Origin of the sequence: Peribacillus sp. NPDC096448 (assembly GCF_044762675.1) — a bacterium.
GTDB lineage: Bacteria > Bacillota > Bacilli > Bacillales > DSM-1321 > Peribacillus > Peribacillus frigoritolerans_B.
Window position 1 is genome coordinate 1 of the sequence record NZ_JBIWEU010000008.1, and the last position, 115,343, is coordinate 115,343.

The window sequence follows — 115,343 nt, forward strand, 5'->3', positions numbered from 1 at the left end:
GGACAGCTTTTAATTTCAACTCTAATGAATATTTTGTCATAAAAAATAGCACCTCCAATTGTTAGATGGTGTCTAACAATTGGGGTGCAGTTCATTTGCGGCCTCTTTTTTGTGATTTCATTATTTAGCTATTTCCTTTACCGAGGCGACTTCATACGTTGTAAGCTCGCTGCCTAGAATTGGAGATTCTTTTTTTGCTTCACCGGAACCTGGTTCAGGCCGTTTATGTGCAGCTTTGAATGCATCGCTATTTCTCCAAGCAGTAAAGTTATCGAGGTTTTTCCAGTACATATTAACGCTCAGTTCATCGTGATCCGTCAAATTCTGCGTTAATAATACTTCAACTTTCACGAAGCCTTCCATAGTATCAAGTGGACCAGGTGCAGTAAATCCTGGGGCCATGACTGCACCCATCCCTTTTTTGACTCTGATTCTATTCGTTACGATTATCATAAATGAGTCCTCCTTTTGGCCATCGGTTTGGAATATACACCCTTTTTTTTCGCAATTTCATACATATTTTAGCATATTGAAAGAAGCAGGGTCCATTTTGATTAACTCGAATCATGAGGCCTAAAGACATTGTTTCAATGAAGACGGACGTTTCATTATATTGAAATAGAACAATTGAATTTGGATATTACAAGGTTTATCGATGCATATCGCGTATAATAGAACTCTGTATAAGGAAATTACGATTATGGAAACAATAAAGCAACATACTAAACAAAAAAGAGGCTGTTATATGAATGAATTGAGTTTTACTGATTATACATTAAGCGATGAAATTGTAAGGGCATTAGAAAGCTTGGGATATCAACGTCCAACCGAAGTCCAGCGTGAGGTTATTCCAGTGGCGCTGAAAAAGCGGGATCTTGTCGTTAAATCGCAAACGGGAAGCGGCAAGACCGCTTCATTCGGCATACCGATCTGCGAAATGGTCGAGTGGGAGGAGAATAAGCCTCAGGCGCTTATTTTAACACCGACACGTGAGCTTGCCGTGCAGGTAAAAGAGGATATTACGAATATAGGCAGATTTAAAAGGATAAAGGCTACTGCAGTTTATGGAAAACATCCATTCGCACTGCAAAAAGCGGAATTGAAACAAAAAAGCCATGTAGTCGTCGGAACGCCGGGGCGTGTTCTTGATCATATCGAGAAAGGGACATTCGCCTTGGAACGCTTAACTCATTTAGTTATTGATGAAGCGGATGAAATGCTGAATATGGGCTTCATCGAACAAGTGGAAGCCATTATTAAGGAGCTTCCGAAAGAAAGAGTAACCATGCTGTTCTCTGCTACATTACCGGAGAGTATAAAAAAGCTATGCAAGCAATATATGAAGGATCCTTTGGATATTGAAATCAAAGCAAAGGGTTTAACGACGGAGAAAATTGACCATGCCCTTATTGAAGTGAAAGAAGATGATAAGTTTTCCCTGCTTAGAGACGTCACCATCACGGAAAACCCCGATAGCTGCATCATTTTCTGCCGGACAAAAGATAGGGTGGACCAAGTATGTGAACAGCTGCTGGAACTGGAATATCCGTGTGACATGATTCACGGCGGCATGCTTCAGGAAGATCGCCTTGCAGTGATGAATGAATTCAGAAGAGGCGAATTCCGCTATTTGGTTGCGACAGATGTTGCTGCCCGTGGAATTGACATCGACAATATAACCCATGTAATTAACTATGACCTGCCATTGGAAAAGGAAAGTTACGTACATCGAACTGGAAGAACGGGCCGTGCCGGTAAAAAAGGAAAAGCCATTACTTTTGTGACGCCGTACGAAGACAAATTCCTTACGGAGATTCAAGGATATATCGGTTTTGAAATCCCTAAGATGGCTGTTCCTTCAAAAGAGGAAGTTTCCAATAAAAAAATGGAATTCGAAGCCAAACTGGAAGCCCGTCCAAAGATCAAAAAAGATAAAAGTGAACAATTGAATAAACAAATCATGAAGCTGTATTTTAATGGCGGCAAGAAAAAGAAGCTCAGGGCTGTGGATTTTGTCGGGACCATCGCAAAGATTGATGGAGTGAATGCAGAGGACATCGGGATCATTACGATCCAGGACAATGTGTCTTATGTGGAAATATTGAATGAAAAGGGACCGCTTGTCTTGAAAGTGATGAAAAATACGAAAGTAAAAGGCAAACTTTTGAAGGTTTCAGAGGCCTTTAAGAACTAAAAGGTGTTGAATGAAAAGAAGCGGGAAGACCGAAAATCGGTCTTCCCGCTTCTTTTTTATATGTTTTTCTTCCCATCCTCATTTTTTCAAAACTGGAACGGGAATTTTTCGACCCATACACAGATGATTCGACCTACCTGGAAAAAATTCGACCTCCCCGGAATAATCCGCCCTCACTGAAATAGTAGTTTTTTTGTTTATGAGGAGGTTAAGATTCTTTCTCTAAATTCTGTTTAACCGCCAAAACTGAGTGGTATATGAGGAAGGATAACGCAATTATTTCGAAACAATAAATACATCTGTTTGTAGAAAAAAGGAATTCTATCTAATTTTAAAACAAAGTTGATTGGAACGTAAGGTGCGAGACTCCTGCGGGAAAAGCGAGTGCCTGGAGTGGAAGTCAACGATCCTGTAGGCAATAAACAACATGAATTAATCTGAATTCTTAGAGAGGGAGGGGAATGAGTGGGATGACGAAAGCAAATGAAAGCGGCGAAAGAATTGATGAGCAAAGTAAGCAGCGGCAGTTGGATCAATATCGAGTGGATGATAATGGGAAAAAGATGACAACTAACCAAGGTTTGCGTGTTTCTGAGGATGAGCATTCTTTGAAAGTGGGAACCCGTGGTCCAACTTTGATGGAGGATTTTCATTTCCGGGAAAAAATGACTCATTTTGACCATGAGCGTATTCCTGAGAGGATTGTCCATGCGCGTGGATCAGGTGCTCATGGATATTTTCAGGTATATGAATCGATGGCCGAATATACAAAAGCCAAGTTCCTGCAAGACCCTTCAGTCAAGACACCAGTATTCGTTCCCCGCGGATCGGCAGACTCGGTCCGTGATGTAAGGGGATTTTCTACAAAGTTTTATACGGAGGAAGGAAACTATGATTTGGTCGGAAATAATATTCCGGTGTTTTTTATCCAGGATGCCATTAAGTTCCCGGATTTAATCCATGCGGTTAAACCGGAGCCTCATAACGAAATTCCTCAGGCCGCATCTGCGCATGATACTTTTTGGGATTTCGTCGCCAACAATGAAGAAACCGCACATATGATCATGTGGCATCTATCTGATAGGGCCATACCGAGAAGTTTCCGGATGATGGAAGGGTTTGGTGTCCACACTTTCCGTTTTGTAAATGAACAAGGCGTGGCCCATTTCGTTAAATTCCATTGGAAGCCTGTACTGGGAGTTAAATCCCTGGTCTGGGATGAGGCACAGAAAATTGCAGGGAAGAATCCTGATTTTCACCGCCAAGATCTATGGGAAGCGATAGATACCGGAAACTATCCTGAATTTGAATTTGGCGTCCAAATGATTAAGGAAGAAGATGAATTTAAATTCGAGTTTGATATCCTTGATCCTACTAAACTATGGCCGGAAGAACAAATTCCGGTTAAAATAATCGGAAAAATGGTTTTGAACCAAAATACGGATAACTTTTTTGCAGAGACGGAACAGATAGCTTTCCATCCGGGGCATGTTGTACCGGGTATTGATTTTTCAAATGATCCGCTGCTCCAGGGACGTTTATTCTCATACACCGATACCCAGCTATCCAGATTGGGAGGACCGAACTTCCATGAGCTTCCGATTAATAGGACGCTTGCCCCTGTTCATAATAATCAGCGCGACGGCATGCACCGAATGTCAATAAATCCAGGGCCGGTCAGCTACCACAAAAATTCCCTTGCAGGCAACTCTCCTGAACCTGCTTCGGAAGGGGAAGGCGGCTATGCTCATTACCAGGAAAAGGTCGATGGCAGGAAGGTCCGGCAGCGCAGTGAAAGCTTCAAGGATCATTACAGCCAGGCTAAACTATTTTGGAATAGCATGACGGAAGTGGAGAAGGAACATATTATTCAGGCTTTCCACTTTGAAGTGGGAAAAGTGAAAAGTAAGGACGTTCAGCAGCAAATTGTCGAGATGTTCAGCAATGTGGATGTTGAACTGGCCAAAACGATCGCCATTGGAGTGGGCGTGAATCCCCCAGCCAACAATAGTGAGGTTAAAATGGACTTGGCTTCTCCGGCTTTAAGCCAGGAGCAAATGAAAGTGAACACGGCCGCAACAAGAAAAGTGGCAATCTTGGCTGCGGATGGTTTCAACGGTTCAGAGGTTAATTCAGTCTTGGAGTCATTTAAATCGGCAGGTATAACGGCTGAATTCATCAGTCATAATCGTGGAGTGGTTACAAGTTCTGAAGGAGAGCAGGTCGAGGTGAATCAGACATTCCTGACAGCCGATTCGGTACTTTTCGATGCTGTATATGTGGCAGGAGGCCAGGAGAGTGTCGATGCTCTAAAGGCATCCAAGGTACCCATCTACTTTGTTGATGAAGCCTACAATCATTTTAAAGCAATTGGTGCGGGAAAAGAAGGAGCCGAGATCTTATCGAGGGCAGGCATCGTTTCCGATGATCTAGCTTCAGGCATTGTAGCTGTTACGGATAAAAATAGCGGTTCTGCCTTTATCGAGGCAATTGCCAAGCACCGTCACTGGAAACGCGTTTAATATCTATTGAAAAACCCCCAGACTTGAAGTCAGGGGGTTTTTCAATAGATATTTCGTATCAAGCTACTTTGCCTTTTCTTCAAAAAGTGATGCAATGCCAACAATCACCTTAGTGGCCAGTATCATATTATCGACGGAAATAAATTCATATTTGCCGTGAAAGTTCTCCCCGCCCGTAAAGATGTTGGGTGTCGGCAGGCCCATATACGATAATTGAGAACCATCCGTACCACCTCGTATTGGTGAGATTTGCGGTTTTATATCGAGTTTCTCCATTGCTTCATGGGCAATATCCACGATTTCCTTCACGGGCTCAATTTTTTCCTTCATGTTGAAGTATTGGTCGTGTAATTCGAGCTGGATACGGTTTTGCCCATATTTTTCTTTTAAATCTTCGATTACTTTTATTATATATTCCTTGCGTTCATTGAATTTTTGGCGGTCGAAATCCCTGATGATGTAAGAAAGTTTGGTCTCTTCCACATCACCGTGAAATGAAAGCAGATGATAAAATCCTTCGTAACCTTCCGTATATTCCGGTGCTTCTGCCACTGGGAGCTTATTATGGAATTCCATGGCGATTTTTGCCGAATTCACCATTTTTCCTTTAGCCGTACCGGGGTGAATGTTCGTCCCTTTGATCAGGATTTTGGCCGATGCTGCATTGAAGCTCTCATATTCAAGCTCTCCAAGTGGGCCACCGTCCACGGTGTAAGCAAATTGGGCATCAAAGGCATTTACATCAAACTTATGGGGTCCCCTGCCGATTTCCTCATCGGGAGTAAAAGCAACACGGATTTTTCCATGCTTGATTTCCGGATGCTGGATCAAATAATCCATGGCAGTCATGATTTCGGCAATTCCTGCCTTATTATCTGCTCCTAACAGGGTTGTCCCATCCGTTGTAATCAAGGTATGCCCTTTATAGTTCTTAAGCGAAGGAAAATCATCAGGTGAAAGAATGACATCCAATTTTTCATGTAAAGTAAGATCTTTTCCATCATAGTTATCAACGATTTGCGGTTTTACATCTTTTCCGGTAAAATCCGTTGCTGTATCGACATGGGCCAAGAAACCGATTGTCGGGACATCCTTACTTGAATTGGCTGGCAAGGTTGCCATGACATAGCCGTTCGAATCAATAGTCACTTCCGTCATCCCAATGGATTGAAGTTCCTTGACCAATGCATTTGCCAAGGTCAGTTGTCCGGGTGTAGAGGGACATGAGGGATTTTCCTCATTCGATTGGGTATCCACTTTCACATAAGAAGTGAATCTTTCAATGATTTCATTTTTCATTTTTCCTTCAACTCCTTTTTCCCTAATCTTACCATGATTGACCGCAATGGAAAAATTATCTTTTTTAAAAATCTCCTAGGGTGGTGTCATCGCAAAGAACGGCATATCTGCAAGCGACATGCCGTTCATTGCTATCCCTTTTTAAAGTGGATTGTTCAAGGCCCATACGGATACGCTTTTCCCATGAACGGGGAAGGTAGCGAAACCATCTTCTTCAATGGTAATGTGGTCATCTTTATGACAAGTTAAATCAATCCAGATTTCACCAGCACGATGTTCACCGACGAACATCCTTTTTTCACTGTTGTGATCTCCATTGGAGATAATGACGGCACACCCGGAGCCTTCTAGCTCTTCAACTCCGTGCCGGACCCAGCCTATCGTATTTGGATCATCAAAGTAGTCAGTCTGTTCTCCGTAAGCTTTTTCATACCTAGCATATAGTAGGCGATCCAGGATATCCTTTTTCCCAGGCACGGGAGAAGGTCCGCCGATTCCATAATAGTCCCCGTAAAAGACACACGGATAACCGCAAAGTCTAAGCAGGGTAAGTGCATATGCCGATGGTTTGAACCAGTCCTTTACCCAGGACTCCAGTGATTCATGAGGCTGGGAGTCATGGTTGTCGACAAAAGTGACGGCCTGTGCCGGATTGGTTTGGACGAGGGTATCATCAAAGATGGTTGAGAGGTCGAAGTCTGTTCCTGCTTTTGAGGCCTCATGAAATTTATAATGCAGGGAAACATCGAACAAGTTGAGGTCATGATTGGTTTGCTCTAAGTAAGTTTGACAAGCTTTAACATCCGCCTTCCAAAATTCGCCGACCATGAAGAAATGTTCCTTTGTATAAGGAATGAGTTCTTGGAGAAATTCATTGATGAATTCATAATCGATATGTTTAACGGCGTCCAAACGAAAACCATCACACTTTAACGTATCAACCATCCATTTTCCCCAGCTAATCATTTCCTGACGAACTTCCGGCAGGCTGTAATCGATGTTGGCAAACATTAAATAATCATAGTTTCCGAATTCATCGATGACATGCGGATTCCAGTGCTTATTTTCGCCTGTGATTCGAAATACACCCATTTTGTCGTGTTCGGCATCATAGTCTGTACCATTAAAGTGAGTATGGTTCCACTTAAAGTCAGAGTATTTATTTTTACGGCCCGGAAAATCGAATTTTGTCCAGCCTTCCATTTCAAATGGTTCTGAGATATCTTCCATCCGGTTGTCTGGATTGACTTCAATCACTTCAAATTTTTCGGTTCCATCAGCTCCTGCTTTATGGTTCATGACTAAATCGATATAAACGCAAAGTCCGTAGTTATGGCAAGTGGCTATTGCTTGCAGCAATTCATCTTTGGTCCCGTATTTGGTACGAACAGTTCCTTTTTGGTCAAATTCCCCCAAATCGTAACCGTCATATATTCCATATCCATTATCCCCAACGGATTGCCCTTTGGTAACTGGCGGAAGCCAAACACAGTCAATTCCTATATCCTTCAACTTGGAGGCTGCATATTTCAATCTTTCCCAATGAGAACCATCTGCCTCAAGATGCCACTCAAAAAATTGCATCATCGTATGATTTCTTTTCATCCGTTTCCCCCCTGACACCGATCCGATTTTAACAAAAGTGAAACTAATGCAATCAGATAAAGTAATAATGGAAATCTTTACCCACTAAAATCAAATGATAAACAAGTGAACAACCCTCTTGATTGAGGTTCATTTACCTCTCTATTTTACTATTTTATACCAGATAAGGGTATTTTATATTGATTGGCAGCTAAAAATTAATCAAATGTGGAGGAATAACCCGGAAAAGGCTATACGCCAATTCAAAAAAGGCATCCCGGATTTTAGGGATACCTCAGCTTTTCGTAAGTCTATTATCGTTTTTTGATGCATCTGAATATTTAACGATTAATAAAAATGGATTTTCAACAGTGATCCGGTTGGCAAATATGAGCATCACAATACCTATTAAAATGGCATCAATGATAACCAGCGGAATTAATCCTGCCCTGCATAAAATCCCGGAAACCGCTGCCCAGAATAGGAAGACCAAGTCCATGGGATCTTTGATAGGCGTTCTGAACCGTACGATGGAGAGGGCACCGACCATACCAAGGGAGATAACGATATTAGTTGATATGCCCATGATGATCAAAGCAGTGGCCATTGTCAAGATGATCAGGGAAATATTGGAATTGTGTGAGTGCATCACACCGGAAAAGGTCTTCTTATAAATGACGTAAATGAACAATCCGATGGCAAATGCCAACAGTAATCCAATTAGGGAGTCGATGATTGAAAAGCTCTCGGTCTTGTCCAAAAAGCTTGATTGGAAAATATCATTAAAAGTGGTGCTAGTTGCCGGTCGTATCCATTTGCTATTCCTCCAAATATTATATGTTTGCTGCAATCAGCCGTATCTTCTGCTTAGTTGATATTTTGAAAAAGCTGTTTTTCTAGTATCGATGATGGATAACAATTGTTTGATGATATCCGGAAGAAATTCGTCGAATTTTATTTCCAGGATGACACAATCTGGGTCTAAAGCATCAACCACGATTAATTCGGGATTCAGGAAGTCCGTATCCCGATAGCTCGTTTTCACATTACTGTCAAAGGTGACCCGCACATTTCCGTACTCATAGATGAATACCTCCCTTTCATAGTCAACGACGGTTGTCGGCTTGATTTGGAAAAGGGTCATTTGCACATATAAGTCCCTAAGGATATACCTTGAATCCCCGGACATCCAATCAATATCCCCTGAACGAATCCGTTCGTATTCTCTAGCAGAAAGCCTGCACTTCTGTTTATAGGTAAGGTTATTCCGCTTACTCTTTTTTCTAGATTGATGAAATCGGTATCATGATCATAAAATCTAGCCCTGAACTTATCCCTGTGATAAAATCCCTCTGTTTTTTGCCGCAGGATTTTATTGTCAAAGTTATCGAAATAGACACTTCGAATTAAATATTTCCCATCCAGCCCATGGGGATCAAGCCTCATGAAGTTTTTTAGGTTTTTTCTTAATAAATGGCAATCCGCTTTGGTGATTGCATGTTTGAGTTCCCGCCTTCCCTTTAAACCATTCATTGTTGTTCCTCCTTTTCCTTGATTTTTGGATGCATTCACCTTATTAACAGAATCTTTAATAAAACCTTAAGAACATTTTTATATTCAATAGATAAATAGAGACCAGGCCCCAGTTTTAACCTTTTCTTAATTTTATTGGAATTTAATAGAAGAAAAATGAGTGAATTTACTCATTGAGAATAATTATCATTATCATTAGAATAGGTTACACGATAATGATAATTATTCTCAATCAATTCAATACATGGAGGTTAACTATGATAACGAACATGCTTACAAAAAATGACCAACTATTGGAACAACAAAATACAAGGGAATCGAATGCCCGATCTTATCCTAGAAGATTACCCATGGCGATCGATCAAGCAGAGGGAATTTACCTGACAGACATGGATGGAAAACGATATATTGATTTTCTTGCCGGGGCTGGAACATTAGCGCTCGGACACAATCATCCGGCAGTGCTTGAAGCAATGGAAAAAGTTCTTAAGGATAAACGTCCTTTACATACATTGGACTTTACGACGCCGATCAAAGAGCAGTTCGTCGATGAAATTTTTGAATGCCTGCCAGAGGAATTCAGGAAAAATGCAAAAATCCAATTCTGCGGTCCTACTGGCGGAGATGCCATCGAGGCAGCACTTAAACTGGTCAAAACAGCGACAGGCAACAGAAGCATTTTATCTTTCCAAGGAGCTTACCACGGGGCAACGCATGCAACCATGTCAATCAGCGGCAATACAAAACCAAAGGAAAAAATACAAGGGTTAATGCCAGATGTGCAATTCCTGCCGTATCCCTATCAATATCGCTGTCCCTTCGGAATAGGCGGAGAAGAAAGCCATAAAATCAGCAGCCAGTATATCGAAAATCTATTGAATGATCCCGAATCAGGATTATTGGCACCTGCAGGGATGATTTTGGAGGCAGTGCAAGGCGAGGGAGGTTCCATTCCAGCTCCAATTCCATGGCTTAAGGAAATCAGAAGAATAACGAAAGAGAAGGGCATTCCGCTAATTATCGACGAAGTTCAATCAGGTATCGGCCGTACAGGGAAGATGTTTGCCTTTGAACATGCAGGTATCGTTCCGGATGTTCTTGTACTATCCAAAGCAATAGGCGGAAGTCTTCCATTATCGGTGGTGATTTATAACAAAGAGCTGGACCTATGGTCACCAGGTGCACATATCGGTACGTTCCGCGGAAATCAAATGGCAATGGCAGCAGGAACAGCTACTTTAAAATACATGAAAGAGACGAATCTTGTGGAGCATGCCGCTAAAATGGGGGAAATCTTAAAGGATATTCTTAAAGATTTGCAAAAAGATATTAAGCAGATCGGCGATGTCAGGGGCCGTGGATTAATGGTCGGTGTAGAGATGATCAATCATGAAGAACCGCAAAATGCGAATGGAAGCCATCCTGCTGATTCGCAACTTGCCAGTGCCATTCAACAGGAATGTTTTCAAAGAGGGCTGATTCTGGAAGTTGGCGGCAGACATGGAAGTGTAGTGAGGTTCTTGCCTCCACTGATCGTAACGGAATCCCAGCTTCGCGAGGCCACTGCAATTTTTGAACAAGCTGTTCGTGCAGCTGTTGCAAGAGGGTGAATGATCAATGATCGAAATGATAAATAAAACGGACTTTGCTTATTCTCAGATGTTCTTGAATAACGAAGAAGGTTTCAATAACTACAGCCAGTCATTAAAAATCATTGAAAAAAAGCTGACCAACTTTTTAAAGGGGAATAATTCACCATACTCTGGGAAAAAACCGTATGAAATCGAAGCAAGGTTAAGCGGGCTGCTCCCCGCTTCCCTAAAAGGGGAGTCAATGGAAGCAGTGGCGGATGAGCTGGCAGAGTTTGTTATCAATGACAGCATCAATGTACAAAGCCCTGCATGTATCGGACATTTGCATTGCCCGACATTAATACCTGCCGTTGCTGCCGAAATGGTTATTGGTACGTTGAATCAATCCATGGATTCATGGGACCAAAGCTCGTCGGCAACCTTCGTTGAAGAACGTTTAATAGATTGGCTGTGCAGCCAGGTAGGGTTACCGGAACAAGCGGATGGGATTTTCACAAGCGGTGGAACCCAATCTAATTATATGGGCCTGCTACTGGCAAGGGACGCTTATTGTAAGCGTTTCTGGGGTGTTGACGTTCAAAAGCAGGGCTTGCCGGCCGAGGCGAATAAATTGCGGATTTTATGCTCTGAGGCTGCCCACTTTACGGTTCGGAAGTCGGCGGCACAGCTGGGGCTTGGTGAACAGGCTGTAATCACGATTAAAACGGATGCAAATCACCGTTTGTCCATGGACGAATTAAATCATCAATTGCTGCTTTTGGAGAAACAGGGTTTACTGCCATTTGCCATCGTTGCAACTTGTGGGACAACGGATTTTGGTTCAATCGATCCATTACACGAATTGTCCGAAGCTGCAAGGAAGAATGGGATATGGCTGCATGTGGACGCCGCATATGGAGGCGCGATGATTCTAAGTAAGGATTACAAAGACTTAATCAGCGGAATTGAACGGGCCGACTCGATTACGGTTGATTTTCACAAATTATTCTATCAACCCATCAGTTGTGGTGCTTTTCTTGTCTCTGACAGCAACTCATTTCAATATATCCAGCATCACGCAGATTACTTGAATCCACAGGAAGATGAAGCGGAGGGCATGGTTCACTTAGTCAATAAATCGGTTCAAACGACGAGAAGGTTCGATGCACTGAAGCTTTGGATGTCCTTGAAGGTCGTTGGACTGGATACCTTTGCCGAAATGATCGATTATACTTGTCACCTTGCACGTGAGGTGGCTGTGAAGATCGATAAAGAGGAAGGATTCACAGTATTGAATAAAGATCCTGAATTGAATGCGGTTGTATTCCGTTATAATCCCGAAGGAGAAAGTGATCAGTTAGTAAATCTATTAAATAAACAGATTCAGCAAGAATTACTGAAAAGCGGACGGGCATTTTTAGCAAAAACACGTTTTGAAGGACAGGTATATTTAAAAATGACACTATTGAATCCAATGACAAGGCTTGAACACATAGAGGACATTTTAGACGAAATTCGAGTATTAGGTGAAATGTTCAAGATGATGGAGGAATGAAGATGAATGGTAAGCAAATAGCTGAAAGGGCGACGATGCAAAGCTTTCTGAATTGCTATTTCCGGGAAACCGGAAATTGCAGTTTAGATGAAACGAAGAACTGGCCGAATTTGGGAGGGTCCATTCCGGATTCATTGATGGTCAGTAAGCTCATATCCCAAGATATTGCATTGCTTGTTCCGCTTAAATACTGGTCGGAAACGGGGCGTCATATTTTCCACTTCCCGGTTTACTATCAAACGGGATCCAAACAAGTACATGAATTAGATTACGTGACAATGGTCTCGATTGTTTCTAAAGAATTATTGAATGAGCAGGGCCGGACGGATAGTGAAGATGAATTGATGCTGCGTGTCATCCTAAGCAGCCAAAATATTCAACGGTATGTTGAAGCCAGGACGGAAGACGTCGATGCCCTTCAAAGTCCCGATTTCACCTACATCGAAGCAGAGCAGTCACTTTTATTCGGGCACCTGTTCCACCCGACACCTAAAAGCAAGCAAGGCATTTCAGAAAAAGAAGAATGGATCTATTCCCCCGAATTAAAAGGTCAGTTTCAGCTGCACTACTTCCTGGCAGAACCTTCGATTGTCATCCAGGATTCCAGTGAAGTCCGATCGGCAAGTGAGATCATTAAACAGGAGTTAGCCGGTGACTTGGAGATATCCAGTGAATTCCGTCGGACGTATTGCCAAAAGGAAAGCCGGTATATCATCATTCCGGCACACCCGCTCCAGGCAAAAGTGCTTATCGAAAAAGAAGAGGTCAAGAGGCTAATCGAGCAAGGAACACTAGTTTATGCAGGACCGCTTGGGAAAAAATTCACTGCCACCTCTTCATTTAGAACGGTATATAGTGCCACATCGAGATATATGTACAAATTTTCAGTTCCGGTTAAAATCACGAATTCCTTACGTGCAAATCTGCAAAAGGAATTAGATCGTGGTGTCGAAATTGCAAAATTAATAGATTCTAAAGTGGGCGACGATCTAAAAGAACGGCATCCCTCCTTCCGTATCATCAAGGACCCTGCTTACTTAACGATTAAAACGACCGAGCAAGAATCGGGATTCGATGTTGATATCCGGGAAAATCCTTTTTTTGAAAACGATAAACAAGCAAGCCTGATTGCCGGCTTATGTCAGGATAATGCCTATGGGGCACCATCAAGACTTGGGGCGATCATCCGCAAATTATCAGCTGATGAAGACCGCAGTACCGAAGAAGTTAGTAAGGATTGGTTCAAAACCTATCTGTCAATGACATTGAAACCGATGCTTTGGCTATTCGAAGAGTATGGAATCGTTTTGGAAGCCCATCAACAAAATTCCATCATTCAACTTCAAGATGGGTATCCAGCCGCTTTTTATTATCGTGATAATCAAGGGTATTACTATTGTGAGTCCAAAGTGGACAGGCTACTGAAGATCCTGCCTGAACTAAGTGAAAAAAGCTTCACGATTTGTTCTGATGAAGTCGCTGAAGAAAGACTGCAATACTATTTCTTTTTTAATCACTTATTAGGCCTAATCAATAATTTTGGAACGGAAGGATTAGTATCAGAGAACAAACTGTTACAGCTCGTTCAGGAACAACTGGAAACATGCAGCAGGGATAGCGAAGATGAAGGGTTGAATCGAGTTGTTTCAAAGTTGCTTCATGACCGGGAATTAACTTGTAAGGCTAATTTACTGACACGATTCCATGATATGGATGAGCTTGTTGGTTCACTTGAGACACAATCCGTTTATACAACGATTGATAATCCGTTTGCGCAGGGGGTTATGGCCGTCCATGAAAAATAGTTATGAAGAAATGCTCAAGGACTGCAATAAACAGCTTTCATTTGTCAAAGTTGAATTTGAGAGGGATTTGAATACACTGCATAAATGGATGCATGAAGATCATGTGATACCCTACTGGAATTTGAATTTCACAAAAGAAAAATTCGCTGTTCATTTAAAAAAGGCATTGGCTGATACACACCAAACACTTTATTTAGGCTGTTTGGACTCCATTCCCATGAGCTATTGGGAATCGTATTGGGTAAATGGCGATATCATCGAAGGTTATTATGAATCCGAAGAGGGAGATCAAGGCATTCATTTACTCATTGGTGATCCGGACTATCTAGGAAAAGGACTGGCTTTGCCGTTTTTACGTGCAATGGTGAAATTCCAACTACTGACTTCAACCACAAACAAAGTGATGGCTGAACCGGATATCAGGAATGCAAAGATGATCCATTTATTTGAAAAATGCGGGTTTACCCCAATTAAAGAGATTGAACTCCCAGACAAAACAGCATTGCTTATGTCATGCACACGGGGGAATTTCGAGAGGAAGTGGAACTATGGAGAAGCAACAATCTATCTATGACCTGGTAGGGATAGGGATTGGTCCCTTTAATCTGGGACTTGCGGCCCTTTTGGAGAAAACCCCGGAGTTGAATGCCGTCTTTTTTGAGAAAAAGCGGGAATTTAATTGGCATGAAGGGATGCTGTTGGAAGGGACGACTCTGCAAGTGCCATTCTTTGCCGATCTAGTTAGCATGGCAGATGTGACAAGCCCATATAGTTACCTGAATTATTTACAGCAGCATGATCGGCTGTATCATTTCTACTTCCTTGAAAAATTCTTGATTCCACGAAAAGAATATAACGACTATTGCCGCTGGGCTGCCAATCAACTTGATAGCTGCCGTTTTGGAAAAGCGGTGGAGGCGGTTGAATATATAGGGGATCAAGGTGAACCCTGCTATCAAATCAGTGTAAGGGATGTACAAACACAAAAGATCGAAGTCTATTATAGCCGTCATGTAGTCATGGGAATTGGCAGCTCCCCGACTGTTCCATCGGCCTTTCAGCCATATATGGGAGAGAGCATCCTGCATTCGGCCGATTATTTACGGAATAAAGAAAACGTCTTAAAGAAAAAATCCGTAACGGTTGTCGGATCTGGACAGAGTGCAGCCGAGGTCTTTCTGGATTTGCTTAATGAGCAGGAGGAATATGGCTACCAGCTAAACTGGTATACAAGATCCAAGGGATTTTTCCCTATGGAATATTCAAAACTCGGGTTGGAATACTTCACTCCAGATTACCTTGATTTCTTTTATCGGCTGCCGCAGGAAAAGAAAGATGAAATCCTGCCGAAACAGGATTTATTGTATAAAGGGATCAGTGCTACGACAATTGCAGCGATTTTTGACAAGATGTATGAAAAATCGATTGGAAATGCCGAACTTTCTATTGAACTTCGGGCCATGACGGAAGTTACGGCAGTTACCCCCGCTGAAAATGGCTGGGAATTGAAATGCCGACAGTGGGTAGAAGATAGCGAATTTGATGTTGACACAGAGGCAATTGTTTTTGGGACGGGCTATAAATCAACCCTTCCGGCATTCCTTGAAACCATGGAGGACCATTTAGTCCGCGATGACTTGGGGCGTCTTGCAATAACGAAAGACTATAAGGTAGGAACGGCCATCTCTACACCGAATCACCTTTTTATCCAAAATGGCGAGATACATACACATGGTGTGGGTGCTCCGGATCTAGGCTTGGGGGCATTCAGAAACTCGATTATCATCAATCAATTGGCAGGTAAAGAAGTTTATCCATCGAAGCCAAAGGGTGCATTTCAGTCATTCCGTGTAAAAACACCCGTGATGGCTTACTAAGAAAAGGGAAGGGGAGAATTATATGCAGTTCATAAATGAAGTGGAACAGGCAGTTTCAGAAAAAAATTGGTCGATAGTGAACCAAAACCTGCTGGCCAAGATGATTTCTGAGTATATGTATGAAGATATGATCCATCCAGCAGTCCTGAACGAAAACGCAGCAGGAAATCTATATGAGTTAATGGTGAATGAGGGAAAATCTTATCGGTTTTTAGCGTCGCCCCGTCTTTTTGACAGCTATGAAGTACAGGCCGAATCGATCCAGGTATGTGAAGCGGCAGGTTTTACACAGGCCAAAGATGCTATTCAATTCATTTTGGACATCCAGCCGTTAATTGGGATGACTGCAGAAACAACAGGACATTTAATCAAAGAATTCCATCATACGCTGCTTGCGGATCTCCAATTGCTATCCAAACCTGAACAAGATGCGGATGATTTAGTCGAACTGGATTATGCATTACTTGAAGGAGAAATGAGCGGTCACCCTTGGATTGCTTATAACAAGGGAAGAATCGGTTTCGGTTATGATGATTATTTGAAGTTCGCGCCAGAAAACCAGAAGGAAGTTCAGTTATCCTGGATTGCCGTCCATAAAACGAGGGGTGAGTTCAATTCAGTCGAAACGTTATCCTATAAGCAATTGATGGAGAATGAACTGGATGGGGGAACCCAAAAATCATTTGCAAAGATATTGACAGAAAAAGGGCTGAACGCAGAAAACTATTACTACCTCCCAGTTCATGAATGGCAGTGGAAGAATGTAATTATCCAGAACTTTACCGATGACTTGGCTAAAGGGCTGATCGTAGCTTTGGGAAATGGTCCTGATAAGTATTTGCCGCAACAATCCATCCGGACATTCGTTAATGTATCGAATAAGGATAAACACCACGTCAAGCTGCCGATGAGCATTTTAAATACGCTAGTCTACCGTGGATTGCCGGCTGAACGCACGGTCATTGCCCCGAAAATCACAACGTATATAAAGAACATTTATGAAAATGATTCATTTTTGAAAGAACAATGCAAAGTAGTGCTTCCTGGTGAAGTGGCCAGTTTAAATGTTGATCACCCGTATTATTCCAAGCTAGAGAATGTACCGTATCAATATTTAGAGATGCTGGGGGGGATTTGGAGAGAAAGCATTTACAGTTATATGGAAGAAGGCGAGAAGCCCATTACGCTTGCGTCCCTTTTACATGTGGACAGCAAAGGTAAACCATATGTGGAAAGCCTTATTGAAAAATCGGGATTGACTGCAGAAGCCTGGACAGCTCAATTATTCGAAGTCATCCTATCACCATTATTGCATTTTATCTATCAATATGGATTGGTCTTCTCGCCGCATGGTCAAAATACCATTTTAGTTTTGAAGGATTACAAGCCTCACCGCTTGGCCATCAAGGATTTTGTAGATGATGTAAACGTCAGTGATCAGCCGCTTCCTGAATTAAGCAGCCTTCCTGATGATTTAAGGAAAGTATTAAGAAGTGAGACTCCAGAGGGGCTGGTTCAATTCATTTTCACGGGACTATTCATCTGTCATTTCCGATACTTGTCAACACTTTTGATGAAGAGGTCCCTTTTGGATGAGAATGCTTTTTGGGAAGGCGTCGCTCGAACAATCCTTACACATCAGAAAAAATTCCCTATGTTACAGGATCGTTTCGATACATTCAATTTCTTTGCGCCAAAATTAACGAAACTCTGCCTGAATAGAAATCGGATGCTTCAATATGGATATAGCGATGGTGAAGACCGTCCGCATGCATCTGAGTTTGGGCATGTGAATAATGCCCTTTATGAAAAGTTACCTGCAAAAACGCTTTAAAGTTGGCTCAGAATTTTGAGCCAGTTTCAGACAGTAGACAAACACGATGAAAATCGAGTTTGTCTACTGTTTTTTATAGCTTTTACAATTTGACCGTTAATTTTCGCTCTAGGCACGCGCTTTTCCCGCAGGAGTCTTGTACGCCCCTCCAATCAATTTTGTTGTAACTGTTAGATAGAACTTCTGTTGTTTGTTTTAAATAGAAGTATCAAATCATGAGGTAATGAGGATGTAAAACCTATTGCCGAGATGATAGAGTGCGATAATCATTAACAAATATCACATTAAAAAGGATTGTGTTATCCTCCTTGGTTCAAATTCCCTAAAAATTATCTTTGGAATAGGGCTTGCCGTTCATTTAAATTGGTGCTAAGCTATGTGTAAACGGTTACACAAAAGCATTGAGGGTGATATATTGGCAACTATTCGGGATGTGGCAAAGGAAGCTGGAGTTTCTGTGGCAACGGTTTCCAGAGTTATGAATGGCAGTGGTTATGCACATGAGGACACGAAAAAGGTGGTCATGGCAGCTGTTGAAAAATTGAATTATAAACCGAATGAAGTGGCAAGATCTCTCTACAAACGTAAATCCAAATTGGTTGGTTTGATTTTGCCGGACATTACGAATCCTTTCTTCCCAGAAATGGCAAGAGGTGTCGAGGATTATCTGCAGCAGTTTGGTTATCGGTTGATTTTTGGAAACAGTGATGAAAAGAGAGATAAGGAAATAGAATATATTGACACTTTCCTGCAAAATAATGTAGTGGGCATGATTGCTTCAACTAGTGAAGAAGCCAATGAGAATTTCGATAATCTGGATATTCCAGTTGTCCTTCTCGACCGTACAGCAGAGAAATTACCGGCTGTTTATTCCGATCAAAAGACAGGCGGTAAGCTGGCAGCACGCGTATTGCTGGATAGAGGCAGTACGAATATCGTCCTCATTAGGGGGCCAGTCGAAATAAAGCCTGTATATGAACGGTACATGGCAGCATTGGAAGAATTGAATCAAGCAAAAGTGAACGTACAAGTCATGGATTCATCCCTAACTCTTCAAGGCGGCCAAACATGCGTGAAGCAGCTTTTCGAGCAATATCCGGAAACGGATGGAATCATTGCTTGCAATGATATTGTTGCAGCCGCAGCACTTCAGGAGATTTTAAAACGGGGAATACGGATACCGGACGACATACAATTGATCGGCTATGATGATATCTCCTTCACAGCGTTATTGCACCCGCCGTTATCGACAATTCGGCAGCCAGCCTATGAGATGGGGGCACAAGCGGCGGAAATGCTAATTAAAAGGATCAATCAAGAAAAAATGGAAGTAACACATAAAAAGCTCCCTGTTTCTTTTGTGGAGAGACAAACAACGAGAAGGAAGGCGGAGAAGACATGATTAGAATTACAGTGGTGGGAAGTGCTTCAATGGACTTAGTGGTGACATCAGCCAAGCGGCCAATGGCCGGTGAAACGGTTTTAGGAGAGTCCTTTATCACGGTTCCTGGAGGAAAGGGAGCCAATCAGGCTGTTGCAGCGGCACGTCTTGGTGCAGAAGTGTCGATGGTCGGATGTGTAGGAGATGATGTCTATGGAGAGATCATCTTAGAAAATCTGAAAAAAAATCATGTAAACACGGAGTATGTGGAACCGGTTACAGGTTCAGCTTCCGGAACAGCACATATTACCCTTTCGGAAGGTGATAACAGCATTATTTTCATAAAAGGTGCAAATGACTTCATTACTCCTGAATATGTACAAAAGGCGAAAAAGGTGATAGAGGAATCGGATATCGTGATGGTTCAGCAAGAAATACCTGAGGAAACTGTGGAGTATCTGGCTGACTTGTGCAACACGCTTCAAAAGAGATTACTATTGAACCCAGCTCCCGCCCGGAAGCTAAGCGAGGCTGTCATTCAACAGGCATCATTCCTTACTCCGAATGAACATGAATTCGAGATACTCTTCAATGGGAGAGATAGAACGGAAGTCTTGACTGAGTATCCCAATAAATTATTCATTACCGAAGGAAAAAAAGGCGTCCGTTATTTTGACGGACATGAAGAAAAGGTTGTTCCAAGCTTTGAAGTGGAAGCGGTGGATACAACAGGCGCAGGGGATACATTCAATGCTGCCTTTGCGGTGGCTGTTGCAGAAGGAAAAAGTTTTGACGAATGTTTGTTATTCGCGAACCGGGCAGCCTCCATTTCCGTGACGAAATTAGGAGCTCAAGGCGGCATGCCGCAAAGGTTAGAGGTCGAGAGGGGCTTTGAAGCATGAAACGTCAAGGAATCATCAATAGTTCAATAGCCAAGGTCCTGGTTGACCTTGGTCATACCGATTATATTGTCGTAGGTGATGCCGGGCTGCCGGTGCCACCCGGAGTATGCAAGATAGATTTAGCATTAACGCCTGGAACACCATCATTTCAAGAAGTCATCCGGGCGGTTCACGAAGATATGGTTGTTGAAAAAGTTATCGCTGCCACAGAAGTGAAGGTTAAAAACCCGGAACAGCATCAATACATGGAGCAGCAATTCGGTTCAGCGATTGAATATGTTTCCCATGAGGATTTTAAAAGGCTGACAAGTAACGCGAAAGCAATTATCCGGACCGGGGAGACGACGCCATATTCAAATTGCATATTGCAGTCTGGAGTATTCTTTTAAAGAAATGAGATGATGAGCATGCAAATCGAAATGCACAATATTTATAAAGCATTTGGTCAAAACAAGGTATTGGAAGGTGTTCATTTTTCATTAGAGGCTGGGGAAGTACATGCACTAATGGGGGAAAATGGAGCGGGGAAATCAACCTTGATGAACATTTTGACCGGGCTGCATAAACAAGATCAAGGAACGATTGAGATTAACGGTAAAGAAACCACATTCAAGGATTCAAAGGAAGCGGAAGAGGCGGGAATGGCCTTTATCCGTCAGGAATTGAATATTTGGCCAGAAATGACCGTGCTGGAGAATCTATTTATCGGCAGGGAAATGGTGAATGCCTTCGGTGTCCTGAAGACGAAACAAATGAAAGCGCGTGCAAAAGAGATTTTTAAAACACTTAATATTTCCCTTCCTTTTGATAAGGAAGCCGGATTCTGTTCTGTCGGGGAACAGCAAATGATTGAAATTGCCAAGGCACTCATGACGGATGCCGAAGTCATCATCATGGACGAGCCTACGGCCGCTTTAACTGATAGAGAAATAGAGAAGCTCTTTGAAGTGATGAAGGGACTTACCAAAAAGGGTGTATCACTTGTTTATATTTCTCACCGAATGGAAGAAATATTCGCCATTTGTGACAGGATCACCGTAATGCGTGACGGAAAAACAGTCGATACGAAAAGAATTGCAGATACAAATTTCGATGAAGTCGTCCAGAAAATGGTCGGGCGGGAGCTGGAGGATCGTTTTCCTCATCGTGAAGCGAATGCCGGCGACATAGTCCTTGATGTGAAAGGTTTAACTAGAAAGGGGCTTTTTGAAGATATCCATTTCGCGGTTCGGCAAGGTGAGATTGTCGGTGTAGCCGGATTAATGGGAGCAGGCAGAACAGAAATAATGCGCGCCCTTTTTGGTGTCGACCAAATAGACAGCGGTGAAATCACCATTGAAGGCAAAAAAGTTTCCATACGAAAACCAACGGATGCAGTTCGACACGGCCTGGCTTTCATTACGGAAAATCGTAAAGAAGAGGGATTGATCCTGGACTTTTCTGTAAGGGAAAATATCGGCTTGCCGAATCTCAAGAGTTTTGCTCCTAGCGGAATCGTAAAAACGGAAGATGAGATGAACTTTGCCGAAATGATGATTAAGCGACTTCACGTGAAGACATCTTCTGCTGAAACGGTCATTGGCAATCTATCCGGAGGAAATCAACAGAAGGTGGTAATAGCCAAATGGATCGGCACTTCCCCTAAAGTTTTAATTATGGATGAACCGACCCGGGGCATAGATGTTGGTGCCAAACGTGAAATTTACGAATTGATGAATGAATTGACGGACCGAGGCATCGCCATCATCATGGTTTCATCAGAACTTCCGGAAATCATTGGAATGAGTGATAGAATCCTTGTGGTTCACGAAGGTGAGATTGCTGGGGAATTGTTAAAGCAGGAAGCGACGCAAGAAAAAATTATGGCATTGGCGACAGGAGGGAACTAGGATGAAACTTGAGGCTACAGGGAAAAGCGGGATTTGGCAAAAATTTGGTCCGTTACTCGCCCTGGTACTTTTATTTATCGTAATAACCGTTTTAAATCCATCATTCATGGAACCGAATAATATTTTGAATTTATTGCGTCAGACCTCCATTAATGCACTTATTGCATTTGGAATGACCTTTATCATATTGACAGGCGGCATCGACTTGTCCGTGGGTTCCATTTTAGCCCTATCCAGCGCTCTTATGGCTGGTATGATGGTCTCGGGAATAGATCCGATCTTAGCAATATTAGTTGGCGTTCTACTAGGTGCAATAATGGGTGTAATCAATGGGATTCTCGTTTCAAAGGGAAAAATGGCCCCTTTCATCGTGACACTGGCCACCATGACTATTTTCCGGGGATTAACGCTTGTTTATACGGATGGAAAGCCAATTACTGGAATTGGCGATTCTGAAATGTTCCAGATGCTTGGGAGAGGTTACTTCCTGGGACTGCCAGTACCGGCCGTTGTGATGGTCATCGCTTTCTTGATCCTATGGTTCCTGCTTCATAAAACATCCTTTGGCCGTAAAACATATGCCATTGGCGGAAATGAAAGGGCTTCCCGTATTTCGGGGATTAAAGTTGACCGAGTCAAAGTGGCCATATATGGTCTGGCCGGTACGATGGCGGCAATCGCTGGTGCCATCTTAACATCCCGTCTGAATTCGGCACAGCCGACGGCAGGGCAATCCTATGAAATGGATGCCATCGCAGCCGTGGTGCTGGGCGGAACGAGCCTTTCCGGCGGTAAAGGGCGGTTGTTCGGTACGCTGGTAGGTGTCCTTATCATAGGTACCTTGAATAACGGCATGAATTTACTTGGTGTATCCTCTTTCTACCAGCAAGTGGTAAAAGGTGCAGTTATATTAATCGCGGTCTTGCTTGACCGTAAAAAATCATAAGAAGAGGTGTAATCAATGAAAAAAATAGTATCGATCATCATGGTTCTTTCTTTAATGGTCTTGGCTGCCTGTTCAATGGATTCTGGTCTTAAAGATGATAAAAAAGAAAAGAAAGACTCCATGAAAGACGTGAAAGTCGGAGTCAGCATCTCTACTTTAAACAACCCATTCTTCGTTTCCTTAAAAGATGGTATTGAAAAAGAAGCAAAAGAAAAGGGCATGAAAGTCACAGTTGTAGACGCCCAAGATGATACGGCAAAACAGATCAGCGGAATTGAAGATTTAATTCTTCAAAAGGTTGATGTCCTTCTTGTGAATCCAACTGACTCTGCGGCAATATCTTCAGCGGTTCAATCAGCAAATGAAGCGGGCATTCCCGTTATCACGATTGACCGTTCTTCAGACGAAGGTGACATTGAAACGTTCATCGCTTCCGACAATGTGGCTGGCGGGGAAATGGCTGCAGAATATCTAGTTAAAGAGCTTGGCGAAAAAGCGAAAGTAGTGGAACTTGAAGGGGTATCCGGAGCATCCGCAACTCGTGAACGCGGGAAAGGTTTCCACAATATTGCGGACAAGCAGTTAGATGTCCTGACTAGCCAAACTGCGGAATTCGACCGGACAAAAGGGCTTAACGTAATGGAAAATATCCTGCAAGGAAATAAAGACATCCAAGCGGTGTTCGCCCATAACGATGAAATGGCACTAGGAGCCATTGAAGCAATCAAGGCGGCAGGTAAAGACATCATCGTCGTTGGTTTTGACGGAAATGATGATGCATTGAAAGCAGTCGAAAACGGTGAACTAAAAGCTACAATCGCCCAACAACCGGCACTTATCGGTGAAGAAGCGGTTAATGCGGCTGAAAAGATCTTAAAAGGCGACAAAGTGGATGACACAATATCCGTTCCATTGAAATTGGTCACCAAAGAGTGATTGTCTCCCAAAAAATGAGAGTGCCGGAAATTTTCCGGCACTCTTTTTGTAGTAAGAAAGAAATGTTTCGATCTCATTGATGTTATCTGAGTGTGGATATTCAGCTTGAATTGATATGAATAAGAGGGTATAGGTAAGTGAGTCCATTTTTTTAAGGCGGCCCCTTCTCGGAACCGCCCATTAAATCAACTGATTGCTAGAGTATACCTTGAGTCAGCATCGCATCCGCCACTTTAAGGAATCCGGCAATATTGGCCCCGACAACTAAGTTGCCAGGCGCACCATATGCTTCTGCAGCCTCTATACTGTTTTTATAGATGTTTTTCATGATCTCATGCAGCTTGGCATCGACTTCTTCGAAAGTCCAAGGCATTCTGGCACTGTTTTGGGCCATTTCAAGAGCAGACACGGCTACGCCACCTGCATTGGCTGCTTTTGCTGGTCCAAAAAGGATGCCATTATTAAGGAATACTTCAATGGCCTCAAGGGTTGAAGGCATATTAGCACCCTCACCGACTGCCTTCACATTATTTTTGATGAGTAATTTTGCTGCTTCTTCATCGATTTCATTTTGTGTGGCACAAGGCAGTGCGATGTCGCATGGTACAGACCAAATGCCGTAGCTTCCTTCATGATATACAGCTTCCGGGTGCGCATCGACATACTCGCTTAAACGCTTTCGTTCCACTTCTTTTAGGCGTCGAACTGTATCAAGATTCAGGCCATTTTCATCATATATGTAGCCATTGGAGTCACTGCATGCAACAACTTTAGCGCCTAGCTGTGTAGCTTTTTCAATGGCATAAATGGATACATTACCAGATCCGGAAATAACGACAGTGCTGCCATGGAATTGTAACCCTTTGTCTTTTAGCATTTCTTCGACAAAGTAAACCGTTCCATATCCAGTCGCTTCTGTACGGGCCAAGCTTCCGCCGTAACTTATGCCTTTACCGGTTAAAACACCGGCATGGTAGCTGCCTTGCATCTTTTTATACTGACCGAACAAGTAACCGATCTCCCTTGCACCGACTCCGATATCACCAGCCGGTACGTCTGTATCAGGGCCGATATAGCGAGATAGTTCCGACATGAAGCTTTGGCAAAAACGCATGATTTCCGCGTCCGATTTTCCTTTTGGATCGAAGTCCGACCCGCCTTTACCCCCACCGATCGGCTGGCCAGTAAGCGAGTTTTTAAAGATTTGTTCGAAACCAAGAAACTTTATGATGCTGGAATTGACAGTGGGGTGAAATCGTAGTCCGCCTTTGAATGGTCCGATTGCACTGTTGAATTGCACACGAAAACCACGGTTGACTTGAACATTTCCCAGGTCATCAACCCAAGAGACACGGAAGGTGATCATTCTTTCGGGTTCAACAAGCCTTTCCAATATCCCGCTTTTCATATAATCGGGATGTTTTGCAAAAACCGGGACCAATGATAGGAATATCTCCTTTACGGCTTGGTGGAATTCACTTTCGTTGGGGTTACGTTCCTTTACCTGTGCGTATACTTGACTTACGAACTCTCTGGCAACTTGCAATTCCTCGTGCTCGACTTCCTGTGAAGTGGTCATTGTTCTCTCTCCTTAAGATAAAGTCATAAAATATTAAATAGGGTAAGTCTATCGGTTTTTATATGATACTTTCATGGTATAATTTAAAAATGAAATAAACAATCTGAATATTAGATAAATAACATGCTGTTTTGATATGAAAGAGGGAGCTTAGATTGGAATTAAGGCAAATCGAATATTTCATTGAAGTGGCAAAGCGTGAACATATGACGGAAGCGGCAGTGGATTTGCATGTTGCCCAGTCTGCTGTCAGTCGCCAAATTTACAATTTAGAAGAAGAGCTGGGTGTGCCCTTATTTATCAGGGAAGGCCGAAAGATTAGATTGACGCCTATAGGACATACATTTTTAGCTCATATGGAACAAGCTATGGATATTATCGATCGTGCCAAGCGTGAGATGGCTGAAAGTCTGGATCCGGAAAAAGGGACAATCCGCATCGGTTTTCCCAGCAGTTTAGCTTCTTATATATTGCCAAGGGCCATTTCCGACTTCAGGGAAAGTTACCCGCAGGCGAAATTCACATTGAAACAAGGTTCATATCGCTACCTGATAGATTCTGTGATTAAAGGTAACATTAACATGGCCTTGATCGGTCCGCTGCCGGTGAATGAAAAGAAAATCAAAGGTGAAACGCTATTTATTGAGAACTTAGTTGCCCTTTTACCAGAAAGCCATCCTTTGGCCCTGAAGAAATCACTATCCTTGAATGAGCTTCAAGGAAATCCGTTCATCTTATCTCCAAAGGGTTATGTTTTAAGGGATCTCGTTATGAAAGCTTGCAAATTGCATGGCTTTGAACCGGAAGTGGCATTTGAAGGGAAAGATACTGATGCCATAAAAGGCCTGGTGGCAGCAGGTCTGGGTATAACCTTGATACCTGAGATTTCCTTGATTGATAGCTTGCCGCGTTTTACGGTTAAATTGCCGCTGGAGGAACCAGCTGTAACCAGGGCTGTAGGGGTCATCGTTCCGGCGGATAGGGAACTGATGCCAACGGAGAAATTGTTTTACCAATATTTGAAGGACACTTTTGCAAAATTGGAAGGTTTTCAAAAATAGGATGGGTATCTATAAGAAAAGCATAAATCCAGCTAGTGAGAGAATCCTTAATCGGGTTCTTTTTTTTGTCGCAAATGTACCGAAATGTCTCCATGTAGACATCCTTAAAAGGGGATAATTTATTTTGGAATAATAAATTATTAACTTTTATTTGATAGTAATGTTTTAAACCTTTATTTTTTGAAAGCGCTTTTATTTTATTAGAATAAAAATATCATTTACATTATCAGAAAATTCATGTTATTATACGAACAGACATTAACAGACATTTAAGTAGTAGTACGATATACTTAATAGGCTTTTTAAAAGAAGACCTTTATTTTTTTTTCGTTTTTCCTAAATTGAATATTCTGATAATTAATAAGGAGTGGAGATAGAGTGAGCAGGAAAGAATACATCAGCGATCGAATGTACAAGGCATCAACAGGGATAGCCAACGCTGTTTTGGTTACATTAGGGATCGGGTTATTGTTTGAATCCATAGGGGGATATTTAGGTTGGGAGGTCTTCCTGGCAATTGGCGGGGCCGCGAAGGTCTTGCTAGCACCAGCTTTAGGAGCAGGAATCGCATATCAGCTTGGAGGAAATTCATTAATTATCTTTAGCGCCATGGCTTCAAGTGCTGTTGGAGGTGCTGCCATTCACAAAACGGCTGAAGGTGCCTTCACGATTGTTACGGGTCAGCCACTAAGTGCTGTCTTGGCAGCGGTAATTGCAACATATATAGGTAAGCGCCTAATCGGCAAAACGAAGTTGGACATCATGGCCATCCCTATGGGTGCAGTTCTTGTCGGTGGAGTTTCGGGATATGGCCTGGCTCTTGTCACGACTCCGCTCCTAACATGGATAAGCAGTCAAACCACCGCTGCGGTCGAGGGTTCTCCCTTAATCGGTTCCATGGTCATAGCCTTGGTATGGAGCATTTTATTGATGACACCGGCGTCTTCCGCTGCACTGGCGATTGCCCTGCAATTGGATCCGGTTTCCAGTGCTGCAGCTCTAATCGGATGTACGGTTCAGTTTGTCGGGTTCACTGTCATGTCTTATAAAGATAATGATATGGGCGGGTTCTTGGCACAGATGGTCGTTACGCCAAAAGTTCAATTTCCTAACTTAATCAAAAAACCATTATATGTAGTTCCGCCTTTTGTGGCGGCAATCATCTGTGCGCCTATCGCTACCTTGGCATTCAATTTTCAAGTGCCGTATGAACTTGGCGGCATGGGGTTAAGTTCAATGATTGCCCCGATTGCCATCATAACCGGTCAGGGGTTATACACGTTCTTGGTTTATGTGGCAGTGGGTATGGTATTGCCAGCTGTGATCACCCTTGCCTTACATCGTGTATTGAAGATGATGGGTAAAGTTAAGCCAGGCGATCTCCATTTGGAAGTTTCATAATCAATGTTTTCTTGGAAACCAGCCAGGTTAAGGAACCGGGCTGGTTTTTATTTATAAGGGGATTAGGGTAAAATGGGGAGGAAAGCATTTGCAAAGATAGGATGATATAGATGGGAAAAGAAATAGATATAAAAGTGAAAGCTAAGTTCGTAAGTAAAATCAGCAAGGGTTTTCCCTTGATTGTTAAAGAGTCGATAGCCAATCTTAATGACCTTCAGGAAGAGGGGACCTTGGTGCGCTTGGTGGATGAGAACAACCGCTTTCTGGCAAAAGGATATTATGGTATACAGAATAAGGGCTATGGCTGGGTATTGACCCGAAGGGAGAATGAAAAGATCGATCAATCTTTCTTTAACGGCAAAATCCAGGCAGCATATGAATTCCGAAAGTCTTTTTTTGAAGATGGGGAGACTACAGCTTTCCGCTTGTTTAATGGGGAAGGTGATGGAATTGGCGGTTTAATCATTGATCATTATGATGGTCACTATGTCATTAGCTGGTATAGCAAAGGAATATATTCCTTTAAAGACTACATCATTAAAGCATTGCAGGAAACGGTCGAGGTCAAATCGATTTATCAGAAGAAACGCTTTGATACAAAAGGGCAGTACGTGGATGAAGACGATTTTGTCACGGGCGAACAGCCGGCATTTCCGCTTCTTGTAAAGGAAAATGGAGTCCATTTCGCTGTTTATCTGAATGATGGGGCAATGGTCGGTGTCTTCCTTGATCAACGCGATGTCAGAAGGAAAATCCGGGATGAATACGCAAAAGGGAAAACGGTGTTGAATATGTTCTCTTATACGGGGGCATTCTCCGTGTTTGCCGCTTTAGGCGGTGCTGCCAAAACAACGAGTGTCGACCTTGCGAATCGCAGTTTACCAAAGACGATCGAGCAGTTCAGTGTGAATGGCATAGATCCTGAAGCTCACAATATCGTGGTGATGGATGTTTTCAAGTATTTTAAATATGCGGTGAAGAAAGCTTTGAAATTTGAAATGGTCATCCTTGATCCGCCCAGCTTTGCCAAATCGAAGAAGTTTACTTTCAGTGCCGGAAAAGACTATACGAATTTATTGAAGGATACCATTTCCATTACGGAAGATAATGGGGTCATTATCGCCTCAACTAATTGCAGTACATTCGACATGAAAAAATTCAAGAATTTCATTGATGTTGCTTTCAAGGAAATGAATGGAAAGTATGAGATCATGGAACAATTCTCATTGCCGGCAGATTTTAAAACAATACCTGAGTATAAAGAAGGGAATTATTTAAAAGTAGTCTTCATCAAGAAGATTAAGGGATAAAAAAAGGCGTCCACAGTTCAAGCAGAACTGTGAATGCCTTTTTTATATTGAAAATGTTTCATGTGGAACGCTTGGCCATTAAATTCACTGGATAGTCCGTTCACTTTTCAAACCTTTCGATAAATGAAAGGAAGGTTTCCTGCGAATGCTGTAAGCGATGCAAAACTGGGCTGCATAGTAGGTAAGCATGATAAGTGGACCGGAATAGGCAACATCATCGATAAATTTGTTCCAAGATAAAATGGAGTCGGAAATTACAAACAGGACCCCGCCTATGATTGCGGCCGCATTTCCGGTCATGAATGCCGCCCAGCCCATGAGGGAGATGACCGTTACATAACAGGTCACAGGGATGATGAGGTTATGTTCACCTTTTTCGATTAACGAATGTACAATTTCACGGCCAATCCAAGTGGAGTAAATGCTAATCGGAAGAATCGTCGCAAATCGAATCCATGAAAAAGTCCACAGTCCAAGGAATGCCGAAATATAGAAAAGGTGGCCAATCAAGAAGGCGGAAAGCCCGATGACGAACCAGATCAACAGACCATCTCCAAGCATGCAAAAGAATAAACCAAGAAGGATCAAGGATTGGTAACGATCCCGTCTACCTACATTTGTGCGGGTGTAGAGCAAAATCAATAACATGGGGAGTACCTTGAACAGTATTTTGATGATTAAAGGCTCTTCAGGTATAAGGAAAATATATGATAGTCCCGTGATAAGGATTGCGGCAGGTAAGCATTTCATTAACATTCCATTCCCTCCTTCAATCTTTAATTCTATGTAAGGGGAAGGAACCCCTTGTCAATTAAAGAACTGTTTGAAAGAAAGTCGTGGAAATGAAAAAACTGGCTCCTGTTTTAACCAGGAGCCAGTCAGTTATAAGAATCATACGGCTGATTTTTCTTTAATGAATGCTTGTTTTAACCAGTTTTTCCCCTCAACAAGCCTTGTGACAAGCATGGCACAAACCGTGTTTCCTGTTGAGTTAAGCAGTGTAGCGGGAGCATCGATGATCGTGGATATAACGGCAATGATAGGCAGGACTTCAACAGGGAAGCCGAATACGCTAAGAATCAACATTTCCCCAATCATGCCGCCCCCAGGAATGGCACCCATAACGGCTCCAACCAAAAAGGCAACAGCAAGTATACTTAAAATGCTTGAAATGCTTGTCATATCCTTTCCAAATAAGCTGAATAGGAAAACGATTTTCAATACACCGCCGAATACCGAACCATCTTTATGAGTGTTGGCTCCGAGTGGGATAACAGTCTCCGCTATATCCTTAGGCACGCCCATTTTCTTGACTGATTCCAGATTGACTGGAATGGACGCGGCACTTGAACAAGTTGCGATGGCTGTAATGGATGGTGTCAGGGCATTTTTCCAAAAAAGTTTAACTCCATCTTTCCCGCCTGCGATGAAGGCATACAAAGTGAAGAAGCCGAAATAATAAATCAAGGCCAAGACTAGATATAGAATGAAAGTGCGGGCATAGCCTTCTAAAATCTGCGGTCCAAGCTGCCCGATAATCGCTGCAAAATAAGCACCAAGTCCTATTGGAGCATAGTACATGACGATTTTGACGACCTTCATCATGACAGCTGTACCCGCTGTCAAAAACTCGGTAATCGGTCTTGCTTTCTCACCGACCAGTGCAGTGGAAAGTCCGATTAATACTGAGAAAACGATTAGCTGAAGCATATTGCTTCTGGAGAACAGTTCTGGGAAATCGGAAACGGTTACAGTGTTGACCAGTTGACTGAAGAAAGAAACTTCTTCGATGGTCTCTTCAGGGGAACTGTTTTCCATCAGTTCTTTAATGGCTGTCGTATCTGTGCCTTCCAAAGGATTGACGATGGTTGTCCCAATAAATCCAATGACGGCAGCTAAAGCGGCTGTTGTCAGGAAAACGAGAACGATGCTTCCCATGATTTTTCCGAGTCGCTTCATTCCGCTCATATTGGCAATCGCTGAAGCAATGCTGAAAAATACCAATGGGACGATGATCGTGAACATCAGATTTAAGAATAAGTCCCCTAGCGGCTGTATGACCGATGTTTTCTCCCCGAAAACCACGCCCGCTATCCCACCGATAATAATCGCAGTGAGCAGTATTAAAGAGGATCGATAGTTTTTGATAAAGCTCTTCATTTAAATTCCGTCCTTTCAGGATGAAGATATCAATAAAAATATACTTCATTATCAACTCTAAAATCAGGTTTGACAATATTTTTTTATAGGAAGGAATGTTAAAAGAATAAATGCAATAAATAATAATGGAGAATGGATGGCGAAATATCGAGAAGGAGGGGTAGGATGGCATTTGTTGAGGTGGAAGAAGGCGTTCGATTGTTTTATGAAGAAAAGGGCCAGGGGAGACCGATTATTTTTATCCATGGTGTGTGGATGAGCAGTCGGTTCTTTAAAAGGCAGCTGCCGTACTTTTCAGAAAAATATAGAACGATCTTACTTGATTTAAGAAGTCATGGCCAGTCAAATCATGTTCATTACGGAAATACGGTCTCCATTTATGCAAAAGATCTTCATGCGTTCATAGGTGAACTGGGATTAAAGGATGTCATACTTGTTGGCTGGTCGATGGGGGCATTTGTCGTTTGGGATTATCTTAAGCAATTCGGTGAGGGAAATATTCATTCAACTGTGATCGTCGATGAATTGGCCTCTGATTTCAAGTGGCCCGATTTTAATATCGGTGCATTTGATATGAACACGTTGATTGCCTTCATGACCGAAATTCAAACGAATCGTTCCCCATTTTTGCAAGGATTCCTTGCTTCCATGTTCAACAATGAATTATCTGCAGAGGATGCAAGCTGGATGCTTGGGGAAGTGACCAAAATGCCGGAATCCATTGCTAGCAGCATTCTATTTGACCAATCGATTGTGGACTATCGAGACTTCTTGCCAGCAATCAATGTTCCCACACTTCTCTGTTTTGGAAGGCATGAAAAAGTCATTCCTGTAGCAGCAGGGGAACATTTGCATAAAAACATTCCGAATTCAGAACTAGTAATCTTTGAAGATAGTTGCCATTGTCCGTTCATGGAAGAAAGCGATTTGTTTAATGAAACCGTGGATTGCTTCATTCAAAAGGGATTATAGTCGTACAGATGGGAAAAAGGGGATGCTGGGTTCCTGCCCGCGTTCCTTTTAATTATGATCATGAATGTATTTTTTCTGCTAACTAAATGGTTTCGGCAGGAAATAAGGGGAATAATGGTATTAAGGAGATAGTAGTGAAGGTTAATGGAATTGTTAAATTAAATAGGTAATATTTTTATATCCTTTTCACAGGAATTGGGCTATTATGAGGTGGATTTAAATTGTGTGATCGTTTATTTGTGATTGAGAGAAACTCATGCAGGAAGTAATGGAGAGGATAAAATGGATGATCGTTTACCATACAATGAAATTATAGATGTATGTTTACTTGCGGGGAAAATCATGCTTCAGAACGGAGCGGAAACCTCACGGGTGGAAGATACGATGGTTAGAATCGCTGCAGCGTTTGGGTGCGGTGAATCACACAGTTTTTCGACCCCTACTGGAATTATTTTTTCGCTGGATGGCATGCACCCAGCTTCAAAATTGATCCGAGTTTCCCAACGATCTACAGATTTACATAAGGTAACGCTGGTTAACAGTATATCCCGAAGGATTTCCAGCAAGGAAATGACACCGGAGGAAGCATATTTACGGTTAAAACAAATCGAAAAGGCTGGGATGGGGTATCCCATGTGGGTACAGGTTTTTGCTGCATTCATAGCGAGCGGCTGCTTTTTAATCATGTTCCAAGGAGAGTGGAGTGATTTCCTCTGGTCCTGTATAGCTGGAGCAATGGGATTCTCATGCCTGCTTTATTTGCACTGGTTACTGGAAGTTCGTTTTTTTGCTGAATTCATCGCCTCTTTAGTCGTAGGATTGGTAGCTATGTTCTTTGTCCAGATTGGAGTGGGGAGTAATTTGGACACGATAATCATCGGAGCGGTGATGCCGCTTGTGCCAGGGCTGTTAATTACGAATGCAGCCAGGGATTTAATTGCAGGGCATTTGGTTTCGGGTCTATCCAAGGGTGCGGATGCAGGGTTGACTGCTCTAGCCATTGGGGCAGGAATATCGGCCGCGTTTGTTTTCTTATGATTTTAGGGGAGGAAGAATGATGATTGCACAGCTTATTACAAGTTTCATTGCCTCAGCCGCCTTTGGACTCATCTTCAATGTACCAAAAAATTCATTGTTTCAATGTGGTTTCGTAGGGATGTTGGGGTGGATCTTATACTTTGCTCTGGTTGAAAATGAGATAAACAGCATCATTGCAACATTAGCGGCTGCATTTATCGTTGCGGTCATCAGCCAGTATTTTGCTAAAAGGTATAAAACGCCGATCACGATTTTCAATGTATCGGGAATCATTCCCCTCGTGCCTGGAGGTCTATCGTATGACGCGATGAAGCATTTTGTCGGAAATGATTTTTATGTCGCCGTTCAGCTGGCAGCCAAGGTCTTCATGCTGGCTGGTGCCATTGCGATGGGGCTGATCTTTGCAGAAGTCATGAACCAGTTAGTAACTAAGTACAATAGAAGGAAGTTAAGATTGAGAAGTTAGCGGGAATCTTCCTGATGAATATGTTTCGAAAAAAGAGAAAGGAGAGCAGGCCGAAACCTGATCTCCTTTCTCTTTTTAATATTTTAAAATAATAATGAATTCAGCCTATATAGGATCTTTCATCCCAGTGTTGGCAGTAACCAAAATTTCGTCGAATTTTTTGGCATCAGCTTTCTTGCTTGACAGAAGTGTCCCAACGATGGCTGCGATAAAACCAACTGGGATGGAGATGATGCCTGGGTTGGCTAGTGGGAATAATGGCTCCCCAACGAATATTGCCGCTCCCTCCACCGGTGACCAGACATTGGGACTTAGGAATACGAGCAATAATGAACTGACCAGTCCAACTAACATGCCCGTGACAGCCCCAGCCGTGTTAAAACGTTTCCAGAATACGGTGAAGACAATGATGGGCAGATTGGCACTGGCAGCGACGGCAAAGGCAAGTGAAACAAGGAAGGCGACATTCATGTTTTGGGCAAATAAGGCAAGGATGATGGAGAGGACGGATACTCCGATAGATGCCCAACGAGCAGCAACGACTTGTTCCTTGTCGGTGGCTTGACCTTTCCGGATGATGTGGCCATAGAAATCATGGGCAAAAGCAGATGCTGCCGATAGGACGAGACCTGCCACAACCGCTAAAATGGTAGCGAAAGCAACTGCAGAGACAAAGGCGAACAGGAAGTCACCCCCAATGGCTTCGGCAAGCAGCGGAGCAGCCATATTGCCGGCCGCATTAGCGGCAATGATTTTGTCGTATCCAACAAAGGCTGCCGCTCCAAAGCCGAGGAAAATGGTCATTATATAAAAGATGCCAATGATCCAAGTGGCATATACCACTGACTTTCTGGCTGTGATGGCGTCTTTCACCGTAAAGAAACGGATGAGAATGTGAGGTAGTCCAGCCGTACCGAGTACAAGCGCTAAATTAAGGGATAGAGTATCCAAAGGATCCTTGAATTTGTTTCCGGGGTTAAGGAAATCCCCGCCCAAAGGAGTGGCTGTTTTCATCTGCCTGAACATCTCGATCACGCTAAAGTCGAATTTCGCCAACACGATGATGGAGATGATGAATGTACCTGCCATCAATAAAACAGCTTTAACGATTTGGACCCAACTTGTGGCCGTCATACCGCCAAATACGACGTATACGGTCATTAAAATACCTACAATGATGACGGAGTATAAATAATCAATTCCAAGTAAGAGTTTTATAAGGGCACCTGCACCGACTAATTGGGCGATCATATAAAAGGTTGAAATCGAAATGGTGTTAAGGGCAGCAACCCCGCGTACTTTCTTTTCATTGAAACGGGCAGCGATCATGTCCGCCAATGTATACTTGCCAAGGTTACGAAGCGGTTCGGCCACGATATAAAGTACGACCAGATACGCAACCAGGAAACCTATGCTATAGAAAAAACCATCAAATCCAGAGAGTGCGACCATGCCGGCTATTCCCAAAAATGAGGCGGCGGACATATAATCTCCCGCAATGGCCCAGCCATTCTGCCATCCAGTAAGGCTGCTGTCTGCCGTATAAAAGTCCGCGGTCGTTTTGGTGCGCCGTGAAGCAAAATAAGTAATGACCAATGTTAACCCGACAATCATTAGAAATAATATAAAAGCAAGTATATTCATGGTATATTCACCTTTATCCTTTCGCTTCTTTAACGATTTTTTCTACTAATTGGTCAAATGTCGCAGCTTTTCTGGAATAGAGGATGCATAAGGTCCAGGTCATGATAAATTGAGCGAAGGCAAAAACCCAGGCCCAACTGATTGCCCCGAAAGCATAGGAGTTAAGAACTTTAGAATAGGAAGTTAGTATGGGTAAGGTGAAATAAAAGACCATGAAAAAGATGGATAGTGGGACGATGAAATTGCGTTTTTTCCTTAGGAGTTCTTGAAATGATTGTGATTGGACGATCTTGGTGTAGTCCGCGGAAGCGCTTACCTTGGTTTCCTTAGCGATTGAATCGTTTGATGCCAAGTTGGTTCCCCCTTCATTACTATTGTTTTGGTTTTCATTACCAATTTTTCTGATAACAGTATCAGTATATATTTTTCAGAATATATTGTAAATTTAAAAACCTAAAATAAAACTTTTTTCGTTCGACATAGTGTTAATTATTTAGAGAGAGAAATGGGTGAAAAGCAAAAGTAAAGGGAGACATCAACGAACGACTATGAAATCAAAACCGACGACCATTAAGGAAAAGTTAAGCTTCTTTCACGATACTGGTTTCAACGAAGGAAATCTGAAAGGAGAAAAGTGATGAAAAAGTTGATAATGATAGGTACGGTTTTAGTGCTGGCGATTGGGGGATGCGTTTGGTTTTTCATGAAGGACAATGCTGAGCCTGTAATTGCGAAATCGGTGACGGCTACAGTTGAAAAGGGAGATCTTGAAGTTCAAATAAGCGGTTCCGGATCGGTCGCCGCAATCAATAGTGAGGACATTACTTCTTCCGTAACGGGTGAAGTGGACGAAGTCCTTGTAGAGAAGAATGAATTGGTTGAGAAAGGTGATGAACTTATTACCTTCACGGATGGAAGTGACCCGATAACGGCCCCATTCGATGGTACCGTTACAACAATGGATGTTGAAGAAGGAGATCGTGTATCAAGCAGTGAAGTGTTGGCACATGTTACGGATTATAAAAAATTGAAAACCACGATCAGTGTTGATGAATTGGATGTTCCAAGTGTTAAAAAAGGACAAACGGTTGAAATTAAAGCCAGTGCTTTTGAAGATGAAACGTTTACGGGGGAAGTGACTAGTGTGGCAAAGGAAGGTACATATGAGAATGGAGTTTCTTCGTTCGATGTCACTATCAAAATTGACAAACCCGGCGATATGAAAATTGGGATGTCGACTGAGGTGAGCATTTTGACGAATAGTGTAAAAGATGCTTTATATGTTCCGATTGAAGCAGTCCAAATCGACGGTGAAGAGAAATATGTGAATATACAACAATCCGGTACAACTGAAGGAGCTGCCAGTACAAAGACAAAGACAGTGGTTGAGACTGGAATCAGCAACGATAGGTATATTGAAATAACTTCGGGTCTTGAAGAGGGACAGTTTGTTTCCTTGCCTATCACCATCAATGAAAGCTCCACTGGCAGCGGCGGCGAAGGAATGAGGGGAGGCCAAGGAGGCGAGATAAGAATGCAGGGCGGCAGCGGAATGCCAAGCGGCGGGATGCCAAGTGGCAAGGGAGGTCAGTAAAATGGCGAAACCCATCATAAAAATCAAGAACATGTCTAAATCATATGAATTAGGCGGTGAAACGGTTAAGGCCCTTCAAGATGTCTGTCTTACAATCGATAAAGGCGATTTCATTTCGATCATCGGTCCTTCTGGGTCAGGGAAATCGACGTTCATGAATATGATTGGCTGCCTTGACAAGCCTGAAATAGGTGAATATCTTCTTGATGGTAAAGAAGTGGAAAAGATGAAGGATAATGAGTTAGCTGCCATTCGTAATATTAAAATAGGATTTATCTTTCAAAATTTCAACCTGTTAGCAAAACTGACAGCGTTGGAGAATGTCGAACTTCCCCTGGTTTATAGAGGGGCAAGCGTGAAGGAAAGAAGAGAAGTGGCCAATGCGTGCCTTGATATGGTGGGCCTTGGTGACCGGAAGAATCATCTGCCGACCCAACTGTCGGGCGGTCAGCAGCAAAGAGTTGCGATTGCAAGGGCACTTGCCGGTAATCCTCCCGTTTTATTGGCGGATGAGCCGACGGGGGCGCTGGATAGTAAAACGAGTAAAGAAGTGCTGGGTATGCTGAAAGAATTGAACGGAAAGGGACAAACAATCATTCTTATCACCCATGACTTGGAAGTGGCTAAAGAAGCGACTCGTGTCGTCCGGATACAGGATGGTCAGCTATTTGAAAACGGAGGTGATTGGATTGAACCTGAGCGAATCCATGAAGATGGCTATACGCAGTATCAAAACCAATAAAATCAGGGCATTTTTAACCATGCTTGGGATCATAATTGGAGTTGCCTCCGTAATCGTCCTGGTTTCGATTGGGCAGGGTTCCTCACAGTCCGTTCAGGATGAGATCAATAGCCTGGGAACGAACTTGATAACGGTAAGTGTCACGGATACCGACTCCGTGGAGCTGACGGAGGATACAATTGAACAGTTTAAAGAGCTGAGTGGGATATCGGAAGTGGCGCCTGTGGTCACCGGACGCGTTTATGCAAAAAATGGAGAAGCTACGGCACAGGTTTCAATGACCGGTGCAACTTCATCCTACTTATCAGTTAGGGATCTGGAGCTCAGTCAAGGCCGGTTTTTGACGGATATGGAAACGGAATTACGCTCCAAGGTCGTTGTCCTGGGGTCGGATACAGCCAACACGCTTTTTGAAAATCAAAAAGCCGTGGACCAGAACGTGCTTATCGGCGGTGTTTCCTATCGTGTGATCGGTGTGCTTAAATCGGTAGGCACTTCAATGGGATCGAGCGGGGATGATGTAATCATTGCCCCGATCACCACTGCCGAAAGGGCTACAGGCAGTACGACAATCGGAACCGTCTATTTAAAAGCGGAGAACGAGAATATCATGGATAGGGCGATGTACCAGGTACAAGGGACGATGACCACATCATTCCCGGAACAGAGTGATAACTATTCGGTGTCCAATCAAGAAGATCTGATGGATACAATGAGCTCCGTGTCGGATACGTTCACACTCATGCTTGGCGGGATTGCCAGTATTTCGTTACTGGTTGGCGGAATCGGGATCATGAATATCATGCTGGTTTCCGTCTCAGAGAGGACGAAGGAAATCGGGATCAGAAAAGCAATTGGGGGAAATCGGAAATCGATTCTTCTTCAGTTTTTAATTGAAGCGATGGTCCTGAGCTGCTTCGGGGGATTGATGGGAGTTGGAATTGGCTTGGGAATCGCAAAATTGATTTCAGTTTTTTCAAGTTTAACGATTAGTTATTCATGGTCGGTAACACTGTTTGCCTTCTTATTCTCCATTTTAATCGGGATAATGTTTGGCGTATTTCCTGCCAATAAGGCATCCAGGTTAAATCCAATCCAAGCACTGCGTCACGAATGAACATTCAATTTGAAGAAAGCAGGCGATTAAAAAGCCCGCTTTCTTTTGCATATGAAAAAGGATAAAATCAACATATATATCACATTTCAGGCGGTTGGGAGGTATCCTGCATGAAGGTTTTGGTGGTAGAAGATAATCTTTCATTATTAGAATCGATCCGACAGATTTTGACGGATGAATATGAAGTGGATACAGCGGATAATGGGGAAGATGGGCTATTCATGGCTCAACAAAGTATTTACGATATCATCATTTTGGATGTAATGCTTCCGGGAATCGATGGATTTGAAATCGTACGGAAAATCAGGGAAGCAAAAATAGATACAAGTGTTTTGTTTTTGACGGCAAAGGATGGACTTGAGGATCGTGTCAGGGGATTGGAAATGGGTGGCGATGATTATTTGGTCAAGCCGTTCCAGGCACCGGAACTTAAGGCGAGGATTCGTGCCCTGCTTCGAAGGAGTGGAATTATATCGCTTGCGCAGCATGTGAAATACCGTAATATTGAACTATTGGAAAAAGAAAAGGATATTTTGGTTGATGGAAAGGTCATTAAAATGACCTTGAAACAGTTTGAATTACTGGAATACCTAATTCAAAATAATGGGAAAATATTGACCCGTGAGCAGATTTTCGACCGCATTTGGGGGTTTGATTCAGATACGACGATTGCTATTGTGGAAGTGTTCATCCATCATCTTAGGAAAAAATTGGAACCTTTCGATTATCATAAAGATATTCAAACCGTTCGGGGTATTGGTTATATGCTAAAACAACCATAAGGGGATCATCATGTTCCAAAAAACACGGCTTCAACTAACATTATTGAATTCGATCGTCTTCATTGTCTTAATAGCCATATTAAGCAGAACGATTTATTTCTATACGGAAGACCAGATCTATAAGGATGTCAATGATTCACTTATAAAGGATTACAGGAGTTTCAATAATGGCGGCATGCCGGGCGGACGTCCGCAAGGTGAGTTTCTCTTAGGACCGGGGCCGAGCGTCATCGTTTGGGGACCGGATGAAACGATCATTGAGCCAAGACTGAGTGTAGACCATTTTTTTAAGGTCAATGAACAACAATTTTTCCCTGAAACTTTTGATGAGATTGAAGAAATCTCGGTGAATGGATACACGTATCGGGCCCTTTCCACCCAGGTCGATACGGAGTATGGAGAGATGACGGTACAATTCATCAGGAATGTGGATACAGAAAAGGAAATGCTCGATCGCTTGCTGCTCATTTTGTTTGTTGGTGGAGGAATTGGAAGTTTGGTGGCGGTAGGCGCAGGCTATCTTCTGGCAGGACGGGCCCTGATCCCAATCAAGAAATCCTGGGATCAGCAGCAGCAGTTTGTCTCGGATGCTTCGCATGAAATTCGAACGCCGCTTGCTGTCATTCAATCACGGGCTGATTTGCTATTTCAATCACCGAACGCGACCATCGAGGAAAAAGCCGTTGATATATCCATCATTTCGAAAGAGGTCCGGCGATTGAATAAGCTTGTTAACGGACTTTTGACCTTGACCAGAACGGATTCGAATCAAATGGAGGTCAAGAAATCGAACTTTTTCCTTGATGACTTACTAATCGATATTGTGGAACAGTATACGGATATAGCTTCGTTTCAAGAGAAATCAATCATTAGCCACGCCCCTGAACAGGTAGTGTTTCATGGGGATAAAGAGAGAATTCATCAGCTATTGGTGATCTTGGTCGATAATGCCATGAAATTTACCGAGGAAGGCGGGGAGATTACCCTATCCTGCATCAAGAATGCTTCATCCATCATCCTTACTGTAGAGGATAATGGAAAAGGCATTCCGCAGGAAGAACTCCCCTTGATTTTTAACCGTTTTTATCAAGTGGAGCAATCCCGTTCGGCAAATGAAGGCTCCGGCTTAGGTCTATCCATAGCCAAATGGATTGTAAACACACATCAAGGGAACATCAAGGTTACAAGTGAACAGAATGAACGGACCCGTTTTGAAATCACTTTTCCGAGAAATCAAAGGAAAAATTAGTACCATCCAATACGAAAAAGACCCTTAATTCTTCCTTGCTGCTTAAGGAAAAATTAAGGGTCTTTTTAGATAATCATCTTACATTAACTTTCGGAGGAGAAAACCATTGATGAAAAGACTTGGTAAGATCCACTTTTTAGTTGGAATGTTGGCTTCGGTGCTCTTAATGGCCCAAGCAGTCATCGGGATCATGATGTATGTGGAGGGCAGCGGAAATGAACCCATGAATCGACAGGCGGCGATGGGCCAGCCTGCCGACCGCAACACTACAGAATCGGCTAATGGCAGTACGGCGACAGATGATCCATCTTCGGAAACGGCAACTAATGATATGCAGGGCACTCCACAAGGGGGGCCTAATGGTTCCGGGACTCCAGGAGAAATGCCAAGCGGGGGCGGTTTCCAAGGCATAGACTCTTTTGCAGGGAAATTCATCGACTTTTATCAAGGTGCAGGTGGCTTGGCCGCATCCATCATCATCTTTGTAATTGGAGGTGCTGGATTAGCGACAACGGTGATATCCAGAAAAAAGCTGCCTGAATAGTCGATATTATTTGGGGAAGAGAAGGTTCCTTTAGAAGGGGAGCCTTCTTTTTTTATTCACGAAACCCATTATTGTCACTAATTGTTATTTTAAAAAGTGAAATAATAATTGCACTTAAAAAAATATTAGTTTAATATAGACTTCTGGAGAGGTACGTACATGTATTTTGGATGAAAGAGAAAACGTTTGCATAAATTTTTTGAGGGTATCCTACTATTAATGCACGAACATTAAATTCACCCTTAGTGGAGGCAGAATATATGAAATTTCTGATTGCAATTATAGGACTGCTTATTGTTTTTGGACTAGCTATCTTAGTCAGCAGTGACCGGAAGAAAGTTAAAATTAAACCGATCATCCTCATGGTGGTCATTCAGCTTGTTTTAACTTATTTATTATTAAACACGAAGTTTGGCTTAGTGATCATCAATTCGATTGCCGATGGTTTCGGAAAACTTTTAGAATGGGCAAATGAAGGGATCACCTTCGTATTTGGCGGGATTGTAAACGAAGGAGCATCGCCCTTCTTTTTAAATGTCCTTCTTCCTATCGTCTTCATCTCAGCATTAATCGGGATTTTACAGCACTTCAAGATCCTTCCGTTCATCATGAAGTGGATTGGATTCGTTCTAAGTAAGGTGAATGGGATGGGTAAATTGGAATCTTACAATGCGGTTGCATCAGCAATAGTAGGCCAATCCGAGGTTTTCATAACCTTGAAAAAACAACTCGGCGCCATTCCGCCATCTCGCATGTATACGCTTTGTGCATCAGCCATGTCAACTGTATCGATGTCGATTGTCGGTGCATATATGACGATGATTGAACCAAAGTACGTTGTGACGGCAATTGTTATTAACATGTTCGGTGGATTTATCATCGCATCCATCATCAATCCTTATACCGTAACGGATGAAGAGGATATTCTCCCTGTTGAAGAAGGGGCAGAGAAGCAGTCTTTCTTCGAAATGCTTGGGGAATATATCATGGATGGGTTCAAGGTTGCTATCACTGTAGCAGCGATGTTAATTGGTTTCGTTGCTTTAATCGCAGGGATCAACAGCGTATTCGACATGCTCTTCGGCATCAGCTTCCAAGACATCATGGGGTATATCTTTGCACCGTTTGCCTTTATCATGGGTATACCGATTTCAGAAACCGTGACTGCTGGCGGAATCATGGCGACGAAACTGGTAACCAATGAATTCGTTGCCATGCTAAGCTTAGGGGAAGCATCAGCAGCCTTGAGCGAAAGGACGATAGGGATCGTTTCGGTTTTCTTGGTTTCATTCGCTAATTTCTCATCAATTGGAATCATTGCCGGTGCAGTCAAAGGACTTCATGAAAAACAGGGAAATGTTGTAGCCCGTTTCGGCTTGAAGCTGCTATACGGTGCGACTCTTGTCAGCATCCTATCAGCGATCATTGTAAGTGTGATACTTTAAATAACGGATCTAACACAAAAAGGCACTTGGGGTTACTCCCAAGTGCCTCTTTTATATTTGTTACGAAAAGATAGCATTTTTGAATTTGAAGGTGTTTGGCCTGCTGGTATATAATACATAAAATGACAGGCGTGAAAGGGGAGTTTTAGGATGACGATGGATGGAAAAGAAACAGCTATCTTTGCAGGAGGCTGCTTTTGGTGCATGGTTGCCCCCTTTGATGAAATGGATGGAATCATTTCAGTGACATCAGGTTATACAGGCGGTAAATTTGCCGCTCCTAGTTATAAACAAGTGATTACCGGTGCGACTGATCATGTTGAAGCGGTTCAAGTGGTATTCGATCCATCAATCATTTCCTATAAAACATTATTAGATATATTCTGGCGCCAAATCGATCCTACGGATGACGATGGACAGTTCTCGGATAGGGGAAAGCAATACAATGCAGCCATTTTCTATCTTAATGAACGTCAGAAACAGGAGGCAGAACAATCGAAGGAAGATTTAATGATGAGCGGGCGGTTTAAGAAACCTATTGTTACGGGTATTCTACCCTCGGGGGAATTTTACGATGCTGAGGAATATCATCAAGCATTCTATCGGAAAAATCAATTTCGCTATGCATTGTATCGTAAAGGCTCAGGACGGGATGCTTTCATTAAAGAAAATTGGCCTAAGGATAATGCACACCTTAGAAAGACCTTAACGGAGAGCCAGTTTCATGTCACCCAGGAAAATGGCACGGAGCCGCCTTTCGATAATGCCTATTGGGACCATTTTGAAGAAGGCATTTATGTGGATGTCGTTTCTGGGGAGCCTCTATTCAGTTCGCGGGATAAGTATGATAGCGGTTGTGGGTGGCCAAGCTTCACGAAGCCCATCATGTCGGCAAGTGTCAATGAAAAAATGGATCTCAGCCACCGAATGACCCGGACCGAGGTACGCAGCAGGGACGCCGATTCACACCTTGGACATGTTTTTCCTGATGGCCCAAGTCCTAAAGGCACGAGATATTGCATAAACTCTTCAGCCCTTCGATTCATTCCTAGAAATGAAATGGAAAAAGCGGGATATGGAGATTTATTAATTCTATTTAAAATGAAATAACTAGTGAGATAGGGGAACTCAAATGGATACCATAGATGAAAGATTATATCGATATATCCTTGATAACTCATCCAAGATTACGGAAAACTGGCTGGCTTTAAGGGAGAAGCAGTCTGGCTCCATCTATTCAATGGATTCTGATGAAGAAATCGAAAAGCTGCTTAGGGAACAGAATACATTGACCATCAAGACAGTGACAAGTGCTTTACTTGAAGATAAAACTGCCTTTATTGAAACGATGGAGCAGTGGGCCGCACTTGTTGCGAAGAGCAGGGTTGAATCGGACACACCCATTTACGAAGTGTTGGAAGCGCTTAATAAGGTACGGGAAACATATTGGGGATTCATCACTGAGTATATGCTCATGGATACGAAGATAACTAAAGAAATAATCATCCGGTGGAGCCGGCTTATTAATCGTGCCTTCGATCAATTGAACCGTGAGTTCACTGAGCAGTATTACCTTTTGACAAAAGAACGTTTGTCAGCTCAGCAGGAGCTGATTAATGAACTGGGCGCACCTGTCATTCCCATTGTTGATGCCATTGCGGTATTACCGTTAATCGGTGAAATCGATACCTATCGGGCAAAGGAAATTTTGAATGGGACTCCAAGCAAATGCATTAGCAAAAATATCACACACTTATTTATCGATTTATCGGGAGTCTCCCTTTTGGATACGATGGTTGCCCAACAGATCTATCAATTGATAAGTACCCTGAACCTGTTAGGCATTCAATCGACCATTTCCGGGATTCGTCCTGAAGTGGCCCAGACATCGATTCAGTTAGGTCTAGATTTTAATCAGGTTTCGACACATAGTACTCTTAAACAGGCCCTTTCCAAGCAAGGGATCAAACTTTACAAAAATAATGATATAAGGGTGCAGAAAATGAAAAAGAACCAGATCCGCTAGGAATCTGGTTCTTTTTCGTGATTCTATAACTTGAATGAACTTTTCAACCCGACGATTTGGTTGAAGACCAAGTGATCGGCCGCAGTGAGCTTTGAATCAACATTATAATAGCCATGCCTGAAGAATTGGAATTTATCCTGAGGCTTAACATCTTTCATGTTAGGCTCGACAAACCCTTGTAAAATTTCTATTGAATCAGGGTTTACCCGGTCCAAGAATGATTTTTCTTCCTCTTCATCATTTTCCTCATCCAAGATTAGAGGCTGATAGTTGCGGAATTCTGCTGAAACGGCTTGTGAAGCTTCGACCCAGTGCAATGTACCTTTCACTTTACGGCCAGTGAAGCCCGATCCGCTTTTCGTTTCAATATCGTATGTGCAGCGAAGTTCAATGACATTACCGGCTTCGTCTTTTATCACTTCTTCACATTTAATGAAATAAGCATGTTTCAAACGGACTTCATTGCCCGGGAAAAGTCGGAAATACTTTTTCGGCGGGTTTTCCATGAAATCGTCCTGTTCGATATATATTTCACGTGAAAACGGGATTTGGCGTGTACCCATTTCCGGAACTTCCGGATTGACCTCAGCATCCAGCCACTCTATCTCGCCTTCCGGATAGTTGGTGATGACCACTTTAAGCGGGTTCAGGATAGCCATAGTCCTTGGAGCCTTCAGCTTTAAGTCTTCGCGTACGAAGTGATCAAGCATTTGAGAATCTACGACACCGCTTGTTTTGGCGACACCTATCTCTTGGCAGAATGCACGAATAGCTTCGGGTGTATACCCGCGTCTCCGCAAGCCTGAAACAGTAGGCATCCGCGGGTCGTCCCAGCCGTCCACGAAGCCCTCATCGACAAGCTGTTTCAGTTTTCGCTTGCTCATTACTGTATTGGTCAGGTTAAGACGGCCAAATTCATATTGTTTTGGTTTGCTTTCCATTTCACAATTCTCAACGATCCAGTCATAAAGAGGGCGTTGATCTTCGAACTCAAGCGTACAAATGGAATGTGTGACTCCCTCGATGGCATCTTCAATTGGGTGGGCAAAGGCATACATTGGGTAGATGCACCATTTGTTGCCGGTATTATGGTGTTCAGTATGGGAAATACGGTATATGACGGGATCACGCAAATTAATGTTAGGTGAGCTCATATCGATTTTTGCACGCAATACTTTTGCGCCGTTTTCGAATTCACCGCTGCGCATCTTTTCAAATAGTTCAAGATTCTCCTCGACGGTTCTATTGCGGTAGGGGCTGTCTTTCCCCGGCTCTGTCAGCGTTCCGCGATATTCACGGATTTGGTCGGCATTAAGGTCGTCCACATATGCCAGTCCTTTATTGATGAGCAGCACAGCTCTTTTATACATTTCATCAAAATAGTCGGAAGCGAAGAAAAGGTTATCCCAGTCGTAACCGAGCCATTTTACATCTTCCTTAATGGAGTTGACAAACTCAATATCCTCTTTCAATGGATTCGTATCATCGAAACGAAGGTTGGTTTTCCCATTGAAATCATCAGCCACCCCAAAATTCAAAATGATTGATTTGGCATGCCCGATATGTAAATATCCGTTCGGCTCAGGAGGGAAGCGGGTGATGACATGATCATGTTTTCCGGACTCTAGGTCATCTTTTATAATATTTTTAATAAAATTCGAAGAGTTATTTTCCAACTGAATTCGACCTCTTTCATTTATATACTTCTTTTAATTTTACCTGTATATATACCATAAATACAGATATTTTTCCATGTTCGAGCCGGAATCAGGATTTATCTGAAACAATTCATCAAGTATTTAGTTTGTACAATCAGAGCGGGAAATATCCCTGAAACTTTGATCATGTAATTTAGGGAACTACCTAACTGGATAGTAAAGAAACCAATAAATCCTTTATCATTCAAAAAAAGCAATACAGGAATTCACGCCTGTATTGCTTATAATCTCGCTAGCAGACAGATTCTAGAATTAAAATCAAAAGACTGTCGTTTGCAAAAATTCTTTTGTACGCTCTTCTTTTGGATTGGTGAAGAATTCTTTTGGCGGTCCGCTTTCGACCACCCTCCCATTATGCATGAAGACAATCCAATCCCCGACTTCACGTGCAAAGCTCATTTCATGTGTAACGACTACCATTGTCATCCCTTCCAAGGCAAGTTCCTTCATCGTGGCAAGAACTTCCCCGACAAGTTCGGGATCCAGAGCCGAGGTAGGCTCATCAAAGAGCAGGATATCAGGCTTCATGGCTAGGGCGCGGGCGATGGCAACACGCTGTTTCTGGCCACCTGAGAGCTTGCTTGGATATACATCCGCTTTATCTGATAAACCGACTTTGGCAAGCAATGCCTTTGCTTCTTCAATTGCTTGGGCCTTAGGGACCTTTTTGACGTGTGTCGGTGCTTCGATGACATTTTCCAGTACGGTCATATGAGGAAACAGGTAGAAATGCTGAAATACCATTCCGACTTTCTCGCGGATTTTATTAATATCATGGGTACCCGGATTGACTTCCGTTCCTTCAATGAGGATTTGGCCGCTGTCTTTCTTCTCTAAATAATTCAAGCAGCGGAGCAGGGTGCTTTTTCCGGAGCCGCTTGGTCCGATCAGGCAGACAACATCGCTATCGAGTACCTTCATATCAATATCTTTAAGTACATGCAGGTTTCCATACGATTTATTTAAATTCCTTATCCGAATCATTTCTTTTTGTTCCACTTCAATTCCCCCTATCGATCACTAATGGACAGTTTCTTTTCGAATAAATTGACGATAATGGTCAGGAAAGCCACTAGAATCAAGTAGTAGACCGCTACAATCAATAAATAAGTCATTTCATCGAAATTATTCGAGCCTAACGTAGTCGCCACATTAAACAGCTCATTCATGGATATGAAGGCTGCCAGTGATGAATCCTTCAGTCCGATGATGAATTGGTTGCCAAGCGGCGGCAATGCGCGGCGGAAGGCTTGAGGCAAGATGATTCTCCTTAAGGTAAGCGAATTGCTCATGCCAAGGGAGCGTCCTGCCTCCATTTGGCCTTTGTCGATGGATTGAATCGTACCACGTAAAATCTCTGAGATATAAGCTCCATTATGGAAGGCCAGGGCAAGTGACGCCGCCCAGAAGTCCGGCAGTAAGAAGAGATTGCTGATACCGAAATAGAGTATGAATATCTGTACGATTAAAGGTGTTCCACGTACCAGGAATACATATGTATCTGAAATCCATGTAAGAATTTTTATATTGGATATTTTTAAAAGTGCGAATAGCAACCCGATGACGATACCTACCAATATGGAAACTACCGTCAGTTCCAATGTGAGGAGCATGGCTCGGATGAATACGTCCGAGGAGCTAAATAATGTATCAAAAAAATGTGAAAAACTTGGCAATGTAATGACTCCCTTTCTATCAATCTTTATTCAGGCTTAGTTGTGATGTCCTCACCAAAGTATTTTTTGCTGATTTCCGCAAGAGTTCCATCTTCCCGGAGGTTTTCAAGTGCTTCGTTGATGCGTGCAAGCAGCTGAGGGTTGTCGTTAGGCAGTACGATGGCCTGCTCGCTTCGTTCGATCAATTGCCTTCCTTCGATGTCGAAACCTTCCTTGGTCGCTTCCTTGCCGGTTACGAAGTCGGTGATCACGGCATCATGACGTCCTCCGCTCAATGCCTTCAGGGCGGTGATATCACTGTCATAGGTTTTTACATTGGTTGTATATTTTTCTGCTGTGGTTGCGTACGTAGAGCCTTTAGAAGCCGCAACTTCCTTACCCTTTAAATCTTCAACCGTTTTAATATCACTATCCGAACGGACGAAAATTTGAGGACCTGAGTAGTAATAAGGGGTTGAGAAGGCGACATGTTTACTTCGTTGTTCATTGATTGTATGACTGGCAACCGCGGCATCTGCCCGGCCGGTCTTGACACCTTCCACGATACCTTTGAACTTTATCCGTTTAGGCACTGGTTCTAGGTCGAGTTCCTTTGCAATTGTTTCGCCAACTTCAATATCGAACCCGGTTACGGTCATGTCATCATTGACATAACTGAATGGCTTGAATTCACCTGAGGCAGCGAAAACAAACTGGTCCTCATTGATCAGCTTACTCCCGTCCTCCAGCTGGTCCTTTTCAGCACAGCCGGACAGAAGACCAAGAACAGCCAGAATGGATACAATGAATGTAAATGATGATTTCATGATAATTTCATTTCCCCCTTTGAAAAAAACTAATAGAATGGTCTATACCCTTATGAGGCAGTGAATAACCTTATTAACTAGGGAAAATAAAACTGAAATAAAAAAGGTTGTCCAGATCATGCCGACATTTCATTCAAGAATCCCCCTTCACTATGCATTTCATAAAGGTTCTCGGCCTTTGCCTTCATTTCCTTCCAAATTACCGGTAATTTCTAGAAATAATGACAATAATCATTTAAAAGAGTAAGAGATTTCGGCTAGATTCAACTCTAGAGACGAATGTAAAACAATTCAGGATGATGATTTAGACTCTATCGAAAGAGAAAAACAGATGAAAAACCGTATCTAGTGAATGGGATGGGGTAAAACTGTGGAGGATTTAAAAAAAGGTCAATATTGGCCGCCAACAAAATCCCGAATTGTTTGACTGACTTTAATTTTGCCCATGGATTGAAGTATAATATAGCAAAATAGAAGAAGGGCAGTTGGGAAAATGGTAAGCAACTTTGTGCAAGAGCAGTTACAGGAATTTCGCGAAAGAAATCAAGATAGAGGACGTTTGATTATAAAATGTCCGGACCAGCCTGGAATTGTTTCGACAGTTACGGCTTTTCTTAAAGAATATGATGCAAATATTGTTGAATTGAGTCAGTATTCGATGAATCCTGAGGGCGGTACCTTTTTCACCAGGATCGAGTTCGATTGTCCAGGATTGAATGACAAGGCAGCGGATATGCAACTGGCATTCCAGGAAGTTTCGACAGCATTCTCGATGCAATGGACATTTAATCATGTGAGTGATCTGAAGAGGACGGCAATCTTCGTTTCGAAGGAACCGCATTGCCTTCTGGAATTGCTATGGGAGTGGCAAAGCGGGGATTTATTGGCTGACATTGCGCTGGTCATCAGCAATCATGAGGATACGAGGGAAATTGTCGAATCGATGGGCATCCCGTTTTATTATATTCCTGCAAATAAGGATATACGTAAGGAAGTGGAGACTAAACAGTTGGGACTTCTGGAAGAATTCAAAGTGGACCTTATTGTTTTAGCCAGGTACATGCAGATATTGACGCCGGACTTCGTAGCGGCCCATCCGAACAGAATCATCAATATCCATCATTCATTTTTACCTGCCTTCATTGGAGCACGGCCTTATGAACGAGCTTATGACAGAGGCGTTAAGCTGATTGGGGCGACTTCCCATTATGTGACGAATGATTTGGATGAAGGTCCAATCATCGAGCAGGATATTGAACGTGTGGACCATCGTGATTCTGCCGGGGATATGAAGAAAATCGGTCGTTCAGCTGAACGCAGGGTGCTGGCACGTGCCGTTAAATGGCATTTGGAGGACCGCGTCCTTGTTCATGAAAATAAAACGGTAGTCTTTTAAAGCGAAAAACCCCCCTTTGGGCTGCCAAGGGGGGTTTTTAGGATGGAATTTAGTGAGTGCTAGTACGTGTATTCCACCCTTACTGAGGCAGTGATGTTCAATTCACCAGGCTGAATCGGGGTAGTCGCCATTTTTGCAAAGGTACTTGTTTGGTAAAGCATTGGAGTTGCTGTTTCAGATAGCTCTTCAACCTTATTAGGGACTGGGTTCAATGAGATTCCTAGCGTTCGAGCCATGGAGAGTGCTTTTTCATATGCATTTTTTAAAGCGAGAGAAAGTGCCTGGTTATAGTATGCATCTGGATTGGATAAGGAGAAGCGGATGCTGGTGATTGAATTGGCGCCGCTTCTGACGGCCGTGTCGATTATGCTGCCTATTTTCTCGATGTCGGTCGTTTGGGCTTGTATGATGTGCTGGACTTTGTAGTTCTTGAACAATTCCTTCCCGTCAATATAATCATATTGTGGATCGATTCTGTAATCACTCGTTTTCAATTGCTCTTCGGGAATGCCTGTGGATTTAAGTGCTGCGATGACTTTTGCGATTGCTTGGGAATTGGCTTGCTGGGCCTTTTGCGGGTCCTCATCCTCTGTTATGACTCCAAGGGTGATCGTGGCTTGATCCGGAGCAGCAGATAGCGTCTCTGAGCCGGAAACTTTCAATATATGTTCATCGTTACGGTAATGAACACTATCGGGGGCATTGTATTCTTGTTTCATTTTGACACCAGCCTTTTTAAAGAGATAATCTCACCCCTATTGTACGAATTATGTTCAGGAAACATGATTGAAATATCCCCATCGCCATTAATTCGGTCGAATGATCACAAAAAAAACACTCGGCCTGGACCGAGTGCACATTACTTATGAATGACTTGAACCCTGCCAACCTGGCCATCAGTCAATCTTACTTTAATTCCATGAGGGTGAGTGCTTGAATTGGTTAAAATATCCTTTACAGTGCCGCTTGTCAGTTTTCCGCTGCGTTGATCTGCTTTAAGTACAATGTCCACAGATGTACCTGGGGTAATATCTTTCCGGTTTTTACCGTTCATGTTCAATTCAATCCTTTTCAGAGTTATTTGCAATCATTCAACCATGCAGTAACTTCAGTATAAGGAATACGGCGGGCCCAGTCGAATATTAGATAAAATCACGATGACCATCAGCGTATTTTTTTCAATGGTTCGACAGCAGGGCCATTTAACACTTCACCTGCGATGGAGTAGCGGGAGCCATGGCATGGGCAATCCCAAGTACGGTCGCCGCTATTCCAGGCAACTTCACACCCCATGTGTGTACATGTGGAATCAACGATATGAAGCTGGCCATCATGATCACGGTAACATCCAGCTTTGTCTCCATTCACCTTCACGATTGCTCCTTCATCAATTCCTATGTCTTCAGGCGTTTTATGATTGACAGCCAATTTTCCTTTGATCAGATGCTTCGCCACATCAGCATTATCTTGGAGAATATTCTTCACGCCTTTTAAACGGGCAGGATCATACAATTCAGCATACCGGTTATCTCTTTGCAAAATCCGGTCAGTTAAAATCGTGGCGGCAATCGATCCATTCGTCATTCCCCATTTCGCATAGCCGGTAGCTATCAGGACGTTTGGATGATTGGGTGTCACTGGACCGACGAAGGGGATATTATCTGGTGTCACAATATCCTGTGCCGACCAGCGGTAGGGAATGTCTTTCACATCGAAATACCGGGAGCTGAAGTCCTTCAGTGCTTCATAATGCTCTATCATCGGGACGCCCTGGCCTGTTTTATGACCGTCGCCGCTGACGAGTATAAGTTTTTCCCCATTGTCCAATTCCGTATAGCGAAGGGAGCGGGTAGGGCTGTCTGCACTGTAATACATCCCACCTGGATATTCCTGTTCAGTCTTGATACCGAGTACATAGGACCTATCTACATGAACACGGGCAAAGTATAAGCCCATTTCATCATTGAAAGGGAAGTGGGAGGCGACGATAACCTGATTGCTTTTGATGGAATGTCCCGTATCCGTCAGAACGGTTGGTGGATCGCCGTCTTCAATCTTCATAGCCGTTGTCCGTTCATAAATTGTGCCTCCTGCATCGAGAATAGTCGAAATGAGGGACGTTAAGTATTTTAATGGGTGAAACTGTGCTTGATCTTTCATTATCACAGCAGCCTTACAAGGAATGGAGAAAGGGATATTCTCGGCATAATCCCCGCGAATGCCAAGTTTTTGATAGGCTTTCAATTCATTTTGAATTTTGATTTTATATTCATCAGTATTTGCGTAGACATAGGCATCCTGTGCAGCCAAATTACAATCGATGGAATGTTCTTCTACCAAGTCTTTGATTAGCTTCATACCATCTGAATTGGCTTCATAATAAAGTTTGGCCTTCTCTTCGCCATGGTCAGTGATCAATTGGTCATATATCAAGCCATGCTGGGCCGTGATTTTTGCTGTAGTGTGTCCTGTCGTTCCATTAAGGATTACACCAGCATCAATCAGTGTGACTTTAACACCTTGTTTAGCTAGTAGATAAGCAGAAGTGATTCCAGTGATTCCGCCGCCTACTATTAAGACATCAGTGGTTAAATCTGTATCTAGTTTAGAGAAAGAAGGGAAAGTCAACGCACTGCGCCAATAAGGTTCTGGAAATCGGGGAAGGTCTGTATTTTTTTCAGTCATTTGAATACCTCCTTACAGTTCATTAGTGAATCGTCCATTTATTACCATACCCAAATCCGCTATTTATACGCTTATTTTTTATAAGAAGAAAGATAAAAAAATACATTATTTGGTTTGTTTACAATTAAGTATACATGTAAACAAAAGGAGATGGTTTGTACACGAATATGTATACATGTTTACAAACGCGTACACATGGCTATATATAAGGTGTATACACATTTGTTCCTATTGTAAACAATTTGAAAACAATTCGACAAATATAGCTACAACTTATGAAGGATTGACTATCGTGGCAACTTTTCCTATTCTTAAAGGGAAAGCTTCACTTAAATTTTTTTCTATTAAAAAGGGGATGTTTTTAGATGAGTTCTAGAATCGCAGCAGTAGACGTAGGAAATGATGCTATCAAGGCTATTTTTGGAAAGCTAGAGTCTGAACTTTATATACCGAACGTCATTGCAAAAGACATAGAGGATCGTCCGGTCATCGGGATTGAGGAACTTAATGAAAAAAACCCATTGGAAGGGATTCATATCAGAGTTCATTCACCAGCCCTTCAAGATAATAATGCTATTTATCGCGTTGGAAACTTGGCGACAAAAAGCGATAATCCTTCAGAACTTGATATGGGGAGCAGTAAATCAGAAGAAGATCAAACATTGGTCATGCTTTTTGCGGCCCTGGCATTAGACGCTGCCAAACAGGGGAACAATGATAAATTCAAAAAAGTGAATAATGTTGTGGAAGCCAATTATACGCTTGGAACAGGCTTGCCTCTTCGTGAGGTTAAAGAGGGAAAAGACGTCGGGTATCGTTCGAAATTACTCGGATCTGTCCATCAGGTCGAATTTTTAATTACCCCTAAATACCAAGGCATGAAGGTTAATATCAAATTCGATGAAGTGAAAGTCTATCCAGAGGGCTTCGCAGCATACATAAATTTGGTCATGGATAATGATTTAAATATCATTAACCGTGAATTGATCGATAGAAGAATCCTCATTCAGGATATCGGTGGACTATCGACAGATATCGCGGTCATTAAAAATCGTAAAGTGGACGATGATAAAGCACAAGGATTCAATTTGGGAGTAGCCGAAGCCCTTGAATCGATCCGTGAGGAAATCAGGAAGAAACATGGTGTCGAGCTGGATAGTAGGCGCGATGTCGTCGAAATCATCACGAAGAAAAATGATCGCAATCATATTATGGTTCGCGGAAGCCGGACAAGCGTCCATGATATCGTTGACCGCATTTTGGGAGAGCTGGCCAAAAAGCAATATCGCCACCTGCGTAACGTATGGCAAAAAAATTCACAAACGGAAATCTGCTATTTTGTAGGCGGGGGATCGATTGTCCTGAAAGACTACTTGAAAACATTGAATCAAAATTTCGATGGCTACAATATAGACTTTTTCGAAGATGAGCGGGAAAGCGTTTGGATGATGGCAAACGCCTATTATAAATTGATTTCGGATTTTAATCGCCGGAATGCAAAGGAACAGAACCAGTCACAGCAAAAGAAGAAAGAGCAAAGAACGGGTTCCGCTAAATAGGTGAGAGAATGAAAAAAACAGCTTCTTCTGAAATTAAAAGAGGACAAGCCATCACTTTTCGTATCCCTTCGGATGTATCAGACTATACGTTAAGACAGCTGCAGAAATTGAAGGAAACGGAAAGAAGGAATTTTTCCAGTAAAATTGCAGAGTATGTTCTCGATGGAGTCGGGCAATCCACCCATCAGGATCGGGAAATGATTGCCCTGCCCCTGCCGAACAAGCTAAGCAAATCTCAGCGTGATTGGCTCAAGCATTCCCACTCAGAAGCTATGCTTGGAACGATTATGTACCACCTTTTATCCGATCCTTTACGCGCTACGGCCTTGCTTGCCTCTTTGAACAATAATGTACTGGATGAGGAGTTTTATGTGCAGGCCGAGCCTGAAGAAAAGGAAGCCGAGCAGGTTCAAAAAGAACTGCCTAAGAAAGACCTGGATGACTTTGATTGGAGTTTGGATGTACCCGAACAACAAGAGGAAGAACCCGAACCGGAAGAGGAAAATCTCGACGATCTCCTGGGTGATTTTCTTGATCAAATGAACCAGTGAATGAACATATAGGAGGATATCCGGCGACAAGTTGGATATCCTCCTTTTTCTTTGCGGGGTATAAGGAATGACACAAAAAAAAGAGTATATCAAGCTGCAGCCTTTTCCCGGCCAACTTCGGGGAAGTTCTTTCGAGTGAGAGATTACCCCCCTTGTAATCGCCAGACACATTCCTTCTCTTTTCAATAATGGCGCAGGAAGGTTTGTTTTTCCTCAATCACAATCCGGTTTACCCATGATCGATTGAAGGTTTTTTATATGGGAAAATTGTCGAATTAACCGCAAGCGAGGTCTGCAGTCCCACAACAGGCACCGCGATTCAGTTATTGGACAATAAAGGGAAGGTAAAACAAAGCTGCTCCTGAGGTTTATGATTATGCATATATTGGCGTGGGCGCTAAAATATTGGGCGGCATCCGAATTGGCAAGAAGTCGAAAGTGGGGGCAAATGCAGTTGTTTTGACATCCGTTCCCGATAATTGCACAGCAGTTGGAGTCCAAGTGTGATTAAAGGTATGCAGGAAGAAAACGTTATAAAATAATTGCACGTAAACAAATAAAGGAGTGTTCAATTAACTTAATTGAACACTCCTTTTTATTACCCCATGGGTGCCCTTCATGAGATGATCAAGCTAGGAAAATCAGTTGATAAAGAAATAGAGCAGCAAACATGTACACGAACGGATGCACTTCACTGAATTTGCCTCTTGCCATTTTTAAAATGGGGTAGGCGATGAATCCGAGTGCGATCCCGTTGGCGATGCTTGATGTTAAAGGCATGGCGACAATGACCAAAAAGGCTGGGAATGATTCATCAAAGTGTGTCCAGTCAATTTCATTAATGCTCTTAATCATCATGCTTCCCACGATGATCAAGCTAGGTGCCGTGATTGCCGCTACATTTGAGACAGCTCCTATCAGCGGGCTGAAGAAGGCGGTTATTAAGAATAGGATGGCCACTACCAAAGCTGTTAAACCTGTCTTGCCCCCCGCTCCTACACCAGCTGATGATTCAACCGAGGCAGCGGTCGGGCTTGTACCGAACATGGCGCCGACAGTAGTGCCGACGGAATCTGCAAAGAAGGCACTGCCGGATTTTTCAAGCTTATTGTCCTTCAGCAATCCAGCTTGACGGACAATGCCTAATAAAGCACCGGTCGTATCGAATAGCATGACAAGCAAAATGGAGAAGACGACGCCATAAAGCCCGTAGTTAATAACATCGGCGATAGATGTTATCGGATTGGCGACTATTATTCCTTCAGGTAAGGAAGGGGTGGAGACCAGGCCGTCAATTTCCAATTGGCCTGTAAAAAAAGCGATTATGGCTGTCACGATCATTCCGATGAATATCGCTCCCTGTACATTACGGACGATCAGCACGATCGTTATGACCAGACCAACCAATGTAAGTGCCACACTGGGATCCCTGAAGCTTCCAAGGGTAACCAGGTTGGAGTCATGCTGTGTTACGACACCTGACAAACGAAGTCCGATGAAGGTAATGAAAAGCCCGATTCCGGCACTGATTGCATGCTTCAAGTTACTTGGTATGGCCTCGATCAATTTTGAGCGGAAAGAGGTTAGGGATAAAAGGATAAAGATGATGCCCGTAACAAAGACTGCAGAGAAGGCAACTGTGTATGAGATATCATGGGTTCCCAATACCGAGTATGCAAAATAAGCATTCAATCCCATTGCCGGTGCTATGACAATTGGGTAATTGGCTAAAAGGGCCATGCATAGGGTGCCGACTATTATTGCGATTATGGTTGCTGTGAATGCCTGGTCGAATGGAACACCGGCATCAGAAAGGATCATTGGGTTTACAACGATAATATAGGCCAGTGTTAAAAAGGTTGTAAGCCCCGCAAGTATTTCCGTCTTAATATTTGAATTCCGTTCTTTTAATTTAAACATGCGGTCACTCCTTTTTTCTATACAAAAAATCCTTGCAAAAATCTACAAGGAGGAGATGCTTTCCCTTTTTCAAGTAAGTAGCTCGGTGATAATAAATCTTATAAATTATATTAGAAAAATAACTAAAGTACAATAGGATGAAAAATTTTAAGGTACAGGTTTTCTCGAAAATAGATAATGATATACTAACAAATAGCTTAGACTAAGGATAATGACATGAAGTGAACGAAGCTGTTACCATTAAAGTGGATTTATCAGTCAATTAAATGAAGAAATTCAGAAAGTAGGCCCATACATGACAGAATTCATCGACCTTGGCGTCAGCCCGGCGATTAATGAGATATTAAAGCAAATAGGAATATCCGCCCCCACCCCGATTCAGGAGAAATCGATACCAGATATCCTTGCTGGAAGGGATGTCATCGCGAAGGCGCAGACGGGAACGGGGAAGACTTTGGCATTTTTGCTGCCAATCCTGGAAAAAGTCGATCCCGCCGCATCCCACATACAATCACTGATCGTCACGCCAACCAGGGAATTGGCTTTGCAAATCACAGCTGAATTGAAAAAATTCGCTGATGAAATCGAAGGACTTCAAGTACTTGCAGTTTATGGCGGACAGGATGTCGAGCAGCAAATGAAAAAGCTGACAAGAAACATCTCCGTGGTGGTCGCCACGCCCGGCAGGTTATTAGATCATTTACGAAGAGGCACCATCGATCTCTCACAAACTGGAACACTTGTGCTTGATGAAGCTGATCAAATGCTTCATATTGGTTTTTTACCAGAAGTGGAAGAGATCATGGGACAGCTTCCAGAGGAGCGCCAAACGCTGCTCTTTTCAGCGACGATGCCTGAACAGGTGCATCAATTGGCAAAACGCTACATGACTAAACCATTAACTGCCGCTGTGAAGGCTGAGCAAGTAACGGTCGAGAAAATCAGGCAGCTTGTCATCGAGACGACCGATCGTGCCAAACAGTCTTCATTAATCAACATGATCAAAGAAGAACAGCCATACCTTGCGATCATATTTTGCCGTACAAAACGTCGCGTTTCGGTTTTGAATGATGCACTGAAGGCAGCTGGATTCAATTCTGAAGAGCTTCATGGTGACCTTTCACAGGCAAAGCGGGAACGTGTCATGAAAAACTTCAGAGACGCAAAGCTTCAATATTTAGTGGCGACGGACGTTGCTGCACGAGGGCTTGATGTAGAAGGCGTGACCCATGTGTTTAATTATGATGTTCCCGAGGATGCAGAAAGTTACATCCACCGAATCGGCCGAACGGGCCGCGCGGGTGAGAATGGCTTGGCTGTAACCTTCATAGCAACGAAGGATCTTCAGCTTTTAAGCGATATTGAAAAAGGAATCTCCATGAAAATCGAAAGAAGGACGATTGAAGGAGTGAAAATGTTCCAACCCGATGAGGTGAGGCAAAAAAGGAAGCGTCATGAAGACTCTTCTGATGAGGGTACCCGCCGCCCACGTTCGGGAGGGGGAAGGCGCCATCGGGAACGGATCGATACGAGAGGACCGAATCGAGGCAGTCACCGTTCTGTAAATCAAGCGGACAATCGTGAATTCGAGAGGGAGAAACCAAGGGGAGGCCGTTTGGAAAACAGCCGCGGACCCAAACGTGAGGATTCACGGGGAGGCCGTTTGGAAAACAGCCGCGGACCCAAACGTGAGGATTCACGGGGAGGTCGTTCGGAAAACAGCCGCGGACCAAAGCGAGAGAATCCTCGGAGTGGCCGCTCGGAAGACAGCCGTGGACCAAAGCGTGACAATCCACGAAGAGATCAAAGAGACAGCCGTAGATCAACTAGTACACAAGGGGCGAGTAATCTTAGAGGTAGATCTGGAAGTAGCCCCAATAGAGGGAGAAACCGGTAAAAGGGGGATACGGGAGTGGAAAAGCCTTGGTTGGCAGAATATCCAGTTTCGCTGGAGCTGGCAGGGAAATTGATCATGCTGCAGTTTCCGGAAATTGAGTTGAAAGAGATCAAGCAACTTGGGGAGGGTTTCGATAACACGGTCATACAAATCAATGGGCAATTTGTATTCCGTTTCCCCCGCCGCCCTATTGCAGTTACGTTGATTCAGGTGGAAAATCAGCTTTTGCCTTCCATTGCAGGCACTTTTCCCCTTGCTATCCCTGAACCAATCTTTTTTGGGAAACCAAGTACTTTGTATCCTTATCCTTTTACCGGTTATAAAATGGTGAAGGGACACTTGCCTGTCGAAGGAACAAAAGCAAATAAGGTCGAATCGGCAAAAAGGTTTGCCCATTTTTTGAAGGTCCTTCACAGTTTCCCTGTCGAAAGGGCCATGCGTTTAGGTGTGCAGCCTGATGGAATGATGAGGCTTGATGTATCCTACCGAAAGAAATCGCTAATGGAAAATGTCTCGAATCTTTTAAAGCTAGGATACTTTGAACAGGCGCATGCGGTTAAGGATTTTGTTGAAACCTTAGGAGAATTGGATGTTCAGCATCCGATTTCACTCGTTCACGGAGACATTCATATCCGGAATGTTTTACTTGATGACGAAGGGGTTCTCGCAGGTATCATTGATTGGGGAGATGTTCATGTCGGGAATCCAGCCATTGATTTCTCCTTTTTATACAGTTATTTCCCAAAAGAGGTGCGCAGGGCTTTTTTCGAAATCTATGGTGAAATCGAAAAGGAAACAGAGAGCTTAGCCCGGTTCAGGGCCATATATATGCTTGTTACATTACTCGTTTATGGCATAGACCGCCATGATGAAGAGCTGATTGCCATAACGAGTACCGGTTTGAAATTTGCTATAGAAGAATAATTGTCATGCTCTTTTGATGTTTAGGAGGTACATATGAAGGCAAGTTATTATCATACAATCACATTAATGGCGACCATATTGGAACAAGCTAATATTCCCTACCAATATACAGGTCGATCTGCGCTATTCGTACAAGGAGTGGATATCGATGATTATAAGAAAATAGACATGGATGTACAATGGGATGTCTTTAATGAGGCTTTAGAGCTTTTTTCCGGGTACTCGCCAACAAAGCCTGAAAGAAGTCCTGAGACTGCGTTCTTTCTAATGGATGTTGAGGGGGTTTCCGTCACTGTTCGCTGCCGGTTTAACACGACCATTAAAACGGACCCTTATCGTTTGTCCATAAAGATGGGGGATTTGGAGGTTTGGTGCAGGTCGTTATACAGTTATTTATACGAAGAAGAAATGAGAAAGTTCAGTGCAGAGATTCATGCTTACTTATCAGCCGAGCAGAAGGGGTTCACAGCGGAAAATGAACAGGCGTGGAACCAGAATAATTATTTAGCGCTTGTCAATCGTTATGGAGATCCCGTTGAATTGGCATCAAAAATCAAACAAAACCCAAAATGGAGACTGCACCCTTTTTATAAATATATGGGGGAAATATTCGGTAAAAAAATCACTCATTTGATGGGATCGAATGGTGTTAAGGCAGTTGCACTAGCCATATTGGGAGCTGAAGTGAAAGTTGTTGATTTTTCCCAGGAAAACGCAATGTTTGCAAATGAGCTGGCAAGTGGGGCCAATGTCTCCATCGAGTATATAGTTTCGGATGTCCTTTCCCTATCATCCGAGCATGAATCAGGGAATCAGGATTTGGTTTTAATGGAACTCGGTGTGCTTCATTACTTAATAGATCTGCAGCCGTTATTTAAAAAAATTAAAAAGATGCTGAAACCTGGAGGCCGATTCGTACTGCATGAATTTCATCCGATTTCAACAAAGCTCATTACTTCAAATGGTAAAAAACATAAAATCACAGGCAACTATTTCGCTCCGGCAATCGAAAACAATGAGGTGGCTTTTTCGAAGCATATGCCGGATGAGGAAAAAGGGAGCCTTTCAAGAGTTGTACAGCGTAAATGGACAATCGGTGAACTTATAACGTCAATTGGTCAATCAGGGCTCGTTATTAAAGTGCTCGAGGAAGAACCGAATCATAAAATCCATGATATTGGGCTTCCGAAAACATATACCTTGGTGGCGGAACGAGTTTAAGCTGCATGATGAGGGAATGAAAGCTGACTGAAGTAGCCTTTTCAGTCAGCTTTTTATTTATTTCATAATAAAGGGGATGCCGCTTCTGCGACATCCCCGAAAATTAATTTTGGGCCGACCATTCCTCTACATCCCATACTTTTGTAACCCAATCTTCATAGAAATCAGGTTCATGGCATACGAGGACGATCGTTCCTTTATACTCTTTCAATGCACGTTTCAGTTCTTCTTTTGCAACTACATCCAAATGGTTGGTCGGTTCATCGAATAACAGCCAATTGCTTTCGGTAAGCATGAGTTTACAAAGGCGCACTTTTGCTTGTTCCCCACCGCTTAAATGGCTCATCGGACGTGTAATGTGCTCGTTTTTCAAACCGACACGGGCAAGAATCGCACGTACCTGCGGTTGGTCCAGATGCGGAAATGCATTCCATACTTCATCGATCGGCGTCGTATCGCCTGCTTTTACTTCCTGCTCAAAATAAGAAGAAAAAAGGAAGTCCCCAAGTGATCTTTTACCGCCTAGAGGATCGATTTTACCCAAAATCGTTTTTAATAGAGTGGATTTACCAACTCCATTACAGCCGACCACGGCAATTTTTTCTCCCCGTTCGATGGTCATGGATAACTTCGGAAGCAATGGGCGGTCATATCCGATTTCCAGATCTTCACCTTCAAAGACATAACGGCTGCTCGCACGTGACTCTTTAAAGTCAAAGGTAGGTTTCATTGCAGTTTCCGGACGATCAATACGTTCCATGCGATTCAATTGCTTTTGACGGCTCTTTGCCCGGCCGGTCGTTGAATAGCGGGCTTTATTTTTTGCAATGAAGTCTTCCTGCTTTTTAATGAATTCGCGCTGTTTTTCATATGCGTTAATATGTTGGTTTTTATTCAATTCAGCCAGCTCAAGGAATTTTTCATAAGTTGCCGTGTAACGGGTCAGCTTAGAAAATTCAAGATGGAAGATGACGTCGACGACGCCGTTCATGAACTCGGTATCATGCGAAATCAATAGAAATGCATGCGGGTATTCCTTTAAGTAGCTGCTCAGCCAGCGGATATGCTCCACATCCAAGTAGTTGGTAGGCTCGTCGAGCAGCAGGACTTGCGGTTGTTCCAATAGTAGCTTCGCCAATAAAACCTTTGTCCGTTGTCCGCCGCTCAGGGCAGAGACATCACGGTCCAAGCCGATTGCATCCAACCCTAAACCGCGTGCTGCTTCTTCAATTTTAATATCCAGGTTGTAAAAACCGCCAGCTTCCAGCTTGTCCTGGATTTCACCCATTTGTTCCAAGAGTTCTTCCAGTTCTTCCGGAGTGGCCGTACCCATTTTCTCCGTAACTTCATTCAGTGCCTTTTCCTGCTCGAATAAAGGCAAGTATGCATCCCTTAAGACGTCGCGGATCGATTTACCTTTTGAAAGTATCGTATGTTGATCAAGATAGCCATATTCGACACCAGGTGTCCATTCGACCCGGCCTTCATCATGGATGAGTTGTCCTGTAATGATATTCATCATCGTTGACTTCCCGACACCATTCGCCCCGACCAGGCCAACATGTTCACCGGCCATCAGGCGGAAGGATACATCCTTGAATAAGGTACGGTCACCAAAGCTATGTGCTAATTTATCTATAGAAAGTAAGCTCATTTTATATTGAACCTCCCAATTAATTTGAAAAAATCCCTACGTTTCATCATACTAAAATCTGCACGGGATTGCTATCTAATCTATTAATTTACATATATGTGGGTACGGGAATTCCTGAATAGTGAACCAATGGCTCCATGGAGCATTATCGCCCTGTCATAAATTATGTGAGATAATAGAGGAACCAGTTTAAAAGCGAAAGGATGTTATTATGAGTAAAACAGTCGTACTGGCCGAGAAACCTTCGGTCGGCAGAGATATAGCAAAAGTGCTGAATTGCGGGAAAAAGGGGAATGGCTTTTTTGAAGGCGATCAGTATATCGTCACTTGGGCACTGGGTCATTTGGTCACCCATGCAGATCCGGAATCTTATGATGAAAAATATAAAACTTGGCGCCTTGAGGACCTGCCCATGTTGCCGCCTACTTTGAAATTGGTCGTGATCAAGCAATCGGGAAAACAATTTCAATCGGTTAAAACACAATTGAATCGCAAGGATGTCAAGGATGTCATCATTGCAACGGATGCAGGCCGTGAAGGGGAACTTGTTGCACGCTGGATTCTCGAAAAAGCGAATGTGAAGAAGCCAGTCAAGCGGCTTTGGATTTCCTCTGTAACGGATAAAGCGATTAAAGATGGATTTAAAAATCTGAAGGATGGCAAGGAGTATGAAAACCTATTTGCCTCAGCTGTAGCAAGGGCGGAAGCGGACTGGATCGTTGGGATGAACGCGACACGTGCCCTGACGACCAAGCACAATGCCCAGTTATCTTGCGGGAGGGTCCAAACGCCGACACTTGCGATGATTGCCAAAAAGGAAGAGGAAATAAAACAATTCCAGCCTAAAAAATATTATGGCGTTTCAGCAATTGCAGAACCCAATTTGCGCCTCGTCTGGCAAGATGCCCAATCAAAGGATATCCGCACATTTGATAAAAACAAGGCAGAAAAGGTCCTTGCAGCCGTTAAGGGGAAAAGTGCAGAAGTGGTTGAAGTGAACAAGTCCCATAAGAAAAGTTTTGCCCCTTCTTTATATGATTTAACAGAACTTCAACGGGACGCCAATAAGAAATTCGGCTATTCGGCGAAAGAGACGTTATCGATCATGCAGCGATTATATGAAAGCCATAAGGTCTTGACTTATCCAAGGACGGATTCACGTTTTTTATCAACGGATTTGGTTGATACGCTAAAAGAAAGATTACAGGCTGTAAGCATTAAACCATATGCCCAGTATGCATCGAGGATCCTGCGCAGCCCGATTAAAACCAATAAATCGTTCGTGGATGATAGCAAGGTTTCTGATCACCATGCAATCATCCCCACTGAGCAAACGCCGCTGCCGGGAAAACTGAGCGACAAAGAATCGAAAATCTATGATTTGGTCGTTAAAAGGTTCCTTGCTGTATTGATGCCGCCTTTTGAATACGAACAAACGACCATCACCGCAAAAATGGGGCAGGAGACGTTCATGGCAAAAGGGAAGGTCGTCCTGAAGTCAGGTTGGAAGGAAGTTTATGATCACCAATTCGATGAGGAAGAAGCTAAAGATGGCCTAGCTGAGCAGCTGCTTCCGAACGTTCAAAAAGGTGACGGTTTAACCATTTCGGCTGTGAAACTAACAGAGGGTGAAACGAAACCGCCGGAACCATTCAATGAAGGGTCGCTTCTTTCGGCAATGGAGAATCCTGCCCGTTTCATGGCAGGGGAAAGCAAAGAGCTCATCAAGACTCTTGGTGAAACTGGCGGGATTGGAACGGTTGCAACACGTGCGGATGTTATAGAAAAACTGTTCAATAGCTTCCTGATCGAGAAGAGAGGAAAGGGTCTTCATGTTACCTCGAAAGGAAAACAACTTCTTCAATTGGCACCTGAAGACTTGCGTTCTCCAGCTTTGACAGCTCAATGGGAGCAAAAGTTAACTGCGATAGCAAAAGGAAAGCTGCCAAAACAGGCTTTCATCGGTGATATGCGCTCCTACGCCAAAAATATCGTCCATGAAATCAAAAATAGTGATCAAAAATTCAAGCATGATAACGTGTCAGGAACGAAATGTCCTGATTGCGGCAAGCTGATGCTTGAAGTGAATAGTAAAAAGGGGAAAATGCTTGTCTGCCAAGATCGTGAATGCGGCCATAAAAAAGGTGTTTCACGTGTAACAAATGCCAGATGCCCGCAATGTCATAAAAAGATGGAAATGCGCGGTCAAGGAGAAGCACAGACATTCACCTGTAAATGCGGTTTTCACGAAAAACTTTCTTCTTACAATAAACGAAGAGGGCAGAATAAAAATCAAAAAGTATCCAAAAATGAAGTATCCAATTATATGAAAAAGCAAAATAAAGAAGAGCCGATCAATACTGCATTGGCAGATGCCTTGGCGAAACTGAAATTCGATAAATAAAAGAAAAGAGCCCTTCACCTTTAGCTCCATGGTGAAAGGGCGCTTTTTTATGGGGTTATATGCATGGAACAGGTCTGGGTAAATCCCTTGCCGGCAGGACCGTCTTTCCTGACAACAAGGTTGCCGCTTGATGAAGTCTAACATAAAAAGACGGCAGAAAGGGATGGAGCGAGCGCCCCATCCCTTTCCCCATATATCGATGCTTCAGTTAAATTTCATTCAGTACGGTGCCATGTAATTCATATTCAAGTGTTTTGTCAGTGTGTGTGTGTTTATCCGAATCTACTCGTATGAGCGTACTGAATGGCTTTTGATCACCCGGACTGAAAATTGCTTCATCATTCTCTTGATTCCATAGGCTGTAAATACTCATGATCGTATCCTCCTCCTTTGGATGAGAAGACTAGTAATTCCCATATTTGATTATCATCCAACTCTTCAATTGACTCTAACGCTGATCACCGGGACTAAACACCGCTGCGTCATTCTCTTTGTTCCATTGGCTTCTGATTGTACTCATCATGCACTATCATCTCCTTTGGTGAGAATGTCTTACAGTATTTGTATACCCGGATGGGACAGGTTAAAACATATATTTTTAAAAAAGACATGATTATATCCTGAAATCCAGTATTTTTGGTATATATCAAAAAACGTAATAATTCAAACTTCTTATTACTATAACATGCATTGTATTATTCAGATTTTTTGATAGCTACATGGCTTGATAAATCAGTGGTTACTTTGTCCATAAATCACTTGTTCTTATATTAACAGAAAAAAACCCTGCTACAACACGGCTTTAACCGCACTATAACAGGGTCTTCCATACTTTAGCGTCCCAGATAGGAATCGAACCTACGACCTACAGCTTAGGAGGCTGTCGCTCTATCCTGCTGAGCTACTGGGACATATATAAAAGTCGACGACTTATTTATTATATTTCTTATAGGCAAACTTTTCAAGCTAATAGCACATACTTATGAAAAAAAATCATCAAAATGTTTAGCAGGCCGCTAAGTTCCCGAGTTTCCCTTTTTTTCATTAAATGGAATGCTTTATTATCCACTAGTTTAAAATCAGGAGAATGGATGGTTGCATTGTGGGGGTTTGATTTTACCTGGATGTTCAAAAGGGATTTTAGAGGGGATAGGCACAAAGACGGCTGCACTGATTGCGGAAGATGACATTGAAGTGGCCAAAGCAGCTGTAGATGTGACCGGGCAAGATCCGAGGGCCAAATCTTACGGGAGACTGGGTAACGGGCGAGTCCCCGGTCCAGCTCCCGATATTGATGTATCACAGTATTTCTGAAGGTAATGGCCTTCGGGTTCCAAGGGGGGAATTCCGATCACAGGTGGCTTGGCTTCGGGAGAATGGTTACTGTACATTATCCCCTGAAGAAGCATTCCTCTTCTTAACCGGGAATCGGATGCCAAGTGAGAAGTGTGTCTGGCTTACTTTTGATGATGGCTATTCAGATAACTACACGGAGGCTTTCCCGATATTAAAAGAAAATGATATGAAATCAAATGTCTTCATGATCGGGAAGTCCGTTGATAAAGGTCATCACCTGACTGAAAATCAAATGTTGGAGATGAGCAAGGGTGGGATTTCGATCGAAAGCCATACCATCAACCATTTGGAACTGAACCGCATGACGGCAGAGCAGCAAGAAGCGGAAATGGTTCAGTCGAAGGAGTTAATCGACCATATCCCCGACCAGGACACGACAGTGCTTTCCTATCCGGTTGCCCTGTATAACGAAGAGAGTCTCAGGCGATCAGAAGAAGCTGATACAAGATGGCAGTCACTACCGAACATGGGGGGCTTCAAGGGACCGAGGGATGCGTGCCCTGCATCGAGTTCGGATTTCACCCGGGTTATCAGTCGATGGGTTTGCGTCACTGATTGAAAATGCGTCAAAGCATTGAAGGTGGAAGGGTCATTTCGTATTCGTTCAGAAAAATCATATAATAATCGATTCTTACATGGTGTATAATGAAGGCAGTGAAAATTATATACATATGAACGATTTTGGTGTCTTAATGACTTAAAAGGGAAGTTGGTGAAATGCCAGCGCGGTCCCGCCACTGTATATGGGAGCTGACGGCTGTGTACCACTGTATGAGATATGGGAAGGTACCGTTGACGATGACCATGAGCCAGGAGACCTGCCAGAATTCGTACACCTGTAACCTACGCGGATGGGAAGGTGTGTGGCAGACCCTAAGAAAGAGTCCGTATTGATTATTGTTGCCATGCAAGCATCTTCCGTTTAACGGGAGGTGCTTTTCGTTTTGGGGGCATCTTTCAGGATTACGTTTTCTTTATTAGGTGGAAGAAATTAAATGAAAAGATTGTGGGGAATGAAAATGAAGAAGATTTTTGGTCTGATATTGTTGATGTTGCTTGTTGCAGGCATGATGGTCGGCTGCAGTGACACTACTGATGAAGGAAAAGAAAAGCAGCAAACGAACCATGCTCAACACAAAGCTTTCCCGATTACGATTAAAGATGCAACTGGGGAAAAAGTAACGATAGAACAAAAGCCGAAGAAAATCGTTTCGTTGATACCAAGTAATACGGAAGTGGTCTTTGCACTTGGTTTGGGAAAAAAGGTCGTTGGTGTTTCCGACAATGATAACTACCCGGAAGAAACGAAAGAAATTGAAAAAGTTGGCGGAATGGAAATGAACACGGAGCTGATTGTCTCGATGAAGCCTGACCTTGTTCTTGCGCATGCATCAAGTGCCCATAATTCAAATGAGGGTTTACAGCAGCTTAAGGATGCTGGAATAGATGTTCTCGTAGTCAATGATGCACAAAGCTTTGACCAAGTCTATGAGTCTATTGAAATGATTGGACAGGCAACGGGAGAACATGATAAGGCAAATGAAATCGTTGCGGATATGAAAACGAAGCTCAAGGATATCCAGGAAAAAGCCAAATCCGTAAAGGAAGAGGATAGGAAGACCGTTTTAGTGGAAGTTTCGCCTTCACCAGAAATATTCACACCTGGAAAAAATACTTTCATGAATGAGATGCTTCATATTATTTCAGCGGATAATGCTGCTGCTGAATTGGACGGTTGGGCAAAAATTGATGAAGAGTCGATGATTGCTGCAAATCCTGATGTCATCATTACAACGTATGGTTATTATACGAAAGATTCAGTAAGTGAAGTGACGGGCCGAAAAGGATGGCAAGACGTAAATGCTGTTAAAAATGGCCAAGTTTTTGATGTCCATTCTGACTTGGTGACCCGTTCCGGTCCGCGCTTAATAGAGGGAGTAGAGGAACTTGCCAAATCAGTCTATCCGAACCAATTTGACAACTAAATGGACGTTTGCTTATTTGATTGCGTTGTTCATTTTGTTATTCGCAATGACGATAGGCATTTCCTTTGGTTCGGTGTCAGTACCGATTTCCGTACTTTTACAAATAATCGGCAAGGAGATTTTCCACTTGCCGATTTCTGCCGATCCGGATGTGATGCTGACGAATATCGTGATGAACATCCGCTTGCCGCGTGTATTGCTTGCGGGTTTGGTTGGGGCATCACTTGCGATTGCGGGTGCGGCTTTTCAGGGACTGCTCCGGAACCCGCTCGCTGATCCTTACACATTAGGTATTTCATCAGGAGCATCGGTCGGCGCCGTATTGACAATATTCTTGAATATATCACTGCCATTCATCGGTTTATATACTCTTCCGGCATTGAGCATCTTATGCTCAGTGCTCACGATGCTCTGCGTATTGACTTTTGCAAAAAAAATGGATCGATCGATGAAAGTGGAAACGATCATTTTAACGGGAATCATTTTCAGCTCGTTTTTAAGTGCCTTCATTTCATTGATGATTGCGCTGACGGGTGATGAATTAAGACAAATCATCGGCTGGCTGATGGGAAGCGTTTCTATGCGCGGGTGGAATTATATCGCAATCATTATGCCGTTTTTTATCATTGGTTCGCTGACCTTGATCATGAATACAAGTGAATTGAATGCGATGACTTTCGGGGAAGACCGGGCAAAACACTTAGGTGTGAATGTCAAGCGGCGGAAAATGTGGATCCTGATAGCCGGTTCGACATTGACAGGGGCAGCCGTTGCCGTTTCAGGGGCGATTGGGTTTGTAGGATTGGTCATTCCTCATTTAGTCCGAAAGATTTGGGGACCTGACCATAAACATTTGCTTCCGTTGTCATTATTGATAGGAAGCGGATTCTTAATATTGGCGGATTTTGTAGCACGAACGATCATCGCCCCATCGGAACTGCCGATCGGGGTGATCACCTCACTTATTGGGGCACCTGCATTTGCGCTGATTTTATTAAAGAGACGGAGAGAAGGGTAAAAACGGATGCTTGAAGTAAAAGGGTTAACAGGCGGATATCACAACAAAGCTGTTTTGGACGCTGTCTCTTTTGATGTACATAAAGGGGAATTATTCGGGATTCTTGGTCCTAATGGCAGCGGGAAAACGACGCTTTTAAGTATGCTTAGCGGGGTGCTCGATTATAAAGGCGGAAGCGTACGGATTAGCGGTAGGGATTTGAAGGATTATTCGTCAAAACAACTTGCACAGGTCATTGCCGTGCTCCCTCAACATTCCTCATTAGCTTTCTCCTATACAGTAAAAGAGACGGTCTCACTTGGGCGATATGCCCATCAATCAGGATGGTTCCATAGTTGGTCCGCAGAAGATGAATCGACTGTCCAGCGGGTAATGGAACAAACGGGAGTAGCTGATTTTCAGGATCTTCATTTTGATCGATTATCAGGAGGGGAAAGACAAAGGGTCCTCCTGGCACAGGCCCTTGCCCAAGAGCCGGAAATCCTTTTTTTGGATGAACCTACGAACCATTTGGATCTTTCCTATCAAAAAGATCTTCTTGATTTAATGAGGAAAATGGCAAAAGAGCAGAAGTTGACCGTTATTTCAATTTTTCATGATTTGAATTTGGCTGGATTATATTGTGATCGGCTTATGCTGCTTGAGAAAGGGCAGATTCAGGTTGTAGATGTGCCGAATGAAGTGCTCCAACAGGAACGGATTCAGGGTGTATATCATACGACGATCGAAAAACATCCACATCCCGCCCTTCCGAAACCGCAGATGTTCATCGTTCCGGAAAAGCATGGCCATGATACTATCCCGTTGGAAATTGATGATTCTTATTTGACAGTCGGATCTGAGATGATTCAATTGAATTCTCCAATCCCGCTTAGAACGATGTCTTCCGGAGTGACGGGTTCGGGGACGGGCTGGCATAAATATTTTGTGAATAGGCACGTCCATCATGGCTATGATTGCGAGGATCATCATGTTGAAATGGCCGACTATTTAACAACTCATGGTTTTGAACCTCAGGAAACGGTAGGGATGATGACAGCTGTCTTTCTCGATACGGTTGCTTTCAAGCTATTAAGAACTGAAGATTTCTCGGTTTTTATCATTGTGACGGCGGGTGTAGGGAATGCCATCGACGCTTCATTAGCTGACCGGCATTCTTGGAGTTCCGCTCCAGGAACGATAAATACATGGATATTCGTAAATGGGCATTTGGCAGAAGAGGCATATATCCACAGCATAGTGACTGCGACCGAGGCAAAAGTAAAAGCGCTTCATGATTTGCATGTCATGGATAAGGTGACAAATACTTGTGCAACAGGAACATCGACAGACAGCATTTTGATTGCAGCAACCCAAAGAGGAGCAAAGCTTCAATATGCAGGCACCATCACTCCGTTAGGGAAGCTGATCAGTCGCGGTGTATATGATTGTACTGTGGAAGCATTGACGAATAATCGGAAACGGATTGAGGAATTATGATTTATCATCATCTTTTTGCGGTTACGCTGGCATTTTTCCTTGATTTATTAATTGGAGATCCGCCAAATTGGCCGCATCCAGTCAAATGGATAGGAACGATGATCAGCAAGTTGGATCTGGCATTCAATAAAGGGGCATATAAGAAACGGAAAGGAATCTCCATGTTGATCATCGTCTTATCGGCAGTGTTATTGATTACAGGTCTTACCGTCTATTTGGCTTATCTCATCCATCCGCTTGCAGGTATCCTTTGGGAAGCTGTTGTCATTTCCACTACGATAGCTCAGAAGGGCTTGAAGCAAGCCGGGATGGATGTTTGCCTTCCGCTTAATGAACGGGATTTTCCTGAAGCGAGGCTAAAGCTTTCCTATATCGTTGGCCGTGATACTGCTGATCTTGATGAATCCGAAATCGTCAGGGGCACCGTGGAAACCGTAGCGGAAAATACCAGTGATGGGATTACAGCACCATTATTTTGGGCAGCCATTGGCGGAGCGCCGCTCGCGATGGTGTACAGGGCGATTAATACCTGCGATTCCATGGTAGGGTACAAAAATGATAAATATGGGCAATTCGGCTGGGCTTCAGCCAAGCTTGATGATATCGTCAATTGGATTCCCAGCCGCCTTACCGGATTCCTGATGTTGCTGAGCTCGAAATCCGGCCATCATGGATTCGGTGCCAGATGGAAGATATTATTCAATGACGCAAAAAAACATCCAAGCCCGAATAGCGGGTGGTGTGAAGCGGGCGTTGCTGCCATTTTGGGAATACAGCTTGGAGGCCGGAATATGTACAAAGGAATTGTTTCCGACCGTGCGAGGATGGGAGTTCCGCTTGTTCGGTTGGAAGCAAAACATATACCAAAAACGATTACCATCATGCATCGGTCATCTTTTCTATTTCTACTGATGCTATGGCTAGGGGGGCTTATTCTTGACATTACCTTCTCATGGCTCTAATCCTCATTATCTTTATGAATCGTTGGAAATCGATATGCCTGAATCGGTTCTCGACTTCAGTGCTAACATCAACCCATTGGGTCCGCCTTTAGGCATAAAGGAACAGTGGTCTGGATTTTTCGAAGGAATCCTTCAATACCCAGATCCGCATGCCATTGAACTGACAAAATCAATTGCAGAAAAAGAAGCACTTCCTGAGCAATCCGTTTTGATGGGGAACGGTGGTGCTGAAATCATCATGCTGGTAGCGAACGGATTAGCCAATCAAAGGGTGCTAATCGTTCAGCCGGCATTTGCGGAATATGCTGAAGCTTGTTTGGCAGCAGGATGTAAGGTCGATTTCCACCAGCTTGATGCTCCTGAGTGGCAATTGGACTTGGAACGATTGATTCCCCGATTACCCGAATATGATGCAATTTTCTTATGTTCGCCTAATAATCCGACGGGTGTTTCATTTAAGCGGGATGCAGTTAGGGAATTGATCATTGAATGCCAGAAAGCGGATTGCCTGGTTGTCCTGGATGAGGCTTTTTATGATTTTACGGAAGATGCCTTTAGTTATGCTTCTTTAATCAATGTTTATCCACATTTACTCATACTAAGATCAATGACTAAGATCTTTGCAATTCCAGGTTTGAGACTAGGCTATTTGCTTGCGTCACCTGACATCATAAAACGGGTAAGAAATTATAAACCGCATTGGAGCGTCAACCATGTGGCACTTGAAGTAGGGAAAATCTGTCTTGCAGAAGAAGCCTATATGAGAAAAACAAGAGACTATATTGCCTGGCAAAAGCAAAAACTATTCCGGTTTTATGAGGAGCAAGGGTTGGATGTCTCCGATAGCACAGTTAATTTTTATTTGGTGAAAGATGAATCCTTATCCCTTTTCCCCTTTTTGCTGAAAAAAGGAATCGTACCGCGCCATACCTATAATTTTCCGGGTTTGGACGGAAGGTGGCTTCGGTTTGCAGTGAAGAGTGAACATGATAACGAAGCACTGATGGAGGGGGTAAGGCAGTGGAGAAAGCAAGGCTCTGTTTTATAACCGGAGGTGTCCGTTCCGGAAAAAGCAGCTTCGCAGAAAGAAAAGCCCTGGAGTATGCACTCCAGATGGATGGGAACTTGCATTACCTCGCCTGTGGCCGAGTCAGTGATGTTGAGATGGGTGAACGCATTCTTAGGCACCGGAAAGATAGGGAAAGCAGCCCGATTGCGTGGAAGACTTCCGAATACCCAACCGATATTACAAGAATAGGGGCGGATATTGATCAGGATTCCATAATTCTGCTCGATTGTCTGACAACCCTGCTTGATAACGAACTATTTGGCCCTGGCAGTCCGCTTGAAGAAGAATTTTTAGATAGCGTTTTTTCAAAAATAATAAACGGAATCAATGAGATAAGGAAACAATCCAATTGTTTAATAGTCGTGAGCAATGAATTGGTACAGGAACCGATTTTCCAAGATGATTTTCTTCATATATACGGAAAAACACTGGGCCTGCTTCATCAAACGATCGTCGGGCTGGCCGATGAAGCCTATCTTGTAGAAGCGGGAATTCCATTGCGGAAGAAAGGGTGCATGCAGGAATGAGCACAATGATCGGATTTTTGATTAACCTGCAGTTCTTTACGGTCTATCCAATAAAGAAACAGCTTCCGATGGAGAAGAAATATATTCACCGTGCCATTCAAACCTTTCCATTAGTGGGTCTTGCGCTAGGCTTGATATTGGGCGGTGTTTTGTATGCACTTGTGGAATGGACCCCATTGTCATCGCTTTCGATTACCTTTTTCCTTTGGTTTTTGACCATGGCATTAACGGGAGGTTTGCATCTCGATGGCTGGATCGATGCAAGTGATGCTTTTTTTTCCTATCAGGATAAAGAGCGTCGATTGGAAATCATGAAGGATTCCAGAACAGGTGCATTCGGTGTCATCTCCGTCATAGTCCTATTGGCCGCCCGGTTCATATTTATCTATGAAATTGTCGAAAGGGTAAATGAATGGACATACTTCTTGATCATAGCCCTTCCGCTCTTAAGCAAATGTGTGATGGGGTATTTACTCATCCGGATGCCGTTGGCTAAAAAAGAGGGGCTCGGTGCCTTTTTTCAAAGTGCAGTGATGAAAAGCAGTTTGCCCATTTATTGGCTGTACCTCCTTGTAAGTCTGGCGTTTGCCTGGGTCATTGATTTTAAGCTTGTCACCTTATTTTTCATCATGTGTCTGGCTGCGGTGTTTTTCCTGGTTTATATAAAACGTAAAATCGTCAGTTGGTTCGGTGGGATAACGGGGGATGTACTGGGGGCATCCGTGGAAGGGGTTGAGCTTTGGTTATGGCTGATATTGTGGCTATTACACTACTTCGCCATGGGCTGACAGTAGCAAATGAAAGAAAGGCCTATTTAGGCTGGACGGATTCTCCATTAAGTACCGAAGGAGAAAAGGAAATAATGGACCTAAGGGGCTCATACCCGCAGTATGAAAAAATTTACAGCAGTGATTTGCCCCGCTGTGTGGAAACTGTACGTCTGCTGTTTCCAAATGCAGTTCCGATCAATAACCCTTTGTTCCGTGAGATGAACTTCGGCAGTTGGGAAGGGCGGACGTATCATGAGCTGAAGACAGATGGAGATTATCTTAATTGGCTGGAACGTCCCATGGAGGCATTGGTGCCTGGGGGTGAAAGTTATCCGGCATTTTCCGAACGTGTGAATAATGGCTGGAAACAATTGATTGCCTGTAAGGAGAACCGAATTGCCCTAATGACGCATGGAGGGGTAATACGTGATTTATTGGTCCGCTATGCCCCGAAGGGAAAGTCTTTTTTTGATTGGGGAATTTCCCATGGCAGGGGATATGAGCTGGTATGGGAAGACCGGAACAGCTTAAGGAGGGGAGAACGCTGCACTTTGTTACAGGAGGCGCCTATAATGGGAAAACGAAATGGGTAAAGCAATTGTATGGTTTGGAAAATGATGTCCTTTGGCTATCCGGTTATCGAAAAGAACAGCCGGAATTGATTGATTTTCAAGGCAGGACGGTTGTATTGCAAGGGTTGGATGCATGGATTCAACAAGATGCAGAAAAGATGGATTCAGATTCGATTCGAAAAAGATGGAAGGAAATCATGGCTGATTGGCGAATATGGGAGAAAGAAAGGGATGAACACAACTGCATTGTGATCGGTTCTGATATTTCCAAGGGAATTGTCCCGATGGAAGCAAGAGACCGCAGATGGCGCGATGCCTGCGGATGGGTCTTTCAAGATGTAGCATCCATATCAAAGCGCGTTGATATCATCTGGTATGGAATTAACCAGCGAATAAAGTAGAGGAGGTAATTGGGATGAAAATCTATACACGTACAGGGGATAAGGGACAAACAAGCGTAATCGGAGGTCGGCTTGACAAGGATGACATTCGTGTTGAATCTTATGGAACGGTGGATGAAGTGAATAGCTATATCGGTCTTGCGGTGACAGAATTGGATCCTGCGATATTCACGGATATACTGGCCGATCTAGAGAAAATCCAGCATGAGTTATTTGACTGCGGAGGAGATTTGGCAACCGTTTCCGAGAAAGCCCCACAAAAGCTGACGGATGAGGTCATTACCTATTTGGAAGAACGAATAGATGCCTTCATACTTGAAGCGCCGGAACTGGAAAAGTTTATCCTGCCTGGCGGCTCAAAAGCGGCAGCAACGATTCACATTGCCCGAACCGTGACAAGAAGGGCAGAACGATTGGTCGTTTCATTAATCAAGTCGGGTGCGGCCGTTTCACCATTATCACTTCAATATTTAAATCGTTTGTCGGATTACTTCTTTGCTGTTGCACGTGTGATCAATTTCCGTCTTGGTGTGAAAGATGTGGAATATATCCGCAGCGCAAATGTCTTCCGGGGAGGGAAAAGAAAGGAAAAAGAGTAAACATGGACGTAAGAAAAATTAGTGCAATTGCTATATTCATCGCCTTATCAGCGGTAGGGGCAATGATTAAAATCCCTTCACCGATCGGAAGCATCGCTTTGGATAGTTTTCCGGCCCTTTTGGCGGCTGTCATACTTGGCCCGGTATCGGGGGCTATTGTTGCTGGGCTTGGTCATATCATTTCAGCATTCATCGGCGGCATGACACTTGGGCCATTCCACTTTTTGATCATAGTCGAAATGGCTGTCCTGACATGGATGTTTAGCATTTTATATATAAACGGAAAAAAAGTAGGCGCATTTTTCCTCTTCTTTGCCAGTAATGCCTTCGTTTTAGCCCTGCCTTTCGCATTTCTGATCAGCCCTGGTTTTTACACGTTATTGGTTCCGGGATTAACGGTGGCGACGGCGGTAAATGTAGTATTAGCAGTCCTTTTACTGCCGCGCTTGGAACCTGTTTTGAAAAAAGTGATTTTTAAAGATGGACTCGCAGAATGAGTGATTCATTGATTTTACCATTTTCCGAATCAGATTCATTGATTGTCTCAAGTGACAATAGCGGCGGGATCGGGCTGAAGGAAAAAGATCTTGTCCATGTCCCTTATGAGGTCGTTGGATATTATTCCTTTCGGGTTGCCGTCATGGAATGCCTGGGCGTTGGCGGAAGACCCGTATCCGTCGTTCTAAATAATTTCTGCGGTGATGATGCCTGGGAGGACTTGACCAGGGGTGTCAGGAAGGGGCTGAATGAATTGGGAATGGACGATCTTCCCATCACTGGCAGCACAGAAAGTAACATGCCGCTCCTTCAATCAGCACTTGGTCTTATGGTGATCGGTAAACGAGTGAATGAACGTGTTAAAGAGCAACAGCCCTTACGGAAAATCGCTCTGATCGGCATGCCGCTCGTTGGAGAGGAAGTAATGGAACAGCAAGATTGGGTCGCGCCATTATCTTTATATAAAAGCTTATGTGAAATGGAAGGTGTTAAAGCACTTCCAGTCGGCTCAAAAGGGATTGCATATGAATGGGAGCATCTGGTTCAAAGTGGTGAAGGTGTTTCTGTGCATATAAGTAATGAAGTCGATATTGAAAAATCATCAGGACCATCCACCTGCTTCCTCATTGCTTATCCTGAACAATTGGAGGAAGAAATCAAGCATAGATCCGGTCCTCTTTTTATTGGTGGATGATAATTTCATGACTGAATCAGGCATCGAGTTTAGTTCATAATGAACGGGTTCGATGCTTTTTTCATTGAGATCTTACCTTCATGGATTTCCTATCCTTTAGAGTGGATTATTGAATGTATAGGCTTGCTGCCTCGCTATCATAGCCAAAGTAAAATGGAACCCGTTTATTGCGTTACTTCTCGCTTCTGTCATTTTAGGGACCATCGCAGGTATGGATATTCGGGATGTTGCAGATGCTGTTCAGACAGGGGTAGGTTAGAAAGCGCTCATTTTCGGTATTAGGTACCACGCTTGGAAAGATGATGGCCGAGTCGGGTGGCGAATCCCTTTTTGATAAGTTCAGTGAACAGAAAGTCCATTGGGCGATGATGATCGTTGCCCGTAATCTTCGATGTGGGGCTCGTGCTTCCAATCGTTTATACGATTGGAAAAAGAACGGTGTAATTTCTTTTGAAAATCGGAATTGCATGTTATGGTCCCATTTTTGGCTCCTGCATAGCTAAAAGAATGGATGTACAGGGACCCGGGGGCAGTGAAACATTTTTCAATAAACATAACCGCTGGCTCCCAGGTTTCGGCATGACCTTTTCACGATTTTATTGCCGAACTTGTCTTTTTAATGTTGATTGGAGCTTTCGATGCTGTGTTTGGTGAAGATTCAATATTGAATGATTGGATTGATTTCATTGGAAAACCGATCATCGCCCACATGGTTTCATTCTTTACATTAGGTTGCGCTAGAGGTTTTAATAAAGTAGAGCTAAACCAATTCATGTCTGTCCTGGTGTTATATTAAATTGTGCAATCGGTTCAGGCTCATTAACTCCATCACACGTGAATGGTGCAGAGTTTTGGATGATCAGCAGTCACACAGACGATAAAGTCTTGAACAGCTATGGAAATGATTATATCAGTCGTTTCACTTATCCTAATCTTACTATTGAATTCAATTGTTTAAGAGAAAGGAGCATGATGTAAATATGGAACATTCAGGTTATATGATGGGGATCGATATTGGCACGACGAGTACGAAAGTTGTTCTTTTTTCAAAAGGAGGGGAGGTTATCCAATCTTGTTCAAGGGGATATCCTCTGCACAGTCCAACTCCTTCCGTTGCGGAACAAGATCCCGAAGAAATTTATAAAGCGGTCATCATTGCCATAGGCGAGGTCATGATTGCAAGCGGTATTGAAAAGCAAGAACTGGGCTTCATATCGTTCAGTTCGGCGATGCATAGCTTGATCGCAATGGGTAAAGACGGCAGCCCGCTGACGAACAGCATTACATGGGCAGATAATCGAAGTGTTGCCTATGCGGAGAAATTGAAGGCTTCGGAACAGGGGATGCAATTGTATCACAGGACGGGAACCCCCATTCACCCAATGTCGCCCATCACGAAAGTAATGTGGTTAAGAAATGAACATTCAGGGATTTTTAACGAAACGGACAAATTTATAGGAATAAAAGAATACATCATCTATAAATTCTTCAATGAGTATGTGATGGATTATTCGCTCGCTTCTGCAACGGGCATGTTCAACTTGAATGAACTGAAGTGGGACCAAGAGGCACTCACCATTGCTGGAATTGGGGCGGACAAGCTGCCGTCGCTTGTCCCTACAACACATATCCTCTCAGGCTTAAGTGAGGAATTAGCTGCAAAAATGAACATTCATGCTGGGACCCCGTTTGTGATTGGCGCGAGTGATGGCGTGCTTGCCAACTTAGGTCAAAACGCAATCAAGCCAGGCGTTCTGGCAGTGACAATCGGAACGAGCGGTGCGGTAAGAACCGTCAGTGACAGGCCGCTTACCGATCCCAAAGGCAGGACATTCTGCTATGCCCTTACCGAGAATCATTGGGTAATCGGCGGACCGGTCAACAATGGGGGAATCACCTTCCGATGGGCACGCGATCAATTGGGCCGTGTGGAAATCGAAAAAGCGAAGGCTTCGGGACAGGACTCCTATGAGATTCTGACGGATATGGCTTCTAATATTGCACCTGGTTCCGATGGGTTGATATTCCATCCGTATATGGCTGGGGAACGGGCACCATTATGGAGTGCCGATGCAAGGGGCTCCTTCTTTGGACTGGCGCTTCATCACACCCGTGACCATATGGTCCGGGCAGTGCTGGAGGGTGTGATGTATAACTTGTACAGTGTCCTTATTGCTGTAAAGGAATTGACTGGTGCTCCCGAGAAGATTCATGCAAGCGGCGGATTTGTCCGTTCGAAGCTCTGGCGCCAAATCATGGCTGATATATTCAATCAAAATGTGACAATTCCCGAAAGCTTTGAGAGTTCGAGCTTAGGTGCCGCAGTTCTTGGATTATATGCTTTAGGTGAAATCGAAAGCCTTGATGAGGTTGAGGGTATGGTTGGTGAAACGAATGAACTTGTCCCGATCGAAGAGAACGTTAAAGTGTATGAAGAATTGATGTCGATTTATTTATCCGTGAGCAGGCAATTGGAAGGCGACTACAAGAGGATAGCCGATTTCCAAAGACGTCATTTAGAATGATTTTAGGGGAAGCAAGATGAATAAGCACTGTGTTTCAGGTTGTTTAAAAGAGAGCTGATTTCTGAAAACAACTGGAACTTTTTTTCAATAAAAACTGAGGCAAACAGGCTTTTCTTCGAAATTGTCTACAGTCTTAAAGCACAGATGCATAAGCGCTGTGCTTTTCTTCTTGCCTGGTAATTAAAATGGTAAGATGGTAGAAAACGATAAGGGGAATTTTCTTATGGGAGCCAGTAAAACGAATGCAATGCGAATTCTTGATAACAAACGTATAGGGTATGGCATGATGAGCTATGATGCCCGCGATGGAAAAATTGACGGGATCACTGTTGCGGACAAGATTGGAAAAGCGCCAGAAACCGTTTTTAAAACGCTTGTTACCCATAACGGACCGAAGCAACTTTACGTATTTGTCATCCCTGTAGCCACCGAACTGGACTTGAAAAAAGCAGCGAAGGCCGCAGGTGCAAAAAAAATTGAAATGCTTGCGGTTAAAGATCTGCAAAAATACACAGGGTACATTCGGGGAGGCTGTTCCCCAATCGGAATGAAAAAGCAATACCCGACCTTTATCGATGAAAGTGCAACAAACCTGCCTGAAATCATTGTAAGTGGAGGGAAAATCGGTACACAGATCGTTTTAAAACCATCAGAATTCCTGGAAGTCACACAAGCGGAATCAGTAGCCCTGATAAAATAAATTGTTTACCTTTAGGTATTCACCTATTAGGCCTTTTCTTCATACGCTGTCTTGAAGCACATCTTTATTGTGAGGGAGAGTGTGAAAGTGGCAGGAAAAGTGATGAATTATTTTGCTGGAGGCAATACGGCTAAAGGTTTTTATAGTTTATATGATTCCAATTTAACAGGTCTGGAAAGATTATTCATATTAAAAGGCGGACCTGGTTCCGGTAAATCGACCATTATGAAAAAAATCGGCCAAGAATGGCTGGATAAAGACTATGACATCGAGTATTTACATTGTTCGTCCGATAATGATTCCATTGATGGAGTAATCATACCGGCTTTGAAAATCGGTATCGTGGATGGGACTGCGCCGCATGTGATTGAGCCGAAGGCACCAGGGGCCATTGAGGAATATGTCAATCTTGGGGCTGCCTGGGATTCCCAGCAGCTGGCTTCTGAAAGAGCGGCCATCATAAAATTGACGAATGCGAGAAGCAAGAGTTTCGAGAAGGCATATGCCCTATTCGCTGAAGCATTGAGAATACATGATGAATGGGAAGACATTTATAAGTCAAATATTGATTTCGCAAAGTTGAATGGGTTGACCAATAAATTGATAGAAGGCTTTTATAGAGATATTGTCCTTAATAAGAAGTCGGATGTGCGTCACCGATTCTTAGGTGCAGCTACACCAAAGGGTGCAGTTGATTTCATCCCCAATATTACTGAGGGAATACAAAAACGGTACTTTTTAAAGGGACGTCCAGGTTCAGGGAAATCTACGATGCTGAAGAAGATTGCAAAGGCTGCGGAGCAAAGGGGCTTTGATGTGGAAGTATATCATTGTGGTTTCGATCCGCATAGCTTGGACATGGTAATCGTCCGGGAGGTAGGGATCGCCATTTTTGACAGCACATCCCCTCATGAATACTTCCCGAGTTGTGGAGGGGATGAAATCATTGATATATATAAAACGGCCATCCTGCCAGGAACAGATGAAATATATGCCGATCAGTTAAAGGATGTTTCCACCAGGTACCGGTCGAAAATGAATGAGGCGACAGCAAATCTGGCTAAGGCAAAAGAGCTGCATGACGAACTCGAAAAGATTTATGTAAAAGCAATGGATTTTACAGCCATCGATGATATTCAAAAAGACATCAATGAACAGATTACTGAACGGGCACAAGATATCGATAGAAAAACGATTCTACATTAAGAAAACAAGCTGCACCTACCTTAATTAGGTGCAGCTTGTTTATATACATAAAAGGATTTTTTAATCCCTGAAGCCATACCAAGAATATATACGGGTTTGTTAAACGTGTTTATCCACGCTCTTTCGGTTAAAATAGGGATTATATTGAAAAAAGGGGCCGATTGGATTGATAAAGACGATTGCAATTGATATGGACGGAACATTGCTAAACAAAATGCAAAAGGTCAGTGAGGAAAATAAACAAGCAATCCAGAGGGCGCAAAGCGAGGGAGTGGAAGTGATCATTGCTACTGGAAGATCTTATGTGGAAGCGAGGTTCGCTTTAGCTGAAGCAGGCATCGTTTGCCCTGTCATCTGTGTAAATGGTGCTGCCCTCTTCACGGAGGAAGGGAAGATCGCCGCCTCCAATCCAATGTCAGCTGCCACTGCTAAAATGGTCGCTGAATTCCTCGAAGAACAAGAGATTTATTTCGAAATATATACGAGTCAGGGAATTTATTCTAAAGACTATGAAAACGCAATATCTGTTTTGGTTGATGTATTCGTTACAGCCAATCCGGACATTGACCCTGAGAGTATGCGAAAATATGCGGAGCAGCGTTTACAGCTTGGACAGGTAACTTCCATTTCCGATTATTCCGAGTTATTCAGCCGTTCGAATAAGGAATATTATAAAATTCTCAGCTTTTCAAAGGATTTAACTTTATTAAATCAAATTGCTTCCAAATTGGAAGGACAGGGAGTTACAGTCACTTCATCGGGACGTGAAAATGTGGAAATCATGAGTGAAACAGCTCAAAAAGGTACGGCACTTGAAACATATGTGAAAGGAAAATCCGGCTCGATGCAGGAAACGATGGCTATTGGGGATAATTATAATGATGTATCCATGTTTGAACGGGTAGGTTTGTCTGTCGCAATGGGAAATGCCCCTCTCGAAATTAAAAAGCTTTGTGATGAAGTAACAGGCAAGAATGATGAATCCGGTGTCGCGGAGGCCATTTTAAAGGTACTTAAACAGTCAGCCTATTAAACTGATGAATCGAAGGGGGAAAAGACTTTGAAAAAATTGCTCTTATTTTTCCTTATGGCTACATTATTTTTAACTGGTTGCAACATGAATGATGACGAGAGCAAAAACCAGCCGAATCCTGACAAAGAAGTGACGGGCACTTTAGGGGAAGACCCGGATGTGTTGGTAACGAACCTGCAGGCCCCGTGGTCGATTCAGAAGAATGGGGACACAATGTATGTGTCAGAGCGGACAGGAACCATCGTCGAATGGGACAAGAATAAGATGACACGGCAAAAGGTCAACCTTAAAAAGACATTGTCAGCAAAAGCGGAAGCTGGGTTGCTTGGATTTTTACTAGCGCCCGATTTCTCTAAGAGCGGGCAAGCTTTCGCCTATTATACTTATGAAGAGGGCGGGGAATCCATCAATCGCATCGTCGTTTTAGAAAAAAATGATGATAAATGGCAGGAGATGGAGACCTTAATCGACGGAATACCAAGCGGGGACTTCCACCATGGCGGCAGGATCAAGCTTGGACCGGATGATAAGCTATATGCAACAACAGGTGATGCCAGAAAGTCCGAGATCGCACAGGACATAGATTCTTTAGGCGGGAAAATTCTGCGCTTGAACCTGGATGGCACCATTCCGAAAGATAATCCTTTCGGGAATTCGTACGTCTATTCATACGGTCACCGTAATCCACAAGGTCTGGCTTGGGATGAAGCAGGACAGTTGTATGAAAGTGAGCACGGAGATTCGGCTCACGATGAATTAAATAAAATTGACCCGGGTAAGAACTATGGCTGGCCAGAGATACAGGGCGATGAGCAAAAACCTGATATGGTAAAACCATTGATTCATTCCGGTGAAAATACATGGGCTCCTTCAGGCATGGCCTATTTTGACGGAAAGCTCTATTTTGCAGCTTTAAGGGGCGAAGCGCTTAAGAGTTATGATGTAAAGAGCGGAAACCTGACTAATATCATCACGGGCTCAGGAAGGATACGTGATGTATTCGTTGATGAAGAATCCCTTTATTTCATAAGCAACAATACGGACGGCCGAGGAAATCCTGATGAAAAGGATGATAAGCTATATCGTTTGCCGCTATCTCGGTTAAATATGCCTTGATGTTATCAATGAGAAGAAAAGAAGCATATATTCGGAAACCTCGCTAATAGCGGGGTTTACTTTTTGTGTTTGGCCCCAAACTCACGAGAATAATCGTGAAACTCACGAGTAAAAGTGTGAAACTCACGAGTAAAAGTGTGAAACTCACGAGTAAAAGCGCGAAACTCACGAGTAAAAGCGTGAAACTCACGAGTAAAAGTGTGAAACTCACGAGTAACGCCCAAATTCACGAGTATTTGCTCGAAACTCACATGAAAAGCTTGAATCTCCTGAAAGGGGGAGTTTTTTGTCCCGGAAGTGATGGAGAAGCTGAGGATACAGTGTGCATACGACTTTTTTCGTTATCTTGAGGGCTAGACTTTTTTAATGAATAGGTGTATAGTTACCTAGGTAACTACTTTACAGGAGGAATATCTTTGTCCTTTCAAAATGGTTTTTTTCATCATAACTTACAATTTTCAAGGTCTTTTACGAAAAAGTTAAATGAACAATTGGCCAAGGTTGATCTTTATCATTCCCAATGGTCGATTGTATATTATCTGAGTCAGTTTGGCTGTTCTACGCTTGTTGAAATAAGCACTTATTTAGATGTGGAGAAACCGACGGTAACAAGGACGGTAAACCGGTTGGAAGAACTTGAGTTGATTGAACAAGTCCCAGGAAAAGATAAACGGGAACGGAGAATACAGTTAACGGAGTCAGGTTTAAGGACTTATCATGAGGCCAAAAAGGTAGTTGAAGAATTTGAACTTCAATTAATGAGCGGTTTGGCTGAAGAAGACCGGGAGGCAACATTGCGAACGTTGATTTTCCTAAAGGAAAAATTAAAACAATAGTAAGGAAGAAGGATTGAAATGAATCACAAACCGAAATTGTGGACGAAAGACTTTCTGATTGTTTCGTCTGCGAACTTTTTTCTATTTTTAACTTTTTATGTCTTGATGGTGACATTGACCATTTATACGATGGATAATTTTCATGCGTCGCAAGCAGAAGCAGGGCTTGCTTCAAGTATTTTTGTTCTGGGGGCTGTTCTTGTCAGACCGATTGCAGGGAAAAAAATTGACAAGGTCGGCCGCAGAAAGATGTTGCTTGGCTCGTTGGTTCTATTCCTGATTGCATCCATTGGCTATTTCTTGGTGAATAGTTTATCCCTCTTATTGATCGATCGGCTTATTCACGGTTTTGCGTTTGGCCTTGCCACTACGGCAACTGGAACGATTGCTGCAGATATCATTCCGAATGAAAGACGCGGGGAAGGTACAGGTTACTTTGCCATGAGCACAAACTTGGCAATGGCATTCGGTCCGTTCATTGGATTGCTGATAACACAGCATTTCAGTTATTCCATCATTTTCTATGCTGCCTCCTTATTTGCCGCATTTTCTTTAGTTGCATCATTATTCATGAATGTGCCTGAAGGGGAAAAGGGCGGATCTTCACCACAAAAAGGATTTAAGATCAGCGATTACTTTGAAAAAAGGGCACTGCCCATTTCCATTTTTATCGGATTTGCCGGATTTACCTATTCGAGCATCTTGTCCTATTTAACGTCTTTTGCAAAGGAAATGGATTTAATGGATGCGGCAAGCTTTTTCTTTGTCGTTTTTGCTGTTTTCCTTTTGGCATCCCGTCCGTTTACAGGTCGGATGTTTGATGTGAAGGGGGAAAATGCAGTTATTTACCCATCGCTCTTACTATTTGCCGTCGGTATGGTCATCCTGAGTCAATCCCATCATGGTATCACGCTTCTGATTGCCGGCGCCTTGATCGGAGTGGGGTACGGTACATTCCAATCAAGCTGTCAAGCGATTTCCATCAAGGAAGCCCCACCAAATCGGATGGGATTAGCTACATCCACCTTTTATACAATGTATGACTTCGGTATTGGTGTTGGCCCATTCCTATTGGGATTCCTTATTCCATTTACAGGGTTCAAAGGGTTATTCATGGGAATGTCGATCTTGGCATTCGTGCTTATTGGCATTTATTTCTTGGCACATGGAAAAAGGGCCTCGGCAAGAACGAAAATGCAGCATGAGGAACGCTTGTCTGCCTAACTTTTTTAAATATGATTGTATAAAATGAAGAATTTTGGGGATGCTTATATTATGATTGATTTTCCAAAGTATCCCCCTTTTCTCCGCCTGTAATCCACAGGCGTTTTTTTTATGCCATAAACAAAAGAAAACCGCCTTATTGGCGGTTTTCTTGAAATTTATAGGTCCATAATCTTTCTTTGCGGATCCAGTCTAGAAAATCTGCATCCTGGTTTTCGAATTTCTCTTTCCAATCGATCACCATTGCCTGCGTTTGCGAACGGTGGGCAGTGAATGCAGCTACCTTTTTTTCTTCGACGGCAGAGATATCATGAATGATGTCAGGCTGTCCCAATTCGTCAATGCAGTTATTCGAGAAGGCGACACAATGAAGTTTAGGTCTCTCTTTCTCTTCCATTCTTTCCACGGCCCGAACTACAGCCCGTGCTGTCGCTTCATGGTCTGGATGGACACTGTATCCTGGGTAAAACGTAATGATCAATGAAGGATTCAATTCATTGATGGCATCGGTAAATAATGAAGTCAGCTTTTCATCATCTTCGAATTCAATTGTCTTATCACGCAATCCAAGCATGCGTAAATCTTGGATGCCAATCGCATTTGCTGCATCGATTAATTCCTTTTTCCGAATTTTAGGGAGCGATTCCCTTGTTGCGAATGGAGGGTTTCCTAAATTACGTCCCATTTCTCCTAAAGTTAAGCATAAATAGGTGACAGGAGTGCCCGCTTCTCTATGAAGGGCAAGCGTTCCGGAGACCGAGAAGGCTTCATCATCGGGATGTGGGAATATAACTAATACATGGCGTTCTTTTTCCAAGGTATATTTCTCCTTCCGTTCTACTTACAGTGAGTATGTTATCGGTGAATGGGAGTTATCATCGGAATTATATGATATATATCAAGAAAGTTGTCATCATTCAAAGGGAGTGGGACTGAGCTGCATGGAGACAGCAAGCTTTCCGGAAAAATCAAGGCCTGCCAATAGCAACCTCCCCTGTTCATCGATTTCGAAATGGTTAACGCCTTCTGCATATACCCAGCCAATATTGAGCTTCAAGCCGACGCGGTAGGGTCCATCCCCAACTATCTTGCCATGTTCATACTGTATAAAAGCGTTACGAATATAAGCACCTGCCGAAAAGAAAGCTTCATCTACATGAGTGGCATAGGCACCATTTGTCGTTTCAAGGTGAAGATATACATCTTGTCCGGCGAAAGAATCAATGGCATTTTGCACCTCTGTACGGTCTATTGGTTTCATTCGATAATTTCCTCCTTAACTGGGCGGCTAGATAAGCTTTTCCTTCTTTCTATTTTACTAAATAAAAACAAAAAAAGCGAAAAAGGCCGCTCGATGAATTTGAGCGGCCTTTAAACTTGATGTTTTATTTTTGTGTTTCTTCAGCAATTCCATATTTATGGTATGCACCATGATTGACCGGACCGACATAGTCATTCATCTTCCAAGAATGGCGAACCGCCTCGGTGATGAAGTCTTTAGAAATGAGGATAGCCTCACGAGGGCTTTTCCCTTCAGCCAGCTGAGCTGCGATGGCTGCAGAAGATGAACAGCCGGCACCATGTGTATTGGTCGTTTCGATTTTTTCCGATTCAAGGATTTCAAATTCTTGTCCATCAAATAAAAGGTCTATGGCTTTATCATGATCCAGCTTATTACCGCCTTTGATCAAGACATATTTTGCACCAAGCGCATGAATCTTTTCAGCTGCAGCCCTCATATCATCAATCGTCTTGATAGGCGCAGTTCCCGCTAACTGAGCGGCCTCGAACAGGTTAGGCGTGACTACAGTTGCACGTGGAACAAGCAATTCGCGCAGAGCTACAGCCGTTTCAGGGTGCAATACTTCATCTTCGCCTTTACATACCATAACTGGATCGATTACGACTTTGTCCAGCTTCAACTCATCTATTTTACGGGCAACAAGTTCAATGATTTCCACTGATCCAAGCATTCCCGTTTTCATGGCATCAATGCCGATTGATAGAATCGTTTCGATTTGGGCTTCCAAAACTTCGACCGGTGTAGGGAATACATTATGGGCCCAGCCATTCTTCGGATCCATCGTCACGATTGTGGTTAAAGCGGACATGCCGTAAACGCCGAATTCTTGGAATGTCTTTAAATCTGCTTGAAGTCCCGCGCCGCCGCTCGAATCAGATCCGGCAACTGTCATAGCTCTTTTCATAGTCATTATGTGACCTCCTCAGGAGAATTAGATATCGATATTATCAGCATACCAGTTAATATCCTATTTTTAGAATATACCAAAATTTCTTTTATGTAAAACTTAGTTTTCAGCCTAATATGAGTGTCTTGGAGAAGGAAGTGCAATCGCCTCGCATAAGTCATTTTTCGGACCTCGAATTAAGGGAATTGAATGGATGGGCAGCCAGCATTTTTAGCCTCGGATCCCACTTCCACCTTTTGGTAGGAAAAGCGAAGTTTGTGGAAGTGTCATTATTTTCAAAGTTGATTTAAAATATTTAATATAGTGGAGACACACATTTAGTATAGCTTTACCGTTCGATCCTGGATTAAACCCAAAAAAGGGAGGTTGATTCTTATGGAATGGACAATGTTGCTTTTAGCTGGTGGGAAATCAAGCCGTATGGGAGTGAATAAGGCACTTTTGACCATAGGCGGCGTTGTGAACATTTCAAGAGTGGCATCCGAATTGAAAAAGGTGTCAGAAAACATTATGGTCATTACGAATACATTTGAAGAATATCATTTTCTGCAACTTCCGCTAATTCAGGATTTACATAAAGATCAAGGACCTCTTGGCGGATTGCATGCAGGGTTGACCTCATCGAAAACGGAGCTTCAGTTCCTTGCGGCGTGTGATATGCCGTTTGTGAGTGCAGATGCCATAAAGGATATCATTTCCCATTATGAACCTGGATTCGATGCTGTCATTCCAGAAATAAATGGCAGGCTCCAGCCGCTTTTTGCTGTTTACCATAAAAGGTGTCTTCCTGTACTGACGGAGTGTTTATTAAAACATGAAGTAAAAATGAGTCTATTCTTGGAAAAGATTTCAGTGAAAATCATGAAAGAAACCGACTTTAAGTTATATCGCGAGAATCCTGAACATTTTCACTACATTTTTTTCAATATGAATACGAAGGAAGATTATCAAGAGGCAGGTTATATTGATCAAACTGAATTAAATATAAAGGATGGTAGACATGAATTATAATATTTCAAAAGAACCGATTGTCATCCAGGAAGTGATTGATAAAGTAGTCAGTCGAAATGCAGGTGCCGTCACGACCTTTATTGGTACAGTGAGGGAAATGACGAAAGGAAAAAAGACTCTCTTCTTAATTTACGAAGCGTATGTACCGATGGCCATCAAGAAATTGGAGCAAATCGGATCTGAGATCAAGGAGCGTTGGCCTGATGCAGAAACGGCGATCACCCATCGTGTAGGTAAACTTGAAATCACGGATATCGCAGTGGTTATTGCCGTTAGTACGCCACATCGAAATGATGCATATGAGGCGAACAGGTATGCGATTGAAAGAATTAAAGAAATCGTTCCGATTTGGAAAAAAGAACACTGGGAAGATGGGGAGACATGGGTAGGAAACCAGTTGGAAACCGTTCCATATCCATCAGGGAAACCGGAAGAGGGGGATATTGATGATTAATGTACTTTTATTTGCCCAACTGAAAGATGAGCTAGGCAAAGAGACTCTTTCTATAGAAGGAAATGGAATGAGTGTTGCCCAGCTAAAAGGAAAGATGAAGGTGGATTTTCAATTGGAGGGTCTTGAAACCGTGATGACAGCGGTCAATGAAGAATTTGCCGATGATGACACGATTTTATCTGATGGAGATACAGTTGCATTCATTCCGCCAGTAAGTGGTGGCTAAAAGCGTCCGGAAGGGAGGGTTCACGGTGAAAGAGCGATATTCAAGGCAGACTTTATTCGCCCCCGTTGGTGAAGGGGGACAATTGAAGATTATGAAGAAGCATGTCTTGCTACTTGGTGCAGGGGCTTTGGGATCTGCTAATGCCGAGGCCCTTACTCGTGCAGGAGTAGGGAAGCTTACCATTGTCGACAGGGATTATGTCGAGACCAGTAATTTACAGCGCCAGCAAATGTATACGGAACGGGATGTCGCGGAGAAACTGCCAAAAGCAGAAGCGGCAAAGCGTCATTTATTTGATATCAACCATGAAGTTGAAGTGAATGCCATCATCATGGACGCAACTGCCCAGAACCTCGAACAGCTGGTTGGTGATGTTGATTTGATATTGGATGCAACCGATAATTTTGAGACACGGATGATTATTAATGATTTATCACAAAAGCTTCATATACCGTGGATTTATGGGGCATGTGTTGGGAGCGTAGGGATGACTTTGACGATCCTTCCCGGGCAGACTCCATGTTTGCACTGTTTGCTTAAAGCGATTCCGATTCAAGGAATGACCTGTGACACAGGAGGGATCATATCACCAGCTGTAACGATGGTAGTGGCACACCAAACTGCCGAAGCTTTGAAAATCCTTGTTGAAGATTGGGAATCGGTACGGCCTGCACTTGTTTCTTTTGATCTGTGGAGAAATCAATACCAAACCGTTAAATTGACAAAAGCGAAAAAGAAAGATTGTCTCTCATGCGGAGAGCAGAGGACATACCCCTTTTTAACAATGGAAAATGCAACGAAAACGGCTGTTCTTTGCGGGAGGGATACTGTACAGGTAAGACCGCCAAAACCTTTGGAACTGCAACTCGAGAAATTAGCCAAAGATCTGGACGGCAGCGGTTATTTGGTGAAATTCAATCCATTTCTTCTTTCCTGTGAAAAAGCTGGGGAACGTATCGTCATTTTCAAGGATGGCCGGGCGTTGATTCACGGTACGAAGGACATGGTCCATGCAAAGGCCGCGTACCAAAGCATCCTGGGATAATGATTATAAAAAACGAGGCAGCCGGTTAAGGAGCCTCGTTTTTTATGAATCCATATAGGGTAATGGTATCGGGTTTTAGTGTGTAACCCCGTCTTTATTATCTTGTTTGGAAGCAACGATGACTACTTTTCCTTCGTCAAGCACTTCCTCGTAACGTTCTGCCTCCATATCACTAAGGCCAAGGTTGCTCATTCGATTACGAAGTTCATCTCCGCGTGATTTAAAGAGATTTCCGACGGTATCAAGGAAACCTTGTTCCTTCATGCCTACACCTTCTGTATTTGTATTCTCGGTAAGGTGTTTAGAACGGGTTTTATCATGGGCAAACAAATATACATCGTCTTTCGTATAACCTGATGTAACTAATTCATCGATTTTTTCCTTTGCTTGTAAACCGTTTTCCACTACATGTACTTGATACATATAAACTCCTCCTTGAATTTTATTAAGATTCTCTTGAATATAGGTAAATGGAATCTTGCTTATTACAGTTATTTGTTGGCTATAGTATTATATAACCTCATTTGGGCTCTGATAAACATTTATATCGAAGAATATTTAGTAAGTGGTGAAGCGGAATACCTTCTGTATGCGGTAGGTCAAGTATTTGAAGACAGGCAGTTTCTTTTGGTATTCACTGTAATCCACCGTGTATGTTCCGTTTTGATTTGTCCAGAGTCTATGGAAGTAGCTATCGACATCCTTGGAAACGTCCGCATCATTTGGAGCATGGATTTCAACATTCGCTTCAAGATTATAGTCATCTAGATTACGTGAAGTATAATTAGCCGATCCTCCAAGAATAACGGTTTCATTAGCCCTTTGGATCATCATCAATTTTGTATGGAACTGTTCTTTATCTGTTTTGTACCAGCGGATCGAGATGTTTTCATCCCCCAGTTTTTCGAATTCGGCGGCAACCGGAAGATTGGGCAGCCCGATTTTTTCACTTCCGAATGCGTTTTGATTCGGATCCAATATCATTTCAATCTTCACACCCCGTTTAGCTGCATCCGTTAATGCCTCGACAACCTCGCGATCGGCAATGTAGAACATGGCAAGATGGATCTTGTCCCCATTTTCAGCATCCTTAATTGCCGTTAGGACATGTTTATTGATTTTTCCTTCCGTTAGCAGTTGTACCGATATCGGTCCTTTATCTGCTGATGTCTCCTTGAACTCAGGAAATGGCTTTGGTCCTCCCGAGAATTTCGAAGCGGCTTCTTCGGCTTTAACAAAATCGCCGATGATATTCCCGTCCATCTGGAAAGCAATATTGGAATGGAATCCACTTGCGTCATGAGGATTGGCGGATGAGATGATGGCCGTTTTTTCAGTCGCGACCACTTTTCTGTGATTGGCTTTGATATTCATCAGTCTAAGATAGGAACGCAAGGTGACCTTTGGTGCGCTTTTAGCCATTGGATTGACAATCCAGCCTTTCCCGCTTTCACCGAACCATTGGAAAAAGGTCCGATACACACCTGAATAGAGAGGATTCGGATCCCGGAGGCGGTCTAAGTTGGTAACAATGACATCAATTCCATTTTTCTTCATCGTTTCCAATGCCTCTAACTGGTAGGCATTATAGGAAGTATTCACTTCATCAGTAATGAATATAACCTGGAGGTCAGGTTTCTTTTTCTTCTGTTCAACCAGATTATCCTTCAGTGTCTCGGTTAATTTCGGGAAGTTTATCTTTTCATCATAAAAAGCATTAAACAAAAACATATCGATTACGATATAAGAATCAGCCTCCTCTATGGCTTGATTTATGGTTTGGAAAATTCGCTGCTCATGTTGCAGATTCCCTTGTTCATCGTGATAGGATAGATCATAGATGAAATCGATATCCTCGACATGATGAACCTTCCCTTCATAAGAAATGCCATCGGGGAGTGGCTTGTAGCTGTTATAGGCAATGACGATTGCAAGGACGATCAAAATGCTGACAAGCAGATAAAATCGTTTTCTTTTGTACCATTTTTTCATAGGGAAGCCTCCAACATGGTTAAATTGCTTGCTAACTTTCTATTTTCCCACTTTTAGGGTATATGGAAACATAAATCGTAATCTATGGAAAAAGGCAAGGCTATGAAGTTTGATATAATATAGTAGTTTCAAAAAGTGGAAAGGGGCTGTGGCAGATGGCAAAGCAGTTTTTAACAAATGATTGGTGGCCTCTATTGAAAGAGGAATTCAATAAAGAATATTACCAGGAGCTATGGGGATTTATAAAGCAAGAGTACAGTCAGCAAGTCATTCATCCGGATCAGGACGATATTTTCAATGCGCTTCACTATACTCCTTTTGAAGATGTAAAGGTCGTCATCCTTGGACAGGACCCTTACCATGGCCAGGGTCAGGCGCATGGCCTTAGTTTTTCAGTTAAGCCGGAGGTTCGCATCCCACCTTCTTTAAGAAATATCTTTAAAGAGTTACACACTGATCTTGGCTATGAGGTTCCGGATAATGGTTACCTGGCCGAATGGGCAAAACAGGGAGTGCTTCTATTGAATACCGTCTTGACTGTCCGTGAGGGAGAGGCGCACTCACACCGCGGAAAAGGGTGGGAAATCTTTACGAATCAAGTTATTCGCCTATTGAATGACCGTCCGAAACCGGTTGTATTCATCCTGTGGGGGAAACCAGCTCAAACCAAAATGCCTTTGATTGATGAAACCCGCCATAAAATCATTAAGTCCGTACATCCGAGTCCGCTGTCGGCTTCCCGTGGTTTCTTTGGCACCAGACCTTTTTCCAAAACAAATCAATTGCTGATGGAAATGGGGGAATCCCCAATTGATTGGAAAATCCCGAACCGATGATATCGGCAAGAAAACGAAACGGGTGAATTGTAGGGCGTGCCGCCATTTCTATATAACTTGGGATCCCAGTTTTCCAAAGGGCTGCCGTGCTTTTCAATTCAAAACATCAAACCAGCCTTCTCTTGATGTTTTCCATTCTTCAGGACAGCCATGCTTGAAATTTCAAGACAAGCCAATGAAAAGGTAGGAAATATGCAAGGTGTATTCTTCTCCGATTTTTGCTATGCTAGTTATGATAGTTTTGACCTGTATATAGACGAGGTGGTAAAGTTGGATATTTCATCAAGACAAATGTTAGATAAAATCGAAGAGCTTGCTATAAAAGCGAAACAGGCAAATTCAGAGGATAAGGTGCAGGGGTATGTAATTGCCATTAAGTCCCTTTGTGAAGTGATGGTTGATGAAAAAGCTGCGAACATCAGCATACCGAAGCCAATCACATTGACCCAGCCCGTCATGTCGGCTACACCGAATGTAGAGCCGGTTAAAATGGATGAGGCCAATGGGGAGTCCTTGTTCGATTTTTAAGTTAGGGAAGGGGAGCGAAATCATTGAAACTGTTCATCATTTTAGGTGCATTGAATGGGTTTATAGCTGTGGCACTAGGTGCATTCGGTGCACACGGACTGGAAGGGAAAATTCCTGATAAATATTTGGAAACTTGGCAAACCGCTGTTCAATATCAAATGTTCCATGCGGTGGGTTTATTGGTACTCGGTTTATTGGCTGGGAAAATTTCTAGTCCGCTGATCAACTGGTCCGGCTGGCTTATGCTAATAGGAATTATCCTGTTTTCCGGAAGCCTATTCGTTCTAAGCGTTACGCAAATCAAAGTCCTTGGTGCCATCACACCGCTTGGCGGGGTTTCATTCTTGGTCGCTTGGGTCTTAATGATCATTGCTGCATATAAATACTTGTAATGGAATTAGCTGATTTTCTTAGATCAGCCTTTTTTGGAAAAAGTCATTCCAATATAAAAAGAGCCTCAGAATCAAATAGATTCTGAGGCTCTTCTTTAGTGGATTTTCTTCACCTTGGCGAATAGGTGGCAAGCCCAGCGCCTCCAAATGGATATTCATATTCGATTTCTTCATCAAACGTTATATAATCTAAGTATACCATCGGGATTAAGTATCGTTTTCCCGTTTGAGGGTCGCTTATGATTAAATGATCGCGTCCTGCAGCCTCAATGATTCCTTTGAAGATCTTGGCATTCCATTCCTTGTTGTTTTCAAACGTTGTATAAACAGTGACCAATTTCCCTTTATTCAAACGCAAGATGTTCTCGATGTATGATTGTTCGACCGGAAGCATGCCAGGTATCTGCGGTCCGGAAGGGGGTTGCCCCATCGTCATCGGCATTTGTTGTGGCGTGCCTGCCATAGTGGGCTGTTGTGGCTGGTATGGTGGTTGTTGGAATCCTTGCTGCGGGAATCCTTGCTGCGGGAATCCTTGCTGCTGGTTAGGATTCTGCTGCCTTAGTTCAGGCTCATTATTTTCATAGGGGTAATAAGGGCTTCCTCCGTACGGGTAATTACCATAAGGATTATTTTGTGACATTGCATTCCCTCCTGAATTCAAGGTTTAGTTGATGCTGTGGAATTTGGACAATCCGAGAGTATGGACTGGGAGAAACAGTGCGATTTATAGCGACCGGTAGTATTGTATATGTTTTCTGGACAATCCCCGGGTGGCTTAAAAAACCACAATGAATGTTAAGCGATACATAACGGCTGCCGTTCATGATATAAGCCATATCCTCTTGCCGGCTAATGAATAGAAGTAACGTTCCTTCACCTCGCTGGAGTCAGGACTTGCCTTGATCGATTTTCCTGAAGCTGAATGGGACTGTGAAAAAATAAATTCATCACTATTGAAAATGTATGGGATGAGGATTGGAATTATTCCACAGCAGGGGAAAATAAAAAGGAGCGGACGCAAAAAAAGCTTCCGGAAAACCGGAAGCCCACAGCCTTATACGTATAGGAATGAAGATACATTTTCTTCAGGCAGGATATTGCCTACAAAGAAAGAACCAAATGCAGCGTAACGTGCACTCACTTCATCAAAACGCATTTCATAGATTAATTTTTTAAATTGAAGGACATCATCTGCGAATAGAGTCACGCCCCATTCATAATCGTCAAAACCGACAGAACCCGAAATGATTTGTTTTACTTTACCGGCATAACTGCGGCCAATCAAGCCGTGGGAACGCATTAAGCCTTTGCGCTCTTCCATGGAAAGCATATACCAGTTATCATCGCCATCACGACGCTTGTCCATTGGATAGAAGCATACATGTTTCGCTTTTGGTAGTATCGGATAAAGTCTGGAACGAACATGGGGGTTCTGATAAGGATCCTCACCATCTCCGCCAGCTAAGTAATTGCTTAATTCCACGACGGAAACGTATGAATAAGCGGGAATTGTATATTCGGCAAGCTTCGTTTTGTTGAATTCGTTTTCGATTGCATTCAATTCTTCCATGGTTGGGCGGGCAAACATAAGCATGAAGTCCGCTTTCTGACCAACGATGGAATATAGGGCATGGCTGCCTTCATTGTCGCTTTGTGTCATATTCCATTTATCCAGTAAACCTTGGAATTCTGAGATGGCCAATTGGCGTTCGTCACTTGATAACGTTTTCCAAGAAGCCCAGTCGATCAGACGGAAATCATGTAAACAATACCAGCCGTCCAGTGTTTGTGCTGCTTCACTCATTACGATCACTCCTAAGTCTTATTATAACTTTAATATAACATAGTTTCAGTATAAGGAAATTTATATCAACCCGCAAACACCATCACTGTTTTTCGGTGTTTCTGCATTTTTCAAATTTGCGGATGGCTGGAATTTACCTGGCTGCTGGAGTATTCTTAAAAGAAGACGACAATGGATTTTAACGGATGGTTAAATATAGAAAAAATGGGGGAAACGTATCTAAAAGGAGGAAGAGCCAGTGAGCGATTTATTTGAAATATTGGAATCGAAAATTATGGGGCATAATTTAAAGATCGTTTTTCCAGAAGGGTTGGATGAACGGATTTTGGGAGCGGCAGGCAGGCTTGCCAAGGCTAAACTGGTGACACCGGTATTGATCGGGGATATCGGGTTGATTCAAGAGAAGGCAAAAGATCTAAAAATCTCCCTTGATGCAATCGAAATATATGATCCGAAGAATTATATCAAGATGGATGAAATGGTTGAAGCCTTCGTGAAGGTCCGTGATGGTAAAGCGACCGATATACAAGCACGTGAAATCTTAATGGATGAGAACTATTTTGGAACCATGCTCGTCCATATGAAACTGGCACATGGAATGGTTAGTGGCGCAACGCATTCGACTGCCGATACGGTTCGTCCAGCCTTAAAGATCATTAAAACAAAACCAGGCGTCCAAAAAACCTCGGGAGTGTTCATCATGGTCCGGGATGAAGAAAAATATGTATTCGCGGATTGTGCGATCAATATAAACCCCGATTTCCAGGACCTGGCTGAAATTGCTATAGAAAGTGCGAAGACTGCACAAATGTTCGATATCGAACCGCGTGTGGCGATGCTGAGCTTTTCGACAAAGGGATCGGCAACATCCCCCGAGACCTTAAAAGTGGTTGATGCCGTCGATTTGGCAAAAGAAATGGACCCTGAAGTCATTCTTGATGGGGAATTTCAGTTTGACGCGGCCTTCGTTCCTTCGGTAGCAAGGAAAAAAGCACCGGATTCCCTTATTCAGGGGGATGCAAATGTTTTTATTTTCCCAAGTCTCGAAGCAGGGAACATTAGCTATAAGATGGTCCAGCGCTTGGGTGGCTTCGAAGCGGTCGGCCCGATCCTTCAGGGGCTGAATCGTCCGGTGAATGACCTTTCGAGGGGATGCAGTGAAGAGGATGTATATAAACTGGCTGTCATTACAGCGGCACAGGGATTTGTGGCGCAGTATCAATAGGCAGCTTGAGGATTAAATGTAGAGGGAGATTCATATGGGTGAAACAGATTCATTATTAATGCAGCAAGAGTGGAGGATTATTGATCAATCTTCCGTTGGACCTCAGTTTCCTGCTCTGGAGTCCTTTGCGATGGATGATACATTTTGCGCCTCCGTAGGGTCAGGTAAATCAGCGGCCGTAGCCAGGGCGTGGGTACACCACCGAACCATAGTCATGGGTATACAGGATACGAAGTTGCCTTTTCTTAAAAAGGGTTTGGAACATTTGGAAGGACATGGTTTTCAGGCCATCGTGAGGAATTCCGGAGGGCTAGCAGTCGTTCTGGATGAGGGGGTCCTTAATTTTTCGCTCATTTTTCCTGAAAACGAGCAGAAAATTGAAATCAATCGTGGATATGATGCGATGTGGAAGCTTGTCCAATTGATGTTTTCCGATTTTCCAGTCAAGATGGAGGCGAGGGAAATCGTCGGTTCCTATTGTCCTGGCAGTTATGATTTAAGTATAAATGGGCAAAAGTTTGCCGGTATATCCCAACGCAGGATCCGCAATGGCGTAGCGGTGCAAATCTATTTGTGTGTCAATGGAAGCGGGGCTGAGCGTGCCAGTCTCGTGAAGGGTTTTTATGATGCAGCTAAAGGAAATGCAGAAACCAAATTCACTTATCCTGATATCGTCCCCTCGGTAATGGCTTCCCTATCCGAATTGTTGGGTGTGCAATTGAGTGTTCAAGACGTGATGCTCAGATTCCTTCAAGTATTGAAGGAACATAGCGAAAGGATATTCTCTGACACACTTTCCGTTCAGGAATGGCCGTTGTATGAGGCGTACTTGACGAGAGTGGTGGAACGCAATGATAAAGTATTCGATACATTAAAGGGTTGATATGAAAGAAGCCGTTCCATTAAGTCAGGAACGGCTTTTTTCAGTAAATACGACTTTAGCATTCACTGAAACTGTAAAAGGACTGTATGATAGGAGATATTATTCCATGTTTCTTGAAACAATGAAAAAAAGAGCCTTGTTGGCTCCCTTTTTCGGATAAACATGGGGGAAATGGCCTCTGGCATGTGGTTGATCTATATAACAGAACCCCACATTATCTTATTACTCGGCCATTTTTTCCAAGTTGCCATTCCGGTCCATCTTGAACTTAGTGGCCGGACGTTCCTCTTCCTCTAACAAGACCAGCTTTCTTGCTCGATTCATGATATTCATCAAAGTTTCATAATCTTCCTGCATCAAGCCGCTGTTTTGTTCCAGGTGGCTGATTTTATTCTCCAAATCTTCGTTTCGCTTTTTCAGCCCTTTAATTTCAAGCTTCAATCTTTCATTTTCGGTTTTTAATACTTCGGCTTGAAGCATGCGCCCGTTCATGGATTCCAAATAGGCGATGACGGTATCAAGGCTGATGGCCGTTTCCAAAGATACTGGTGTGTGCTGTGTCTTAGGAGCGAGGGCTTCTGCCACAACGAATTCCTCTGCTGCTTCATAATTGGTAGTATCGACTTCGGATTTCAACTCTAGTTCCTCTTCTTGCACATGGGGAACCATTATGTCGGAAATCGTTGGGGACGGCGGTGTATAAAGAAGCCGTTTTTTCCCTCCTTGATCTTTTCCAAGGATCCTTTGCCGCTGCTTACGCTGTTTCTTGGCGAGTGATAGCGCTTTATCATAATTATGGCGGACAACTGCATTCCAGCGGAATCCGCATGCTGCAGAGGTGCGATTCAACTTATCCCCTACCTCTTCAAAAGCATTAAGCTGAGTGCTGCCTTCCCGCACATGGCGTAATACCGTTTCTGCCAAAAGCAAATCATCTTCTTCTGTCCAGGCATCTTGACGAACCTTCATTTCTACATACTCCCTTTCTGGTAACTTTTAAAATAAATAACTATATAAAATATCGTGTGGCAGTGATTTATGGAGTGTTCTACTAGCATTTTGGACAAAATCTGGATTTTTTATACAAAAAGGTTAAAAGGATACTAGTTTTTTGATTAATTACATCCTTTTCACATCATCCAGCCCTCTTGATATTCATAAATAGAAACGGTAAAATACCCTTTAGTCATATAAATGGATAAAATATAGTTTGTCATGGAAAGGATGGTGACCGGAGGATGCCCAATGAATTCAGAGTGTGCGATGACTGCTTGGCGGTAAACATAAAAACATTGATCCCGCGCCTTGAAAAGCTTGATCCCGACGCGAAAATTGAAGTGGGCTGCCAATCCTATTGCGGTCCTGGCAGAAAGAAGTCTTTTGCCTTTGTCAATAACCGTCCGGTTGCTGCACCGACAGAAGACGAGTTACTGGATAAAATCAATAAAAAACTAAAGTAGGATCCATGATATATAGTTAGAGTGGATTGTTTCTTATGATATATGGAACAAGTAATCATCACCCAGGTTCGACACACTGCGGTGATTTTTTATTTCCTTATTTTCGAGACAAAACCAGACTGAAACTTCCGTTTTCTTACAAAATGACCCCTCTTTCTAGCAAGGTGGAAGTTAGGGTTTTTTGTCAAAACACGCTATAATGAGTGCATCGAGATTATGAAAAAGAGGGTAGTTCATGGAATATTCCGGCGAAAAATTACAAGAAGAAAAAGTATTCAAGGATCCGGTGCACCGATATATACATGTTCGTGACCGGGTTATATGGGATTTAATAGGGACGAAGGAATTCCAGCGGCTTCGAAGGATCAAACAGCTGGGAACGACTTATTTAACCTTTCATGGTGCGGAACATAGTCGGCTTAGCCATTCGCTTGGAGTATATGAGATTGTCCGGAGAATCGTGGATGATGTTTTCGAGGGCAGGGCGGAATGGAAACCAGAGGAACGGTTACTATCCTTGTGCGCAGCCCTCCTGCATGATTTGGGTCATGGTCCTTTCTCTCATTCTTTTGAAAAAGTGTTTGATCTGGATCATGAGCAATTCACACAGCAGATAATCGTCGGCGATACGGAAGTGAATAAGATCCTCCTTAGAGTTGGGCGTGATTTTCCAAAAAAAGTGGCAGAAGTCATTGCGAAAACCTATAAAGGGAAATTAGTAGTCAGCCTGATTTCAAGTCAGATCGATGCTGATAGAATGGACTATTTACAGCGTGATGCTTATTTCACTGGCGTGAGTTATGGACATTTCGATATGGAAAGGCTTTTGCGTGTGATGAGGCCAAGGGAAGAACATGCCGTCATAAAGCAAAGCGGGATGCATGCGGTTGAGGATTATATCATGAGTCGCTACCAAATGTATTGGCAGGTTTATTTCCATCCAGTTACGAGAAGTGCGGAAGTCATACTTACCAAGATTCTACATAGAGCGAAACATTTATATGAATCCGGTTATGAGTTTGCTCAAGAACCGCACCATTTTTATTCATTGTTCAAGGGAGAAGTGACTTTAACGGACTATTTGAAAATGGATGAATCGGTGATGCTCTATTATTTCGAAGCATGGGAAGGGGAAAACGATTCGATTTTAAAAGATTTATGCACTCGCTTCGTTAACCGTAAACTATTTAAATATGTGGAATTCCATCCATCGAACAGTCAAATGAACAGATTGATGGAATTAAGGACGCTATTCAAGAAGGCAGGCATCGATCCGGATTATTATCTTGTCGTCGATTCCTCATCAGATCTGCCGTATGATTTTTACCGGCCAGGTGAGGAAGAGGAGAGACTTCCGATTCACTTGCTTAAAAATAATGGCGAAATTCGTGAATTATCACGTGAATCCGAAATTGTCGATGCAATTTCAGGGAAAAGAAGAACGGATCATAAGTTGTATTATCCAGCGGATTTATTGCGTGATGAATCTACGAAGAAAAATATAAAAAAACAGATTCGTAAGCTTTTGGAGCTATCGGATTGAAATGGTACATTTTTGGTGAGGAGTGACGAGCCTTGTTTAAGGATCATGCAAACATAATCAATGCAATTTCTACTGCCGGTGAAATCTCGGGTCGGAAAAAATTACAAAAAATCGTTTATATTGCGAAGAAGCTTTCCTTCCCATTTCATGAAAAGTTTCAGTTTCATTTTTATGGACCGTACTCGGAGGAATTGACCTTACGGATTGAAGAGCTCTGCGAAATGGGCTACTTGAATGAAGTAAGGGAAAAAAAAGCAGGCTATTATCAATATTGTTATTCGATAACGGATGCCGGCCAGGATTTCCTATCCATACAGGAAGTGGAGATGCCGGCACTTGAGGCATGCTTACAGGATATGAACGAACAGAATGCCAGGTTTTTGGAACTGGTTTCAACGGTATTATACTTCGACACGCTTGAAAAAGAAGAAGTCACCGAGAAAATTTTTACGCTGAAAAGCAAACAAAAATATACGCTTGAAGAAATTGATGAGGCATATGAATATATTGAGCAGTTAAAAACAAAAGCTAAGCCGAATTGATGGCTTAGCTTTTCCCCATTATGTAAATCTTATAAATCGCTTTTACGGACACCGGCTACTGCTAAATGATTTTTTGACATTTCTTCAATGAAAATCGTCACGGCTTCAGCTGGTGCTCCAGTTGTTTCCGTCACGGCTGCAGTCACCTTTTCGACTAAAGCCTTTTTTTGTTCGTCTGTACGGCCTTCAAGCATTTTGACTGTTACATATGGCATCTCTTTTCCCCCCCCTTCCTCTCTTATCTTGTAGTGTTTCACAATGGAAAAAGAATTGCAAGACACGGAAGTCAGAGTTTTTTCACTTCTTGAACTTTTGATGTATACTAACGGTAATAAACATTGGGGGAGAAGCTATCGATGGAATTCATTGAACAAATAAGAGGGTTTTTGGCTTATCCTTTGGAACAGCTTCCGTATGTCATTGTGTCACTGTTAATCGCATTTACGGTCCATGAATTTTCCCATGCTTATGTGGCCTATAAGTTCGGTGACCCTACTGCCAAGAATGAAGGAAGAGTCACATTAAATCCGATTTCCCATCTGGATCCGATCGGGACGTTACTGATATTAATAGCCGGATTTGGTTGGGCGAGACCTGTACCGGTCAATCGTTTTCATTTCAAGAACCCTAAATTGGCAGGAGTGCTCGTCTCTTTTGCCGGTCCGTTCAGTAATTTGATTGTTGCAATGCTAGGGTTTTTAATTTTTTACGGGTTGATTGCCGCAGGCGTTGGACCTGATTTACCGTTTTTCGTCGAGCCTTTCTTAAATATACTCATAAATTTAAATGTCCTTTTATTTGTATTTAATCTGTTACCGCTGCCGCCGCTCGATGGCTATAGGATCATTCAGGATCTTGTTTCAGCAGACTTGCGGGCAAAAATGACCCAGTATGAACAATACGGCTCGCTTATTTTTTTGATCCTGATCATCACACCGTTGAGCCAATATACAATAAGCCCGATTTTGAATACTGGTAGAGAATTTGTAGGAGGCATCTTGAGTCAATTTTTTTCACTTTTGTTTTTTTAACCAATAATAAGGAATGACAAACAATAAAGGGGGATACGAACATGGAAGAACAACCAAAGAAAAAGGTAGGCTTCAATATTATAAAAAACGACCCAACAGAAGGTCATGGCGGATATGGAGCAGGGGTATTAACGCTCGATAATATTTCTCCGGTCATCATCGATGTGGATGCAGGTGAAGCAGAGGTCGATATCGGTGCGATGCATGCAAGAAGTGCAGTGGAAAAGGGGATCAAGTTTTTAAAGACTAAAGAGGAAGTCCCGAATGCCAAACCTTATTGGCTTGTTTGGGTGACCATTGAAGCCACTCAAAACGGTCCGCACTATGCAGGTGTGACAGCATGTGAAATGACGGTCGACAGGTCAATTAGACGCGGTTACAAATCGCTCCCGGAGCATGTTAACCGGATGGATAAATCGCTAAAACGAAAAATCATCGTTGAGGACATGGACGATAAATCAAAACGTGTGCTTGCAGATTTCCTGAGAAACCATGATGCGGGAATGTGGGAGCGTTCTTCAGATCAGCTGAAGGAGTCATTGACGGTTTGAATCTCGTTTAATGGATGAAATGTTAAGTTTAGTGAAAAATGCACTTGTAGGAAAGCGATAAAATCAGTAAACTTAAAGACAGCAGTTTAGTCACTGTGGAACTAGGACAGAAAAACCCCCGAAGCCGCTCTAGGCTTCGGGGGTTTTTCGTTATCCCCAAGGTTTTAAGACTTTCTTATACCACGGGGCCTTTTTATGTTCTTCTTCTTTTGGGGCATGTTTCGGATTCTCACCCTTAAAGTGCTCGGCACAGTATTCGACAGGTTCGGTTCCTTTAACATAATAAGTCATTCTTGAGACAGGACAATCCTTTGTGGCCAATTTTCCGCTTACGGGATTCACGTTCACCCCGATTACGTTTTCGGTTTCCTTAAACGATTTTGCCGGTTTCCCTTGTAGCCCCTTTTCCATATAGGAAGCCCAGATTTTCTTTGCATAGCCTTTTTCAGCAGGGATCTCGATCTTTTTGCCTTGATCATATCCAGTCCATACTCCTGCTACAAGCTCCGGCGTGTAACCGATCATCCAACTATCCGTCGGGGTGGAGCCTGATTTGCCCGCATATGGGCGGGTCAGCTGGGAACTGATGGTGCTGCCGGTCACTTTCGTATAGCCATTTAACGTTTCATCGAAAACACCTGTAAGCATCTGGGTCATGACAAATGCCTTGTCCTCATCCAGAATCTGTTCCGGTTTCTCATTTTCATCAAAAATCACTTCACCTTTTTGATTTTCAACTTTTTTGATAAACACGGGTTCAACCTTCTTGCCGCCGTTAGCCAGAATGCTGTAGGCGTTCACCATTTCAATCGCCCTAACACCTGACGTACCGAGTGCCAGGGAAGGGACTGCATCCATCTTTGCCGTGATTCCGAATCGACGCGCCGTATCGACCAATGACTGTTCCCCAAGGAACAAGTGCGTTTTTACGGCGAAGATATTATCGGAAAGAGCAATGGCCTGGGCCATCGTGATTTCGCCTTCCGCATATTGATGGTTGTAATTATGCGGTGTGTAAGATGAGTGACCATCATCGAAAGAAAATGTAGTTGTCTCGCTTTTTAAGGTGGTGGATGGTGTGAAACCATTCTCCAGCGCTGAATAATATAGCAATGGCTTCATGGTTGAACCAGGCTGGCGAACGGCCTGTGTAGCCCGATTGAATGGCGACTCGGAGTAATCCTTCCCTCCAACCAGTGCACGGACCTCCCCGGTATCCGGATCCATTGCCACTATCGAGGCTTGAATGCCTGAAGATTTGGGTATGGTATTGGAAAGGACCTCTTCGGCAGCATCCTGCTGGGTTTCGTCCAGTGTAGTATAGACCTTAAGCCCGCCAAGCTCGATCGTCCGGTCATCTAAATGAAGCTGGGATTTTAAAGCCTGCTTGACGGCATCCTGGAAATAGGGAGCGGTCTTCTTGGTGACCGTTCCATGTTCCCCTTTCAATGTAAGGGATGTTCGCAGCGCTTCCGCGATATCCTTTCCTGAAACGTAGTTTTTGCTTTTCATGGCTTGAAGGACGACTTTCTGCCTTGATTTCGCTTTTTCAAAGTTATCCAAGGGAGAATAGTTTGACGGCCCTTTTGGTATTCCGGCCAGCATGCTCGCTTCAGGAAGAGTCAAATCCTTGGCATCCTTGCCAAAGTAATACTGACTTGCAGCTTGGGCTCCATATGCGCCATGGCCATAGTAAATCGTATTTAAATAGCCTTCTAGAATTTCCTTTTTGGAGTAGTTCATTTCTAAACGTATCGTATAAAAGGCCTCATTAAGTTTACGCGACCACGTTTTGTCATGCCCAAGAAACAGGTTCCTGGCATACTGCTGGGTAATGGTGCTTGCACCCTGGACCTTGGACATTGCCTTGATATCAGCAAGGATGGCACCGCCGATCCGCTTTATATCAAATCCATAATGCGTGTAAAATTGGCGGTCCTCGACGGCGACAGTCGCCTTGATGAGCTGTGGTGAAATCGACTCCATTCCGGCCCAATAACGTTTCTGGCCATTATCTGTTTCACCGATCACATTTCCATTATCACTATAATAGAGAGTGGACTGCGGCACGACCAAAGGTGGCGGACCTAATATTTTTGCATAAATCAGTAAAGAGAGAAGCAATACAAAGAGTATTGTCAGCCCGATTGTGGCAAGGATAATGAAGGCCCGTACATATTTAGTTGTCCTTTTAAATCGTTCGCTTGGAATCAATTCCATTGCTTTCACCTCTCTTATCAGGTAAGAATCTATTATCTATTACTATTATGGAAAAAAAAGAAAATTTTAAACATGAGAACTGCATTTAAGAAATTTATCTTGCAATTCTGCTAGATTCGTCTATAATTTTTCTAGCTAATGACTATACCGATTTTGGGGAACCTATAAGGTGACTGACAATATGAAATGGAAAAGGAGCGTTAATAAATGAGCATTTGGTTTACTGAAAAACAAACAGAGAACTTTGGTATTACGATGAAAGTGAATCGTACTTTACATACGGAGCAAACTGAGTTTCAAAAGCTTGATATGATTGAAACGGAAGAGTGGGGCAATATGCTATTGCTGGATGACATGGTAATGACTTCACAGCGCGATGAATTCGTTTACCATGAAATGGTAGCCCATGTTCCTTTATTTACCCATCCTAATCCAGAAAACGTTTTGGTTGTAGGAGGAGGGGACGGAGGAGTTATCCGTGAAATCCTTAAACACCCAAGCGTAAAAAAAGCTACATTGGTGGATATCGATGGGAAAGTTATCGAATACTCAAAGAAATACCTGCCGGAAATTGCAGGCATGCTTGAAGATCCGCGTGTAGACGTACAAGTTGGGGATGGCTTCATGCACATCGCCAAAAGTGAAAATGAATATGACGTGATCATGGTTGACTCAACTGAACCTGTAGGACCTGCAGTCAATTTATTCACAAAAGGTTTTTATGCAGGGATTTCCAAAGCTTTGAAAGAAGATGGGATTTTTGTGGCGCAATCCGACAATCCTTGGTTTAAAGCGGACTTAATTCGCGATGTACAACGTGATGTGAAAGAAATATTCCCAATCACGAGCCTGTATTTAGCGAATATCCCGACGTATCCAAGCGGCCTTTGGGCGTTCACGATCGGATCGAAGAAATATAATCCATTAGAAGTGACTGAAGACCGTTTCCATGAAATGGAAACGAAATATTATACAAAAGAACTTCATAAAGCAGCTTTCGTTCTGCCTAAATTCGTTCAAGACTTAGTGAAATAAGGGAGGCATGGGCAATGAAATTCGATGAAGCCTATTCAGGCAATGTATTCATTAAAAGCCATCCTGTTTTTGAGGAATCAGAAGCTGTGCTATACGGCATGCCGATGGACTGGACGGTAAGTTTCCGTCCGGGTTCTCGCTTCGGCCCTACCCGGATCCGTGAAGTTTCGATTGGTTTGGAAGAGTACAGCCCGTATTTAGATCGTGAATTAGAGGAAGTTAAATTCTTCGATGCCGGGGATATTCCATTACCATTCGGCAATCCGCAGCGCAGTATCGATATGATTGAAAAATTCGTCGACAGCTTGTTGGATGCAGGTAAGTTCCCAATAGGTATGGGAGGGGAACACCTTGTCACATGGCCTGTCATCAAAGCCATGTTCAAAAAGTATCCCGATATGGCCATCATCCATATGGATGCCCATACAGATTTACGTGAGGATTATGAGGGAGAGCCGCTTTCCCATGCGTCCATCATCCGTAAATCCGCAGAACTTATCGGCCCGAAAAATGTATACTCTTTCGGCATTCGTTCCGGTTTGAAGGAAGAATTCCAATGGGCAAAAGAAAATGGCATGCACATCTCTAAATTTGAAGTTCTTGAACCTCTCAAAGAAGTATTGCCGCAGTTAGCTGGCCGTCCTGTATATGTGACGATCGACATCGATGTTCTTGATCCTGCGCACGCGCCGGGAACAGGCACCGTAGATTGTGGAGGTATCACTTCCAAAGAGCTTTTAGCTTCGATTCATGAGATAGCACGGTCTGAAATTAATGTGGTCGGCTGCGATTTAGTAGAAGTGGCACCGATTTATGATCCATCCGAGCAAACTGCGAACACGGCGAGCAAGCTGATTCGTGAAATGATTCTAGGCTGGGTTCAAAAAGGTTAATGATGGAAGACTTGACTGTTCCTGTTTTTTAGCGGGAATGGTCTTTTTTTATCCATTCAGGAAAAGGATTTTACATCTAAGGACTCTTTTTGAACATTCCGCCCCAATGAGTCATTATTGCGTTAAAATCAAATGAATTGCAACAACAGGATTTCGACAGTTTATCCTCACATTTTTGGATTTACACTTTATTTTCCGCTCCAAGTTGAAACTTCCTTGAAGAATATTTATACTTATAAAGTTAAGAACGACATGATGAAGGAAGTGTAGCTTTGACTCTTCATGATATAGATAAGCATGCTATTAAAGTGACTTTACAGACAAAAATCAAGCACGGCTCAGAAACGGAAACGTATGAGCTGGTCACATTTGGTACAAAAATGTATAAAGGTGCAGATTTATATTTGCAATATAAAGAGGAAAATGAAGTCGGTCAAACACAAACGACCATCAAGCACAAACTGGATGAAACGATCCTGCTTAGGAATGGTGCCATTAAAATGAGGCAGCTTTTCCGCCTGCAGGAAGCGACAAATGGACATTATGAAAGTATATATGGCAGGTTAGGATTACGGACGACCGCGAAGAAGATACATCATCAATGGGATGAGCAGGCCAAACAAGGGAAACTAGTCCTTAAATATACGTTACATATGCAGGGAAGCGAACCCGGTCAATATGAGATGACGATTTCCTACAAGGAGGAAGCATAACGCATGAATATAGTAAAAGAGGTACAGGAAAAACTGAAAGAAGAGATTAAAGCGGCAGTCATTAAAGCTGGTTTAGCAACGGAAGGGCAGATTCCAAATGTTGTATTGGAACTTCCAAGAGATAAGTCACACGGGGATTATTCCACGAATATGGCCATGCAATTAACCAAGATTGCAAAGAAAGCGCCAAAGATGATAGCAGAGGCAATCATTGAAAACTTTGATAACTCAAAAGCATCCATCGAAAAAATTGAAATAGCAGGACCTGGTTTCATCAACTTCTACATGAATAATTCCTATTTGACAGAATTGGTCCCTGTCATTTTGAAAGTGGATGAAGCATATGGGGAAAGTGACTTTGGTAAAGGCGAAAAAATCCAAGTGGAGTTCGTTTCCGCGAACCCGACAGGTGATCTCCATCTTGGTCATGCCCGTGGTGCAGCAGTAGGTGATACGTTATGTAATATCCTCGCTAAAGCAGGATATGATGTTTCACGTGAATACTATATCAATGATGCAGGAAACCAAATCAATAATTTGGCCATTTCCATAGAAGCCCGCTATTTCCAGGCACTTGGCCTCGAAAAAGATATGCCGGAAGGCGGTTATCATGGCGAAGATATCATTGGCATCGGTAAGACGCTTGCCAGTGAATATGGGGATGAATATGTAAATGCAGATGAAAAGGAACGTTTTGAATTTTTCCGTGAGTACGGCTTGAAATATGAAATGGAAAAACTGAAAACGGACTTGGGTAATTTCCGTGTCGGATTCGATGTATGGTACTCCGAAACATCTCTATATCAAGATGGGAAAATTGATGAGGCACTCAAAGTGTTGAGGGACAGGGGCCATGTTTATGAGGAAGATGGGGCTACATGGTTCCGCTCTACGGAATTAGGCGATGATAAAGACCGGGTGCTTATTAAGCAGGATGGGTCTTACACATATTTGACACCGGATATTGCCTATCACCGTAATAAATTGGAGCGAGGCTTTGTAACGCTGATCAATATCTGGGGTGCAGACCACCACGGCTATATACCGCGCATGAAAGCAGCGATCGAAGCATTAGGGTACAACCGCGAGCAGCTTGAAGTGGAGATCATCCAGCTTGTTCACCTGTACAAGGATGGCGAGAAAATGAAGATGAGTAAGCGTACCGGTAAAGCAGTTACGATGCGTGACCTTATTGATGAAGTGGGTCTGGATGCAACACGTTATTTCTTTGCGATGAGGAGTGCGGATACCCATATGGATTTCGATTTGGATCTTGCGGTATCACAGTCCAATGAAAACCCGGTTTATTATGCACAGTATGCCCACGCCCGTATTTCCAGCATTTTACGCCAAGGTGTTGAACAAGGGATCAGCTATGAAGGAGTCACTGATTTCTCAGCCCTAACTACTGAAAAAGAAGTGGAGCTTTTGAAGAAATTAGGAGAATTCCCGCAGGCAATAGCGGAAGCAGCCGAAAAACGGATGCCACACCGTATGACTAATTATATATTCGACCTGGCTTCTACATTCCACAGTTTCTACAATGCAGATAAGGTTCTGGATGTTGAAGAAATGGAAAGAAGTAAGGCACGTCTAGGACTGGTCAAATCCGTCCAAATTACCTTAAAGAATGCATTAGCCATCATCGGGGTTTCGGCACCGGAAAAAATGTAAGGAAAAAAGCGGCTGTTTCGCTAGAAACAGCCGCTTTTTTTGGTCAATTAGCACTCGACGGCTCCGCCGCTCACCCTTTTTACACCACTAATCTTAGCTATATCTTCAATCAGCTGCAACATTGCCCGATCCTTCATCTTGGCCTCGATCATGAAGTCCACGTCCTGTCCAAGATCCTTAAGCACTTTAAAAAGGGGCATGATGAAGTCCAAATCGATATAATCTGCATGCGAGCGGAATTCACCTGCCGATTTTGGGGATGAAATATGAATCTTTGGTACCGCCCCTGCTTGATTCCAAGTGGTGAACACCTCGGTGAGCAGCTCGTTAAGTGGCTCATCTGAAAGGTTTGCGAGATGATGGTGATAATCGAATACAAGCGGGATGCCTTCCCTCTTACATACGCCCAGGGTTTCAGATGCTGTATAGGTTTTATCATCATTCTCCAAAGTCATTCTTTCCTTGACGTGCATAGGCAGCGATTTAAGGTTATCATGAACCCTTACAAGTGCGGACTCTTTATCACCATAGGCTCCACCGACATGGATATTGATGAAAGAGGTGTCCGCAATGCCCATTGCATCAAGCATTTTATAATGGAACTCCATATCTTTCACGGCATTTTGTGTAATCTCCGGCTTAGGGCTGGTGAACAGCGTAAACTGATTGGGATGAAAGCTGATCCTCATCTTGTGTGCAGTGGCCCAATCGCCAAGCTGTTTCCACTCTTTTTTTAAAGAAGTAACGAAATCCCATTCTATTTCGGGATGTGTGGCTAAAGGAACAATGGAACTGGACATCCGGTATATTTCTATTTGGTGTGCCGTGTTATATTGAAGGACCCTTAAGGTATTTTCAATGTTCTGCCTTGTCACATCCAGGAGTTTTTCCATTCCTTTCACTGCGCCAAGTGTGTTATATCGCTTGAAAGTAATTGTCTTAGCCGGAGAAGCTTCCCATAAACAAGTGGCATTGGATACGAATCCAAATCTTATTTTCATTTTATTTTTCTCCTTGAGTAAACGGATGTCAAAGAAAAGGAGAAAGGATGGAAGCCAGCGATTCCTTTGCTGAACGGACTACACCCATGTTGGAAAGAGCGTCCCCATTTAGCGGCTTGGATTCGGCCAGGTCCACTGCCAATTCCTTTTCTACATCTTTTATAAATGTCCGGTCATAAACGATGCAGTTCATTTCACTATTTAAAAAACAACTGCGTTTATCAAAATTAGCCGTACCGATATCACACATTATATCATCGATCAGTATCACCTTAGAATGGTAGAACCCTCTTTGAAATTGCATGATTTCAGCCCCGTCTTTTATAAGTACCCGGAAGTAGGGAAAAGAAGCTTCCTTGACAAGGGGATGGTCTGAAATTTCAGGTACGATGACCGTAACGGAAACATTGCGTGCAAGGGCTTCCCTTAATTCTTGAAATAAAGTTTCACTGGGAATGAAGTATGGAGTCCCGATAATGATTTTTTTAGTGGCTTGCCGAATCATGCGTGTCAGTGCCTGTTCAAGATCACTGCCATTCGTGACGACAAACTGATGTGCCTGCGTCCCGGGAGTCAATGTCGGGAAATAGGCAGGTGTTCCTCTGTAATCCTCGTTTGTATCATGGAACCAATCCGTGAGGAAGACGTCCTGAAGGTCCTTTACACCTTCCCCGGTCATTTTTAAATGGTAATCTCTCCATGGGTTCAGCTTCTCCCCTTGGTTTATATACTCCTTACCGATATTAAAGCCGCCAAGATAGCCGATTTTTCCGTCTATCACCGTGATCTTACGGTGATTTCTTTTTTGTATGGTATAGAAAAGGAAGGGGAGTTTCGGTTTAAAGCTAAAAGAAAAATGAACGCCGCTTTTAGTCAGCTCCTGAATGGTTTCACGGGGCATTTTTTTACTTCCTATCCAATCGACTAAAAGTCGCACTTCCACACCCTCTTCCGCTTTTGACTGCAGTAATTTCAAAAAGTCCTTGCTGAATTTATCATTTTTTACAATATAAAAAAGGATATGGATGGAATCCTGAGCTTGCCTGACTTCCTTCATAAAATCTGCAAACAGGATTTTCCCTGATGTGAATACAGTCATTTCGCTGTTCCGAGGCGGATATTTAATGTTGGTTGCCTGCTTCAAATAACGCTTATGCCCTACCTTAAGATCAACCCAGCACCAAGAGAAGATCAATAAAAATATAGAGGCAATCGTAGTGATTATCTTCAAAAAAAATCCCCCCTAAATGATTATATTTAGTTTGGCTCTAATTCCCTGTCAGTAATCATTAAAAAGCGGGGAAAGGGTCCTCATTTTTTTAGAATGCAGAAGGGTAATGCATGGAATTGTCGAATTATATAATTAAGGGGAAGAAAATTTAAACAGTTTTTAAAAGAAAAAAGTTGACTGAATGCTCATTCATTATATAATGGAATTAATCAAATTTCAGAAAAATGCCAAATTTCCCAAAATGGTACCTGGCATTTTGCAATTTACTAAAGAGGGGGAAAGACTGCATGAATGGTTTACTGTGGATCAACTTAGTTGCATTCCTGATTGTAACCGCTTACGCCGCCGGTTTGTTTGTCTATTTGATAAAGACTCGTATTGCTTATATAAAACTTGGCAAAAAAGTGGAATTCGATAACCGTGTGAAAGATCGTCTTGTCAAAATAGGGGTTTATGTATTTGGACAGAAGAAGCTCTTTAAAGATAAAAAGAGCGGGATCATTCATGCCTTGTTATTTTATGGTTTCATCTTAGTGCAATTTGGCGCACTTGACTTTTTCGTTAAAGGCTTAAGGCCGGGGTGGCATTTACCGTTTGGCCCTGTTTATCCGGCCTTTACTTTCTTCCAGGAAATTGTGACGCTTACCGTTCTTGTTGCAATCCTATGGGCGGCATACCGCCGTTATGTCGAAAAGCTCGTTCGCTTGAAAAGGGATTTCAAAGCAGGTTTGGTTGTCATCTTCATTACAGGTATCATGATCACCGTATTACTGGGGAATGGAATGGGAATGATCTGGCATGGACACGATGCAACCTGGTCAGAGCCAGTCGCATCGAGCATCGCATTTCTATTCGGCTGGATGGGAACAACAGCGGCAACCGTCGTTTTTTATGTAGCTTGGTGGCTGCATTTACTGATCATATTATCTTTCCTTGTTTATATCCCGCAATCTAAGCATGCTCACTTGATTGCCGGTCCGATAAATGTATTCCTTAATCGCCTGGACAATCCGGGGAAATTGAAACCGGTTGATTTGGAAGAAGAGATTCTCGACAAAGAAGGCAATCAATATTACGGTGCCAAATATATCGAGGACTTGACGCAATATCAAATGGTGGACCTCTATGCCTGTGTGGAGTGCGGTCGCTGTACGAATATGTGCCCGGCTACAGGTACCGGTAAAATGCTGTCCCCGATGGATATCATAATCAAGATGCGTGACCATTTAACAAATACGGGGGCTGCCGTTACAACGAAGCAGCCATGGGTGCCATCTTTTGTTTTTGGAAATACGAAGGGAAATAAGATTGCTTTGGCTGGTGCCGCGCAGGGGGCGCAGGAGTCAGCTGCAGCAACAGAAGCTTACAGTCCGAGCCTGATTGGCGAAGTCATTACGGAAGAAGAACTTTGGGCTTGCACCACATGCCGGAACTGTGAAGATCAATGCCCGGTAATGAATGAACATGTCGACAAAATCATCGATATGCGCCGTTATCTAGTGCTGACAGAGGGCAGACTTGATCCCGATGCGCAGCGTGCCATGACGAATATTGAGCGTCAAGGGAACCCTTGGGGATTGAACCGTAAAGAGAGAGAAGATTGGCGAAGCCTTCGGGAAGATGTCAGCGTCCCAACCGTGAAGGAATTAAAAAAGGCAGACGAAGAATTCGAGTATTTATTCTGGGTAGGTTCAATGGGGTCGTACGATAACCGTAGCCAGAAGATTGCCCTTTCCTTTGCTAAATTATTGAATGAAGCGGGCGTCACATTTGCAATTCTCGGAAATAAGGAGAAAAACTCAGGGGATACTCCCCGTCGATTGGGTAATGAGTTTGTTTTTCAGGAACTTGCAATGAAAAATATAGAAGAATTCCAAAAGAATGAAATAAAGAAAATCGTGACGATCGATCCGCATGCATACAATATCTTTAAGAATGAGTATCCGGATTTCGGCTTGGAAGCGGAAGTGTATCACCATACTGAATTGTTGGCGAAACTTGTCAGTGAAGGCAGGTTGGTGCCTCAGTATCCGGTGAATGAGACGATTACATTCCACGATTCCTGTTACTTGGGAAGGTACAATGAAGTTTACAGCCCGCCACGTGAAATCCTGCAATCCATTGAGGGTGTGAAACTTATTGAGATGGAGCGTAACCGTGAGAAGGGTATGTGCTGTGGAGCCGGAGGCGGTTTGATGTGGATGGAAGAAGAAACAGGAAACCGCATTAATGTGGCCCGTACCGAACAAGCGCTGGCCGTCAGTCCAACAGTGATCAGTTCAGGATGTCCTTATTGCCTGACCATGCTATCTGATGGGACGAAAGCAAAAGAAGTTGAGGAAAATGTTAAAACGTATGATGTAGCTGAACTACTCGAAAAAGCGGTCATTGGTGAAAATAAAACGATTGCCTCTTAATTTTAAATGGAATTGCCTGCTTCTTCTAAATGAGATGGATCAAATGGAAGCAGGCAATATTTTCAATATTTACAAACTAAATATTTTCATTTTTGAGAAAAATGTGTAATATAATATAATATTAAGCGCTTACAACACTATTTTTTTAACTCCAAATTGAGCGAGCGTTCAATCAATGTTACTTATAGGGGGAAATAATGATGGCGAAAACAGTGATTATTAGCGGTGTGAGAACACCTTTTGGTAAATTCGGCGGTGGTCTTAGCAGTTTGACTGCATCACAACTTGGTGGAATAGCAATCAAAGAAGCACTTGTTCGGGCAGGGATTGAAGGCAGCCAAGTAGACGAGGTCATCATGGGGAATGTGCTTCAAGCAGGCCAAGGCCAAATACCGTCCCGCCAGGCAGCACGTCATGCTGGATTGCCTTGGGAAGTGAAAACGGAAACCATTAATAAAGTATGCGCATCAGGACTTCGCAGTGTCAC

At 43.0% G+C, this 115,343-nt stretch carries 109 protein-coding genes, 1 tRNA gene, 3 pseudogenes and 1 riboswitch (1 of these 114 running past the window's edge); of the genes and pseudogenes, 80 read left to right on the forward strand and 33 right to left on the reverse strand.

What is annotated here, in order from left to right:
- Positions 1-120: 120 nt before the first annotated feature.
- Positions 121-453: a heme oxygenase gene (locus ACIQ0C_RS14565; protein ID WP_403061111.1), complete on the reverse strand. Its 333-nt coding sequence runs from the start codon at positions 451-453 to the stop codon at positions 121-123.
- A gap of 292 nt (positions 454-745) precedes the next feature.
- Here ACIQ0C_RS14565 and ACIQ0C_RS14570 point away from each other — a divergent pair, with 292 nt between their 5' ends.
- Positions 746-2,194, forward strand: a complete 1,449-nt coding sequence (locus ACIQ0C_RS14570; protein WP_402835519.1) for a DEAD/DEAH box helicase — start codon at positions 746-748, stop codon at positions 2,192-2,194.
- A gap of 470 nt (positions 2,195-2,664) precedes the next feature.
- Complete coding sequence (locus ACIQ0C_RS14575) at positions 2,665-4,716, forward strand: catalase (protein ID WP_403061114.1); 2,052 nt, start codon at positions 2,665-2,667, stop codon at positions 4,714-4,716.
- A gap of 63 nt (positions 4,717-4,779) precedes the next feature.
- On the opposite strand, the gene pepT is transcribed toward ACIQ0C_RS14575, so the two are convergent.
- From pepT to ACIQ0C_RS14595, 4 genes and pseudogenes are all read right to left on the reverse strand, one after another.
- The gene (gene pepT, locus ACIQ0C_RS14580; protein WP_403061117.1) at positions 4,780-6,015 is read right to left on the reverse strand and encodes a peptidase T; all 1,236 of its coding nucleotides are present in this window, start codon (positions 6,013-6,015) and stop codon (positions 4,780-4,782) included.
- A gap of 141 nt (positions 6,016-6,156) precedes the next feature.
- Positions 6,157-7,620: an alpha-amylase gene (locus ACIQ0C_RS14585; protein ID WP_402835522.1), complete on the reverse strand. Its 1,464-nt coding sequence runs from the start codon at positions 7,618-7,620 to the stop codon at positions 6,157-6,159.
- Positions 7,621-7,918: 298 nt separating this feature from the next.
- Positions 7,919-8,410, reverse strand: a pseudogene (locus tag ACIQ0C_RS14590) (DUF4956 domain-containing protein); the annotation flags it as partial.
- Positions 8,411-8,449: 39 nt separating this feature from the next.
- Positions 8,450-9,132, reverse strand: a pseudogene (locus ACIQ0C_RS14595) (polyphosphate polymerase domain-containing protein).
- Positions 9,133-9,389: 257 nt separating this feature from the next.
- Between ACIQ0C_RS14595 and ACIQ0C_RS14600 the strand changes: the two are divergent.
- The 12 genes from ACIQ0C_RS14600 (at position 9,390) to rbsB (ending at position 23,828) form a co-directional block, all read left to right on the forward strand.
- Positions 9,390-10,742: an aspartate aminotransferase family protein gene (locus ACIQ0C_RS14600; protein WP_403061120.1), complete on the forward strand. Its 1,353-nt coding sequence runs from the start codon at positions 9,390-9,392 to the stop codon at positions 10,740-10,742.
- 7 nt (positions 10,743-10,749) lie between these two features.
- Positions 10,750-12,258, forward strand: coding sequence for a pyridoxal phosphate-dependent decarboxylase family protein (locus ACIQ0C_RS14605; RefSeq protein ID WP_403061123.1), 1,509 nt, complete (start codon positions 10,750-10,752; stop codon positions 12,256-12,258).
- A gap of 2 nt (positions 12,259-12,260) precedes the next feature.
- Positions 12,261-14,063: an IucA/IucC family protein gene (locus ACIQ0C_RS14610; RefSeq protein WP_402835528.1), complete on the forward strand. Its 1,803-nt coding sequence runs from the start codon at positions 12,261-12,263 to the stop codon at positions 14,061-14,063.
- Positions 14,053-14,637, forward strand: coding sequence for a GNAT family N-acetyltransferase (locus ACIQ0C_RS14615; RefSeq protein WP_403061125.1), 585 nt, complete (start codon positions 14,053-14,055; stop codon positions 14,635-14,637). Before ACIQ0C_RS14610 ends, ACIQ0C_RS14615 begins: the two co-directional genes overlap by 11 nt.
- Positions 14,612-15,940: a lysine N(6)-hydroxylase/L-ornithine N(5)-oxygenase family protein gene (locus ACIQ0C_RS14620; protein WP_403061127.1), complete on the forward strand. Its 1,329-nt coding sequence runs from the start codon at positions 14,612-14,614 to the stop codon at positions 15,938-15,940. Before ACIQ0C_RS14615 ends, ACIQ0C_RS14620 begins: the two co-directional genes overlap by 26 nt.
- A 22-nt stretch (positions 15,941-15,962) precedes the next feature.
- Positions 15,963-17,774 carry an IucA/IucC family protein gene (locus ACIQ0C_RS14625; RefSeq protein WP_403061130.1) on the forward strand — a complete coding sequence of 604 codons (1,812 nt, stop codon included), beginning with the start codon at positions 15,963-15,965 and terminating at the stop codon, positions 17,772-17,774.
- A gap of 376 nt (positions 17,775-18,150) precedes the next feature.
- Positions 18,151-19,176, forward strand: a complete 1,026-nt coding sequence (locus ACIQ0C_RS14630; RefSeq protein ID WP_403061133.1) for a LacI family DNA-binding transcriptional regulator — start codon at positions 18,151-18,153, stop codon at positions 19,174-19,176.
- Complete coding sequence (gene rbsK / locus ACIQ0C_RS14635) at positions 19,173-20,057, forward strand: ribokinase (RefSeq protein WP_403061136.1); 885 nt, start codon at positions 19,173-19,175, stop codon at positions 20,055-20,057. The genes ACIQ0C_RS14630 and rbsK overlap by 4 nt, the downstream gene beginning before the upstream one ends.
- On the forward strand, positions 20,054-20,446 hold the full coding sequence (gene rbsD, locus ACIQ0C_RS14640; RefSeq protein WP_403061139.1) for a D-ribose pyranase: 393 nt from the start codon (positions 20,054-20,056) through the stop codon (positions 20,444-20,446). Before rbsK ends, rbsD begins: the two co-directional genes overlap by 4 nt.
- 18 nt (positions 20,447-20,464) lie before the next feature.
- Entirely contained in the window at positions 20,465-21,946 is a 1,482-nt protein-coding gene (locus tag ACIQ0C_RS14645; protein WP_403061142.1) for a sugar ABC transporter ATP-binding protein, read from the forward strand.
- Position 21,947: 1 nt separating this feature from the next.
- A complete protein-coding gene (locus ACIQ0C_RS14650) occupies positions 21,948-22,892 on the forward strand; it encodes an ABC transporter permease (protein WP_402835536.1) in 945 nt (314 codons plus the stop codon).
- Positions 22,893-22,907: 15 nt separating this feature from the next.
- Positions 22,908-23,828 (forward strand): ribose ABC transporter substrate-binding protein RbsB, encoded by a 921-nt coding sequence (gene rbsB / locus ACIQ0C_RS14655; protein ID WP_403061145.1) that lies wholly within the window; start codon positions 22,908-22,910, stop codon positions 23,826-23,828.
- A 196-nt stretch (positions 23,829-24,024) separates the two neighbouring features.
- On the opposite strand, the gene gdhA is transcribed toward rbsB, so the two are convergent.
- Complete coding sequence (gdhA, locus tag ACIQ0C_RS14660) at positions 24,025-25,407, reverse strand: NADP-specific glutamate dehydrogenase (RefSeq protein ID WP_403061148.1); 1,383 nt, start codon at positions 25,405-25,407, stop codon at positions 24,025-24,027.
- A 155-nt stretch (positions 25,408-25,562) separates the two neighbouring features.
- Here gdhA and gltC point away from each other — a divergent pair, with 155 nt between their 5' ends.
- The 3 genes from gltC (at position 25,563) to ACIQ0C_RS14675 (ending at position 29,179) form a co-directional block, all read left to right on the forward strand.
- Complete coding sequence (gene gltC, locus ACIQ0C_RS14665; RefSeq protein ID WP_403061151.1) at positions 25,563-26,468, forward strand: glutamate biosynthesis transcriptional regulator GltC; 906 nt, start codon at positions 25,563-25,565, stop codon at positions 26,466-26,468.
- A gap of 408 nt (positions 26,469-26,876) precedes the next feature.
- Complete coding sequence (locus ACIQ0C_RS14670; RefSeq protein ID WP_402836340.1) at positions 26,877-27,869, forward strand: PTS sugar transporter subunit IIC; 993 nt, start codon at positions 26,877-26,879, stop codon at positions 27,867-27,869.
- A 110-nt stretch (positions 27,870-27,979) separates the two neighbouring features.
- Positions 27,980-29,179, forward strand: coding sequence for a class I SAM-dependent rRNA methyltransferase (locus tag ACIQ0C_RS14675; RefSeq protein WP_403061154.1), 1,200 nt, complete (start codon positions 27,980-27,982; stop codon positions 29,177-29,179).
- 84 nt (positions 29,180-29,263) lie between these two features.
- On the opposite strand, the gene ACIQ0C_RS14680 is transcribed toward ACIQ0C_RS14675, so the two are convergent.
- Together ACIQ0C_RS14680 and ACIQ0C_RS14685 are read right to left on the reverse strand one after the other, a co-directional pair.
- Entirely contained in the window at positions 29,264-29,935 is a 672-nt protein-coding gene (locus tag ACIQ0C_RS14680) for a lysoplasmalogenase (RefSeq protein WP_403061157.1), read from the reverse strand.
- 135 nt (positions 29,936-30,070) lie between these two features.
- Positions 30,071-31,339 (reverse strand): dicarboxylate/amino acid:cation symporter, encoded by a 1,269-nt coding sequence (locus tag ACIQ0C_RS14685; protein ID WP_402835543.1) that lies wholly within the window; start codon positions 31,337-31,339, stop codon positions 30,071-30,073.
- A 165-nt stretch (positions 31,340-31,504) separates the two neighbouring features.
- Here ACIQ0C_RS14685 and ACIQ0C_RS14690 point away from each other — a divergent pair, with 165 nt between their 5' ends.
- The 3 genes from ACIQ0C_RS14690 to ACIQ0C_RS14700 all read left to right on the forward strand — a co-directional run bounded on the left by ACIQ0C_RS14690 (position 31,505) and on the right by ACIQ0C_RS14700 (position 33,815).
- Positions 31,505-32,311: an alpha/beta fold hydrolase gene (locus ACIQ0C_RS14690; protein ID WP_403061160.1), complete on the forward strand. Its 807-nt coding sequence runs from the start codon at positions 31,505-31,507 to the stop codon at positions 32,309-32,311.
- Between the two features lie 282 nt (positions 32,312-32,593).
- The gene (locus ACIQ0C_RS14695; RefSeq protein ID WP_403061163.1) at positions 32,594-33,349 is read left to right on the forward strand and encodes a threonine/serine exporter family protein; all 756 of its coding nucleotides are present in this window, start codon (positions 32,594-32,596) and stop codon (positions 33,347-33,349) included.
- A gap of 16 nt (positions 33,350-33,365) precedes the next feature.
- Complete coding sequence (locus tag ACIQ0C_RS14700) at positions 33,366-33,815, forward strand: threonine/serine exporter family protein (protein ID WP_402835546.1); 450 nt, start codon at positions 33,366-33,368, stop codon at positions 33,813-33,815.
- A gap of 105 nt (positions 33,816-33,920) precedes the next feature.
- On the opposite strand, the gene ACIQ0C_RS14705 is transcribed toward ACIQ0C_RS14700, so the two are convergent.
- Together ACIQ0C_RS14705 and ACIQ0C_RS14710 are read right to left on the reverse strand one after the other, a co-directional pair.
- Positions 33,921-35,459: a solute symporter family protein gene (locus tag ACIQ0C_RS14705; protein WP_403061166.1), complete on the reverse strand. Its 1,539-nt coding sequence runs from the start codon at positions 35,457-35,459 to the stop codon at positions 33,921-33,923.
- 13 nt (positions 35,460-35,472) lie between these two features.
- Positions 35,473-35,811, reverse strand: coding sequence for a DUF485 domain-containing protein (locus tag ACIQ0C_RS14710; RefSeq protein ID WP_403061169.1), 339 nt, complete (start codon positions 35,809-35,811; stop codon positions 35,473-35,475).
- Between the two features lie 285 nt (positions 35,812-36,096).
- On the opposite strand from ACIQ0C_RS14710, the gene ACIQ0C_RS14715 reads away from it, so the two are divergent.
- From ACIQ0C_RS14715 to ACIQ0C_RS14755, 9 genes are all read left to right on the forward strand, one after another.
- Positions 36,097-37,053: an efflux RND transporter periplasmic adaptor subunit gene (locus tag ACIQ0C_RS14715; RefSeq protein ID WP_403061172.1), complete on the forward strand. Its 957-nt coding sequence runs from the start codon at positions 36,097-36,099 to the stop codon at positions 37,051-37,053.
- Position 37,054: 1 nt separating this feature from the next.
- Positions 37,055-37,795 (forward strand): ABC transporter ATP-binding protein, encoded by a 741-nt coding sequence (locus tag ACIQ0C_RS14720; protein WP_403061175.1) that lies wholly within the window; start codon positions 37,055-37,057, stop codon positions 37,793-37,795.
- Positions 37,722-38,912, forward strand: a complete 1,191-nt coding sequence (locus ACIQ0C_RS14725; RefSeq protein WP_403061178.1) for an ABC transporter permease — start codon at positions 37,722-37,724, stop codon at positions 38,910-38,912. Before ACIQ0C_RS14720 ends, ACIQ0C_RS14725 begins: the two co-directional genes overlap by 74 nt.
- A gap of 110 nt (positions 38,913-39,022) precedes the next feature.
- Positions 39,023-39,694 (forward strand): response regulator transcription factor, encoded by a 672-nt coding sequence (locus tag ACIQ0C_RS14730; RefSeq protein WP_403061181.1) that lies wholly within the window; start codon positions 39,023-39,025, stop codon positions 39,692-39,694.
- A gap of 10 nt (positions 39,695-39,704) precedes the next feature.
- Positions 39,705-40,943 (forward strand): sensor histidine kinase, encoded by a 1,239-nt coding sequence (locus ACIQ0C_RS14735; RefSeq protein ID WP_403061184.1) that lies wholly within the window; start codon positions 39,705-39,707, stop codon positions 40,941-40,943.
- 109 nt (positions 40,944-41,052) lie between these two features.
- Positions 41,053-41,487 carry a hypothetical protein gene (locus ACIQ0C_RS14740; RefSeq protein WP_403061187.1) on the forward strand — a complete coding sequence of 145 codons (435 nt, stop codon included), beginning with the start codon at positions 41,053-41,055 and terminating at the stop codon, positions 41,485-41,487.
- 260 nt (positions 41,488-41,747) lie between these two features.
- Complete coding sequence (locus tag ACIQ0C_RS14745; RefSeq protein ID WP_403061190.1) at positions 41,748-42,932, forward strand: NupC/NupG family nucleoside CNT transporter; 1,185 nt, start codon at positions 41,748-41,750, stop codon at positions 42,930-42,932.
- A gap of 150 nt (positions 42,933-43,082) precedes the next feature.
- The gene (msrB, locus tag ACIQ0C_RS14750) at positions 43,083-44,042 is read left to right on the forward strand and encodes a peptide-methionine (R)-S-oxide reductase MsrB (protein ID WP_403061193.1); all 960 of its coding nucleotides are present in this window, start codon (positions 43,083-43,085) and stop codon (positions 44,040-44,042) included.
- A gap of 22 nt (positions 44,043-44,064) precedes the next feature.
- Positions 44,065-44,958 carry an STAS domain-containing protein gene (locus tag ACIQ0C_RS14755; protein ID WP_403061196.1) on the forward strand — a complete coding sequence of 298 codons (894 nt, stop codon included), beginning with the start codon at positions 44,065-44,067 and terminating at the stop codon, positions 44,956-44,958.
- Between the two features lie 23 nt (positions 44,959-44,981).
- Here the strand turns inward: ACIQ0C_RS14755 and ACIQ0C_RS14760 are convergent, their stop codons facing one another.
- From ACIQ0C_RS14760 to ACIQ0C_RS14775, 4 genes are all read right to left on the reverse strand, one after another.
- A complete protein-coding gene (locus ACIQ0C_RS14760) occupies positions 44,982-46,634 on the reverse strand; it encodes a glutamine--tRNA ligase/YqeY domain fusion protein (protein WP_402835562.1) in 1,653 nt (550 codons plus the stop codon).
- Positions 46,635-46,934: 300 nt separating this feature from the next.
- Positions 46,935-47,660, reverse strand: coding sequence for an amino acid ABC transporter ATP-binding protein (locus ACIQ0C_RS14765; RefSeq protein ID WP_402836341.1), 726 nt, complete (start codon positions 47,658-47,660; stop codon positions 46,935-46,937).
- Between the two features lie 26 nt (positions 47,661-47,686).
- The gene (locus ACIQ0C_RS14770) at positions 47,687-48,352 is read right to left on the reverse strand and encodes an amino acid ABC transporter permease (protein WP_054398512.1); all 666 of its coding nucleotides are present in this window, start codon (positions 48,350-48,352) and stop codon (positions 47,687-47,689) included.
- Between the two features lie 26 nt (positions 48,353-48,378).
- Positions 48,379-49,158: a transporter substrate-binding domain-containing protein gene (locus tag ACIQ0C_RS14775; protein WP_403061200.1), complete on the reverse strand. Its 780-nt coding sequence runs from the start codon at positions 49,156-49,158 to the stop codon at positions 48,379-48,381.
- Between the two features lie 493 nt (positions 49,159-49,651).
- Between ACIQ0C_RS14775 and purU the strand changes: the two genes are divergently transcribed.
- Positions 49,652-50,554, forward strand: coding sequence for a formyltetrahydrofolate deformylase (purU, locus tag ACIQ0C_RS14780; RefSeq protein WP_402835568.1), 903 nt, complete (start codon positions 49,652-49,654; stop codon positions 50,552-50,554).
- A gap of 59 nt (positions 50,555-50,613) precedes the next feature.
- Here the strand turns inward: purU and ACIQ0C_RS14785 are convergent, their stop codons facing one another.
- From ACIQ0C_RS14785 to ACIQ0C_RS14795, 3 genes are all read right to left on the reverse strand, one after another.
- Positions 50,614-51,273 (reverse strand): SIMPL domain-containing protein, encoded by a 660-nt coding sequence (locus ACIQ0C_RS14785; protein WP_403061203.1) that lies wholly within the window; start codon positions 51,271-51,273, stop codon positions 50,614-50,616.
- A gap of 140 nt (positions 51,274-51,413) precedes the next feature.
- Positions 51,414-51,608: a YwbE family protein gene (locus ACIQ0C_RS14790; RefSeq protein WP_063234246.1), complete on the reverse strand. Its 195-nt coding sequence runs from the start codon at positions 51,606-51,608 to the stop codon at positions 51,414-51,416.
- Between the two features lie 110 nt (positions 51,609-51,718).
- Entirely contained in the window at positions 51,719-53,239 is a 1,521-nt protein-coding gene (locus tag ACIQ0C_RS14795) for an FAD-dependent oxidoreductase (protein ID WP_403061206.1), read from the reverse strand.
- 365 nt (positions 53,240-53,604) lie between these two features.
- Here ACIQ0C_RS14795 and ACIQ0C_RS14800 point away from each other — a divergent pair, with 365 nt between their 5' ends.
- Both ACIQ0C_RS14800 and ACIQ0C_RS14805 read left to right on the forward strand, forming a co-directional pair.
- Positions 53,605-54,798 (forward strand): Alp7A family actin-like protein, encoded by a 1,194-nt coding sequence (locus tag ACIQ0C_RS14800; protein WP_402835576.1) that lies wholly within the window; start codon positions 53,605-53,607, stop codon positions 54,796-54,798.
- Positions 54,799-54,806: 8 nt separating this feature from the next.
- Positions 54,807-55,349: a hypothetical protein gene (locus tag ACIQ0C_RS14805; protein WP_402835578.1), complete on the forward strand. Its 543-nt coding sequence runs from the start codon at positions 54,807-54,809 to the stop codon at positions 55,347-55,349.
- Positions 55,350-55,976: 627 nt separating this feature from the next.
- On the opposite strand, the gene ACIQ0C_RS14810 is transcribed toward ACIQ0C_RS14805, so the two are convergent.
- On the reverse strand, positions 55,977-57,269 hold the full coding sequence (locus ACIQ0C_RS14810) for an NCS2 family permease (RefSeq protein ID WP_403061209.1): 1,293 nt from the start codon (positions 57,267-57,269) through the stop codon (positions 55,977-55,979).
- A gap of 295 nt (positions 57,270-57,564) precedes the next feature.
- Here ACIQ0C_RS14810 and ACIQ0C_RS14815 point away from each other — a divergent pair, with 295 nt between their 5' ends.
- Genes ACIQ0C_RS14815 through ACIQ0C_RS14825 form a run of 3 tightly spaced genes read left to right on the forward strand, consistent with a single transcriptional unit; the run spans position 57,565 to position 61,311 of the window.
- Positions 57,565-59,166, forward strand: a complete 1,602-nt coding sequence (locus tag ACIQ0C_RS14815) for a DEAD/DEAH box helicase (RefSeq protein WP_403061212.1) — start codon at positions 57,565-57,567, stop codon at positions 59,164-59,166.
- Positions 59,167-59,181: 15 nt separating this feature from the next.
- Positions 59,182-60,090 carry a phosphotransferase gene (locus ACIQ0C_RS14820; protein ID WP_403061215.1) on the forward strand — a complete coding sequence of 303 codons (909 nt, stop codon included), beginning with the start codon at positions 59,182-59,184 and terminating at the stop codon, positions 60,088-60,090.
- Between the two features lie 33 nt (positions 60,091-60,123).
- Complete coding sequence (locus tag ACIQ0C_RS14825) at positions 60,124-61,311, forward strand: class I SAM-dependent methyltransferase (protein ID WP_403061217.1); 1,188 nt, start codon at positions 60,124-60,126, stop codon at positions 61,309-61,311.
- 103 nt (positions 61,312-61,414) lie between these two features.
- On the opposite strand, the gene ACIQ0C_RS14830 is transcribed toward ACIQ0C_RS14825, so the two are convergent.
- A complete protein-coding gene (locus ACIQ0C_RS14830) occupies positions 61,415-62,965 on the reverse strand; it encodes an ABC-F family ATP-binding cassette domain-containing protein (RefSeq protein WP_402835586.1) in 1,551 nt (516 codons plus the stop codon).
- A 211-nt stretch (positions 62,966-63,176) separates the two neighbouring features.
- Here ACIQ0C_RS14830 and ACIQ0C_RS14835 point away from each other — a divergent pair, with 211 nt between their 5' ends.
- Entirely contained in the window at positions 63,177-65,369 is a 2,193-nt protein-coding gene (locus tag ACIQ0C_RS14835; RefSeq protein ID WP_403061220.1) for a DNA topoisomerase III, read from the forward strand.
- 208 nt (positions 65,370-65,577) lie between these two features.
- Here the strand turns inward: ACIQ0C_RS14835 and ACIQ0C_RS14840 are convergent, their stop codons facing one another.
- Together ACIQ0C_RS14840 and ACIQ0C_RS14845 are read right to left on the reverse strand one after the other, a co-directional pair.
- Positions 65,578-65,742, reverse strand: a complete 165-nt coding sequence (locus ACIQ0C_RS14840; protein ID WP_158226120.1) for a hypothetical protein — start codon at positions 65,740-65,742, stop codon at positions 65,578-65,580.
- A 464-nt stretch (positions 65,743-66,206) separates the two neighbouring features.
- A tRNA-Arg gene (locus tag ACIQ0C_RS14845) sits at positions 66,207-66,280 on the reverse strand.
- Between the two features lie 184 nt (positions 66,281-66,464).
- Between ACIQ0C_RS14845 and ACIQ0C_RS14850 the strand changes: the two genes are divergently transcribed.
- From ACIQ0C_RS14850 to ACIQ0C_RS14960, 24 genes and pseudogenes are all read left to right on the forward strand, one after another.
- Positions 66,465-66,683 carry a hypothetical protein gene (locus ACIQ0C_RS14850; RefSeq protein ID WP_403061223.1) on the forward strand — a complete coding sequence of 73 codons (219 nt, stop codon included), beginning with the start codon at positions 66,465-66,467 and terminating at the stop codon, positions 66,681-66,683.
- A 43-nt stretch (positions 66,684-66,726) separates the two neighbouring features.
- The gene (locus ACIQ0C_RS14855; protein ID WP_403061226.1) at positions 66,727-67,284 is read left to right on the forward strand and encodes a polysaccharide deacetylase family protein; all 558 of its coding nucleotides are present in this window, start codon (positions 66,727-66,729) and stop codon (positions 67,282-67,284) included.
- Positions 67,285-67,390: 106 nt separating this feature from the next.
- Positions 67,391-67,565, forward strand: a riboswitch (cobalamin riboswitch).
- Between the two features lie 179 nt (positions 67,566-67,744).
- Positions 67,745-68,710 (forward strand): ABC transporter substrate-binding protein, encoded by a 966-nt coding sequence (locus ACIQ0C_RS14860; protein ID WP_483878363.1) that lies wholly within the window; start codon positions 67,745-67,747, stop codon positions 68,708-68,710.
- Complete coding sequence (locus tag ACIQ0C_RS14865) at positions 68,673-69,728, forward strand: FecCD family ABC transporter permease (RefSeq protein WP_403061229.1); 1,056 nt, start codon at positions 68,673-68,675, stop codon at positions 69,726-69,728. The genes ACIQ0C_RS14860 and ACIQ0C_RS14865 overlap by 38 nt, the downstream gene beginning before the upstream one ends.
- Before the next feature lie 6 nt (positions 69,729-69,734).
- A pseudogene (locus tag ACIQ0C_RS27275) lies at positions 69,735-70,484 on the forward strand (heme ABC transporter ATP-binding protein); the annotation flags it as partial.
- 87 nt (positions 70,485-70,571) lie between these two features.
- Positions 70,572-71,207: an adenosylcobinamide amidohydrolase gene (locus ACIQ0C_RS27280; protein ID WP_483878364.1), complete on the forward strand. Its 636-nt coding sequence runs from the start codon at positions 70,572-70,574 to the stop codon at positions 71,205-71,207.
- Positions 71,204-72,169, forward strand: a complete 966-nt coding sequence (gene cbiB / locus ACIQ0C_RS14875; RefSeq protein WP_403061236.1) for an adenosylcobinamide-phosphate synthase CbiB — start codon at positions 71,204-71,206, stop codon at positions 72,167-72,169. Before ACIQ0C_RS27280 ends, cbiB begins: the two co-directional genes overlap by 4 nt.
- Positions 72,144-73,217 (forward strand): threonine-phosphate decarboxylase CobD, encoded by a 1,074-nt coding sequence (gene cobD, locus ACIQ0C_RS14880; protein WP_403061239.1) that lies wholly within the window; start codon positions 72,144-72,146, stop codon positions 73,215-73,217. Before cbiB ends, cobD begins: the two co-directional genes overlap by 26 nt.
- Positions 73,190-73,765: a bifunctional adenosylcobinamide kinase/adenosylcobinamide-phosphate guanylyltransferase gene (locus ACIQ0C_RS14885; protein WP_403061242.1), complete on the forward strand. Its 576-nt coding sequence runs from the start codon at positions 73,190-73,192 to the stop codon at positions 73,763-73,765. The genes cobD and ACIQ0C_RS14885 overlap by 28 nt, the downstream gene beginning before the upstream one ends.
- Positions 73,762-74,553, forward strand: coding sequence for an adenosylcobinamide-GDP ribazoletransferase (gene cobS, locus ACIQ0C_RS14890; RefSeq protein ID WP_403061245.1), 792 nt, complete (start codon positions 73,762-73,764; stop codon positions 74,551-74,553). Before ACIQ0C_RS14885 ends, cobS begins: the two co-directional genes overlap by 4 nt.
- The gene (locus ACIQ0C_RS14895) at positions 74,511-75,128 is read left to right on the forward strand and encodes a histidine phosphatase family protein (protein WP_403061248.1); all 618 of its coding nucleotides are present in this window, start codon (positions 74,511-74,513) and stop codon (positions 75,126-75,128) included. The genes cobS and ACIQ0C_RS14895 overlap by 43 nt, the downstream gene beginning before the upstream one ends.
- 5 nt (positions 75,129-75,133) lie before the next feature.
- A complete protein-coding gene (locus ACIQ0C_RS14900) occupies positions 75,134-75,508 on the forward strand; it encodes a bifunctional adenosylcobinamide kinase/adenosylcobinamide-phosphate guanylyltransferase (protein ID WP_402835607.1) in 375 nt (124 codons plus the stop codon).
- A 14-nt stretch (positions 75,509-75,522) separates the two neighbouring features.
- Positions 75,523-76,107, forward strand: a complete 585-nt coding sequence (locus tag ACIQ0C_RS14905) for a cob(I)yrinic acid a,c-diamide adenosyltransferase (protein ID WP_403061251.1) — start codon at positions 75,523-75,525, stop codon at positions 76,105-76,107.
- Positions 76,108-76,109: 2 nt separating this feature from the next.
- Positions 76,110-76,604, forward strand: a complete 495-nt coding sequence (locus ACIQ0C_RS14910; protein WP_403061254.1) for an ECF transporter S component — start codon at positions 76,110-76,112, stop codon at positions 76,602-76,604.
- Positions 76,601-77,299: an ATP-binding protein gene (locus tag ACIQ0C_RS14915; RefSeq protein ID WP_403061257.1), complete on the forward strand. Its 699-nt coding sequence runs from the start codon at positions 76,601-76,603 to the stop codon at positions 77,297-77,299. The genes ACIQ0C_RS14910 and ACIQ0C_RS14915 overlap by 4 nt, the downstream gene beginning before the upstream one ends.
- A 190-nt stretch (positions 77,300-77,489) precedes the next feature.
- Complete coding sequence (locus tag ACIQ0C_RS14920; RefSeq protein WP_403061554.1) at positions 77,490-77,558, forward strand: hypothetical protein; 69 nt, start codon at positions 77,490-77,492, stop codon at positions 77,556-77,558.
- A gap of 384 nt (positions 77,559-77,942) precedes the next feature.
- Positions 77,943-78,095, forward strand: a complete 153-nt coding sequence (locus ACIQ0C_RS14925) for a hypothetical protein (protein ID WP_403061260.1) — start codon at positions 77,943-77,945, stop codon at positions 78,093-78,095.
- A gap of 184 nt (positions 78,096-78,279) precedes the next feature.
- Positions 78,280-79,824, forward strand: a complete 1,545-nt coding sequence (gene gntK / locus ACIQ0C_RS14930) for a gluconokinase (RefSeq protein WP_403061263.1) — start codon at positions 78,280-78,282, stop codon at positions 79,822-79,824.
- 223 nt (positions 79,825-80,047) lie between these two features.
- On the forward strand, positions 80,048-80,524 hold the full coding sequence (ybaK, locus tag ACIQ0C_RS14935; RefSeq protein WP_403061265.1) for a Cys-tRNA(Pro) deacylase: 477 nt from the start codon (positions 80,048-80,050) through the stop codon (positions 80,522-80,524).
- An 87-nt stretch (positions 80,525-80,611) separates the two neighbouring features.
- Positions 80,612-81,730: a PRK06851 family protein gene (locus ACIQ0C_RS14940; RefSeq protein ID WP_403061267.1), complete on the forward strand. Its 1,119-nt coding sequence runs from the start codon at positions 80,612-80,614 to the stop codon at positions 81,728-81,730.
- Between the two features lie 166 nt (positions 81,731-81,896).
- The gene (locus ACIQ0C_RS14945; RefSeq protein WP_403061269.1) at positions 81,897-82,763 is read left to right on the forward strand and encodes a Cof-type HAD-IIB family hydrolase; all 867 of its coding nucleotides are present in this window, start codon (positions 81,897-81,899) and stop codon (positions 82,761-82,763) included.
- A gap of 27 nt (positions 82,764-82,790) precedes the next feature.
- Positions 82,791-83,879 (forward strand): PQQ-dependent sugar dehydrogenase, encoded by a 1,089-nt coding sequence (locus ACIQ0C_RS14950; RefSeq protein WP_403061272.1) that lies wholly within the window; start codon positions 82,791-82,793, stop codon positions 83,877-83,879.
- A 416-nt stretch (positions 83,880-84,295) separates the two neighbouring features.
- On the forward strand, positions 84,296-84,715 hold the full coding sequence (locus ACIQ0C_RS14955) for a MarR family winged helix-turn-helix transcriptional regulator (protein ID WP_403061275.1): 420 nt from the start codon (positions 84,296-84,298) through the stop codon (positions 84,713-84,715).
- Between the two features lie 18 nt (positions 84,716-84,733).
- Positions 84,734-85,939 (forward strand): MFS transporter, encoded by a 1,206-nt coding sequence (locus ACIQ0C_RS14960; RefSeq protein ID WP_403061278.1) that lies wholly within the window; start codon positions 84,734-84,736, stop codon positions 85,937-85,939.
- Between the two features lie 136 nt (positions 85,940-86,075).
- Here ACIQ0C_RS14960 and bshB2 read toward each other — a convergent pair whose 3' ends face one another.
- The 3 genes from bshB2 to pdxK all read right to left on the reverse strand — a co-directional run bounded on the left by bshB2 (position 86,076) and on the right by pdxK (position 88,152).
- Positions 86,076-86,756: a bacillithiol biosynthesis deacetylase BshB2 gene (gene bshB2, locus ACIQ0C_RS14965; protein WP_402835625.1), complete on the reverse strand. Its 681-nt coding sequence runs from the start codon at positions 86,754-86,756 to the stop codon at positions 86,076-86,078.
- 96 nt (positions 86,757-86,852) lie between these two features.
- On the reverse strand, positions 86,853-87,200 hold the full coding sequence (locus ACIQ0C_RS14970) for a YojF family protein (RefSeq protein WP_403061281.1): 348 nt from the start codon (positions 87,198-87,200) through the stop codon (positions 86,853-86,855).
- Between the two features lie 124 nt (positions 87,201-87,324).
- Entirely contained in the window at positions 87,325-88,152 is an 828-nt protein-coding gene (pdxK, locus tag ACIQ0C_RS14975) for a pyridoxine/pyridoxal/pyridoxamine kinase (RefSeq protein ID WP_403061284.1), read from the reverse strand.
- A gap of 372 nt (positions 88,153-88,524) precedes the next feature.
- On the opposite strand from pdxK, the gene mobA reads away from it, so the two are divergent.
- Genes mobA through ACIQ0C_RS14995 form a run of 4 tightly spaced genes read left to right on the forward strand, consistent with a single transcriptional unit; the run spans position 88,525 to position 90,885 of the window.
- Positions 88,525-89,160, forward strand: coding sequence for a molybdenum cofactor guanylyltransferase (mobA, locus tag ACIQ0C_RS14980; protein WP_403061287.1), 636 nt, complete (start codon positions 88,525-88,527; stop codon positions 89,158-89,160).
- The gene (locus ACIQ0C_RS14985; protein ID WP_053536924.1) at positions 89,150-89,614 is read left to right on the forward strand and encodes a molybdenum cofactor biosynthesis protein MoaE; all 465 of its coding nucleotides are present in this window, start codon (positions 89,150-89,152) and stop codon (positions 89,612-89,614) included. The genes mobA and ACIQ0C_RS14985 overlap by 11 nt, the downstream gene beginning before the upstream one ends.
- Complete coding sequence (moaD, locus tag ACIQ0C_RS14990; RefSeq protein WP_063234202.1) at positions 89,607-89,840, forward strand: molybdopterin converting factor subunit 1; 234 nt, start codon at positions 89,607-89,609, stop codon at positions 89,838-89,840. The genes ACIQ0C_RS14985 and moaD overlap by 8 nt, the downstream gene beginning before the upstream one ends.
- Before the next feature lie 25 nt (positions 89,841-89,865).
- Positions 89,866-90,885 (forward strand): MoeB/ThiF family adenylyltransferase, encoded by a 1,020-nt coding sequence (locus tag ACIQ0C_RS14995; RefSeq protein WP_402835634.1) that lies wholly within the window; start codon positions 89,866-89,868, stop codon positions 90,883-90,885.
- 75 nt (positions 90,886-90,960) lie between these two features.
- On the opposite strand, the gene ACIQ0C_RS15000 is transcribed toward ACIQ0C_RS14995, so the two are convergent.
- Both ACIQ0C_RS15000 and ACIQ0C_RS15005 read right to left on the reverse strand, forming a co-directional pair.
- A complete protein-coding gene (locus ACIQ0C_RS15000; protein WP_053536921.1) occupies positions 90,961-91,308 on the reverse strand; it encodes a YflT domain-containing protein in 348 nt (115 codons plus the stop codon).
- 135 nt (positions 91,309-91,443) lie between these two features.
- Positions 91,444-92,877 carry a phospholipase D family protein gene (locus ACIQ0C_RS15005; RefSeq protein WP_403061290.1) on the reverse strand — a complete coding sequence of 478 codons (1,434 nt, stop codon included), beginning with the start codon at positions 92,875-92,877 and terminating at the stop codon, positions 91,444-91,446.
- Positions 92,878-93,032: 155 nt separating this feature from the next.
- Between ACIQ0C_RS15005 and ACIQ0C_RS15010 the strand changes: the two genes are divergently transcribed.
- From ACIQ0C_RS15010 to ACIQ0C_RS15020, 3 genes are all read left to right on the forward strand, one after another.
- On the forward strand, positions 93,033-93,713 hold the full coding sequence (locus tag ACIQ0C_RS15010; protein ID WP_403061293.1) for a uracil-DNA glycosylase: 681 nt from the start codon (positions 93,033-93,035) through the stop codon (positions 93,711-93,713).
- A 270-nt stretch (positions 93,714-93,983) separates the two neighbouring features.
- Positions 93,984-94,241 carry a YwdI family protein gene (locus ACIQ0C_RS15015; RefSeq protein WP_403061296.1) on the forward strand — a complete coding sequence of 86 codons (258 nt, stop codon included), beginning with the start codon at positions 93,984-93,986 and terminating at the stop codon, positions 94,239-94,241.
- A 23-nt stretch (positions 94,242-94,264) separates the two neighbouring features.
- Positions 94,265-94,633 carry a DUF423 domain-containing protein gene (locus tag ACIQ0C_RS15020; RefSeq protein ID WP_054398573.1) on the forward strand — a complete coding sequence of 123 codons (369 nt, stop codon included), beginning with the start codon at positions 94,265-94,267 and terminating at the stop codon, positions 94,631-94,633.
- A 109-nt stretch (positions 94,634-94,742) separates the two neighbouring features.
- On the opposite strand, the gene gerQ is transcribed toward ACIQ0C_RS15020, so the two are convergent.
- Both gerQ and hemQ read right to left on the reverse strand, forming a co-directional pair.
- Complete coding sequence (gene gerQ / locus ACIQ0C_RS15025; protein WP_403061298.1) at positions 94,743-95,273, reverse strand: spore coat protein GerQ; 531 nt, start codon at positions 95,271-95,273, stop codon at positions 94,743-94,745.
- A 414-nt stretch (positions 95,274-95,687) separates the two neighbouring features.
- Positions 95,688-96,437, reverse strand: coding sequence for a hydrogen peroxide-dependent heme synthase (hemQ, locus tag ACIQ0C_RS15030; protein ID WP_053536913.1), 750 nt, complete (start codon positions 96,435-96,437; stop codon positions 95,688-95,690).
- 238 nt (positions 96,438-96,675) lie between these two features.
- Between hemQ and pta the strand changes: the two genes are divergently transcribed.
- Both pta and lipL read left to right on the forward strand, forming a co-directional pair.
- Positions 96,676-97,662, forward strand: coding sequence for a phosphate acetyltransferase (gene pta / locus ACIQ0C_RS15035; RefSeq protein WP_403061301.1), 987 nt, complete (start codon positions 96,676-96,678; stop codon positions 97,660-97,662).
- 34 nt (positions 97,663-97,696) lie between these two features.
- Positions 97,697-98,545, forward strand: coding sequence for an octanoyl-[GcvH]:protein N-octanoyltransferase (gene lipL, locus ACIQ0C_RS15040; RefSeq protein WP_403061304.1), 849 nt, complete (start codon positions 97,697-97,699; stop codon positions 98,543-98,545).
- A gap of 222 nt (positions 98,546-98,767) precedes the next feature.
- On the opposite strand, the gene ACIQ0C_RS15045 is transcribed toward lipL, so the two are convergent.
- Complete coding sequence (locus ACIQ0C_RS15045) at positions 98,768-99,514, reverse strand: RsfA family transcriptional regulator (RefSeq protein ID WP_402835652.1); 747 nt, start codon at positions 99,512-99,514, stop codon at positions 98,768-98,770.
- Positions 99,515-99,783: 269 nt separating this feature from the next.
- Here ACIQ0C_RS15045 and ACIQ0C_RS15050 point away from each other — a divergent pair, with 269 nt between their 5' ends.
- From ACIQ0C_RS15050 to ACIQ0C_RS15060, 3 genes are all read left to right on the forward strand, one after another.
- The gene (locus tag ACIQ0C_RS15050; protein WP_403061307.1) at positions 99,784-100,005 is read left to right on the forward strand and encodes a YuzB family protein; all 222 of its coding nucleotides are present in this window, start codon (positions 99,784-99,786) and stop codon (positions 100,003-100,005) included.
- A 235-nt stretch (positions 100,006-100,240) separates the two neighbouring features.
- Positions 100,241-101,548 (forward strand): HD domain-containing protein, encoded by a 1,308-nt coding sequence (locus tag ACIQ0C_RS15055; RefSeq protein ID WP_403061310.1) that lies wholly within the window; start codon positions 100,241-100,243, stop codon positions 101,546-101,548.
- Positions 101,549-101,580: 32 nt separating this feature from the next.
- The gene (locus ACIQ0C_RS15060; protein ID WP_034315899.1) at positions 101,581-102,090 is read left to right on the forward strand and encodes a YwgA family protein; all 510 of its coding nucleotides are present in this window, start codon (positions 101,581-101,583) and stop codon (positions 102,088-102,090) included.
- Between the two features lie 29 nt (positions 102,091-102,119).
- On the opposite strand, the gene ACIQ0C_RS15065 is transcribed toward ACIQ0C_RS15060, so the two are convergent.
- A complete protein-coding gene (locus ACIQ0C_RS15065) occupies positions 102,120-102,305 on the reverse strand; it encodes a 2-hydroxymuconate tautomerase (RefSeq protein WP_034315897.1) in 186 nt (61 codons plus the stop codon).
- A gap of 141 nt (positions 102,306-102,446) precedes the next feature.
- Between ACIQ0C_RS15065 and ACIQ0C_RS15070 the strand changes: the two genes are divergently transcribed.
- Complete coding sequence (locus ACIQ0C_RS15070) at positions 102,447-103,121, forward strand: site-2 protease family protein (protein ID WP_403061313.1); 675 nt, start codon at positions 102,447-102,449, stop codon at positions 103,119-103,121.
- A gap of 41 nt (positions 103,122-103,162) precedes the next feature.
- Positions 103,163-103,672 (forward strand): YwhD family protein, encoded by a 510-nt coding sequence (locus ACIQ0C_RS15075; protein ID WP_402835658.1) that lies wholly within the window; start codon positions 103,163-103,165, stop codon positions 103,670-103,672.
- Between the two features lie 150 nt (positions 103,673-103,822).
- Here ACIQ0C_RS15075 and ACIQ0C_RS15080 read toward each other — a convergent pair whose 3' ends face one another.
- Entirely contained in the window at positions 103,823-105,892 is a 2,070-nt protein-coding gene (locus tag ACIQ0C_RS15080) for a transglycosylase domain-containing protein (RefSeq protein ID WP_402835660.1), read from the reverse strand.
- A gap of 207 nt (positions 105,893-106,099) precedes the next feature.
- Between ACIQ0C_RS15080 and speE the strand changes: the two genes are divergently transcribed.
- The 4 genes from speE (at position 106,100) to argS (ending at position 110,207) form a co-directional block, all read left to right on the forward strand.
- The gene (gene speE, locus ACIQ0C_RS15085) at positions 106,100-106,927 is read left to right on the forward strand and encodes a spermidine synthase (protein ID WP_034315891.1); all 828 of its coding nucleotides are present in this window, start codon (positions 106,100-106,102) and stop codon (positions 106,925-106,927) included.
- 14 nt (positions 106,928-106,941) lie between these two features.
- Positions 106,942-107,820, forward strand: coding sequence for an agmatinase (gene speB / locus ACIQ0C_RS15090; RefSeq protein WP_106027204.1), 879 nt, complete (start codon positions 106,942-106,944; stop codon positions 107,818-107,820).
- A gap of 272 nt (positions 107,821-108,092) precedes the next feature.
- On the forward strand, positions 108,093-108,533 hold the full coding sequence (locus ACIQ0C_RS15095; RefSeq protein WP_403061317.1) for a YwiB family protein: 441 nt from the start codon (positions 108,093-108,095) through the stop codon (positions 108,531-108,533).
- Between the two features lie 3 nt (positions 108,534-108,536).
- Positions 108,537-110,207 (forward strand): arginine--tRNA ligase, encoded by a 1,671-nt coding sequence (gene argS, locus ACIQ0C_RS15100; protein WP_403061320.1) that lies wholly within the window; start codon positions 108,537-108,539, stop codon positions 110,205-110,207.
- A 47-nt stretch (positions 110,208-110,254) separates the two neighbouring features.
- Here argS and uvsE read toward each other — a convergent pair whose 3' ends face one another.
- Together uvsE and cls are read right to left on the reverse strand one after the other, a co-directional pair.
- Positions 110,255-111,208, reverse strand: coding sequence for a UV DNA damage repair endonuclease UvsE (gene uvsE, locus ACIQ0C_RS15105; protein ID WP_403061323.1), 954 nt, complete (start codon positions 111,206-111,208; stop codon positions 110,255-110,257).
- 28 nt (positions 111,209-111,236) lie between these two features.
- Positions 111,237-112,439 carry a cardiolipin synthase gene (gene cls / locus ACIQ0C_RS15110; protein ID WP_403061326.1) on the reverse strand — a complete coding sequence of 401 codons (1,203 nt, stop codon included), beginning with the start codon at positions 112,437-112,439 and terminating at the stop codon, positions 111,237-111,239.
- A 287-nt stretch (positions 112,440-112,726) separates the two neighbouring features.
- Here cls and ACIQ0C_RS15115 point away from each other — a divergent pair, with 287 nt between their 5' ends.
- Both ACIQ0C_RS15115 and ACIQ0C_RS15120 read left to right on the forward strand, forming a co-directional pair.
- Positions 112,727-114,856 carry a (Fe-S)-binding protein gene (locus ACIQ0C_RS15115; RefSeq protein ID WP_403061329.1) on the forward strand — a complete coding sequence of 710 codons (2,130 nt, stop codon included), beginning with the start codon at positions 112,727-112,729 and terminating at the stop codon, positions 114,854-114,856.
- A 200-nt stretch (positions 114,857-115,056) separates the two neighbouring features.
- Positions 115,057-115,343 carry the beginning of an acetyl-CoA C-acetyltransferase gene (locus ACIQ0C_RS15120; RefSeq protein WP_403061557.1) on the forward strand. It continues 904 nt past the right edge of the window, so the window shows 287 of its 1,191 coding nt (coding positions 1-287); the start codon lies at positions 115,057-115,059; the stop codon falls past the right edge of the window.

Bases quoted from the DNA above. Each gene is read 5' to 3' on its own strand.
- ACIQ0C_RS14565 (WP_403061111.1), bottom strand. From the start codon at position 453: ATGATAATCGTAACGAATAGAATCAGAGTCAAAAAAGGGATGGGTGCA.
- ACIQ0C_RS14570 (WP_402835519.1), top strand. From the start codon at position 746: ATGAATGAATTGAGTTTTACTGATTATACATTAAGCGATGAAATTGTA.
- ACIQ0C_RS14575 (WP_403061114.1), top strand. From the start codon at position 2,665: ATGACGAAAGCAAATGAAAGCGGCGAAAGAATTGATGAGCAAAGTAAG.
- pepT (WP_403061117.1), bottom strand. From the start codon at position 6,015: ATGAAAAATGAAATCATTGAAAGATTCACTTCTTATGTGAAAGTGGAT.
- ACIQ0C_RS14585 (WP_402835522.1), bottom strand. From the start codon at position 7,620: ATGAAAAGAAATCATACGATGATGCAATTTTTTGAGTGGCATCTTGAG.
- ACIQ0C_RS14600 (WP_403061120.1), top strand. From the start codon at position 9,390: ATGATAACGAACATGCTTACAAAAAATGACCAACTATTGGAACAACAA.
- ACIQ0C_RS14605 (WP_403061123.1), top strand. From the start codon at position 10,750: ATGATCGAAATGATAAATAAAACGGACTTTGCTTATTCTCAGATGTTC.
- ACIQ0C_RS14610 (WP_402835528.1), top strand. From the start codon at position 12,261: ATGAATGGTAAGCAAATAGCTGAAAGGGCGACGATGCAAAGCTTTCTG.
- ACIQ0C_RS14615 (WP_403061125.1), top strand. From the start codon at position 14,053: ATGAAAAATAGTTATGAAGAAATGCTCAAGGACTGCAATAAACAGCTT.
- ACIQ0C_RS14620 (WP_403061127.1), top strand. From the start codon at position 14,612: ATGGAGAAGCAACAATCTATCTATGACCTGGTAGGGATAGGGATTGGT.
- ACIQ0C_RS14625 (WP_403061130.1), top strand. From the start codon at position 15,963: ATGCAGTTCATAAATGAAGTGGAACAGGCAGTTTCAGAAAAAAATTGG.
- ACIQ0C_RS14630 (WP_403061133.1), top strand. From the start codon at position 18,151: ATGTGTAAACGGTTACACAAAAGCATTGAGGGTGATATATTGGCAACT.
- rbsK (WP_403061136.1), top strand. From the start codon at position 19,173: ATGATTAGAATTACAGTGGTGGGAAGTGCTTCAATGGACTTAGTGGTG.
- rbsD (WP_403061139.1), top strand. From the start codon at position 20,054: ATGAAACGTCAAGGAATCATCAATAGTTCAATAGCCAAGGTCCTGGTT.
- ACIQ0C_RS14645 (WP_403061142.1), top strand. From the start codon at position 20,465: ATGCAAATCGAAATGCACAATATTTATAAAGCATTTGGTCAAAACAAG.
- ACIQ0C_RS14650 (WP_402835536.1), top strand. From the start codon at position 21,948: ATGAAACTTGAGGCTACAGGGAAAAGCGGGATTTGGCAAAAATTTGGT.
- rbsB (WP_403061145.1), top strand. From the start codon at position 22,908: ATGAAAAAAATAGTATCGATCATCATGGTTCTTTCTTTAATGGTCTTG.
- gdhA (WP_403061148.1), bottom strand. From the start codon at position 25,407: ATGACCACTTCACAGGAAGTCGAGCACGAGGAATTGCAAGTTGCCAGA.
- ACIQ0C_RS14670 (WP_402836340.1), top strand. From the start codon at position 26,877: ATGTACAAGGCATCAACAGGGATAGCCAACGCTGTTTTGGTTACATTA.
- ACIQ0C_RS14675 (WP_403061154.1), top strand. From the start codon at position 27,980: ATGGGAAAAGAAATAGATATAAAAGTGAAAGCTAAGTTCGTAAGTAAA.
- ACIQ0C_RS14680 (WP_403061157.1), bottom strand. From the start codon at position 29,935: ATGTTAATGAAATGCTTACCTGCCGCAATCCTTATCACGGGACTATCA.
- ACIQ0C_RS14685 (WP_402835543.1), bottom strand. From the start codon at position 31,339: ATGAAGAGCTTTATCAAAAACTATCGATCCTCTTTAATACTGCTCACT.
- ACIQ0C_RS14690 (WP_403061160.1), top strand. From the start codon at position 31,505: ATGGCATTTGTTGAGGTGGAAGAAGGCGTTCGATTGTTTTATGAAGAA.
- ACIQ0C_RS14695 (WP_403061163.1), top strand. From the start codon at position 32,594: ATGGATGATCGTTTACCATACAATGAAATTATAGATGTATGTTTACTT.
- ACIQ0C_RS14700 (WP_402835546.1), top strand. From the start codon at position 33,366: ATGATGATTGCACAGCTTATTACAAGTTTCATTGCCTCAGCCGCCTTT.
- ACIQ0C_RS14705 (WP_403061166.1), bottom strand. From the start codon at position 35,459: ATGAATATACTTGCTTTTATATTATTTCTAATGATTGTCGGGTTAACA.
- ACIQ0C_RS14715 (WP_403061172.1), top strand. From the start codon at position 36,097: ATGAAAAAGTTGATAATGATAGGTACGGTTTTAGTGCTGGCGATTGGG.
- ACIQ0C_RS14720 (WP_403061175.1), top strand. From the start codon at position 37,055: ATGGCGAAACCCATCATAAAAATCAAGAACATGTCTAAATCATATGAA.
- ACIQ0C_RS14730 (WP_403061181.1), top strand. From the start codon at position 39,023: ATGAAGGTTTTGGTGGTAGAAGATAATCTTTCATTATTAGAATCGATC.
- ACIQ0C_RS14735 (WP_403061184.1), top strand. From the start codon at position 39,705: ATGTTCCAAAAAACACGGCTTCAACTAACATTATTGAATTCGATCGTC.
- ACIQ0C_RS14740 (WP_403061187.1), top strand. From the start codon at position 41,053: ATGAAAAGACTTGGTAAGATCCACTTTTTAGTTGGAATGTTGGCTTCG.
- ACIQ0C_RS14745 (WP_403061190.1), top strand. From the start codon at position 41,748: ATGAAATTTCTGATTGCAATTATAGGACTGCTTATTGTTTTTGGACTA.
- msrB (WP_403061193.1), top strand. From the start codon at position 43,083: ATGACGATGGATGGAAAAGAAACAGCTATCTTTGCAGGAGGCTGCTTT.
- ACIQ0C_RS14755 (WP_403061196.1), top strand. From the start codon at position 44,065: ATGGATACCATAGATGAAAGATTATATCGATATATCCTTGATAACTCA.
- ACIQ0C_RS14765 (WP_402836341.1), bottom strand. From the start codon at position 47,660: ATGATTCGGATAAGGAATTTAAATAAATCGTATGGAAACCTGCATGTA.
- ACIQ0C_RS14775 (WP_403061200.1), bottom strand. From the start codon at position 49,158: ATGAAATCATCATTTACATTCATTGTATCCATTCTGGCTGTTCTTGGT.
- purU (WP_402835568.1), top strand. From the start codon at position 49,652: ATGGTAAGCAACTTTGTGCAAGAGCAGTTACAGGAATTTCGCGAAAGA.
- ACIQ0C_RS14785 (WP_403061203.1), bottom strand. From the start codon at position 51,273: ATGAAACAAGAATACAATGCCCCCGATAGTGTTCATTACCGTAACGAT.
- ACIQ0C_RS14790 (WP_063234246.1), bottom strand. From the start codon at position 51,608: ATGAACGGTAAAAACCGGAAAGATATTACCCCAGGTACATCTGTGGAC.
- ACIQ0C_RS14795 (WP_403061206.1), bottom strand. From the start codon at position 53,239: ATGACTGAAAAAAATACAGACCTTCCCCGATTTCCAGAACCTTATTGG.
- ACIQ0C_RS14800 (WP_402835576.1), top strand. From the start codon at position 53,605: ATGAGTTCTAGAATCGCAGCAGTAGACGTAGGAAATGATGCTATCAAG.
- ACIQ0C_RS14805 (WP_402835578.1), top strand. From the start codon at position 54,807: ATGAAAAAAACAGCTTCTTCTGAAATTAAAAGAGGACAAGCCATCACT.
- ACIQ0C_RS14810 (WP_403061209.1), bottom strand. From the start codon at position 57,269: ATGTTTAAATTAAAAGAACGGAATTCAAATATTAAGACGGAAATACTT.
- ACIQ0C_RS14815 (WP_403061212.1), top strand. From the start codon at position 57,565: ATGACAGAATTCATCGACCTTGGCGTCAGCCCGGCGATTAATGAGATA.
- ACIQ0C_RS14825 (WP_403061217.1), top strand. From the start codon at position 60,124: ATGAAGGCAAGTTATTATCATACAATCACATTAATGGCGACCATATTG.
- ACIQ0C_RS14830 (WP_402835586.1), bottom strand. From the start codon at position 62,965: ATGAGCTTACTTTCTATAGATAAATTAGCACATAGCTTTGGTGACCGT.
- ACIQ0C_RS14835 (WP_403061220.1), top strand. From the start codon at position 63,177: ATGAGTAAAACAGTCGTACTGGCCGAGAAACCTTCGGTCGGCAGAGAT.
- ACIQ0C_RS14840 (WP_158226120.1), bottom strand. From the start codon at position 65,742: ATGAGTATTTACAGCCTATGGAATCAAGAGAATGATGAAGCAATTTTC.
- ACIQ0C_RS14860 (WP_483878363.1), top strand. From the start codon at position 67,745: ATGAAGAAGATTTTTGGTCTGATATTGTTGATGTTGCTTGTTGCAGGC.
- ACIQ0C_RS27280 (WP_483878364.1), top strand. From the start codon at position 70,572: ATGATTCAATTGAATTCTCCAATCCCGCTTAGAACGATGTCTTCCGGA.
- cbiB (WP_403061236.1), top strand. From the start codon at position 71,204: ATGATTTATCATCATCTTTTTGCGGTTACGCTGGCATTTTTCCTTGAT.
- cobS (WP_403061245.1), top strand. From the start codon at position 73,762: ATGAGCACAATGATCGGATTTTTGATTAACCTGCAGTTCTTTACGGTC.
- ACIQ0C_RS14895 (WP_403061248.1), top strand. From the start codon at position 74,511: ATGGCTGATATTGTGGCTATTACACTACTTCGCCATGGGCTGACAGTA.
- ACIQ0C_RS14905 (WP_403061251.1), top strand. From the start codon at position 75,523: ATGAAAATCTATACACGTACAGGGGATAAGGGACAAACAAGCGTAATC.
- ACIQ0C_RS14910 (WP_403061254.1), top strand. From the start codon at position 76,110: ATGGACGTAAGAAAAATTAGTGCAATTGCTATATTCATCGCCTTATCA.
- ACIQ0C_RS14915 (WP_403061257.1), top strand. From the start codon at position 76,601: ATGAGTGATTCATTGATTTTACCATTTTCCGAATCAGATTCATTGATT.
- gntK (WP_403061263.1), top strand. From the start codon at position 78,280: ATGGAACATTCAGGTTATATGATGGGGATCGATATTGGCACGACGAGT.
- ybaK (WP_403061265.1), top strand. From the start codon at position 80,048: ATGGGAGCCAGTAAAACGAATGCAATGCGAATTCTTGATAACAAACGT.
- ACIQ0C_RS14960 (WP_403061278.1), top strand. From the start codon at position 84,734: ATGAATCACAAACCGAAATTGTGGACGAAAGACTTTCTGATTGTTTCG.
- ACIQ0C_RS14970 (WP_403061281.1), bottom strand. From the start codon at position 87,200: ATGAAACCAATAGACCGTACAGAGGTGCAAAATGCCATTGATTCTTTC.
- pdxK (WP_403061284.1), bottom strand. From the start codon at position 88,152: ATGACTATGAAAAGAGCTATGACAGTTGCCGGATCTGATTCGAGCGGC.
- mobA (WP_403061287.1), top strand. From the start codon at position 88,525: ATGGAATGGACAATGTTGCTTTTAGCTGGTGGGAAATCAAGCCGTATG.
- ACIQ0C_RS14985 (WP_053536924.1), top strand. From the start codon at position 89,150: ATGAATTATAATATTTCAAAAGAACCGATTGTCATCCAGGAAGTGATT.
- moaD (WP_063234202.1), top strand. From the start codon at position 89,607: ATGATTAATGTACTTTTATTTGCCCAACTGAAAGATGAGCTAGGCAAA.
- ACIQ0C_RS15000 (WP_053536921.1), bottom strand. From the start codon at position 91,308: ATGTATCAAGTACATGTAGTGGAAAACGGTTTACAAGCAAAGGAAAAA.
- ACIQ0C_RS15005 (WP_403061290.1), bottom strand. From the start codon at position 92,877: ATGAAAAAATGGTACAAAAGAAAACGATTTTATCTGCTTGTCAGCATT.
- ACIQ0C_RS15010 (WP_403061293.1), top strand. From the start codon at position 93,033: ATGGCAAAGCAGTTTTTAACAAATGATTGGTGGCCTCTATTGAAAGAG.
- gerQ (WP_403061298.1), bottom strand. From the start codon at position 95,273: ATGTCACAAAATAATCCTTATGGTAATTACCCGTACGGAGGAAGCCCT.
- hemQ (WP_053536913.1), bottom strand. From the start codon at position 96,437: ATGAGTGAAGCAGCACAAACACTGGACGGCTGGTATTGTTTACATGAT.
- lipL (WP_403061304.1), top strand. From the start codon at position 97,697: ATGGGTGAAACAGATTCATTATTAATGCAGCAAGAGTGGAGGATTATT.
- ACIQ0C_RS15045 (WP_402835652.1), bottom strand. From the start codon at position 99,514: ATGAAGGTTCGTCAAGATGCCTGGACAGAAGAAGATGATTTGCTTTTG.
- ACIQ0C_RS15050 (WP_403061307.1), top strand. From the start codon at position 99,784: ATGCCCAATGAATTCAGAGTGTGCGATGACTGCTTGGCGGTAAACATA.
- ACIQ0C_RS15055 (WP_403061310.1), top strand. From the start codon at position 100,241: ATGGAATATTCCGGCGAAAAATTACAAGAAGAAAAAGTATTCAAGGAT.
- ACIQ0C_RS15065 (WP_034315897.1), bottom strand. From the start codon at position 102,305: ATGCCATATGTAACAGTCAAAATGCTTGAAGGCCGTACAGACGAACAA.
- ACIQ0C_RS15070 (WP_403061313.1), top strand. From the start codon at position 102,447: ATGGAATTCATTGAACAAATAAGAGGGTTTTTGGCTTATCCTTTGGAA.
- ACIQ0C_RS15075 (WP_402835658.1), top strand. From the start codon at position 103,163: ATGGAAGAACAACCAAAGAAAAAGGTAGGCTTCAATATTATAAAAAAC.
- ACIQ0C_RS15080 (WP_402835660.1), bottom strand. From the start codon at position 105,892: ATGGAATTGATTCCAAGCGAACGATTTAAAAGGACAACTAAATATGTA.
- speE (WP_034315891.1), top strand. From the start codon at position 106,100: ATGAGCATTTGGTTTACTGAAAAACAAACAGAGAACTTTGGTATTACG.
- speB (WP_106027204.1), top strand. From the start codon at position 106,942: ATGAAATTCGATGAAGCCTATTCAGGCAATGTATTCATTAAAAGCCAT.
- argS (WP_403061320.1), top strand. From the start codon at position 108,537: ATGAATATAGTAAAAGAGGTACAGGAAAAACTGAAAGAAGAGATTAAA.
- uvsE (WP_403061323.1), bottom strand. From the start codon at position 111,208: ATGAAAATAAGATTTGGATTCGTATCCAATGCCACTTGTTTATGGGAA.
- ACIQ0C_RS15115 (WP_403061329.1), top strand. From the start codon at position 112,727: ATGAATGGTTTACTGTGGATCAACTTAGTTGCATTCCTGATTGTAACC.